We start from the raw sequence: 114,645 nt of genomic DNA, 5'->3' as shown, positions 1-114,645 counted from the left end.
GCTCATCATCGCGTGTCCCGATGGAAACGACCACGTGGCAAGGTGCAGCAGCCGTTCGGGTTCGTCCGGACGCGCCCGGACCACCAGATTCTTGATCGCCGTCATAACAGGCCATGCCGTGGCCACCGCTCCCCCGACCAGTAACGCGTCTGCCGGCCTCGAGGTCCGTAAGAGCAGCAGCACCGCAGTCGTGGCGATCACCAGGTTCGCGATCCCGCCGCCGGCGTGGGTGACCAGAGTGAGCGCCGTTGTGAGCTCCGGGCTGCGAATGCCGACAACCCAATCGAGTGTCGCCTCGTCGATGTTCACGTGCTGTCGATGCTCACGACTTACGGGACAACCCGGCGAGGGCCGCCGGCAGGCCGAGACGCGTGCAGTGGACGGTGCCGGAGACGTCGACCCACCACGGCACCGCGCGCTCGCCGGTGATCGCGCCGGTACAGCGCACCGTGAGCTGTTCGTGTATCACCAGTGGCGTCGTCGGTATCGGAAGGCCCGACGCCACCGCGGCGAGCACCGCATCCGGTTCACGCCGCCACGTCGTGGCCTCTCCCGGCCCCGTCGGTTCGCCGGACATCACGGCCGACGCTGCCGCGATGTCGAGAAACTCGGCGAGCGGGGCCGCGGCAGCGTGGTCGACGACGATCAGCCGATCGGCCGGAATCGCCGAAGCGAACCACGGCCGGTCGGCCACGAGAGCATCTGCGGCATCGACGACAGAGCCCGCGAGGCTACGAACTCCGGCCGGCAGGATCACGCCGTCGAGATCGACGGTGCCCGCGGCGTAGGACTGCGCGAGCGCGGTGTGCGCAGCCACGACAGCGGCGGGGTCCGGACGCCGCCCCGGATCGGCGAGCCGATCGAGGAGTATCTCGGCGAGGTGAGGATCGTCGACCCGGGTTCCGGCCAGGCAGGTACGGAAGGCTCCCGCATCGGGATGCGTACACGGATCGAGCAGACCGTCGAAGACCGCGTCGTCCACGTACCGTAGGTGGCCGAGCGGCTGATCGCCCAGGACGGCGTAGGTGCGCAGCCACCAAGCCGTGTAGCCGTCACGGTCGGTGAGTGTCGCCGCGGTGTCGGGCTCGGCAGCGAGCAGCGAGAGCGCCCGCTCCCAGCGGGTCTCGTCGACGAGGTCGAGATCGCGCACCGCTACCAGCGTGTCGGGATCGGTATCGATCGTCTGCCACCAGACGTCCTCGTCGGGCAGGTCGTGGTCGGGTCCGGTCGGCAGGTCGGCGCGCAACACGGTGAATCCCCATCCGACGCCGATCGCCCGCAGCGCAGCGGCGCCGTATTTCTCGACGTAATCGGCGTCGATCGTGCCGAACGGCGAATCCTCGACGAGAACTTCCGCGAGAGGTGCATCCGGAAGAAGCAGTTCGTCAGCGGGTGCGAGTTCACCATCCGCGCCGGGCAACAACAGCCTCCCGAGTTCGCGGGGCACGGCCCCTGCGGGGACCTTCGCGACGAGTGTCAACACGACGGCGGCGAGGTCCTCGGCCGCTCGGTCGTCGGGATCGTCGTACACCTCGTCGATGGCTGCGGCGAGCGCCGGATCACCGAGCAGATCTTCTGCTGTCGCGACACCCGCGCCGAGCCGGGTCAGCAGCGGGTGCGCCGCATCGGGGTGCACAAGCCTCACCCACGGAAATGCGACGGAGCCGAGGTCGTGCAGCACGACGGTCCGCGGCCCGGTCACGGTCCGCCCATCGGACAGCGGCACTGGAAGGGCCGCGAGCTCCTCGGCCGCGACGGCGTCGACGACCAGGGGCGCCAGCGCCTCGTACAACCTGTTCCACCAGGCCGGCTCCCGCGAGTGCCCGGCAAGTAGATCGGCGACTCGCGCGAGACCGATGCGGTGCACGTCGAGCGCAGCAAGCGCCGCCGCGTGTCGAGGTGAGCACAACGCCGGAGAGATCAGTCCCGGGACGACCTCGTCGAGTGCCTCGGCAAGAGCGTCGTCGAGTCCGGTCAGCGCTGTCGCGCGGTCGGGCGCGAGATCGTCGCCCCCGCCTGCGGCGGGCAACCACCGGGTGCGACGCAGCTCGTCGAACAGTGCCTCACGGATGCGTCCGTCGACCTCGCTGCGCGCGAAACCCGGTGTGGGCACCACTGCGAGTCGCTGATCACCGGGTAGTGCCGCGACGAAGTCTGCGTAGCCCGACGCAAGCTGTTCCACGGGCGCGCCCGGCAGAACCCGCCGCCGGTCGGGCTGCATCGCAATGTCGGCGACGACAAGGGCGGGCAACGACAGTTCCTCGTCCGACCGGGTGGGTGCGCGGAGCACGTCGTCGCCGACCGGCCGGACCACACCGTCGACGACGGGCACGAGCCATCGGGTCGAAGCGCCACGATGCTCCCACCAGCAGTGATCGCCGATGCGCAGTTCCCGCAGACCGGACTCGAGAACACGTTCGGTGCGGACGAACTCGGCGTCGTCGATGACGATCGTCTGCAGTGAGGGCAGTTCGAGCAACAGATCGACCGCCTCGCGGCGGAAGTCGCCGAGCAGCGTTTCGACATCGATTCCGGAACGGACGTCGAGCACCACTTCGGTGTCGCTCCCCTCAACCGGTGCCGTCGTGCTGGGCCACACCAGACGCAGAGTCGGCACAGTGCGGCCGGACACGGCCAATCCGTGTTCGGTCAGCAGGTCACGGGTCTGTGCAGCGGAGAACCTGATGGCCCCGGTGCGCGACCGCACCTCCACCTCGTCGGAAATCGCGAGAACGGCGGTGAATCCGACGCCGAACCGTCCGATACCAGCGGTCTTGCTCGACGCACGCAACGCGGTCAGTGCCTGGACACCGGCCTCGTCGAGGGGCGCTCCGGTGTTGGCGACATGCAGGCAGGTTCCGACGCGCCACACCCGCAGCGTGCCCGGGACACCGGCACGACTTGCAGCGTCGGCAGCGTTCTGGGCCAGCTCGGTCAGAACCCGGTCGCGGTATCCGGCGCGGACGAGATCCGCTTCGGTGGCGATGTCCTCCCGCAAGCGTGTCGGCGATGACTGCCACGCGGTGACGAGACCATCGCGCAGCGCCGCGGTGCCGAACGGATCCGCGGTGTCGGAGGCGTGCACGTCAGTCGGTCTGTTCCGACTGTGCGTTCTCGGTGACGGCTGGGTGGTCGGTGGGCTCTGCAGCGGCACCGGGAAGTTCGACGACCTCCACCGCTCCGTCGTCGTACGCGTCGAACTTCGGTGAACCCGCGCCGGTGGGCAGGGTGGTATCGGAGTGGGCGCCGCAACCGTATTCGGCGTGCACCACATGACCGTCGGCGGCGAGTTCGTTTCCGCACACACCGAACGCTGCCCGCAGCGACCCTGCGAGCGGCAGGTAGAACCCACACAGCATGCACGTCGACGGTGCGGCCTTCGCCATCTCCGAGCGGGGGCCGTATTCACCGTCGAACCAGCGCTCTGCTGCGGCGAGCCGGCCTTCGCGACTCATCACCTGTTTGCGGCCGAGCCCGATTTCACCGGCGGTCTCGTCGACGTCGGGATCACCTGAGGCGGTGTAGCCGGGAACGAGCCGCTCGTCGTCCGGCGCAGGGGCCAGCAGGTCGCCGGGCCCCAGGTCGCCGGGGCGGATGCGTTCGTTCCACGGCACCCATGCGGGCGCAACCAGCGATTCGGGGCCCGGAAGCAATACGAGTTCACTGACGGTGACGTGATCGGATTCGGGTGCCGCGGCCACCACAACGGCCCACTGCCAGCCGTGATACCCGACCAGATCGGCTGCGAAGCGGTGGGTCGCTGCGCATTCGTCCTCGGCGGTGACGCCCAGATAGGTGCCGACCGCGCCCTCTCCGACCTCGCTCAGGGCAGCCCGAGCGACCTCGACGGCCTCCGCGAGCACCGATCGGACGGCCGGATCCACCGAAGGAACCGTTCCGGGGGCAACGGCAGAAGATGCAACGCTCACGGGCACCATTGTGCCGGACTGTTGCCCCGGCATGGTGCCCGGCCACGAGAAGACATGAGACTGCTGAGAAGAAGCAGGAGGGAACACCGGGAAAATGAACCCCATGACACGTCGACCGGCTCCCTTCGTGCTCGCACTCGTCCTCCTGACCGCGGGATGCAGCGACACCGTCGTCGGCGAAACCGGGCCACCCGTGGATCGACTACGCGTCGAGGTCGTTGCGGAGCATCCACACGATCCGGCGGCATTCACCCAGGGCCTCGAAGTGGACGACGGTGAATTGTTCGAGGGCACCGGGCGTGAGGGGTCGTCATGGCTGTCGGCCCGCCCACTCGACTCCCCCACCGAACGCATCCGGGTGCCGCTTCCCGACGACATGTTCGGGGAAGGCATCACCGTCACCGACACGGCGGTGTGGCAGCTCACGTGGAAGGACGGTGTGGCGTTCGTCCGCGACCGCGACACTTTGACGGAGCAGCGACGGATCGACTACGACGGTGAGGGCTGGGGTCTGTGCGACCAACCCGTCCGGCTCGTGATGAGCGACGGCTCCGCAGACCTCACGTTCCGGGACCGCGACACGTTTGCCGAACTGGGACGGGTGACGGTACATCGCGACGGCCGTGCGGTGTCGAACCTGAACGAACTCGAATGCACCGACGACGGCGCCGTCTACGCGAACGTGTGGAAGACCGAGGAGATCGTGCGGATCGATCCCGAGTCCGGGCGGGTCGAGGCCGCGATCGACGCATCTGCCCTGCGCAACCGACTCGACGAAGCCGATCGAGACGAGGTGGATGTCTTGAACGGCATCGCCCACATCCCCGGTACGGACCGATTCCTGGTGACAGGCAAGTTGTGGCCGACGCTGTTCGAAGTCCGGTTCGTCCCGTGAGTGCGGCACGCGCGGCCTGCACGCCCGGGCATTGCGCGCGACGCGACAACCGGCCCGACTGCACAACACGTGCGCGGTGGTGAAGAATCGAAGAGTGACCGAACGGGAAGAGCGACCTGCCGACAAGGCGGACGATCGTGCCCCGGGCTCTCGGCATCCGGGGTACAGCAACTATCCGCCGCCGCGCCGCACCTCTGCGCGCCGCACACCGTTGCCGCCATTGCATCCGATAGACGAGTCGTATCGCTCGCGCCCCGAGGACACCGACAAGCGCGCGGTGGGGAGAGGCGCCGGACAGTCGAAGGATTCCGCGGACGCGAAGGACGACCGCGCGGGCGACACCAGTGGGCCCCGCGCTCCGAGAATGCCCCGCAAACTCACCGTGACGCGCGTTGCTGCGTTCCGAAGCCGCGAGCTCACCAACAAGGGAATCGCCACGTTCCGTCGGGCCGCAACCGCCGACGGCGCCGACAAGTCGGGCCTGACGGCACTGATGTACGCGACCATGGCGAACTTCGCGGCCGACGCCGCGATGGCGGTGGCGCTGGCGAACACGCTGTTCTTCTCGGCGGCGACCGGTGAGGACAAGACGAAGGTCGCGTTGTATCTGCTCATCACCATCGCGCCGTTCGCCGTCATCGCCCCGTTGATCGGTCCGCTCCTGGATCGGCTTCAGCACGGTCGTCGCGTGGCGCTGGCGACGTCGTTCGGGTTGCGGACCGTCCTCGCCGTCATCTTGATCTTCAACTTCGACAGTTGGGCACTGTATCCCGCCGCGCTGGCAATGATGGTGCTCAGCAAATCGTTCGCGGTGCTCAAATCCGCGGTCACCCCGCGCGTGTTGCCACCCGAGATAGACCTGGTGCGTGTCAATTCCCGACTCACCGTGTTCGGCTTGGTCGGAGGCACCCTCGGCGCCGGAGCGATTGCCGGTGCAGCAGCGTGGGCGTTCGATTCGGCGGGCGCACTGTGGCTGTGTGCCGCGATCACCGTTCTCGGCGCGTACCTGAGCATGCGGATACCGGCCTGGGTCGAGGTCACCGAGGGTGAGGTACCCGCGACATTGTCGTACCGCGGGTCCGATGCCCGCACCGAGGTGCTCGACACCAAGACCGAGGTGCTCTCCCCCGGCGGCAAGAACAGGCAGCCCCTCGGCCGCACGGTTGTCACCGGGTTGTGGGGCAACGGCACCATCCGTGTGCTCACCGGGTTCCTCACCCTGTTCATCGCCTTCGTGGCGAAGAGCGCCACCGAACAATCACCGCTCATGCAGGCTGCGATGCTCGGCCTCGTCGGCGCTGCCGCCGCGATCGGGAATTTCGCTGGGAATGCGACCGGCGCACGGATGGCGTTGGGGCGTCCCGCGCTGATCGTTGTGCGTTGCGCGGCCGCAGCAGTCGTCGTGGCGGCGATCGTGGCTGCAACGGACAACGTGCTCGCCGCCGCCCTGGCCGCGTTGGTCGCCGCCTGCGCCAGCGCCCTCGCGAAGGTCTCGCTCGACGCCTCGCTGCAACAGGATCTGCCCGAGGAGTCCATTGCCTCCGGATTCGGCCGGTCCGAGACCGTCCTGCAGCTGAGCTGGGTGCTGGGGGGCGCCATGGGGGTTCTGCTTCCGACCGAGCTGTGGATCGGGTTCTCGGTCGTGACGGTGGTGCTGGTTCTCGGTTTCGCGCAGACCCTGCTCACCTACCGTGGAAAGACGTTGCTGCCCGGCCTGGGCGGCAGGAGGCCCGAGCACGCCTCCACCGAACCTGCCGACGAGCGTCGCGTGCGCACGGATGAGCAGCCGACACGAAATGGGAGCCGATGAATCTGCAAGCCCGGACGAAGAAGGCGATCGCGCTGATCGCGGTAGTCCTGGTGGTGGTCGCCGTGGGTATCGGCGCGGTGGTGTGGAGACTCGTCGACTCGGCCGAGCCGCGACTGCCCGAGATCACAGCCTTCGGAGACGGAAACTCGGTCACGGTCCCTCCGACACAGCACTGCAACATCAATCTCGAGGACTGCGTCGAGAATCCGATCACGCAACTCCCCGTTCGCGCCGGATTCCCGCTTCAGTTGTCGCTGCCGTCGGAGATCTCGGGTGCACCGTGGCGTCTGATCGCCGTGTACGGCGATCTCCAGACGGGTGAGACGTTCCTCGACGGCATCATGGTCGAGCCGGGACAGCAGCGCGCGATCACCGTGCCGAGCGATCCGAATCTGCAGTTGCTCGGCGTGGAAGTCCAGTTGCCCTCCGCTGTGGTCGACGAAGCCGGCGAGCCGATCGCTCACGCCGTGTGGGCTGTCCAGACGTTCTGACGCGGCCCGGTCGAGGTCACTCCTCGGTCCGATGATGACCGAATGCCGTATCCGATTCGATCGGATACGGCATTCGACGTTTCTGACCTCGCGGTCCGCTCAGTGATCGAGTTCGCGCGCGATGGCGCGCATGACCTCGGAGATCCGCTGTCCCGCCTTGCGGTCCGGGTAGCGTCCACGCTGGAGGTCGGGCTGGACCGCGACTTCGAGAAGCTTGATCATGTCCTCGACCATGCCGTGCAGTTCGTCGGGCGAGCGTCGCTCACGCGCCGGTGCCTCGCGCCGTCCGGCCTGTTGCCGCAGCGACGGCTTCTCGAGCAATTCGACCTTGAGCGCCTGCGGTCCGCGACGACCGACCGCCATTCCGAATTCGACGCGCTGGCCCGCTTTGAGGCTCTCGACACCCTCGGGGAGCGCCGACGCGCGAACATAGACGTCCTCGCCTTCATCCTGAGACAGGAAGCCGAAGCCCTTCTCGACGTCGTACCATTTCACCTTGCCGGTCGGCACCGCGCTCACCTGCTCCTGGACGGCCGTGCCCGTGGGCACGATATGGACATGCAAAACAACGCGCCCCAAACTCATCGAGCGGGACGCGCAGACGCATTCAGTGTACCCCGGCGCACATTCCGCCCCCGACTGCCGGCGACTACCGTGGACACGTGGGTAACTCTTCTTCCGATTCAGCTCGTGCACCCCGTCGGGGCCTGCTCAACGCCGCCATCGCGTGCTTCCTGGTGGGCATCGTGGCAGTGGTCGCAATCTTCCTGACACCGATCGTCACCGACGGCAAGCCGGGTCTCGTCCTGTTCCTACTCACTCTCGCGTGGCCGCTGGGCTTCGCGTTGGCAATCGCGTTCGCGCTGCAGTCAGGTCGGCGCTCGAAGGGCGGTAACGGTTCATGAGGGTCGTTCTCAACATCATCTGGCTGATCTTCGGCGGCCTGTGGCTGGCGCTCGGGTACTTCCTCGCGGGGATCATCTGCTGCATCCTCATCATCACCATCCCGTTCGGTATCGCCGCCTTCCGCATCGGCGTGTACGCACTGTGGCCGTTCGGTAAGACGACAGTCGACAAGCCGACCGCGGGGGCAGGTTCCCTGATCGGGAATGTGATCTGGATCGTGGTGGCAGGCATCTGGCTGGCGCTCGGGCACATCGCGACGGCGATCGCGATGGCCATCACGATCATCGGCATTCCGCTCGCGATTGCGAACCTCAAGATGATCCCGATCTCCCTGATGCCGCTCGGAAAAGACATCGTTTCCGTCGACTCACGCCCGACATACCTGTGACCTTAATCACATAACGAGCTGATAACAAGGCGGGCTCGAAACGGCAGAGACGGTCTACTCGCGCGACTACCAGCGAGTTCTCTCGAGCATCGCCCCAGCACAGCCTCGACTGCGCGACCGGTCGCGCGTTATCAATTGGTGACACTCGCCCACCCGAACCGTTACCGTCGTCTTCGGTCGAACCGCCTGGTCCGACCAACCCGGGCCCGCCGCGCCAAATTCCTGTCCCGCGGAAGTCCGGTTATCCCGACGAACGATCCACAAAGGGACAGGAAACGGGGGACCCAACCGGTCTCCCTCGGAAGCACCCGGCCCCCGCCGGACGCTTCCCCGGAGGCCCGGCCCGCCGCTCACGCGACAGGCCTTGGGGTGAAGCCGGAACGCTCGACGAGCGCAACGGCCGGACTACCTCTTCAGTCCGAACCCGACAGCTGACCTCGTAGGCGCGTACGGAGAGGAAACGGAACCGACATGAGCGGACGCCATCGCAAGCCCACCAACACCGGCCGGACCGTCGCGAAGTTCGCGCTGACCGGCGCCGTCCTCGGCGTCACGGGTGTCGCCTTCAGCGGCACCGCCGCGGCAGCACCCGATTCCGATTGGGACCGCCTCGCACAGTGCGAGTCCGGCGGCAACTGGGCCATCGCCACCGGCAACGGCTACCACGGCGGCCTTCAGTTCTCGCCGAGCACCTGGAACGCCTACGGCGGCCAGGAATACGCGCCCACCGCAAACCAGGCCAGCCGCGACCAGCAGATCGTCGTCGCCGAGCGTGTCCTCGCGGGCCAGGGCTGGGGCGCATGGCCGTCCTGCTCCTCGAGCCTCGGACTGTCCAGCGCTCCGACTCAGCGTGAGGCCCCCAGCGCCCCCGCTCAGTCCACCCCCGCGCCGGTCACCGAGAACCGTGCGGTTCCGCAGCTCGCCGAGGTTCCGGAGCTGCCCGCCGAGGCCCAGGGCATCATCGACGGCTTCGAGCAGGGTGTCGACGCCCTGCAGGCCGCCGGTATCGCGCTCGACCCGGCCGTCCTCGACGCAGTCCGCGCAGTTCTGCCCCAGTAGGCAGCACACAGCGACACAAACTGAAGAACCCCGCACCGGATCGGTGCGGGGTTCTTGTTGTCGGGAGTCCGGCAGTCGAGGAAGTCTCGATATCGAGGAACTCAGCGGTTGATGACGGTACGCGGGTGCGTGTACGGAAGCTCGTCCGCCGGGACCGGGAACACGGCGTCCTCGCCGTACGGGGAGAGCGGACCCGAACGCGTCGACGACAGTTCGGTGACCGCGTGGTCACCGTCTGCCAACTCCGGCCATCCGCGATCGACGTAGAGGTTCTTCGATTTGTCAGCCATGACGCTCATTTTGGCAGGTGAGTTCGTCTCAGGCCATCCCAGGTGCCTAATCTGGAGCGGATGACACCCACCACGCCCGCCCCCGACACCGGATCGGACTCTCTTGCCCGGTGGCTGTCCGATCGCCGCGACACGGAACTCGTCGAGCTTCTGCGCTCGCGACCGGACCTGGTGGTGCCCCCACCCGCGTCCATGGGCGTGCTTGCGAACCGCGCACGTCAGCGCGCGTCGGTGTTCCGCGCAGCGAACGACTTCACGACCGCCGAGTTCGGAATCATCGAGGCACTTGCCCGTCTCGGGGCCGTAGATGAGGCGGTGGCCCGGAAAACTCTCGTCGATGATCTGCGGGGACGGATCACCGCCAAGGCCGTCGATCGGATTCTCGACCGGCTGCGTTCCGTCCTGCTGGTGTGGGACACACCCGAGGGTCTGCGTCTGGTTGCGGCTGCCGTGGAAGCGGTGCCGTGGCGGGTCGGGCGCACCCCCGAGACGGACGCGTTCACCCGCGAGGAACTCGACGTCGTCCTCGCCGAACTCGACCCCGCGCAGCGCGGAATCCTCGACACCCTGGCACGCACGTCACCCATCGGGCGTACCCGCGACGCCGCTCCTGGCTCCGACGAGACGCGGCCCGTCCAGAGGCTGCTGGCATCCGGGTTGCTCACCCGCATCGACGACGAGACGGTCGAACTTCCTCACAAGGTCGGGCAAGCGCTACGGGGCGAAGCACCGTTCGATCCGGCATCGCTGCTCGCTCCGAGCGTCGAGGCAGGCACCAAGGCTGCCACCGACACGAACAGCACCGCAGCAGGGGCCGCCCTCGAGCTGCTGCGTCACTGCGAGGACCTGGTCACCGCACTGGGCCGACAACCCGCTCCCGCTCTGCGTTCCGGTGGCCTCGGGGTTCGCGAACTCCACCGACTGGCGAAGGCACTGGACCTCACCGACGACCACACCGCATTGCTCGTCGAGGTACTCGCGGCTGCGGGACTCATCGCACGCGGAAATCCCGACCCCGCCCCATCGGGCGACATCGACGACTACTGGGCTCCCACCACCTCGGCGGACGGATGGCTCACCGCGAACACCGCGCATCGTTGGGCGGTGCTCGCCGGCGCGTGGCTCGACGCACCACGACGGCCCTGGTTGATCGGGCGCCGGGATCAGAACGACAAGCCGATCGCAGCCCTGTCCGCGGAGGTGAACTCCCCGACCGCGGCCTACGACCGCAGACTGCTCCTCGAAGTCCTTGCCGACCACGTCGCGCCGACCACCGCCGAGGTGCAGGCCATTGCCGCATGGCGGCGGCCGCGGTCGGCAGGTCACTTCGGCCACGAGACGGTGTCCGAGACGATTCGCGAGGCCACCGCACTCGCACTGGTCGCTCACGGCAGCCTCGGCTCACCGGGCAAGGCGCTGCTCCACGGCGGCGACGCCGAGGCGGAGATGGCGAACGCACTCCCCGATCCTGTCGACTACGTCCTCGTCCAGGCCGACCTCACCGTCGTCGCTCCGGGTCCGCTCGTCGCAGAACTGGCCGGGCGGGTCGCACTCGTCGCCGACGTCGAATCGGCCGGTGCCGCCACCGTCTACCGGATCAGTGAGGGCAGTGTGCGCCGCGCGCTCGACGCGGGCCTGGGTGCCGGTGATCTGCACGCCCTGTTCTCGGCCCATTCGCGCACACCCGTCCCCCAGTCCCTGACCTACCTGATCGACGACGTGGCACGGCGCCACGGTCGTCTGCGTGCCGGCATCGCGTCGTCGTTCGTGCACGCCGACGATCCGGCACTTCTCGCAGAAGTGCTCGCGGCACCGGTCGCGGCGACGTTGGCGTTGCGCGCGGTCGCCCCGACCGTTGCGATCTCGCAGGCACCCCTCGCCGAGGTACTCACCTCGCTGCGAGCGGCCGGCTTCGCACCGGCGGGCGAGGATGCGTCGGGTGCGGTGCTGGATCTGCGCCCGCGCGGCGCACGGCTGGTCGTGCCGCGGTCGCGTCCCCGATACGCCGGCCCCCTGCCGCCCAACGACGAACAGCTGGAGACACTGGTACGCACCCTGCGTGCGGGCGATCGTGCCGCCTCCGCGCCGGCAAGCAAACCGGTGCGCGGAGACGGAAGCCGCACCGGAGGTGCGGCCACGATGGCGTTGTTGCAGCTGGCTGTGCACGCGAAACGCAGTGTCACCCTCGGGTACGTCGATGCTCAGGGCACCGCGACCCGTCGCATCGTCGATCCGGTCAGCGTCGCAGGCGGGCAACTCGAAGCGTTCGACCCCGCGACCGGCTCGGTGCGCAGTTTCGTACTCCATCGCGTCTCGTCGGTAGCGCTGGTCGACTGAACCTCCCGTTTCCCCCAGCCGCCCGGCCACATCGGGCAACGGTCACACCGACCGCAAGAGAGATCGCCCCGATGTGGATATGCACGCGTGGAAATCGAATCGTTTTTCGCAAACTAGCTTTTTCCAGAATTTGACGTATGGTGTGGCTCGTTGAGTAATTGCCACTCGAAATGAGGAGCGACAATGGCCGACAAGGGAAAAGCACTCAAGAAACCCGCGCAGTCCATGAAGGAGCGTCGGGCAGAAAAGCGCGAGAAGGCAGCAGCTGACGGGGAATTCATCCGTAAGCGGAAGCGGAATTGAGAACCGCACGCCATGAACACCGAAACAGCAGTGCTGGAAGCACTGTACGAAAAGATCCGTGACCTGCCGTCACGATCCGCAGGAACCGAGGCGCACAGCAACGGTCATCGGGCCGCTTTGGCCCGTGCACGAGTGTTCGTACTCGACGAACGAGCCGGAGTGATCAGAACACCGGTATGAGATAAGAAGACGGTATCGAAATGAAACGGACGCTCCACGCCCTGGACAGAATTCAGGAGAGGCTCGAAGGAGAATTGGATTCCGTGATGATTTCCTCCGAAAAGGATGCCGGATATCGTTCCGGAATTTCGGAGGCGCTCGTGTGCGTGATGGAGGTGCGCCGATCGCTGACGAACTGATCATGTTCCTCTGGTGATGTCCGGACGCATGGGCGGCGCGCAGGTGGCGCGCCGCCCTCCGCATCTGGACAATGAAAGAGTTCTACATTCTCTCACCAGGAGGCTTCGTGGCCGACGGACCGCTCATCGTCCAGTCCGACAAGACCGTGCTGCTCGAGGTCGACCACGAGCAGGCGAACGCGGCCCGGCAGGCCCTCGCTCCCTTCGCTGAACTCGAGCGCGCACCCGAGCACGTCCACACCTACCGGGTCACCCCGCTGGCCCTGTGGAACGCACGTGCAGCCGGCCACGATGCCGAGCAGGTCGTCGACGCGCTGGTCACCTATTCCCGCTTCGCCGTGCCTCAGCCGCTGCTCGTCGACATCGTCGACACGATGGGCCGATACGGCCGCCTTCAGCTGGTGAAGAATCCCGCCCACGGACTGACACTCGTCAGTTTCGACAATGCGGTGCTCGCCGAGGTCATGCGCAACAAGAAGATCGCTCCCATGCTCGGCGCACGCATCGACGACGACACCGTGATCGTGCACCCGAGCGAACGTGGCCGCCTCAAGCAGATGTTGCTCAAGGTCGGCTGGCCTGCCGAAGATCTCGCTGGATACGTCGACGGTGAAGCGCACAGCATCGACCTCGACTTCGAGACACATCCGTGGCATCTGCGCGACTACCAGGAGATGGCCGCGACCTCGTTCTGGGACGGCGGTTCGGGAGTCGTGGTACTGCCCTGCGGGGCAGGCAAGACGATGGTGGGCGCGGCTGCGATGGCGAAGGCCGGTGCCACCACATTGATCCTGGTGACGAACACCGTCGCCGGACGGCAGTGGAAGCGCGAGCTGATCGCCCGCACCTCGCTCACCGAGGAAGAGATCGGCGAGTATTCGGGCGAGAAGAAGGAGATCCGCCCGGTCACCATCGCTACCTACCAGGTGATCACCCGTAAGACGAAGGGCGAGTACCGCAACCTCGAGTTGTTCGACTCCCGCGACTGGGGGCTCATGATCTACGACGAGGTGCACCTTCTTCCGGCACCGGTGTTCCGGATGACCGCCGACCTGCAGTCCCGACGTCGTCTCGGTCTCACGGCCACGCTGGTGCGAGAGGACGGACGCGAAGGCGACGTGTTCTCACTGATCGGGCCCAAACGGTACGACGCGCCGTGGAAGGACATCGAGGCACAAGGGTGGATCGCCCCGGCCGACTGCGTGGAGGTGCGCGTGACGCTCACCGACGCAGAGCGGATGGCGTACGCGGTGGCCGAGCCGGAGGAACGCTACAAGCTGTGCTCGACCGCGCGCACCAAGAACGCAGTGGTCAAGTCGATCCTCGCCCGTCACCCCAACTCCCCCGCGCTCGTCATCGGCGCCTACATCGACCAGCTCGACGAACTCGGCGAAGCCCTCGACGCCCCGGTGATCAAGGGTTCGACGCGCAGCAAGGAACGTGAGGCGCTGTTCGATCGCTTCCGCAACGGCGAACTCGACGTCCTCGTCGTGTCGAAGGTCGCGAACTTCTCGATCGACCTGCCGGAGGCGTCGGTCGCGGTGCAGGTGTCGGGCACGTTCGGGTCGCGGCAGGAAGAGGCCCAGCGGCTCGGACGGTTGCTGCGCCCGAAGCAGGACGGAGGGCAGGCGCACTTCTACTCGGTGGTTTCCCGAGACACTCTCGATGCCGAGTACGCCGCTCACCGACAGCGTTTTCTTGCCGAGCAGGGCTACGCATATCGGATCACCGACGCTGACGACCTGTTGGGGCCGCAGATCGGCTGAGTCAGCGGACTGCGCGGCGAATCTTTCAGGGCCTGCGCGATCGGGGCGGGTGCGGGCCTCGGGAACCGAGGATCCATCCGGTTGTGACATCAACCCGAGCAAGAGTGGGTTGAGTCACGCTCGAGTGTGATAGTCCCGTTGTGCGCATCGTGCTCGAGTTCGGGTCCACCCGCGTCCCATAAGCTGGGTGGGTGCGCCGATTCGAGTTCCCCGTAGACCTGCCCCATGCCAAGAGCGTGAACCAGACGCTCGCCGAGGTCCGCAGCCTGCGGCGTTCCGGCATCATCGTCGCGCTGTTGTGCGCCGCGGGAGCTGCGTGGCTCCTCTATCTCGGTGAGTCCTGGTCGTACGTGGTGGGCGCAGTATTGGTGGTCGCGGCGCTCACGTCGCTGTGGGTGGCGTTGTGGGCACCCCGCAAGATCGGCACCATCGAGCAGCTCTACCATGACAACCCGCTGGTCCCGGCCGTCGTGGCCGCGACACGTGCGCGTGGAATGACGTTGCTGGCCCTGATCGACATTGCCAAGCCGGAAGCAGGCACTCGCCACTACGCGCTGGTGACCCGCGACGTGCAGGCAATTCCCGGGCACCGTGTCCGTGTGGGCGAGCAGGTGCCCTCGGTCGCCGTGCTGTCCGACCGGTCGACGAACAACAAATCGCAGGTGTGGCAGATGGCCAGCCCGATGCCTATCGCATGGGGCACCCGCGACCCCAAGGTTCTCGCGGCAGCGGCGGGCGCGATCGACAACGCCGAATGGCGCTTGCTCGCGAACAAACTGAAACTCGCCGACGAGGTCAACGCCACAGACGAGCGGCGCATGGAGCTTCAGAGCAAGGACCTCCCGCCGGAGCTGCGCTGACAGTAATCCGGAGCCGATATGGAAACCCGAGTTCTCGCTGATGGCGGCGTGACGCTGTCGGCGCCTGGTCCGGCAGATATCGACGTCATCGCCGAGGCGTGCCAGGATTCTGCGATCGCCGCGTGGACGAACGTGCCGAGCCCGTACACGCGGGCCGATTCGGTGCGGTTCGTCGGTGACATCGTGCCCGCGAAATGGGCAGACGGCTTCCCCGACTGGGCGATTCGCACGAGCCTGCACGGTCGGTTGTGCGGCATGGTCGGGTTTCTGGAGCGTGGTTCGGGGGCTCCGGAAATCGGTTACTGGATCGCCCCCGGTATACGGCGACACGGTTTGGCCACCGCTGCAGTGCAGCTCGCGTGCGACTTCGCATTCGCCCCCGACGGAATGGGCGTCTCGCGGATCGAATGGCGTGCATTCGTCGGTAACCGGCCGTCGGCAGCGGTCGCGCGGCGGGTGGGGTTCCAATATGAAGGAGTCGCCCGGCACGGCACGGTGCAGCGCGGTGTTCCACGCGACGTATGGGTCGCCGGGCTGCTGCCCGACGACCCTCGCACGCCCACCGGCACCTGGCCGATCTGATCCGGATACCGCGAAAACGACATCACGCCAGGTGCGGAAGCACTTCCTTCTCGAGCAGTTCGAGGCCCGACGTGTCGTATGCGGCCTCGGGGACGTAGAAGATCGCGTACTCGAGACCCTTCTTCTTCAGCGCTGTGAGGTTCTCGACGATCTGCTCGGGAGTGCCCACCGCGGGCATCCCCCGGAATGCGTTGAGTGCGCCATCGGCCTTGTCCACACCGACGATCGGCTCGAGTCGGCTCCGAAGTTGTTCGAGCCGGTCCTGGACCTCGCTCTCGGTCCGTCCGATCGCGACGTTGTAATTCGCCGAACGCACGATTGCGTCGAAGTCGGTGCCCACGTCTGCGCAGTGCTCACGCAAGATGTCCGACTTGTGCGCGAATCCTTCGGGTGTGCCGTCGAAGTTGGTGTATTGCGCGTACTTCGCGGCGATCTTCAACGTGACCTTCTCGCCTCCCCCTGCGATCCACAGCGGGATGCCACCGTCCTGCAACGGAAGAGGGCGACATATCGCTCCATCGACCTGGTAGTACTTCCCGTCGAGCGTCGCAACGCCGTCGGTCCACGCCTGCTTGAAGATCTGTACCCCTTCGTCGAGGCGACCGAGTCGCTCCCCCGCGGACGGGAACCCGTAGCCGTAGGCGCGCCACTCGTGCTCGTACCACCCGCCGCCGATCCCCATCTCGATGCGACCGCCCGAGATGAGGTCGGCGGTGGCCGCGACTTTCGCCAGGTACGCCGGGTTGCGGTAGGCCATTGCCGTGCACATCTGTCCGATACGCACACGTTCGGTCACCGCCGCGAACGCCGACACCAGCGACCAGGCCTCATGGGTCGCCTCCTCCGACGGCGCAGGCACCGTGTGGAAATGGTCGTAGACCCAGATCGATTCCCATGGACCGTTGTCGGCTCGTTGCGCGAGGTCGCGCATGACCCTCCATTGGTCGGCGGGCGCGATACCCACGAGGTCCAGCCGCCAACCCTGGGGAACGAAGTATCCGAAGCGCATGAAAGTCCCCTCCGCCGATGATCGGTGCGGCGCAGCCCGGTCAGGCAGTCGCTGCGTGCCGACGATCAGCGTACCGACTTTCCGGGCGGTCGAGCCCGTAGTGCCCGCGCAGCGTCGTCTCGGTGTAGTCGGTGCGGAACAGGCCTCGCCCCTGCAAGATCGGCACGACCAGCGTCGTGAAGTCCTCGAGCCCGCCGGGCAGGTAGGGAGGCATCACGTTGAACCCGTCCGCCGCGTCGCTGACGAACCAGAGCTCGATCTCGTCGGCGATCTGCTCGGGTGTTCCCGCGAAGGTGCGGTGCCCGCGACCACCACCGAGCTTGGCGATCAGCTGTCGCACGGTGAGGTCTTCGTTCTCGGCAAGGCCCTTGACCAGCTGGTAGCGGCTCTTGTTGCCTTGAATTTCGTCGATGGGCGGAAGCGGCGGAAGCGGAGCATCCAGCGAGTGTTCGGTGAGATCGACGCCGACCATCCGTGAGAGCTGGCGCAGTGAGTACGCAGGCGAGATGAGGTCGGTGAACTCCTGCTCGAGTCTTCTCGCCTCGTCTTCCGTCGTTCCGATGAACGGGACGATTCCGGGAAGGATCTTCAAGGACTGCGGGTCGCGACCGGCCTTGATCACGCGGGTCTTCAGATCGCGGTAGAACTCCTGCCCTTCGGCGAGTGTGCGCTGCGCGGTGAACACCGCTTCCGCGTATTCGGCGGCGAAATTCTTGCCGCTCTCGGACGACCCTGCCTGTACCAGGACAGGACGGCCCTGCGCCGAGCGCGGTGAGTTCAGCGGACCTCGTACCCGGAACCGTTCACCCTCGTGTTCGATCGCATGAACCTTGTCCGCGTTTGCGAAACGACCTGTCCGGGAGTCCAGTTCGATCGCATCGTCCTCCCAGCTGTCCCACAGTGAGACCGCGACGTCGACGAACTCCGAGGCCCGGTCGTAGCGTCCGGCATGATCCGGAGTCTCGTCGTAGCCGAAATTGCGGGCCTCGTCCTCACCACCCGAGGTGACGATGTTCCAGCCGGCTCGACCACCGCTGATGTGGTCGAGCGACGCAAATTTCCGAGCCAGGTTGTAGGGCTCGTTGTAGCCGGTTGAGGCGGTGGCGATGAGCCCGACATGCTCGGTCACCACAGCCATTGCGCTGAGCAGTGTGAGTGGTTCGAAAATCGCCTGTGTGTTGTTCTCGATACGAGGGCCGACCGCGAGACCGTCGGCGAAGAACACCGAGTCGAGTTTGCCGCGCTCGGCGATCTGGGCGAGTTCCTGGAAGTGATTCACATCGAGGACTCGATGGGCTTCGGTGCGCGGGTGACGCCACGCTGCTTCATGATGGCCTACGCCCATCAGGAAGGCATTGAGGTTGAGGTGCTTCAGAGACCGGGTCATGACTACCTAACCGATTGCGAGGGAGGACGGGTGGAAGAAAACGGACCTACTGCGTGACACGCCAGCGCGAGAGCCGGCGTTCGATGGCGATCAGGATGCCGTTGAAAACGAGTCCGACGATCGAGATCGCAATGATGCCCGCGTACATGTTCGGAATCTGGAAATTGAGCTGAGAGGCGGTGATCAGGTATCCCAGACCGGCCTTGGCGCCGACCATTTCGGCAGCGATGAGGACCAGGATAGACGAGGCCGCCGCCATGCGGATACCGGTGAAAACAGTCGGTACCGCGGCGGGAAGGATCACTTTCTGGAACAATCGGTGCGGTGGAAAACCCAGCGAACGCGCACTTTTCACCAGGAGAGGATCCACGGTACGGACACCGGAGATCGTGTTCAGCAGGATCGGGAAGGTGCTCGCATAGATCACCAGGGCGACCTTGGAGGTCTCACCGATGCCCAGGATCAGGATGAACACGGGCAGCAGTGCGAGCGCCGCAGTGTTACGGAAGATCTCCAGAATGGGATTGAGGGTCTCGGCGACGGGTTTGTACCAGCCGATCGCGACGCCGAGTGGAATCGCGAACACGAGCGCGATCGCGAATCCGGTGAGCGCCCGAGACAAACTCGCCCCCAGATGCTCTGCGAGTTGGCCGCTGGCGACCAGCTCCCCGAAGGCTTCCAGCACCGTGGTGAGCGGAGGGAGGAACACCTCGTCGACCAGACCCGCGCGCGGCGCGATCTCCCACAGCGCGAAGAACGCAACGATAGCGACGGCCGGCTTGAAGATTCTCCAGGCCACTGCACGGACGTGATCTACCACGCTCGGCGAGGAGATAGCCTTCGGCGTGTCCGACTCCCGTTCGACGACGGGCACAGCCGATTCGACCGGCCTGGTCAGTGTGGCACTAGTGCTGGACATGCTTCACCTTCTCCGTTGTGATGGTCGGCACGACTGCCGCGGTCTCGATGCCCAGACCGCGCTCCACCTCGGAGTGCAGTTCACTCCAGATGTCATGGCGGTGGCGGCGGAACGCGTCGCCGGACCTGACATCGTCTACGCCACGGTCGATTTCGATGTCGACAACCGTTTTTATCCGCCCCGGTCGCGATGTCAGAACCGCGACGCGTTGCCCGAGGTAGACGGCCTCGTCGATGCCGTGAGTGATGAACAGGATGGTCTTACCGGTTTCCCGCCAGATCCTCAGGAGTTCGTCCTGCAGAGACTCCCGGGTCTGTGCGTCGAGCGCTGCGAACGGTTCGTCCATGAGCAGCACTTCGGGGTCGAATGCGAGACTGCGAGCTATGGCGACTCGCTGCTTCATACCGCCCGAGAGTTCGTGCGGGTACAGGTCGCCGAATCCGTGCAGGCCGACGAGTTCGAGATAGCGATCGGCGAGGTTTCGTCGCTCCTTCTTCTGCAGCCCCTTCGCTTCGAGTCCGAATTCGATGTTCGAACGGGCGGTTCGCCATGGAAGCAGCGCGTATTGCTGGAAGACGATGCCGCGGTCGAGTCCGGGGCCGGAGATCTCGCGGCCGTCCAGAAGAATGCGACCGGAGGTCGGTTCGCTGAGCCCACCGAGAAGATCGAGCAACGTCGACTTGCCGCAACCGCTGGGTCCGACGAGGACGAGGAACTCACCCTCTGCGAGATCGATACTGATGTCGTCGATCGCAGTGAACCGGTCGCTGCTACCGCGAACGGCGAACTGCTTGGTCACGTGCTCCAGTCGGAGCTTCGGATCGGTCTGCCGAATCGTCACTGCACTGCCTCCTCGACGGGTTCACCGTTCGGGCCGCTGTTCGGGTCGTAGGTGCCGTTGGCGTAGGGGTTGAATTCGTTGGTATAGACATCGGACGCCGCGAGCGCGCCTTCGTCGAGCTCGCCGTTGCGGGTGAGCCAATCCAGCCAGATCTGTATTTCGCGATCGGTGATCACACCGCCCGGCCCCGCGATTCCGGTGCTCTTCCAATACCCCACGAGATCGGTATTCTCGTTGCGGCCGCGAGTGTCGATGATCTCCTCGAACTTTGCGACCACATCCTCGCGTGGAGTGATCTGCGCCCAGCGGATCGCACGAGCGGTCCCCTGCACGAAGTCCTCGACGGCGTCGCGATTGTTCGCGATGAAGTCGTCACGGAATGCGAGCGTTCCGTATGTGAATGCACCGAACAGGGTTTCGTCGGTGAACAGGGGCCGAAGCCCACCGCGCTCCACAGCGGTCTCGCGGAACACACTCCCGAGCGTCCCGACGTCGATCTGGCCTTCACGCAATGCCTGCTCGGTGTTGACCGGAGGCACCACGATGAGCCCGACCTGCGCGATCTCGTCGTTCGTCAATCCTTGCTGCGCCAGCCATTCCCGCACGAGGAACTCGTGGTGGGCCCCGAGCGTGTTCATGCCGACCTTCTTGCCGATCAGGTCGCGTGCATCCCGGATCGAGCTGTCGTCGAGCACGTAGTAACCCTGGAAGCTCTGCGTGTCGGCCCCGTAATAGCCGAGGACGGAAGTGAGCGGTGAACCGCCTGCCTGTGCCTTGATGACGGCACCGTTGAAAGCGCCACCGAACTCGACCTGGTTCGTCGCGGTATTCTGCAGCGACTGCGGCCCGTTGCCGTTGTCGCCGATCCATTCGAGCTCGACGTCGTCGAAGTAGCCGAGCGCTTCGGCGAGCTCAGGATAGATGACCTGAGCGGGCGAGCCTTCGTACCGCAGGACCGTCCTGCCGTCGGCGGTCACCGTGGCGTCGGAGCTGGCGGAGCATGCGGCTGTGAGCGAAGTCAGAGTGAGGAGTGCTGCGGCTGCGGCGACGGCAGTGGTAAGTCGTCGGCGCAGCGTGGAATGAGACATCGTGTCGAAGTGTCCTTGTGTCGGCCCGCATGTGCGGACGCCGGTTTCGAGAATGCGGTTGCGATTTCGGCGACAACGTTTCAGCGACAACACGGACAACTACGCACGACGAATTCCCTTCCTGTTCGATGGCAACCAGGCAAGCATCGCGATCGCGCACCGCACCGGCAATGGTTCGACTCACGGTGATTCCAACGCGGCGCAGCAGAACTCCCGCTGCCGTGATTTATTCGAGGCGATAGCGGCGTCCGAGTTCGTCGAGGTGCGCACGAAGCGCATCGAGAACCGGGCGCTGGCCTTTGTGGAGTTTGATCTCGGCCTCGGGCAGCGGCCACCACCGCGCATCGTCGACCTCTGGAAACTGCTGCATCTTTCCCGACCGGGGCGGCCACTCGAGGTCGAACATATTGCTGGACACGAACTCCAGTTCGGTCGCGGTCTCCCCGGTGTAGACGCTCACTATTTTCCCGGAGGGCTGCTTGTACCGTCCAAGCAGAGTCAACGGAACGTCGGGGGCGGCGAATCCGCACTCTTCCTCGAATTCACGCAGAGCGACCTCGCGTGGATCCTCCTCGTCTCCGTATTCGCCTTTCGGAACCGACCACGCTGCCTCGTCCTTACCGGTCCAGTACGGCCCGCCGGGGTGCACAAGCCACACCTCGAGGAGACCGGTCTCGTCGATGCGATACAGCAGCAAGCCCGTGCTGGTGACAGTCATGCGACGGTGACCGGTTGCCTGAGAATGGTTTTCAGACTCCCAGGCGCGGTACGGCGGGGATCACTCAGGTAGATCTCGTGATGTCTGCCGTTGTAGGTGAGCCCCCTCTCAGGAAGCACGCGATGATGCAGGCTCTCGAGGGTCGGCCCTTCGTCGTCGTACGCGCCGATGTGCAGGATCTGCACACATCGTCCCTCGGTCCACGTCATCGAATGCAGCAGCGGCAACGAGGCCAGCGCCTTCTTCTTCGCTACAACGGCCTTCGCCGAGTCGACCATCTCGTCAGTGACCCACGGCGGCTGGTTGATCAGCATCGTCCATTTCCATGCCCGCTTGTCACGGCTGACGAATGTCGACATGTCGTCGGCCCACCACAGCCCCTCCAACGGCCCCACAACGGCATCGCGCCCGAGCTCCTTCTTCGAGGCGAACTTGATCGTGTACGACACGCTGTACAAGGCCTCGACCGCCTCCGCGTATGCCCGGCTGCTGTTCGGGTCGCCACTCCCCTCGACCGCAAGATACCGGAACTCGGGCACGTCCACTTCCGTAAAGTCCCCGGCCGACGACGAATACAGATTCTTGTGTGCACGTTTCACGTCGTACTTGTCCATACGTTCCCTCGTCAGGTCCGTCGCTCGTCCCGCATCGTTCTCCCGTCGTAGCATCGAGAATATGCGCGCAGTTGCGATGGCGGAATCGTTCGAGGAACACCGCAGTCACCTGTTGTCGGTCGCATACCGGCTCACCGGCAGCGTGGCGGACGCCGAGGACGCCGTACAGGATGCGTGGTTTCGGCTCGACAACACAGATCCCGACAGCATCGGCGATCTACGAGCGTGGTTGACGACCGTCGTGGGTCGTCTCTGCCTCGACAGGCTGAAATCGGCGGCGGTGCGCCGCGAGAAGTATGTGGGGCAGTGGCTCCCCGAGCCGATCGTCACGCCCCTCGCGGGCACGACGCCACCCGACCCGCTCGAGCAGGTGGTGCGCAATGAGGACAACCGCCTGGCAGCACTGCTCGTGCTCGATACGCTCACACCCACGCAACGGGTCGCGTTCGTATTGCACGACGGCTTCGGTGTCCCTTTCGACGAGGTCGCGCGCATCCTCGAGGTCGGTGTTCCGGCGGCACGTCAACTTGCGTCACGAGGGCGACGCGCCCTTGCCGATGCCCCGCCGCCCTCGTCCGCGACCGACCACGACCATGCCGTACAGCAACTCTTGACCGCACTTGCCACCGGCGACATCGACACGGTGGTCGCGGCACTGCACCCGGATGCCCGCATGATCGGCGATGCCGGCGGGACCACGCGCACCGCGATCAACGTCATCACGGGACCCGAGAGGTTCGCACGATTCTTCCTCGGACTCGTGCACCTCTACGGTGCGGAAGCACTCACCACGCTCGAGCCGGCCCTCGTCAACGGCGAACTCGGCTTTCTCAACCACGGGTCCGCCGGCGACGACACCCATCAGGGCTTTCCCGGACGTGTCCTGGGCATCACCGTGCGCGACGGACGCGTCTGGGCCGCATACGACATGGCGAACCCGGCAAAACTCGGCGGTGTCAGACTTCCGTCCGACCCGCCGGAGTGAGCACCGAGCCGGTCAGCGAGTCGTCTCCTCGGCCCATGGCACGCGGCACGCATCGGTGCTGAAGCCCTGGTCGTGGATGCCCAGTGCCGAGTTCATGCGGGCGCGCATGTTCTCCAGCCCGATCTGGTAGGTCAATTCCACAACGCCCGCACGACCGAACCGCCTCTCGAGGTCGGCGACCTGTTCGTCGGTCACGTCGTTCGCCACATCGCCGGTCATCGCGTCCGCATACGCGATCGCAGCCTTCTCGTCGTCGCTGTACAGGTCCGAGGTGGCGTACTCGGCGATATGCTCGAGCCGATCGATGTCGAGACCGTCGAGCCGCTGCAGCATCGTGCCGAAATCGACGCACCACGAGCAGCCCACAGTCCATGCCGTGCGGTAGACCGCTATTTCCCGCACGTTCTTCGGCAACACCTTCGATGCCCGATCGGCGAGCATTTCGTGCAGACCGCTCGCACGGAGCAGGCCGGGGTGGTGGGCCACCACGGTGAACGGCTCGGGAACCTCGTCGAACATGCGGCCTGCGACCTTGTACATCGCCTTCGTCGTCAATCCCGCCTGGTCGGGGTTGAGCGGTGGTATCCGTGTCATGATCTGCCTCCTCGGTCGTTTTCATCCTCCTCTTGTTGGACGAGACAGCGCACCGGGATGTGACATGGTAGGCAAACACGGCATACATGCACCGGCTACCCTGCAGAAATGCCAGAATCGTCGAACTCGGGACGGGCCCGCACCGTCGCCCGGCTACGACCGTTCGCCTCCACGATCTTCGCCGAGATGACCTCACTCGCCGTCGAGCACGGTGCGATCAACCTCGGGCAGGGATTCCCCGACACCGACGGGCCGCCGGAGATGCTCGAGGTTGCCCGACGAGCAATCGCGGAAGGCGTCAATCAGTACCCGCCCGGTTCCGGGATCCCGGAACTGAGGGCGGCGATCGCTGCCGACCGGTTGGCGCGGTACGGGCTGGAACACGACCCGGACACCGAGGTGCTGGTCACCGTCGGCGCCACCGAGGCCATCAGTGCCGCGCTGCTCGGACTCGTCGAACCCGGCGACGAAGTGCTGCTCACCGAGCCCTACTACGACTCTTATGCAGCCGCAGTGGCCTTGGCAGGCGCAACCCGGCGGACCGTGCCGTTGACCCGCTGGGACAACGAATTCGTCCTCGACGTCGAGGCTCTCAGGGCTGCGGTCACCGACCGCACCCGCATGCTGGTCGTCAACACCCCGCACAACCCGACCGGCACCGTCTACGACGACGGCGCCCTGGCAGCGATTGCCGAGTTCGCCTGCGAACGTGATCTGCTGGTGTTGTCCGACGAGGTCTACGAGCACCTCGTCTTCGACGGTCGTCGCCACACTCCCCTCGCTTCACTACCCGGAATGGCCGAGCGCACGATCACCGTGTCGAGCGCCGCGAAGACCTTCAACGTCACCGGATGGAAGATCGGCTGGGCAATCGGCCCCCGCGCACTGATCGACGGAGTCCGCGCCGCCAAACAATTCATGACCTTCGTCGGCGGTGCACCGTTCCAGCCCGCGGTCACGCACGCGCTGACGCACGAACAATCGTGGGTCGGATCGATGCGCGACGCTCTGCAACGTAAGCGAACGTTTCTCTCGCATTCGCTCAGCGAAGCCGGATTCGATGTTCTCGACTCTGCGGGAACGTACTTCGTCTGTGCAGACATCACGCCGCTCGGCTTCCGCGACGGCGTGCAGCTCTGTCGTGCACTGCCAGGAGAGATCGGCGTCGCCGCCGTGCCGGTGAGCGTATTCGCCGACGACTCTGCATCATGGAATCATCTGGTGCGCTTCGCCTTCTGCAAACGCGACGACGTTCTCGCCGAGGCGGCCCAGCGACTGCACGGCGTCCGGCACATTCACCGCGAAGGGAAGGCTCTGTAAGAGTGTCAGCCCCAACGATTCCCTCCGACTTCGTTGGTCGAGCGGTGAGTGTCGCGGCAGCCGACGGCATCGACCTCACTCCGGCGCTCGCCGCAGCCAGGATAAGTCGAGCAGTGCTCGCGCAGCCGCACGCGCGACTCACTCCCGAGCAGGTCAGCCTGTTCACGCGCTCGGTCTGGCAGATCACCGACGACGAGTTGTTCGGACTCGGCTCAGGATCGGTGCCGCGCGGATCGTTCCGGATCATGACACTGACACTGATCCATTGTCCTGATCTCGTGCACGCACTCACACGAATGATCGAGGTCAACCGGGTCCTGCAGGGACTCCCTCGATTGAGTCTGACCATCGGTGAGACGAGCACCTACCTTGATGTTGCCCTTCCCGATCATGTGACGGAAAAGACCCGTGTGGCAGTCGATTTCCTACTGATGCTCTTGCACCGCTTCGCGGCCTGGCTCGTCGGGGGCCGGATACCGCTGGTGTCGGTGTCGCTGCCCTACGCCGAGCCCGATCCGATCCTTGCGCGTAGCTACGACGCGATCTTCGGCATCCCCGTCACCTTCGATGCGGGACGCGCGGCGCTCGAAATGGACAACTCGGCCATGCGGTCGCCGATTGTCAGGACCGAAGAGGCGCTCGAAGCATATCTCCGGGATTCTCCGAACCTGATGTTGTCCGAACGCGACTACGAATCGAGCGTCTCGAGCCAGGTGCGCAGGATCTTCGAGTCCGGTATCCAGGGCCGCACCGCAACCACCGACGAGATCGCCGACATGCTTGCAGTGAGTCCGCCACATCTGCGGCGGCTGCTGCGGCACGAGGGTACGTCCCTCGGCCGTCTCCGGGAGGAAGTACTGTGCGACCTGGCAATCGCCGGACTACGGCGGGGCGAACCGGTGGACGACCTGTCGGCGCGTCTCGGATTCTCCGAGCCGAGCGCCTTCCGCCGCGCGTTCAAACGATGGACGGGGAACACGCCGCGCGCCTATCGCGCGCACGCCTGAGAAGAAGCCATCAGCACAGGCAGAACTCGTTGCCTTCCGGGTCCGCCATCGTGATCCACACGTAAGGACCCTGACTGCCGCGATGCAGCAGCGTGGCACCGGCCGCGACCAGGCGCTCGGCCATCTCCTCGCGGTTGTCTCCCGCTCGGATGTCCAGATGCGCTCGGTTCTTGACGGTCTTTCCCTCCGGGACCCTCTGGAACAACATTCTGGGGCGGTGCGGGTTGTCGGGGTCGGTGATCGCAGATCCGGCCCGCCACACGAGTGCGCCGTCGAAGATCTCGGTGTCCTCTTCTTGCGCGTGCCCGGCCGCAACGAGGCCACGAATGAAATCCTCGTCGCTGGGTTCGACACGCCATTCGAGCGCTTCGGCCCACCATCGCGCCTGAGTATGCGGATTGCTGCAGTCGATCGTGACCTGAAATTCGTATCCCATGTCGCGACCCTACTGCGCATGTCCGACAGGGTCCGACGTTCGAGTCCCGAGGCGACGAGCAGGGCGTTTTCCGGCGCAGGCCCGGTTTGTCGGGTTGCATATCCGACCCGGTTCTGAGACGGTCGGGTAGAACCATCGTCTATCCTCGAGAGGGTGATTCGGAGAATATGCGCACGGTCGTGAAGGATGCCTATCCGACTCGCAACCGCACTATTTCGGAATCAATCGCGCGAACGGATCCTGTCGTCTGGGGTTCTCATCCCGGCCCGCTGGATTCCACCACGGTCAAGGCGTACGAAGCACGCGGATTCCACACTGCGGAAGCACTTCTCGCAGCAAATGATGTCGGAAACCTTTTGGAAGAAACCTCCCGCCTCGGACGCGAACTCGGCAACGACGAACGCGTGGTCCGTGAGCACGCCGGCGGCGATGTACGTTCGATCTTCGATGTACACCGCCTGAGCGGCCTGGTCGATTCGATCATCCGCCGTCCTGAAATTGCCGGTATCGCAAGACAATTACTCGGTTCCGACGTCTACATCCACCAGTCCCGGCTCAATGTCAAGCCGGGGTTCCGTGGTGGGCCGTTCTATTGGCACTCGGACTTCGAGACCTGGCACGCGGAGGACGGCATGCCGACCCCTCGCGCGTTGAGCATCTCGATCGCGTTGACCGAAAATTATGGGTACAACGGCGGGTTGATGATCATGCCGGGCTCACACAAGACGTTCGTCTCGTGTGCCGGCGAGACTCCCGACGACTATTATCGAGAGTCGCTCGTGACCCACGTCCCGCCGACGGGATCACCCGATGAAGACACCCTGACCCGGATGAGCGCCGAGTTCGGGATCACCACGTTCCGCGGATCTGCGGGTTCTGCAACAGTTTTCGACTCGAACTGCATGCATGGATCCAACGGGAACATCACCCCACTCCCCCGCTCCAACCTGTTCGTGGTGTTCAACAGCGTCGAGAACACACCGGTCGAACCGTTCGCTGCGAGCAAGCCGCGTCCGTCGTATCTCGGCAGCCGGGATTTCACGCCTCTGCGCTGAAGTCCTTCGGCCTGAGTCCCACGGCACCGAAGTGCGCCACCACCGCCTCGGGATCGTCCACCTGCAATGACAAGCGCGATACCGAGGCGGTGGTGCGCTTGTGTTCGAAGAAGGCCGGAAGCGTGACTTCGGCGGCTTGCCTCAGCACCAGATCGAGGCAGGTGCCGTCCGGCCCCGGGAGGTAGAGCGCGTCATCGTCGACGATCGGCGATGTGTGCTCCCACCGCCTCCGCTCGAACACGCGTTCGACGGCACCTCGGTCCAGTTGCGCGATCACCTGGTGTCCCGCCCGGATCGTCAGCCGCGCATCGGTCAGCAGATGCGGGTGTGTGATCCGGCCTGCGAGGATTCCGAAAATTTGGATCAGTCCCCAAATCGAGAGCACGAGCAGGACGTTGCGGATCAGCGGCCACGGCACCAGTACGTGGACGACCACGGTTTCGATGACAGCGGCGATGAGAAAAGCCATCGGGATGCCGAGCGTGCCCTTCGTGTATCCGACGGGCACCACGTCCGGGCCGGCGCTGTCGTAGCGTCGACGAAGGAAGAGCCATATCGCGCGGTAGCCGCGCGCCTCGAACCGGATGAGGTCGGCTGCGACCTTCCCGGTGACCTCGTCGAGGATCGCGTTCCATCCGAGTTTCTCGCGGCGCAGGGATCGGATGCGCAGCGCCGTGAGGACACCGACCGCGAGACCGAGCGGAATCTCGACCGTCAGCCACAACACGAACGCAGCGCCTGGGCTCAGAATCCCGAGTGCAACGAGGGCCACGTCGATGCCCGCCACCATCACCGTGACCACCAACGCTGCCCGGTGAAGCCTGCTCAACCACTGTCCGGTCATGACTGCACTGCGCCCTCTGCGACGCGGGCGATGACCCGGATCGCCACCGCCCGCTGCGCGGGGTCGGGGAGTACTTCGGCCATCATCGACTCGCCGTCCCTCACGTAGGTCGCCGCGGCCGCCACCCATTCCACGAAGAGGCCACCCTCGCCATCCTGGCCGAACGCCGTGAGGAACTCTGCCATCGCCTCGGCAACCGCGTCGATTTCGGCTGCGACACCGGAAGGCGGATGCCCGGCGAGCGCGCCGAACCTGCGGTACAGCGCTACCACCGACTCACGTTGAGCGGGGTCGGACAAGGCCATCGATACAGCTTCGAGGAACTCCGGTGGGGCTTGCCCGGATAGCGCGACGAGCTCGAAGCTGTCCCGCTCATGTTCGAAGACCTCGCGGGTCCGGGGGTCGGTTTCACCGTCGATGAGCTCGGCGAAGGTTTTCACGAGTGGCTCGGGAAGCGGCGACAGGGTTTCGCCGCGTCGATGCCCATCGAGCATCGCGGACAACGCACGTCTCTTGCCGTCGAGTGCGTGCACTTGCGCGTCGAGGTCTGCGATCAGCGCTTCGAGGTCCGCAGTGAGATCGTCGCTGGCCTCGCTGTCGCGGGCTGTGCCGATCACCGTCGGGACCGTGCCGAGCGGAACTCCGGCACCGGCGAGCCAGCGAATCCGCATCAGACGCACGAGGTCCTCCATCGAGTACACGCGGTACCCGTTGGAGGACCTCGGTGGTTCCGGCAGCAACCCGAGCCGGTGGTAGTGCCGGATCGTGCGTACGGTCGTGTCTGCAGCCGAGGCCAGTTCGCCGATTCTCATGACCCCAGCATCAACCCTGACGTTACGTCGGGGTCAAGTTCGATGCGAGCTGCTAGGACCGACGAGCGCGCACGGCCTCGGCGAGGCGATCGAGCTGATCGACGGTGGTCCCCCAGTCGATGCACGCGTCGGTGATCGACTTGCCGTATTCGAGTTCGTCCGCCTGACCGAGCGTCAGGTCCTGTCGGCCCGCTTCGATGAAGCTCTCCAGCATCAGGCCGACGATTCCCTTCTCGCCTGCAACGATGCGGTCGGCGATGTCGTTGACGACGTCGACCTGCTTCTCGTGGTTCTTGCTGCTGTTGCCGTGGCTCGCATCGATGACGACCCGCTCGGGCAGCCCCGACTTGCGCAACCGGGCCATCGTGTCGGCGACGGTCTCGGCATCGTAATTCGGTCCTGCACTGCCGCCACGCAGGATCACGTGGCAGTCGGGGTTACCGACGGTTTCGATCAGCGCGGCCTGGCCATCGAGGTCAGTGCCCGGGAACACGTGGCTTGCGGCGGCGGCACGCGTGCCATCGACCGCGACCTGTACATCACCTTCGGTGGAATTCTTGATTCCGACCGGCATCGACAGTGCGCTGCACAGCTGGCGGTGCACCTGGCTGGCGGCGGTGCGGGCACCGATCGCACCGTAGGTGACCAGGTCCGCGTAGTACTGCGGGAGGATCGGGTCGAGGAACTCGCAGCCGACGGGCAGACCGAGGCTCGAAACATCGAGAAGCAGCTTGCGGCCGATGCGCAGGCCCGTGTTGATGTCGTATGTGCCGTCGAGGTGCGGGTCGTTGAGCAGGCCCTTCCAGCCGAGCGTGGTGCGGGGCTTCTCGAAGTACACGCGCATCACGATGTGCAGGTCATCGCGCAGTTCGTCGGCCTTCGCAGCGAGCTTGCGGGCGTAGTCCATCGCGGCGGCGGGGTCGTGCACCGAGCACGGGCCCACGATGACGACGAGACGGTCATCCGTGCCGCTGAGGATGTCGACGGTGGCAGCGCGGCCCGAACGCACGGTCGCGGCAGCAACCTCGTCGGGTGCATGCTCGGCACGCACGACGGACGGTGCTGCGAGCGGGCTGATCCGCACGGTGCGCTGATCATCGAGATTCGCGGTGGAGATGCTGTTGGTCTTGGTGCTCATCGGGTTCTCGGTTCCTGTTCTCAGGCCGACCCTCGAGGAAGCTGCAATCTCCAGCGAGCCGGTCTGTAATCCGGCTCGTAGGTGGAAGAAGTCAGCGCGCGGTAACGCCGACCGGCCCACCCAGGGCCGGCCTGCTAAACCAGAAATATGCGCGCTGCATGCCGACGAGCGTAACAGACGGTTCTGACGTGGGGGTGTGACGGTCGCCTCACCCTCACCAGGGTCCGACCGTTCCGTTCGTGTGGTCTGGAGATTCGAGTGTGCAGTTGTGGTCGCGACACGCCGGGCGGTTTCACGAAAACTGCACACTCAACCCCGCCGACGGTCGCTACGTCCAGTAGGCCTGGATCTTGAACTCTCCCCAGGGTGTCGAAAGGACGTCGGCGATGCCCCCCGCTACTTCCACGGAGCTCTCTCCCCGTCGCGAAGGATTCGACGAGCAGTCGACATCCGATGCACCTCGTCGGGTCCGTCGTAGATCCGCGCGTAGCGGGCCTGCCGGTACATCCTTTCGAGCGGCGTGTCGGCGGTCAGCCCGAGGGCGCCGTGAACCTGGATGGCTCGATCGACGACGTTGTGGAGCATTCGGGCTCCCCAGAACTTGACGAGCCCGATCTGCACTCGGGCATCCTCGCCGGAATCCATGACCCGGGCAGCATCGAGCGTCATCAACCTCGACGCCTGGATCTCTGCGGCCGATTCGGCCACATACCTTTGGATCTCGCCCTTTTCGGACAGCAGTGAACCGTGGGCGAAGCGTTCGTCGGCGCGCGCACACATCATCTCGAACGCGCGTTGCGCCTGCCCGAGCCAACGCATGGCATGGAAGATGCGGCCCGGACCGAGCCTGTCCTGCGCGACGACGAACCCGTTGCCGCGCGCTCCCAGCAGGTTCGTGGCAGGCACCCGCACGTCGGTGTAGCGAACCTCGTAGTGGTCGCTGGGGTCGTGTCCCATTGTGGGAATGGACCGGACTATCTCGAAGCCGGGGGTATCGGTGGGGACGATGATCGCGCTGATGCTGCGGTGCAAGGCTGTCGCCTCGGGTTCGGTGCGGGCGAACACCGTGCAATACCCGGCCTCCCGCGCACCGGTGGTGAACCACTTGTGTCCGTTGATGATCCAGTGGTTCCCGTCGAGAATGGCGGTGGTCCGGACCAGAATGGGATCGGATCCGGCAACCTCCGGTTCGGTCATTCCTACGGACGGCAGGATCTCTCCCGAGACCAGGCCGGGTATCCAGCGATGGCGTTGCTCGTCGGTGCCGTGCCGGTGCAGCATCAACGCGTCCTGCATGGACACCGACCCGACAGCGAGTTGACCGAATTCGGAGCGGCCGATGATCTCGTTGAGATAGACGAAGTCGAGGAATGGCACCCCTGCACCACCGATCTCCTCGGGATGCCCGAGCGCCCACAACTCGAGACCTTTCGCGCTGGATTTCAGTCGGGTGAGTGCGGCTACCGCCTCGTCGTCATGCCGCGAGAGGACAGGCTCGAGGGGAACGACCTCGTCGTCGATGAAGGAGCGCATGCGGGTGCACAGCTCCGCCACCCGCCCCTCCGGCCGGTTCGCTGTCATGGTCGACAATCTATCGGCACACACGTGCGCTCACATGCATTTCGATCCGCTACGACCCGGCGCCCCCGCCCGAGAGTGTCGAAAACCGAACCCTTGCACATAAGGTTTGCCTAACCTATATTCATCGGTGGGCCAGTTGAGGACCGAGCGGAGAGCTGAGGGCTGCAGCGAATCCCGGTCCCCGCCTACGGCGGGTCCCGTCGCTTTCGAGCGCGGGGCCCGCCGGTTCGCATTCACCCACCTTGACACAGAGCATCGACTCCACGCGCTACTTCGCGTCGACACCCGCGCTCACCGGCATCGTCCGAGCCCGAGGCTTCCCGAACAGCGCGCGCAGTGAGAACCGGCCGAGCTCCGGATCGTAGGGTCGGTAGGCGGCATAGACGAGGACGTGGAACTTCTCGTGCAGTGCCAGCGCTCGACGGATCTCGGAGGTCATCCGTCCGTGCAGTTCGAAGGTCTTCACACCCGACTCGATGTAGGAGCCGAACTCCCGCGGTGGGGTCAACGCCCGCCTGGGAGAGATATCGACGCGCATGCCGCTGAGCTGGACGATCGGAATCTCCGCTGCACCGAGACACAGTGCCAGGTCGAGGTCCTCGTGGATATCCGGAGCCACACTCACGCCCTCACAGACCTGCTCCCACGCCGACCGACGGATTGCCATGTTGGCGCCGTGCAAATTGCGGTAAGGACGCTCGCCACCGAAAATTCCGCGCTGGACCTGCTTCTCGACGTACCAACCTTTGAGTCGCCGATACGGTGAATCGTACGAGTTGTTCAGCCCGCTGACAGCTCCGACCTCGTCGGTGTCACCCCTGTCGAAATAATCGCACACCACCCGAGCCCAGTCCGAACGGACACGCGTATCGGCATCGACCCGCCCGAGGATGTCGCCGCGCGCAGCTTCGAATCCGGCATTCCTCGCGTATGCAACACCAGGCCTCGTCTCACTCACCAGCTTGATCTTCGGGCATCTCGCCTGCGCACGCCACACCACATCGACGGTGGAATCCGTGCAGTTGTTGTCCACCACGATGATTTCGACAAAGTCGTCCTGCTGCTCGATCAAAGCGTCGAGACATGGCCCGATATACACCTCTTCATTGTGAACGGGAATGATGACCGACAATCCGGATCGGGTGACCATGACGCTCGATCCTACCGTCCACAGAGCATTCGGCCCGCCTCAGGTGTTGTCACCCGAGGCGGGCCGAAGCGGTTCTTTACCAACTGTTTCCGGTCACCTGACGACCAATTCGCCGTCCTCGACCGCGACGGACACCGCGCCACCCTCGTCGAGTTCGTCATCGAGCAGCAGGTCGGCGATGCGATCGTCGACCTCACGCTGGATCGCACGGCGCAAAGGTCGCGCGCCGAACTCGGGTTGACGCCCACGGTCGGCGAGCCAGTCTAGGGCCACACCATCGATGTCGAGTGCGATTCCCTTGTCGGCCAGCTTCTTCCGAGTGTCCTCGAGCAAGAGGTCGGTGATGCGCCGCAGTTGCTCGTCGTCGAGCTTGCGGAACAACACGATCTCGTCGATCCGGTTGAGGAATTCCGGTCGCATGGCTTCGCGCAATCGAGCCATCACCCTGTCGCGCAACGGCTTCTCGGCAGCCTCGGCGTCACCGGTGGTGAAGCCGAGCGCGCCACCACGGCTCGAGATGATGTCCGACCTGAGGTTGCTGGTCATGATCACCACGGTGTTGCTGAAGTCGACCGTGCGACCTTCACCGTCGGTCAGGCGACCGTCGTCGAGGACCTGGAGGAGCGTATTGAACACATCCGGGTGCGCCTTCTCGATCTCGTCGAGCAGCACGACCGAATACGGGTTGCGGCGCACCTTTTCGGTCAGCTGACCGGCCTCGCCGTACCCGACGTATCCGGGTGGTGCACCGACCAGGCGACTGACCGTGTGTCGCTCACCGAACTCGCTCATGTCGATGCGCAGCATCGACCGCTCGTCTCCGAACAGTACCTCCGCCAAGGCTTTCGCCAGCTCGGTCTTACCGACGCCGGTCGGCCCGAGGAAGAGGAAGCTACCCACCGGCCGGCCCGGGTCACTCATCCCCGAACGGCTTCGACGCACCGCGCGCGCCACCGCACGGACCGCTTCGTCCTGGCCGACGACGCGCTCGTGCAGCTCGTTCTCGAGATTCCGCAGCCGGTCCTTCTCCCCACTCGTCATCCGAGTGACGGGAATACCTGTTGCACGGGAGACGATTTCGGCAATCAGCTCCGCATCCACCTCGGGAACCCCGGCGTCATCGCTCGCGCCAGACCCCGACTCGATCCGGGCCTGCGCCTTCACGATCTCGTCGCGGATCCGCGATGCCTCCTCGTAGCGTTCGGCTGCAACGGCGGCATCCTTCTCCGCTTCGAGAGAACTCACCTGCTCGCGGAGCGCCTCGGTGTCGACCCTCGGCGTACGCAGCGTCAGCCGCGCGCCCGCTTGGTCGATCAGGTCGATGGCCTTGTCCGGAAGATGCCGGTCGGGCAGATACCGCACCGACAACTCCACCGCCGCCTCGATCGCCTCGTCCGAGTACCTGACGCGGTGGAATTCTGCGTACCGGTCGCGGAGTCCGTGCAGGATGGTGACGGCATCGTCGTGCGACGGCTCGCCCACGGTGACGGGCTGGAATCGCCGTTCGAGCGCCGGATCCTTCTCGATGTGCTTGCGGTATTCGTCGAGCGTGGTCGCACCGACCACATGCAGTTCACCGCGTGCGAGCTTGGGCTTGAGGATGTTGCTCGCATCCATGGAGCCCTCACTGCCGCCACCGCCGGCTCCGACGACGGTGTGCAGCTCGTCGATGAAGACGATCAGCGCGCCGTCCTGCGCGGTGATCTCGTCGAGGACCGAAGTGAGTCGCTCTTCGAAGTCGCCACGATAGCGGGTCCCGGCCACCATCGAAGTCAGATCGAGCTGAACGATGCGCTTGTCGCGCAGAGTGTCCGGAACGTCACCGTCCACGATGCGCTGGGCCAGCCCCTCGACGATCGCGGTCTTGCCGACACCGGCCTCACCCACGAGCACCGGGTTGTTCTTGGTGCGACGCGACAGGATCTCGATGGTCTGCTCGATCTCGTCGGCACGGCCGATGACGGGGTCCACACCGCCGTTCCGGGCACGGTCGGTGAGGTCGACGCCGTATTTGTCGAGGGTGGGCGTCGACGACTCCGCCTCGGCAGGCGCAGCAGGCACCGGCTGGAGCGCGGTCTGCAGCGCCTGCGGGGTGACACCGAGCGACGCAAGCAGACGCCCCGCCGCGCGAGTCTGGTCTGCAGCGAGCGTGAAGAACAGGTGTTCCGGATCGATGTACGTGGATCCGAGTGCGCGGGAGAGCTGGTGCGCCTCGAGCAGGGCGGTCTTCACCGCGCCACTGAGTGCGGGCGAAATCGCGCCGCTTGCGGGATCGCCTTGCGGGAGTCGCTGCTCCACGGCCTTGACCACGTCGGCGGGATCAGCACCGGAGCGGGTCATGACCGTCCGGGCCGGGTCCTGCTCAGCCATGGCACGCAGAACGTGCAGTACATCGAGATCCACGTCGCCGCGTTCCGCTGCGAAACGCGCCGCGGCAGCCATGAGCTCCTGTGTTCCGCGGCTCATGAAGCGCGAAATATCGATGCGGCCGGGGCCACCAGGCCCGAAGAATGACGGCATTCCGAAGCCTTTCTCTTGAACTTGAGTCATACGTACTCAACTAACGTGCATACCTCGCGATCAATTCCCACGGTGGAGTGATCCGCGCCACACCTTCGCGTTGCCCGAAGCGTCCGCGTAGCGTGCACACGTGCATAGGCAGTACGGGCCGCAGCTCACGCTGTTCGCGGCCGAGCTCGACTTCGTCCTCGACGAATTTCAGACCCGCGCTTGCGAGGCTCTCGAGAACCACCGCGACGTGCTGGTCTGTGCGCCCACCGGCTCCGGAAAGACCGTCGTCGGGGAATTCGCAGCTCACCTCGCCCTCGTCTCGAACGGAACGTGCTTCTACACCACACCGATCAAGGCTCTGAGCAATCAGAAGTTCCACGACTTCACCCATAGATTCGGTGACCATCGAGTCGGTCTGCTCACCGGCGACATCACGCACAATCCCGATGCGCCGGTGGTGGTCATGACCACCGAAGTCTTGCGGAGCATGCTGCACGGGCACTCCCCTCTGCTGACCGGGCTGACCCACGTCGTCATGGACGAAGTGCACTATCTCGCCGACAGCGAGCGCGGCGCAGTATGGGAGGAATCGATACTTCACCTCCCCGCGACGGTACGTCTCGCAAGCCTGTCCGCGACGGTGAGCAACGCCGAGGAGTTCGGCGACTGGATTGCCCGCGTCCGCGGCGACACAACCGTGGTCGTCGAGGAGACCAGACCGGTGCCGCTGACCCAGCACATGCTCGCGGGAGGTCGCCTGTTCGACCTGCTGTCGCCGGTCGACGGCGGTGTCGATGACAATCTCGAGCGGTACATCGCGCATCGACGGCTCGTCGAGGCCGCGCCGCCACCGGCCCCCGGAGGGAGACGCCGCCGCAGGCGGGGTCACCGGGCCGAACCCGCAGGTGCCGACCGACCCGAGATCGTCGCACGCCTGGAAGCCGAACAGCTCCTGCCTGCCATCTGGTTCCGGTTCAGCCGCGCCGGGTGCGACGCCGCGGTCACCGAATGCCTCGACGCGTCGGTGCGGCTCACCGACGGATCCGACCTGTCCGAGATCCGGGCCATCGCGGAGAAGCACACTGCCTCGCTGCCCCCGGGCGATCTCGATGCACTGGGTTACGCCGATTGGATCGACGGGCTCGAGCGTGGTTTCGCCGCACACCACGCCGGCCTCGTTCCCACGTTCCGGCACACCATCGAAGAACTGTTCGCTCGCAACCTCGTGAAGGTGGTCTTCGCGACAGAGACACTCGCGGTGGGCGTCAACATGCCTGCCCGGACAGTCGTACTCGAACGTCTCGTCAAACCGACGGCCGATGGACCGGTGCGGTTGACGGCCGGTGAGTACACCCAATTGACCGGACGCGCCGGTCGCCGTGGCATCGACGACAAGGGGCACGCCGTAGTGCTGTGGAGTCCCGATATCGCCCCCGCAACGGTTGCCGGACTCGCCTCCACTCGCACCTACCCGCTGCACAGTTCGCTGCGAATCGGATACAACACAGCGGTCAATCTCATCGACGATCTCGGTGTGGACGGCGCTCGCGCATTACTGGGTCGCTCGTTCGCCCAGTTCCAGGCGCAGAACTCGGTCGCCGCGCTCGCCGAGGCCGCCCGTGTCAACTCTGCGACTCTCGCCGCACTCGACGCAGAGCTCGCCGAGGCGGAGGGGTTCGACGAGTACCGCAGCCTGTGCGACCGGCTCGCCATTGCCCGCACGACCGCTCCGGCCGACACCGTCACAGTCCTGGCGCGTGCGGTCCGATCTCACCCCGGTCATCGTCGTGGCGACCGTGACCGCCTCTTGACGCTGGCCGCCCATCGCAGCGCCCTGAACACGGACACCGAACTGCTACTCGCGCAGGTTCATGCGGTCTCGGGCCGACTGATCGACACATTCGACCGCACGCTGGCACTGCTCGACGAACGCGGCCACGTCATATACGACCCGATCAGCGGGCATGCCCATGTCACCGACGACGGGGTGCGGCTCAGTCGGATCTATTGCGGAAGCGATCTTCTCGTATCCGAATGCCTACGCACCGGGGCATGGGCCGGGCTCGAGCCGGCCGAGCTGGCCGCGGTTGCGTCGAGTGTGCTCGGCGAGAACCGCCGACGCTCGGCGACATCCGCGGGACGTACGACACCGGCGATCGACGAAGCACTGCGCGCGACGGTCCGGTTGTGGGGCGAACTCGCCGAAGCCGAGGAACGACACGGCCTTGCGGTGAGCCCTGAGCCCGATCCGGCCCCGGTGGCGGCGATCCACCGGTGGGCGCGAGGCGACGGGCTCGCTGCAGCACTGCAGGTGGCCTCCGATTCGGCGCGCTCGGGAGGAGATCTGGTCCGCCACTATCTGCGGACGCTCGATCTCGTCGACCAGACCCGGCTGTGTCCGCGGGGCGCGCTACCACCCGTTCCTGCGACGCTGCTGTGAACGGCCTGCCACCTTCAGTCCGACAGCAACTCCACCTCGCACAGTTCCTCCGAGAGCGACCACAGCCTCGACGCAACGGATTCGTCCTTGGAACGCGCGCTCGACTGCACCCGCTTCGGATACCCGCGCATCTCGAAGAACGAGCCGGGACCGTAGAACCCGCCCGGTTCGACGTCGGGGACTGGCGCCGCATACAGCGACGGCAACGCGCCCATCGCAGGTGACTGACCGATGAGCGGCGTCGCAAGCTCCATGAGCTTGCCGTGGAGGGTCTCGCTGCGGAACTGCAGATTCGTCGACGAGTAGCCGGGATGGACAACCAACGAGCGCACCGGTGACTCGCGATCGGTCAGGCGCCGCTGCAGTTCGTAAGCGAACAACAGATTGGCCAGCTTCGACTGCCCGTACGCGAGCCAGCGGTCGTATCGCTTGCGCTCCCAGTTGAGGTCATCGAGATCGATTCGCCCGATCCTGTGCATCGCGCTACTGACCGTCACCACCCGGTCGGTGACGCGCCCGAGGAGCAACGCAGTGAGCGCGAAATGCCCGAGATGGTTGGTACCGATCTGCATTTCGAAGCCATTTGCAGTGCGTCGCAGCGGAACTGCCATCACACCCGCGTTGTTGATCAGGACGTCGATCACCTCGTGCGACTCCACGAGAGCGTCGACGAACCCGCGCACCGAACCCAGATCCGCGAGGTCCAACCGGCGTACCTGAACGCGGTCACCGAGTTCGCCCGCGACCTTCTCACCCTTTTCCACATCGCGGCACGCGAGCACCACACGCGCACCTGCGGCAGCCAAGGCCCGTGTCGTTTCGGCGCCGAGCCCGCTGTTCGCGCCCGTCACGACGAACGTGCGACCGGTCTGATCGGGGATGTCCTGCGCAGTCCATGCCACCATGACGGTCAGACTACGGGTGACGGAGCGTGCGGAAGAAGATATCGGGGCTGCCGGAGCCGCGGTCAGGACCCGAGACCCGCGAGGAACACCCCGGCCAGCGCGATCGACGCGACCCACACGGTCGAGATCGCGGCAAGGACGAAGGGTCGCGCACCCACCTTCTTGATGGTCGCCACATGCACACCGGCACCGAGGGCGAACATCGCCGCGGTGAGCAGCGCGGTCTGTACGAAGGACGCCACGTCCAGTGCAACGTCCGGAACCAGCCCGGTTGCTCGCACCGCAACGCACACGAGAAACGCTGCAACGAACAGCGGCACGAGCGGAGGACGGTGCGCGTCGGCTCCGGAGTCGGTGAGTCGACGACGCACACCGAGAATCGCAATCACCGGCGCAAGCATCAGTACCCGAGCCAGCTTCGTCACCGCGGCCACCCCGAGCGCCGCACCACCGATGACCCCGCCTGCCGCAACAACCTGAGCAACCTCGTGGATCGATCCGCCCGCCCACACACCGGCAGCCTCGTCGGACAGGCCGAGAGCCTGCGCCAGGAGCGGTACCGCGGGGATCATCAACGTTCCGAAGATCACCACGAGGGCAACAGCGGTGAGCACCTCTTCCTCTTTCGCGTCGACGACACCGTCCACAGCGGCGACGGCTGCCGCACCGCAGATCGAGAAGCCACACGCGATGAGGATGCGCTGGGTCCACGTGAGCCCGAGCAGTCCGCCGACGAACATCGTTCCCGAGATTCCGAGGGCGACCACGGCGATCACCACGACGATGACCTTCCAGCCGAGCCCGAGCACGTCCGCGAGGAGTAGTTGCAGACCGAGCAGTGCGATGCCCACACGCAGCAGGCGCTTGGCCGAGAACGTCAAACCCGGGCGCACGCGCTGGGGAAGGTCGACCACGTTCGCAACGACCGCGCCGAGAACGATCGCGATCAGCAGCGGGCTGACGGTCGGGAGAAACACGTTGATACCCATCGCTGCCGCCGTTGCTGCCGCGCACAGCGCAAGCCCGGGCACGAGGTCGGTCACCGCCGACAGCCGGCTCGGGCCTCGGGTCGGAGCCTCTGATCGGGGCGCGCTGACGGTGGATGTGTGCATAGGTCGACTCTGCGCTGTATCGGCACATTCCGATAGACGCCACTCGAGCATGGGCACATATCGGATCGATATGTCTAGCTCCTCGGGCATGCACCTGCAACATGACCATCCGTCACCTCTACGACCTCGTCGACCGCAACGAGATGGGCACGATCGTGGGTGACCAGGACGGTCGCTGCACCTTGCCGATGGGTGAGCCCGATGATGAGGTCGACGATCTCGGCGCCACGGTCGTGATCGAGCGCGCTCGTCGGCTCGTCGACGAGAAGCACCGACGGTTCGTTCATCAACGCGCGCGCAATGTTGACGCGTTGACGCTGTCCTCCGGAGAGTTGATGCGGGCGACGTTCCGCCTGATCCGCGAGTCCCACGGCGTCGAGTAGAGCCAGGGCTCTGCTGCGGGCCGCGGATACGGAGCGCCCGTCGATCGCAGCGGTGACCTGGAGTTGCTCGACCGCGGTCAGCGACGGCAGAAGATTGGGCTGCTGGAACACGATGCCGATCTTCTTTCGACGAAGATCTGCCAGCGCACCACGGGACATACCGGCCGTGGGCGTCCCAGCGACGGTGACCGTACCGGAGTCCGGCGCGATCAAGGTCGCGGCGACGGCGAGCAGGCTCGACTTCCCGGAACCCGACGGGCCGACGACGGCGGTGACGTTGCCGGCCTCGACGTCGAGGGTCACGTGATCGAGAGCGACAAGACGCTCGTCGCCGTCGGGGTAGGTGAGAGTGACATCGGTCAGGTTCAGGCTCATCGGGCACTTCCCAGGGCGATCAGAGGGTCGACGGAGGTGACGCGGCGGACCGCGAGCGCTGCACCGGCAGCGCCGAGTGCGATCATCACCGCTGCGGGAATCAGGACTGTCGAGAGCGTCAGCTCGAACGGGACGGAATCGGAGATGACCGCGCCGAGCGCAGCGGCAAGACCGGTGCCGACGAGAGTGCAGACGGTCAGCATGACCACCGCCTGCCCGAGGGCGTCGCGCAGCAGCACGGAGGTCGGCGCTCCGAGCGCTTTCAGCACGGCGATGTCGCCGCTGCGCTGGACCGTCCACACGGTGAAGAACGCGCCGACGACGAGAGCGGAGATGACGAACAGGAACACCTGCATCAACTGCAGTGACCCGTTCTCCGAGGTGTACGACCCGATCGCGGACAGCGAGTCGCTCTTGGAGACGGTCTCCGTTCCGATACTGAGATCGGCTGCAGTGCTGTCGAATCCGTCGACGATATTCAGTGCGATCACCGTGCCCGCCGGTTCCGAAAGGGCCGTCCACACCACGGGGAGATGACCGAAGGAGTCGTCGCCGCGTACCGCCGTCACGGTCAGCTCGCGACCGTTCACCGCGACGCGGTCACCGACGTCGGCGGACAGGTCGTCGGCAGCAGTTTCCGACAGCACCGCCGCCTCGGCAGTGATCTGCTCACCACCCGGAAGCAGGCTCGACCCGGCATCGACGGCGAACAGGGATACCGACGCGGTCACGGGACTGTTCGGCGTTCCTGCCGTCGCCCTCGCGGTGGAGATGTCGAGCAGCTCGGCACTCGCCACCCCGGGGGCGTCGTCCCACTGCCGCCACTGCTCGCGGGTGAGGACGGAGTTGGTGAACGACAGGTCTTCGTCGCCAGGATCGGAGAACACGAGGCGATCGACGGGCAGATCCGTGATGGCGGAGATGTTCTGGCGGGCGAGTCCGGCCGTCAGACCGGACAGCAACCCGACCAGGAGGGTGATCAGGACGATGACGGCCGCCATGAGGGCGAATCTGCCCTTGGCGAATCTCAGGTCTCTCCAGGCGACGAACACGGTGCGGCACACTCCTATGGGCTGAATCGGATGGGCCGAATACGAACGGAGTCGGTATCGGACGTCATCCACTGTCGTCGCCGCAGCCCCTGTCATCATCTGGCGACCGTGGTGACTTTCCGGATCGAACTGAGGCGTTCGGCCTCCACCTTTCGACAGATGTCGATGCCGGGCGAAGTCCGTAAGCTGGCTCGACAGTGAATACTTCGACGACCGCCACCAAGGTCCTGGCATGGTGCCTGCACCTGCTCGTGATCGGCCTACTTGTACTGACGGTCGTGCGCGTGGTGGTGGGCGACGCTCCCGATGCGGGCGCGGTGGCCACCGTGTCCGCCGTCCTTGCCCTGACCTACGCAGCGGGGCCGCTGCTGCCGGTCGTCGCACGGTCCACGCGCGCGGCTGCGCTCTGGCTCGTCGCAGTCGGCGTCGTCTGGCTGGTTCTGATGTCACTGTCCGTAGAAGGCGTGTGGCTGGCATTCCCGCTGTACTTCGTGCAGCTCCACCTGCTGCCGCGGCGCTACGGGCTGGTCGCGGTGGCCGTTACCGCGATCGGGGCCGTGGCGGGATTCGCCCTCCACCAGGACACCGTGACACCTGCCGCGGTGATCGGTCCGACTCTGGGCGCCGCGGTCGCCGTCGCCGTCGTGTGGGGATACCAGACCCTGTACCGGGAGAGTGAACAGCGCCGGATGCTGATCGACGAGCTGACCGCGACGCGGGCCGACCTCGCTGCCGCACAGCACCGCGCCGGTGTCCTCCAGGAACGCGAACGACTGGCCCGCGAAATCCACGACACCCTCGCGCAGGGGCTCTCCAGCATCCAGTTGCTCCTACGCGCGGCCGAGCGTGCGCTGCCATCGAATATCGCTTCCGCGACCAGATACGTCGAACAGGCCCGGATCGCCGCTGTCGACAACCTCGCCGAGGCGCGACAGTTCGTCGCGGCACTGTCACCTCCCGCGCTCACGGACTCCAGCCTCGCCGACGCACTCGACAGGCTCTGCACGACCACGGCGGCCCAGCACCACTTCGTCGCCCGGTTCCACCTGACCGGAACCCCGGTGGCGTTGCCCACTGCCCACGAGGTCGCGCTGCTCCGGGTCGCGCAGTCGGCACTCGCCAACACCGCCAACCATGCCGACGCCGCGAATGTGGCCGTCACCCTCAGTTTCCTCGACGACGAAGTAGCGGTGGACATCGTCGATGACGGTCGCGGATTCGTTCCGGACGGCGTGCCACGTCCTGGGAAAGGCGGCGACGGTTTCGGGCTGGCAGCGATGCGCTCACGGATACTCGACCTCGACGGCACGTTCACCGTCGAGTCGGCCCCCGGGCGCGGTACCGCTCTCGCTGCCCGACTTCCTCTTCCCGCTACCGCGGAACCAGCCCCAACCGAGGTGACCGAGTGAACGAAGCACCGATCCGATTGCTGCTGGCCGACGACCATCCGGTCGTGCGAGCCGGTTTACGCGCCGTCCTCGACACCGAACCGGGCATGGAGGTGGTCGCGGAGGCGGCGACGGCAGAGGAAGCTGTTTCTCGCGCAGCGGAGGGTGACATCGACGTCGTCGTCATGGATCTTCAGTTCGGCGGTGGAATGACCGGCGCAGAGGCCACCGCTGCGATCACCTCCCGTCCCGACGCGCCGCGGATACTGGTCGTGACGACCTACGGCACCGATGCCGATACCCTCCCCGCGATCGAGGCCGGCGCAACCGGTTATCTCCTCAAGGACGCTCCCCCGGAGGATCTTGCCGCGGGGATCCGCACCGCCGCGGCCGGACGCACCACCTTGGCGCCCGCCGTGGCCGACCGGCTCGTCACCCGGCTGCGCAATCCGGGGACAGCATTGACCCGGCGCGAGGTCGAGGTCCTCACGCTCGTCTCCGAGGGACTGTCCAACCAGCGGATCGGACGGCGATTGCATCTGACCGAAGGCACCGTCAAATCGCACCTCGCGCACATCTACACCAAACTCGGTGTCGACTCACGCACCTCGGCGGTCGCGGCCGCCACCGAACTCGGCTACATCCGTCGCTGACCGACCGTCGCAGAGGTCCGGGCGACCGGCACACGGGTTCCCTCGTAGACTGCGCCGGACGACACGACCGATTCCGACACGGAAGGTTCGACGATTTGAGCCGGCATTCGGGAGGATCAGACCGTTCGCTCGTCGCGGCGCTGCGAGCGAAGGCCGGCGACTCGGCCGCCGACGTCTACGACCTTCATGCCGCGATGCTGTACGGGTACGTGCGCGGGTTCCTCGATCCGTCCAGCGCGTCCGACGTGGTCCACGATGCCGTGTGGATCGCAATCGAACGGATCCGGACGCTACGTGATCCCGACATGTTCAGGGCCTGGCTGTACGCAATTGCGCGGTCGGAGTGCGTGCGCGACTCCGGCGGTACTGCGCCGGGCTACGTCCCCGCAGGACCCGAAGCCGACGCCGACGCCGAGACCACCGTTCTCCCGCCGGTACACGCGCTGGATCCGGCAGATCTCGAGGCGGTCGACCTCACCGTGCGGCACGGGTTCACCGAAGCTCAGGTCGCCGCGATCCTCGGCGGGGGTTTCGATGCCGGGACTGCGCTCGAGCACGCGAAGGCTGCCGTCACCGACCCGGCCGGACAACTCGTTCGACTTTCGACGACACCGCCGCCGCCGTACCTTCGCGACCGAGTCCTCACCGCGCCGCCCTCCGCAGCGGAACGCGCGGCGATGGGTCGCCGGATCGATCCTGTCGATCGTGCAGGTTTCCCTGCTCCCGGGAAACCACGACGCGCGATCGTGGCCTGGGGCGCATCTGCAGCCGGGGTCGCAGCGTTGGTTGCGGTCGCGGTGTTCGCGTTCACCGGTCGCGCGCCCGCAGAACAGAGTGTCCCGAGTCCGAGCGAAGCGACCCTACGAGTGGACCTCGGGGACTACCCGCGCGACCCGATCACCACTACACCGGCCACGACGTCGGAGCCGAGCACGACGACCGCTGCCCCGCCCCCGGTCACGACGACCGTGACGCCCGAAACCGTGACGGAAACATCCTCCCCGGAGACCACCACCGAACCGTCCCCCACGACCTCGCTCTCCCCTACGACGACCGAGACCGGATGGTCCTCTCGCCGCGACCGTTCCCGCAACGACGACTTCGACAACGAATCCGACGCTGAACCGGAGCAATCGGAAACCGGCGGGGGCGGTGGCGGTGGGAACGGCGGCGGTTCGACGAATACGGCACCGCCGCTGTTCACGTTCGAACCAGGGTCGCCCTTCGGTCGGTAGAGATAACGTCACTGCGGGGAGAACGTCACTGCGGTGTACTTCTCCGACAGTTCCCACAGCCTGCGGGCGACATCGCGGTCGCGTGCCCGCTGCGCAATCCGGGCCTGGTGAGGTGAGCCGTACAGCAGCATGTGCGGTCCGATCAGACCACCGGCCATCGTCGGCTCCGTCGCGGCGTACACCACTGATTCAGCGCCCTGCGCGGAAGTGCGTTGCAGGATCTTCTTGCCGAAACCGAAGAGGCCGTCGAACCATGTGCCGGTGTTGCTCCCGACTTCTGTGGCGGCGTACCCGGGGTGAACAGCGATCGCACGCAACCGCGAACGAGCCGCCGCCAGGCGCCGCTCCAGTTCGAGGCTGAACACCAGATTCGCGAGCTTGGACTGCGCGTAGGCGCCCGCCCTGCTGTAGCGGCGATATTCCCAGTTGAGGTCGTCGAGGTCCAGCCGGCCGAGAAGGTAGGCAGCGCTGGACACGGTGACGACGCGCGTGGTGATGCGGTCGAGCAGCAGGCCGGTCAGGGCGAAATGACCGAGGTGATTGGTACCGAACTGCATCTCGAACCCGTCCCGTGTCCGGGTCAGTGGCAGCGCCATGACCCCGGCGTTGTTGACGAGCACGTCGATCGTGCGGTCACCGAGGGTGCGGGAGAACTCATGGACCGAATCGAGGTCGGCCAGGTCGAGACGGTGCATCGACGCGTTGGGGCCGATCTCCGATGCGATTCGTTCACCCGCGGCCGTGTTGCGGCCTGCGAGCAGGACCGTAGCTCCCGCGGCACCGAGTGATCGAGCAGTTGCCTCCCCCACACCACTGGTAGCGCCGGTCACCAAGTAGGTGACCGGCGCTACCGGTGATGCGGTGGAGTCAGGCGCCAATCGACGCCTTCATCATCGGGAGCATCTCCCACAGCTCGTCCTGCCAGTAGCCCCACGTGTGGGTGCCGGTGGCAGGGAAGGAGAAGTGCGCGGAGTCGATACCGAGTGTGGCCAGGCGGACCTGGAATGCGCGGTTCTGCGCGAGTGCGAGCGCTTCGAGGCCCATCGCGTTGGCAGTGTTGAACACGCCGATCGCGGAGTTCGGGCGGTCGTGCTCACCGGGCAGGCCACTCGAGGCCGCGATCCACATCGGCAGCCCGCGCATCTTGGGTGCCGCGACGAACGGGTCGTGGCGCAGCCACGCGGAATCCCAGGGCGGGCCCCACATGGCATCGGAGTTGAATCCGCCTGCATCGAGCATGGCGATGCGGATCGCTTCGCGCATACCGGGCGCCGACAGGTTCAAGTACCCGGACAGCGAGCCTGCGAAGCCGAACTGGTCGCGGTGATAAGCGGCGAGGATCAGCGCGGCGTTACCACCCATGGACAACCCGACGACCGCGTTGTTGCTGCGGGAGATGCCGTACGCGGCAGCGAGATGATCGGGGAGATTCTGGGTGAGGAACGATTCCCACTTGTAGGTGTACTTCTGGCCGTTGAAGTTGCTCGGCGCGTACCAGTCGGCGTAGAAGCTCGACTGACCGCCCACCGGCATCACGACGTTGATGCCGTTGTCGGCCAGCCATGCCGCATTGGTCTCGTGCTCCCAACCGCTGACATCATCGGTGGCGCGCAGGCCGTCGAGCAGATAGACAGCCTTGTTGCTGCCGTTGTTCGCGTGCCAGATGCGCACCTTGATCTGGCCGACACCGCCGGGTGCGGCGACCCAGTCCTCGGAGAATCGGGTGTACGGGTCTGCTGACGCGGTACCTGCCCCGATTCCTGCGAATACGAGCGCGAGCGGGACCACGATCGCCGCTACGAGCAGCCGCACGAGGGCGCGCACTCCCCGCCGCGTTCCGTTATCGGACGAATTCGTCACACCAAGCTCTCCTTGAACGTTTACCCCAGAAATCACTCTCGTCACACGATATAAGTGCGCGCGAGACTTAAGCAGGCTTGCACACAATCGTTATCCTGCAAAGCCGAAACCGAAATCGGCGACTCGGCGGCTACCGTGTCTCGACGTGCCCGACGCTCCCCTTCCCGTCCGAGACGGACTGAATCCGACCCGCCTGCGAATTCCGGAAAACTGCATGTCGGAGACGGTGGTGGAGTACCTGCGCACCCGTTTTCCCGACGATGCAGCACGGATCGAAGAGAAGATCGATTCGGGTGAGGTCTTCTCCGGTGACGGAACTGTGATCTCACGTACCAGTCCCTGCGTTCCGCGCACGTTCGTGTTTCTCTATCGCGATCCGCCTGCTGAGGCACGTGTTCCGTTCGAAATCGACATTCTTCATCATGACGACAATCTGCTCGTTGCCGACAAACCCCATTTCCTTCCCACTACCCCCCGAGGTTCGTGGGTTGCGGAAACCGCACTCGTGCGACTGCGCCGCGAGCTCGACCTTCCCGAACTCACACCCGCGCACCGACTCGACCGCCTCACCGCCGGGGTACTGGTGTTCACGGTTCGCCGTGAGGTTCGCCGCGCCTATCAGATGCTCTTCGAGAACCGAATGGTCGAGAAAGAGTACGAAGCGGTGGCACCCGCTGCGCCGCACCTCGGATTCCCTCTCGAGACGCGAAGCCGCATCGTGAAGGAACGCGGCGTTCTCCAGGCGCGCGAAGTCCCGGGTGAGGTCAACGCCGTTACCTGCCTCGACGTGCACGATGTCCGCGGCGATCGTGCGCTGTACCGACTGTTACCGAGGACGGGGAAAACGCACCAATTGCGCGTACACATGAACTCCCTTGGTCTGCCGATCATGGGCGATCCCCTCTACCCACACGTGTACGACGTTGCCCGCGACGACTATTCGTCACCGCTCCAGCTACTCGCGCGCGCGGTCGAATTCGACGATCCGATCACGGGTCGGCGGACTCGCTTCACAAGCCGCAGAAACCTGGCAGCATGGAACCACAGCACCCCCTGACCCCGTTGGCAGCACGGGCTTCTCGTCGTGGAGGATCCATGAGTCTCGGCAGCATTTCTCGTACTTACGACGGCCGGGTGGCCCTGCGCTTCGAACGTGGCTTCCCTCACTCTCCCGAGAGGGTGTGGAGTGTCCTCACCGAGTCCGAGTACCTCGACGCCTGGTTTCCCGCCTCCGTCGACTGGGACCTCACCCCGGGTGCACAACTACAGTTCCGCACCACCGGTGAACAGGTACGCCGCTTCGATCTTCCCGCTGGGCATACCGCGAGCGGTTCGGTCCTGGTAGTGCACCCCGGACGAATTCTCGAGCTGATGTGGGACTCCGACATACTTCACTGGGAGTTGGCACCCGACGGATCCGGCGGATGCTGGCTCACCCTCACCCACACCACGGACACCGAGGACGACGCGTATGCGCACGGTGCGGGCTGGCACGCCGGGTTGGAGGTCGTCGAAGCCCAGCTCGACGGCAGGCCGATCGATTGGTCGATGTGGGAACGTGCCGAGGAGCTTTCCGAGCACTACCGCCTCCCGGGCAGCTGAAGCGCGCCTCGGCCCGGTTATCGGATCTGTTCGGTGGGGACTCGCGCCCCGGTGCGTCCCGACACCCCCGCGACGATCTCCGACGCCCACGAACCGATCTCGTCCCAGTCACGGAAGTCGCCGAGCCGAGCCCCGGTCATCCGGACCACCACTCGCTCACCGGCACTGAGTACGGCCGGATCGATCTTTCCTGCGAACGTACGGTGTTCGAGAGCACCTGTGCGGGCCATGGCGGGCGCGACGTCGTAATTGTTGTTCACGGGACGCCCCTGCTCCTTTATCGGTCCGGACGAGAAGAGGAAGACATCCCGGCGTCGCAGGGCCACGGCGTGCTCGTCGAGGAAATCTCGAACCGCGCGCAGCCACCGGTTGCGGTAGACAGCGCTACCCACGATCACGACGTCGTAATCGGCAACACTCGAGACCGCCTCGGGCGCGCGAACATCGACGTCGGCGCCGTGATGACGCAGGCCCGCAGCCAAAGCCGTTGCGAGTTCCGCGGTGGAGCCATGCTTGCTCCCCACCGCCACCAAAATCCTCATTCTCACCCTCCGGAGGCGCGCGTTTCCCCATGATCACCCGGAAATCGGCAGAAGACCAGAGTCCAAGTGCCCTTTCTCCCGGGCTTTGTTGTGTTTCACATCCTGCACTCGGGACATATCGGGAACTCGATGGCACAGTTGCATTCCAGGGAGCACTCGGTGCACACCACCGACAGGAGGATCATGACGCCGGCGAGATCGACCACATCGGTATCCGAAGAGACCGAACGCAAGTACACGGCGACATCCGACCAGGACGTGCCCGATCTCTCCGGGATCGCGGGAGTCACGTCGATCGACACCGACACGGTCGATCTGTCCGCCCAATACTTCGATACCCCTGATCTGCAGTTGCTGCGATCGAAGATCACCCTTCGCAGGCGTGAGGGTGGCGATGACGCAGGCTGGCATTCGAAGCTTCCTGTCGGCGACGACACCCGGACCGAACTGCATCATCCGTTCGCGGCGAGCGGTCCCACCGACCTTGTGCCCGATGCGCTGCTCGGATTGCTCCGCGGGGTTCGGCGGAATCGCCCTGTGGCGCTCGCCGCGCTACTGAACACTCGACGCCGTCGGTATCGGCTCCGAGGGGCCGACGGTGCGCTGCTCGCCGAAGTGGTCATCGACGATGTGACCGCGATCCGCAGCATCGACGACGCCGAACCGCAGTGGCGGGAGATCGAGGTCGAACTCGGGCGGGGGGCCGACCCCTCCATCCTGGATTCTGTCGAAGAACTCCTCGGTGCGGAAGGCATCACACGCTCCCCGAGTCCGTCGAAGGTGCACCGGGTCCTCGGCGACCTCATCCCGGCCACCGAACCCCTGCGCGGTACCGCAGGCTACCTGCGCGACTATCTCGCACACGAGCGACAGACGCTGTTGATGTCCGACATCGCCGTGCGCCGCGACGCACCCGACGCGGTGCACAGCATGCGCAAAGCAGCCCGCCGCCTCCGCAGTGCCCTGCAGACCTACGCAGACGATTTCGCGATCGACACCGCACTCGTCGAGGAACTGCGCTGGCTCGGAAGATGTCTGAGCCCGTCCCGCGATCTCGAGGTCCAGCACGAACGACTCGCCGATCGAGTCGCGGAGATCAGCGTCGAACGGTATCGCGAGGCCACCCGCGCGCGCATCGACGAGTACTTCACCGCCAAATCGATTGCGGCACGCGCAGAAGCGATCACGACGCTCGACTCCGATCGGTATCTGGCACTGATCGACAGTCTCGACACGCTGATCGGCGAACTGTCGGCCACCCCGAAGAATCGCGACAAGCAGCACCGTCCCAAACCCGCAAAGCTCGCCCGGTCGATCGAGGATCTCGCAAAGAAAGTGACGAAACGTGTGGACCGGGTGGCCGAAGCCCCCGACGACACAGAGCGCGACGAACGGATGCACCGCGCACGCAAGGGGTCGAAGCGCCTGCGCTACGCGATCGAGGTGATCGCGCCGCTGCATCCGAAACGCGCCGAGCACGCACTCGACAGGTTCGACGAGTTCCAGGACCTGCTGGGCGAGTTCCAGGATTCGGTGGTCGCACGCGACCACCTGCTCGATCTGGCGTCCGAGCAGGGGCACTCTGCCGAGTCCAGTTTCGGGCTCGGTGTTCTTCACCAGCTCGAAGCCGAGATCGGCGCTCAGCAGGCCGTGCATCTCGAGGCGGCATGGAAGAAGGCATACAAATCCGCACGCACGTTGTGGCGCTGAGTCAGGACCTCGAGACCCGCCACGGCGCGACGCGGTTCCGGGGCATGCGCCGGAACCGTGTGGCGTAACGTGACATCCGTAGCCGATCGGTCGCCCCGTCCCGCAGGTCGCCGTACAAATGAAGGAGACATCGATGAGCACACCGAGCACCAGCAAGGCCGTCGTTGCAGGTGTCGACGGTTCCGAAACCTCTGCGGCAGCCGCCCGCTGGGCAGGCGCACTCGCCGCGCGTCTGGAGGTGCCACTCGAGCTCGTTCATTCGTTACCCAGCGAGGGGATCTTCTACAGCGAAGCTGCAGTCCTGATCCAGTCCCAGATGGTCGAACAACTCGAGAAGGACGGTAAGCAGGTCCTCGCCGACGTCGCCGACCTCGTGCGTGCCGACAATCCCGGCCTGGAGGTGCAGAGCTTCATCGGCCCCGGGCCCGCAGCAACCTCCATTCTCGAGGCCGCCGAAAAGGCTCGCGTCGTCGTCCTCGGCGCCACGGGCGCAGGCAAGGTCGAAAACTTCCTGCTCGGCTCGACGGTCGTACGCGTCTCCAACCACGCACCGTGCCCGGTGGTGGTGTGGCGAGGCGACACCTCCAATCCCCTCCCCAGCTCGAAGCCCATCGTCGTGGGCGTGGACGGTAGCGAACTCTCTTCTGCCGCAGTGGAGTACGCGTTCGAATATGCGCAGACCCTCGGAGCACCGCTCTCGGCCGTGCATTCGTGGATCGGCGACGCCGCACTCGGCGTCGGTGCCACGGCCGCGCTGGTCGACTGGGAGGCCGTGGAAGAGTCGGAGTCGGCGGTACTCGCGGAGTCCCTCGCGGGTCTGCATGACAAGTATCCGGACGTCGAGGTCCGTCGCGTCATCGATCGCGGTCCCGCCGCGAAGGTACTACTGAACCACCTGCAGGATGCGCAGCTCGCTGTGGTCGGCAGCCATGGGCGCGGCCAGTTCGCCGCCGCTCTACTCGGCTCCACCAGTCAGAACCTTCTGCACAACGCGCCCTGCCCTGTCCTTGTCGCGCGCAAGCCCTGAGGAAAGCGCCGGACCGCACAGCGCTCAGGCCCACGCCCCCTCCGGGCGTGGGCCTGAGCGCGGGTCGATCAGATTGCGACCCCGAATGCAGCGCCGAGTCCATAGGTCACCGCCATGGCAAGCGCACCTCCGAGCACGACGCGCGCCACCGCGCGCCCCGGTCGCGCGCCACCCAGCCAGGCACCGACGGATCCCGTTGCGGCGAGCGCACACAACACTGCCACGAAAGTCACTGGGATCCTCACAGTTTCGGACACGAATACGATCATGAGAAGCGGCGCCAACGCACCCGCTGTGAATGCGACCGCAGATGAGAGGGCCGCGACCCACGGGTTCGCAAGCTCGCTCGGATCGATCCCCAGCTCTATTTCCGCGTGCGCCCGCAAGGCGTTGCGGGCTGTCAGTTCCTCCGCTGCCGAACGTGCCGTGGCACGGGACAATCCCTTGTGCTCGAGCAGGCCGGTAAGTTCTTCGAGCTCCGCTTCGGGCATCGCTGCGAGCTCGCGGCGTTCGACCCGTAACGCCGCTCGTTCGGTGTCGCGCTGCGCACTCACCGACACGTACTCCCCCAACGCCATCGAGACCGCGCCGGCAGCCAGTCCTGCCACACCGGCCACGAGGATCGTCGATCTGTCGGTGGTTGCTGCGGCGATACCGACCACGAGGCCTGCGGTGGAGACGATGCCGTCGTTCGCGCCGAGCACCCCGGCCCGTAACCAGTTCAGTTTGGTGGCGAGACCGCTGGTGTGCGGCTCCGCGGCATGGTCGGACACCGTCTCCGGTAGGGACATGTCAGCCAGCGTAGACCTCGCACGTCGCTTCCGATAGCACGGGCAGCCTCACCTCACCAAGGCGCACGGCCGAGTTCCCTTTCGATCCAGTCGGAGTCGGGAGATCCTCCCTTCGTCGTATCGAGGACCACAGCGCCCGGCCACTCGTCCCGCCGGTGCAGTTGTTCGTCGAGCACCGCCGGTGTGGCATCGGAGGCATCGTCTCCACGCGCGGTGCGAGATGCGATGCGCTGCATCAGCACCTCCCGGTCGGCTCTGCATTCGATCTCGATCAGATCTGCAGTAGCCGAAACCGCGACCTCCCGAGCAGCGCGACGACGCTCCAGCGAAAGCCACGTTGCGTCGAGCACCACCGATTCGCCCCGTGCAAGCAGGTCACCGGCACGACGGCACAGTTCCCGGTAGGTGGCCTCGGTACTCTCCGCTGAGTACAGACCTGAGCCGACACCGTCCCCGGTACGTTCGGTCGGAGCCATCCCGGCAAGTTCCTTACGGATCACATCGGTTCGCAGGACAGTCGCTCTCAGCTGACCTCCGATCGCCTTGGACAGCGTCGATTTCCCGGTTGCGGCAACACCACCGATGAGGATCAGCCGCACCCGTCCACGGTCGAGATTGCGCTCTACCTGATCGAGGTAGTCGAAGGTTTTCTCGCGTGAGGAAGCATCACCCTGCTCGTGTCGTAGCGCGGTCACCTTGGCGCGCACCAGGGCGCGGTAGGCGATGTAGTGATGCACGAGCGATGCGGGGGGATGATCGTGCGCATGGGAGGCGTATGCATCGAGCAACGTGCGCGCCGCGTCGGGAGCGCCCAGGCGTTCGAGATCCATTGCAAGGAAGGCTAGGTCGAGGGCCGTGTCTCCATAGCGCAACTCGTCGTCGAACTCGAGGCAGTCGATGATGCGCGGGCCGTCGTCCATACAGAAGATGTCGTCGCAGAGCATGTCTCCGTGTCCGTCGACCGCTCTGCCTGCCGCAACACGGCCATCGAACAATGCTGTGCGCCCCTGTAGATAGCGTTGGGACGCAGTGCGGATCCGAGCCAGGGCAGACCCGGCCTCCCGCCCGATCTGCAGGCGATCGAGGTGATCGAGGCTCAGTCGCCACAGTTCGGCAACGAAATCCGCAGTCGCGCACCGATCGATTCCGGAGTTGTGCGGCGAAGCGGCGTGCAGGGCCGCAACCTGCCGTGCCACATCGTCGATTGCCGCGCCGACATCCTCGCCCCGTTCGATCAATGCCGCCATCCGCCGATCGTCGGGAAGCCTCTTCATGACGACGAAGTGCTCGCACACCTCCCCTCCCGGATCGTGCATGTCGGCCACGCCGAGATACACGTCCGGTGCGAGGCGCCGGTTGAGCTCCACTTCCCTGTGACAGATCTGCTCTCGCGCAGCGCGCGTGCGATTGTCGAGAAAACCCAGATCGAGTGGCTTCTTCATCTTGTGCACTCGATCGCCGACGAAGAACACCAACGAGCTGTGGGTTTCCCGCATCGACGCGTATGAGATCTCTGCTTGCCCCGCCACTGTGTACTCCTCGTATCGGTCCGCGGCCTCCTTGCCCCACTGTGCCCGCATCTCGCGCGGTTCGTGCACTCGGGCACACAGTGACTTGCGCCGTTGCGCCTGAGCGCCCCGTCCGAAAGCGGTAGTTTGCTGTCGAGCGGATATCGAACAGGGGAACGATGCATATCGACGGGAAGCCCAGCGTCGGCGAGAAGAACAGCGCCGCCGGGAACAGACGGGTCGTCATCCTCTCCGCGGCGAGGACGAAGATCGAACGTGACCTCCTGGACCACTGGTGCAACTCGGAGTACGTGCCCGACGATTACGGTGCGGCGGCTCGCCCTGACGTCGTGGACCTCGACTCCCGAGTCCTCACTTCCGAACTCTCCTCCCGAACCGACGACCCGCTTCTCGTCCCGGTCCGGGTGGTGTGGCTCCCTTCCGAACGCGACGGTGCCCGCCGCGCGCGGTTCTCGGATGTCCTTGCGCTGACCAACCCCCGCAACCCGAATGTCCTGATCCAGAAGTGGCTGGTCGGCAGGTCCTCCGACCGGTACCGGATCGTGGTGGCAGCACCCGCGCACCTCGACGATCTTCGTGAGCAGCTTTCCTCCGAGGAACACGGCCGAGTCCCGGACGCGGGGTCCCTCGCGCGTTATGTGACGCGACGAGCTGTGGTTGCCCTCGAGCGCGCCGAACGCGCCGTCATCGGTGATCGGTACAAGGTGCCCCGGCTCGTTGCCGCGCAGATCATGGATCAACCGTCGTTCCGTCGGCGTCTCGACTCGATCGCAGCCGAGGAACACCTTCCTCGAGACGAGGTCGATGCACGAGCCCGCGCCGCGCTCGATGAGCTCGTTGCGGTGCAGTCACGCCTGGTCACGGACCTCTTCACACAGGCCATGCGTCCACTGCACAGCTCGGCATGGACGGTGCACGCCGACGATTCCGGACTGGAGGCGCTACGCGAGCTCAATCGCACACATCCGCTGGTGTTCCTGCCGTCCCACCGGTCGTACGCCGACGCGTTCGTCCTGGGCAGCATCCTCGCCGATCACGACTTCCCCGGTAACCACTTGATGGGCGGTGCCAACCTCACGTTCTGGCCGATAGGCCCCATCGCGCGTCGCACTGGCACAGTGTTCATCAGGCGGAGTTTCGGGAACGACACGGTGTACAAGGCGGCGCTCGAGGAGTACTTCGGTTTCCTGCTGGGCAAGCGGTTCAATCTGGAGTGGTACTTCGAGGGGGGTCGCACCCGCACCGGCAAGCTCCGAAAGCCGCGCTACGGACTCCTCAATTATGTTGCGAACGCGATCCGTGGTGGCCGTGTCGACGACGCGATGCTGGTACCGGTATCGATCACCTACGAAGGGCTCGCCGAGGTTGCCGCCGTGGCGGCCGAGCAGACCGGTGCCCCGAAGAAACCCGAAGGCCTGAGGTGGCTGGCGAGTTACGCCCGCAATCAGCAGCGCAGCGCAGGCAATGTCTACGTGCAGTTCGGCACACCGTTGTCGATGCGAGCACAGCTCGCGGCGGGCGGGGACCCCGACCTGTCCGAGCCGGAGCCCGAGGAAAGCACAGCCCACGACCCCGCAACCAGGGACGGTCTCCAGCGTAAGGCGATGCAGAAGGTGGCATTCGAGGTGGCGGTCGGTATCAACCGCACCACACCGGTCACTGTGAACAGCCTTGTCACCCTCGCTCTCCTCGGGGTCCGCGACCGAGCGCTCACGCTCGACGAGGTGCGGGCTGTCGTCGCGCCGGTCCGCAGTTACCTCGACGCCCGCGGAGCCCCGCAAGGCGAAGTGGAACTCCTCGACCTCGAAGGTGGGCTCGCCAGGGTTCTCGCTGCGTTGACCGATGCCGGTGTGGTGACCACATACGCCGGAGGCGACGAGGCGGTGTACTCGATCCAGCCGGGTCAACATCTCGTCGCCGCGTTCTACCGCAACAGCGGTATCCACTGGTTCGTCAACCGCTCGATCCTCGAACTCGCCGTGCTCTTCGTACACGAGCACCCCAGTGACAACCCGGTGCGCACCGCGTGGCACGAAGCGAAGAATCTGCGCGACCTGCTCAAGTTCGAGTTCTTCTTCCCCGACCGCGACACGTTCGAATCGGAGCTGCGAGCTGAAGTGGAGCTCCTCGTCCCCGAATGGGAATGGGGAACGCCGCTTCCCAGCGAGGGCCGGGCGCTCAACGCGCTGATCGAGACCGGGTTGTTCATGTCGCACCGTACGCTGCGCTCGTTCTTCGACGCACAGCTCGTCGTCGCCGAGCGGCTGGCGCGCAGGGACCCTACGCTCGAAGTGGAGCGTGACGCATTCCTCGACGAGTGCGTCGCGGTGGGACGGCAGATGCTGCTGCAAGGCCGGTTGCACGGTTCCGAGTCCGTATCCTCGGAACTGTTCGCAACAGCTTTGGAGCTGGCACGCAACCGCGGGCTTCTCGACCCGAACGACGACTCGGTCGCGCAGAAGCGTCGTGCGTTCGCGTCACAGTTGCTGGCCGTCGGTGAGCGGGTCGCATTGGCCGAGTCACTGGACGTGTCGAACAGGAAGGCGGATCGGTGAACATCGAGCAGGCACTGCACAGGGTGCGGACGGGGCCGCAGGGCCCCGAGGTGGCTGCGTTCTTCGACTTCGACGGCACCATCGTGCATGGTTTCTCCGGCCTGCATTTCTTCCGTGACCGGCTCCTCGCAGGCAAAGTGACCGCGGCCGAACTCGCGTCGACCATGGTCAACGGTCTGCGCGGAACCGACAGCGAAGCCGATTTCGAACGCTTCGTAGCCGTTGCGTTCAAGGCATGGCGTGGCCACAGCGAGGAAGAACTGTACGAGATCGGGCAACGGTTGTTCATGTCCACGATCGCCGGGCACCTCTATCCCGAGGCGTGGCAGCTCATCGGAGCGCACCAGAACGCGGGCCACACCGTCGTGATCGCGTCGTCGGCATCTCGGTATCAGATCCAAGCCGCGGCCGACGCACTCGGCGTCGAGCACGTGCTGTTCACTCCGCTCGAGGTGGTCGACGGCGTCCTCACCGGGAAGGTCGATGGAAAGTCGTTGTGGCGCAGCGGGAAATCCGATGCGACGCGCGCATTCATCGACGAGCACGGCATCGACGGTCCGCGCAGCTACACCTACTCCAACGGCGGCGAGGACGCCGAGTTCCTCGCCACTACCGGAAATCCGACCGCGACCAACCCCGACCGCACACTCGACCGGATCGCACGCGAACACAAGTGGCCCATCCTGCGGTTCCGGCCGCGTGGCACCCCCGGGGTGAAGGAGGCGGTGCGCACCGCCGCCGCGTACGGCGGGATCGTCGGTTCCGTCTGGACGGGGCTGGGACTCGGCCTGATCAATCGCAGCCGCAAGACTGCACTCGACTCGATCGTGAACATCGGGTCCGATGTGTCGCTCGCACTCGCGGGTATCGACGTGCGGGTGCACGGGGAAGGGAACGCGTGGGAGCATCGCCCGGCGGTGTTCATCTTCAACCACCAGAGTCAACTCGATCCGGTGGTGCTTGCGAAGGTCCTGCGTCACGACTTCACCGGCGTGACGAAGAAAGAGCTGGCGAACGACCCGCTCTTCGGTGCGTTGCTGCGATTCGTCGGTGCCACGTTCATCGACCGCGGCAACACCGAACGCGCCGTGGAGGCACTGGCACCGGTGGTGGACACCCTGCGACAGGGCACCTCGGTCATCATCGCCCCGGAAGGCACGCGCTCGCTGACGCCGCAGATCGGGCGGTTCAAGAAGGGCGCATTCCGCATCGCGATGGAGGCCCGGGTCCCGATCGTCCCCGTAGTGATCCGCAATGCCGGGGAGATGCTGTGGAAGCACTCGACCCTGCTGCGGTCGGGCACCATCGACGTCGCAGTACTCGCCCCCATCGATGTGAGCGAGTGGAGCGTCACCGATCTCGACACGCACATCGCCGCAGTCGAAGACTTGTACCGAAAGACCCTCACGGACTGGCCGATCGAGTAGATGACCGACGACAAGACCCCCGACGAACAAGCGACGAACACCAGCGACACGACGGACACACCCGGCCCGACGGACGCCGCAGTTGCGGGGAATTCCGGGGACTCCGGGGACTCCGGGGACTCCGGGGACTCCGGGGACTCCGGGAAGAGTCACGGCAACGGCTCTGCTCTGACTCCGAAGCGGCGTCGCTACCTGAAGTGGATCGTCGGCGGCCTGCTCGTGGTGGTGCTCACCGTCGAAGTGATCCTCGTGTGGCCCGAGCTGACCGACGGCGTCAGCGGCCTCGGCCACCTGTACTGGTGGTGGGTGATCGCCGCGATCCTCGCGTCGGTCGCGGAGATGACGAGTTTCGCCAGCGTGCAACGCACGCTGTTGTCCGCCGCGGACGTGAAGGTGACGCTTCGCCAGTCACTGGCCGTGGCGCTCGCTTCGAACTCGATGAGCGTGACCCTGCCAGGCGGTCCCGTCGTAGGAACCACCTTCACCTACCGGCAGATGCGCAAGTGGGGTGCGGCCCCCGTCATCGCCACGTGGCAGCTCGTGACGGCCGGCCTGCTCCAGGCCGCGGGACTCGCACTGCTGGGGCTCGTGGGTGCTCTGCTCATCGGCGCCACCACGAACCCGTTCTCGCTGATCTTCTCCATCGGTGGTCTCGCCGCGTTCCTGGTGCTCGTCCAATACGCAGCCAGCAATCCGGGGTCTCTCGAATCCATCGGCCTGATCGCATTGCGCGGGTTCAATCGGCTCAGGAAGAAGCCTGCGGAGGCCGGTTCCCGGGCGTGGCGCAAGATCGTCGATCAGATCGGGGCCGTGCAACTCGACCGTCCACACTCCGCACGCGCCTTCGGGTGGTCGCTGTTCAACTGGGTCTGCGACGGCGCGTGCCTCGCCTTCGCTGCGTATGCGGTCGGTGGCACGCCCAGTCTCGCGGGTATCGCTGTGGCCTACGCTGCCGGGACCGCGACGAGCCGTGCGATCCCGTTGCTGCCTGCAGGCCTCGGCGTGATGGACGCGGTGCTCGTTCCTGCGCTCACGGCAAGCGGAATGTCCGGCGCGGAGGCACTCTCCGCTGTGCTCGTGTACCGCCTGATCAGCTTCGTGCTCATCGCCGCGATCGGTTGGGTCGTGTTTGCTCTGCGTTACCGCGGCGCCCCGGAGGAAGAGGATGACGACCCGGGGCCGGGGCTCGACAAACTATGGCAGGACTGACCTGATCGGCTGCGTGCCGATGGTCCGACGTGATCATGAATCCCGGATTTGTTCCGATTCCGGCGCTGTGGGGACTAGCGTCTACGCAATCGAACGAGTGGAGGGACAAGGTTCGTGGCACAGCACGAAGCTGCACACAAGCGCGAGGTCTGGTCGGGACGGTCGGTGTTCATCATGGCCGCCATCGGCTCGGCCGTCGGTCTGGGCAATATCTGGCGATTCCCGTACATCGCATACGAGAACGGCGGTGGGGCATTTCTCATCCCCTACCTGGTGGCCCTGCTCACCGCGGGTATTCCGTTGTTGTTCGTCGACTACGCAATGGGACACAAATTCCGAGGATCTCCGCCGCTGGCGTTCCGCCGACTGAGCCGCGGCAGCGAATTCCTCGGGTGGTGGCAGGTCCTGATCTGCTTCGTCATCGGCGTCTATTACGCGGTGATCGTCGCGTGGGCAGGCTGCTACACGTTCTTCTCCATCACCGAGGCGTGGGGCGACAACCCCGAGGGCTTCTTCCTCGAGGACTTCCTGCACATGGACGCCGAGGCGACGTTCGGTCTGAGTTTCGTTCCGGGTGTCGCATGGCCGCTGGTCCTGGTATGGGTCCTGGTCGTGGCCGTTCTTGCACTCGGTGTGCAGCGCGGTATCGGCAACGCGAACCGCATCTTCGTTCCGCTGCTCGTGATTCTGTTCGGCGCCCTGGTGGTCCAGGCATTGCTGCTCGACGGCTCGGCTCTGGGCCTCGATGCGTTCTTCACTCCCAACTGGGAGGCTTTGACCGATACCGGCGTGTGGATCGCGGCATACGCGCAGATCTTCTTCTCGCTGTCGGTCGCCTTCGGCATCATGCTCACCTACTCGTCGTACCTGAAGAAGAAGACGAACCTGACCGGGTCCGGTCTGGTGGTGGGCTTCTCCAATTCGAGTTTCGAGGTGCTCGCCGGTATCGGCGTGTTCTCGGCACTCGGCTTCATGGCCCAGGCGCAGGGCGTCGCGGTCGACGAGGTCGTGGCGAGCGGCATCGGTCTTGCATTCATCGCGTTCCCGACGATCGTGTCGCAGATGCCGGGCGGCCCCATCTTCGGCGTGCTGTTCTTCGGGTCGCTGGTGTTTGCCGGGTTCACGTCGATGATCAGCATCATCCAGGTGACTGTCTCCGCCTTCCAGGACAAGACTGGGCTCGGCAAGGTACCCGCGGTCCTGACGATCGGCGGCGCTGCGGCGATCGTGTCGATCCTGCTGTTCCCCACCACGACCGGCCTGAACACCCTCGACGTGGTGGACCGGTTCGCGAATCAGTTCGGCATCGTGGGTGTCGCGTTCGTCGCCGTCATCGTGATCGCGTGGATCCTGCGGCGCCTGCCCGAACTGCGTGACCATCTCAACTCGGTGTCGTCGTTCAAGGTCGGCGTGGTGTGGCAGGTCTTCGTCGGTGTTGTCACTCCGGTGGTGCTCGGTTACATGCTGTTCAGCGAGATACGCGACCGCATCAACGAAGGCTACGGGGGGCTCCCGGACAGCCTGGTGACGACGTTCGGGTGGGGTGTCCAGATCGCGGTGATCATTCTGGCGATCGCCATGTCGTTCATTCCTTGGCGTCGCGGGATCGACGCCGAGTTCCAACTCGACGAGAACAGGTCGGCTTCCGCGACGTCGCTCACCAAAACACAGCAGGGAGAGAACTCGTGAACACTTCCGCAATCGTGATGATGGTCCTCGCTTTGGCCACCTTGTGGGGCGGGCTGATCCTGAGCGTGCTCCATCTACGGAAGCACCCCGACGAGATCGAGTGATCTGCTCGACCACAGTGTCGGTTGAGTAACACACGGGGCGGCGCTCTGGCCGGAGCGTCGCCCTTGTGCTTTCCTGGATCTAGCTAGCCTCAACCTTTACTTGAGACTGAGAGTTCGAACAGTGTTGACACGATCCGTCGAGACCGATGTGTCGAGACCTGATCCACAGGAGCCCACATGACCCGCAGGACCACGCGCCTCCGGATGCGCCCCTTCGCCGCCGCGGCCGCGCTGGCCGTCGCGGCCGGCCTCGCACTGCCCGCCGTCGCCGCGGCGCAACCGGCGGAACCACCGATCGTCGACGCACCCGCGCCCGCCGATGTCCCCGCACCCGCCGCCGACAGCGCAATCGCCACCACGCTCGGCGTATTGCGCTCCACACCCGGCGTCGACCAGGCTGCACTAGCAGCGGCCGAGGCCATCGCCGGCGCACGCGGCAGTGCCGTCGACGCAGCCGAGGGAACGCCCCTCGCCGCGTACGACGAGGGGATGGAATTTCTGCGCCGACTCGGCGTCGAGCCGTTCCTCTACCCCACCGGCGCACCGTTCTGCACGCCCGACGGCAACCTGCCCCTCGGAATCGCCCCCGCGGTTGCCGGAGCGGTACCCGGACCATGGCCGGGTCAGAGCATCGGAGAGTTCTCTCTGGACGTCGTCGACCCTGCCCAAACACTGTTCGCCTTCGTACCGATGGGCCTGGAGGACGACGCGAACGCCGACGGCATCCAGCTCGCATGGCTCAACGTCAACACGCTCCAAGGCGGACTGGTGCCGATGGGCACACTCGACGAAGCCTCACGCGCGGCGATCCCCGAGACGATCCCGGCCCCCATGCGACCGATGGTCGAGGCGGCCATCTCCCAGTTCCTTGCCGACACCGTTCCGTTCGGCGGTGTGCGCGTCGCACCGGTCGACACCGGCGCGGGCACCGTCCTGGCCGCCGTGTTCGGCACGGTACAGAACGGCGAGTCGTCGTGCTTCTTCCTGCCGACCGTCGGAATCGTCGAGGTGCCGGCCTGACACCTTCCGCAACAGGATGCAGCGGGTGGGCTCAGCTCACCCGCTGCATCCGTTCGAGTCGGTCGAAGACCAACCGCACCGCGGTATCCATGTGCTCGAGAACACCTTCACCACTCTGTCGCCCATTGGCCCAGGCGACCAGGGTCGACATCCACACGTCCGCAACGATGCGCACCGCGTTGAGCACCTCTTCGGTGACGACCTCGATACCGGCCGACTTTGTGAACAACTCGGTGAGCACATGACCGAGCCGGTCCAGCTCAGGCGCCGACGACGCGTCGGCGAACATCACGGCACGCACCAGAGCGTCGTATTGGCGAGGATCCTGCTCGAGCCTCGAGACGGACGCTTGCAACACTCCCATGATCCGCTCGTGCGGCGTATCGCCCGGGAGTTCGGCACCCGAAAAGTACTTGCCCACCTCTTCGAACTGGGTCACCATCGCCACCACGAGCAGCTGGTTCTTGGACGGGAAGTACCGGTAGACCGTGCCGAGCGCGACACCCGACCGATCAGCGACAGCACGCATCTGCACGGCGTCGTAACCACCCTCGGACGCGAGCGCCTTCGCAGAGTCGACGATCCTCAGATACCGTGCGCGCTGCGCCGGCTTCAGCCCGGCCCCCGGCGACTGAGCAACCGGACGTTTCCGCGCCTCGACCCCCACGGCCGACTCTTCCGTCATCGACGTCACCTTCCACTAGTGCACGTCCAGGATAGTGGAACGTCTTCATCAAGCCGGAAATACTAGACACCTGTCCGGAAACCCTTCCATCCGACGGTAGAACGCGTTACATTTTTTGCGTCATCCGATGAGAGGGGTCGCTGTGCGCCACGGAATCACCCTGTTCACGAGCGATCGGGGAATCCGACCCGACACCGCCGCGAAAGCCGCAGAAGAAGCGGGCTTCGACAGCTTCTACGTGCCCGAACACACACACATCCCGGTCCGGCGCGAATCCGCACACCCCGGAACCGGCAACGAGACCCTCCCCGACGACCGCTACATGCGCACCCTCGACCCATGGGTCGCGCTCGGTCTCGCCGCGGCCGTCACCTCGACCATCAAGCTGGGCACCTCGGTCGCACTCCCCCTAGAGCACGACCCCATCACCCTCGCGAAAACCATCGCCACGCTCGACCACCTCTCCGGCGGCCGCGTCGTTCTCGGAACCGGATTCGGCTGGAATGCAGAAGAACTCGCTGACCACGGAGTCCCACCGAAGAAGAAACGGACAGCCCTGCGCGAGTACCTCGAAGCCATGCAGGCGCTGTGGACCCAGGAAGAAGCGACCTACGACGGCACGTTCGTATCGTTCGGGCCGAGCTGGGCATGGCCCAAACCGATCCAGCAACCTCGCCCGCCGGTACTGCTCGGTGCCGGCGCCACCGACCGGAACTTCGAGTGGATCGTCCGCTCCGGCGACGGCTGGATCACCACCCCCACTGAACGCGACATCGTCGACAACGTGCAACGCCTGCACAAGATGTGGGCCGACGCCGGGCGCACCGGAACCCCCGAGGTGCTGGCGCTTGCAGGTCGTCCCGACACCGGACAACTCGAACAGTGGCGCGACGCCGGCGTCACCGAAGTGATCTTCGGATTGCCCGACCGCTCCGCCGACGAGGTTGTCGCCCATATCGACCGTCTCGCCGGAAAACTCGGCCTCGCGTCCTGACCGACCCACCCGCACCAGAAACGGATCACCACATGAGTACCGACGTCCACCCCTTGCTCGCCGAGCAGGTCACCAGCTGGGACCACGAGGCCGACGTTGTCGTAGCCGGATTCGGCATCGCCGGCGTATCCGCATCCATCGAAGCCGCCCGCAGCGGAGCCGAAGTCCTCGTCCTCGAACGCACCGGCGGGTGGGGCGGAGCAGCGTCACTGTCCGGTGGCATCGTCTACCTCGGCGGAGGCACCGGACTGCAGAAGGCACTCGGGTTCGACGACTCCGCCGAAAACATGAAAGCCTTCATGCTCGCCGCCCTCGGCCCGGGAGCCGACGAAGCGAAGATCTCCGAATACTGCAACGGCAGCGTCGAACACTACAACTGGCTCGTGGACAACGGTGTCGTGTTCAAAGAGAGCTTCTGGGGCGAACCGGGGTGGGAGATCCCCGGCGACGACGGCCTCATGTTCTCCGGCGGAGAGAACTCCGCGCCGTTCAACGAAATCGCCACGCCCGCACCGCGTGGGCACGTCCCGCAGATGACCGACAAGCGCACCGGGGAAAAGGGCGGCGGCTTCAAACTCATGGAGCCGCTGTCGAAGGTGGCAGAAGAACTCGGTGTCCGAGCCGAATACGACGTACGCGTGCAGCGACTCATCATCGACGGGGACGGACGCGTCGTGGGCCTCGCGGCCAAGCAATACGGCAAGGACGTCCACGTCCGGGCGCGGCGAGGCGTCGTCCTGGCCACCGGCAGCTTCGCGTACAACAAAGACATGGTCGCCACCTATGCGCCACAGCTGAACGGCCGTCCCGCCGCGGCCATCGAGGAACACGACGGTCGCGCCATCCGCATGGCACAGGCGCTCGGCGCCGACCTCGCGCACATGGACGCGACAGAGGTCGCCTTCTTCGGCGACCCACAGCTGATGGCGCGCGGAATACTGGTCAACGCCCGCGGCCAGCGCTACGTCCCCGAAGACACCTACCCCGGCCGTATCGGACAGCAGACACTGCTCAAGAACGACAATCAGGCATACCTGATCATCGACGAGAGCGCATACGAAGAAGGATGCGCCACAGTCAGTTCCACTCCGTACTTCCGGTTCCAGCCCAAGTGGGTGGCCGAGACGGTGGAGGAACTCGAATCCGACATGGGACTGCCGGCCGGCACGCTGCAGTCCACCGTGGACGTCTACAACCGGCACGCAGCCGACGGCTCCGACCCGGTGCTCGGCAAGAAGACCGAATGGGTCAAGCCCATCGGCACGCCCGTCGCCGCACTGGATCTGCGCAACTGCACCGCCGGATTCACCCTCGGTGGTCTGCGCACCACTGTCGACTCCGAAGTCCTGCACGTCTCGGGTGAGCCGATCCCCGGGCTCTACGCGGCGGGCCGCTGCACATCGGGCGTGTGCGCCTGGGGTTATGCGAGCGGCACCTCGCTCGGCGACGGCAGCTTCTTCGGCCGACGCGCAGGAATCTCTGCCGCCAAGGGCTGACGCCCCCTCTCCCGCGCTTTCGACCGAATGTCACCTTTGGCCACTCACATCGACCAAAGGTGACATTCGGTTATTCTGCAACGGTCAGAACACGCTGCCGAGATCGCGGGCGACGATGTCGTCCGCGCCGTACTCGGCCAGCGCCGCGATCGTCATCGACGGATTGCATGCGCCCGTCGACCCCGGGATCTTCGCACCATCCACGACGTACAGTCCCCGCTGGCCGAGAACACGGCCTGCGTCGTCGCACACCGTGTCTAGCGGTGCCCCACCCAAGGGATGAAACGTGTTGATGTCCACAGCATTGACGTCGATCATGATCGCCGTCGGACCCACGATGCGACGGATTCGTGATTCGATCGCACGCGTGAGCGCGCGGTCGTAGGCCTCGTCCCAATTCAGTACCGCGTCGTCACGGCCGGCGTCGTAGTTCCACCTGCCGAGTCCCTTCACCACTCCGAGCCCGATCACCGAGGTCGTCCCGATATCGGCCGGGAACGGCACCGGTCCCGTGACGATCATCAGCGCACCCGCAGGGTCGGAATGGTCGCGCATGCCGACACACGCCGGCCCGCCTTGGAATGCCCCGGGACTTGCCAGGGGGGATGTCACCGAGAAGACTCTGTCACCGTTGTTTCCCCAGCCTGTTCCCACCGCATCGGGGAGATCCGTGATCAGACCCTTGCCGTGCGCCTTCATCAGCAGGCGGGTCGTCCCCGCCGACCCGGCTCCGAGGAACAGCGCGTCGGACACGATCCGCTTGCGCTCCAGCACGGTTCCGTCGGTGTGAATCCGGTCGACGTGCGTGATCCACGTTCCATCCGGTCCACGCTCGATATCGTTGACCCGGTGGAGGATCACGACATCGACGTGACCCGTCGCCTCCGCTTCCGCGAGATAGGTGACGTCGACGGAGAACTTACCGCCGTTGTTGACCCCGTAGATGACATCGCCGGTCGTGTACGACGGATTCAGTTCGCCGGTGAGTTCGCGGCGCGCGAAGTCCCAATCGATCGACATCGGCACCCGGAACGTCTCGTACCCTTCCGCTTCCGCGCGGTCGAGGAATACTCGCGACGATCGGTACCGTTCGTGGCCGAGCACATCGTCCGGAATGGTCGCCATCCGCAGCATCCGCTCGACACGGCGATAATACTCGGAATCGAGGCGGTCGTAGTCGATCGACGACGACACCGATTGCGCAAAACGTTCACCATCGGGCTGCAACGTCATTCCGTGGTAGGCGAGAGAACTACCACCCACCCCTGCTCCGCACAGGATGTCCATCCCGTCGCCGGGAACGCGTTCGATGAGTCCGGTGAACGACTCCGTCGGGACGGGCGGTGTTCCCGGCATGACCGGAATCGGCGACAACCAGGACATTCGACGATCAGGGTGGAGCATACGCGGGAACGTCTCGGCATTCGGCCCTGTCGGCCACCGGATGCCACGTTCCATGACGACGGTCTGTACCCCCGCACGCCCGAGGTGCATCGCAGTGATCGCACCACCGAACCCGCTTCCGATGACGACAGCGCGGTGGCGTTCCTCGGTGACCTCGGCGCGAGCGCGCGGAACCGCGGTCAAGGTCAAACCCACCGCCGCGACTGCGGCACCGCCCAGAAAAGCCCTGCGAGACAGCGTAGTACTCAAGGTCCCCCCTTCGGTCCGAACTCGAATGTCAGAGCACCGTGAGTGGCAGCGGGATCCCCCGGTCTGCGAAGACGAACTCCGCGCCCGAGCTGAATCTGGTGATCTGCACGTCCTTGGACTCACGCGCGGGTGTGTCCTCTCGGATCACGTCGACAACCAACGCGTCCGGTGACTCCGCTACCAACCGCGTCGAGAAATGCGGGTCGACCCCGCGGACCAGCGCATCGAGGGGTCCGAGGTGGTCGGCGTCCACGAAGGTCGTCCATCCACCATCGGCGTCCACTCCGCTGTCCCGCCCGATGCGCATCCGGACATGGTCGTCGTGCACCTCGATCGTGCGTCCTACGTACTGATGCGGCGAGAGGACGGGATGGATACCGAGAACGGTCGCCAGGTCGTCGAACGTGCCGGACAGGCCGAGTGCGTTGCGGATCCGTTCCGAGGTCAGCCCGGCGATGCCGGTGAGTTGCTTTCTCAGCAACGTGGACGCCGAGTCCTCGTCGGTGCGTTTGCGGACCCCGATCAGGAATCCGAGGGTGAGCATGTGCTGCTGGAGGCACACCTCCTCCGCGATCCGAACGAGCGCCGAATGGGAGAAGTCGCCGAACCGCACGTCCGAGAGCAGCGGCCCCGAGTACTCGTCACGCCCGGCACCACCGGGGACGATCGGGCTCAGCTCCACCGTCCTCGCGACGGTTCGCCCCAGCGCCTCGGTGTGCGGCTCGACGACCGGAGGAACATGCGCCGGGTCGATCGTCACCGTCCACGCGCAGTGCGGATGCCGGTCCTCGGGGCGGCGCGGCGGACGATGGATAGGTCGCACCTGCGCGTGCGGATTCGTCGCGAGCGCGGTGGCGTCGAAGGTCGGGTCTTCGATGTCGTGGCACATCGCGGTCACATACTCGTCTCCGAGCGGTTCGACGTCCATGAGTGCGCCACAGTGATCGAGCCAGAACTCACCGTGGTCGCGGTCGTCGACGCGGAATCGGAAGTCCATGAACTGCGGAGGCGCACCGATGTCGAGTTGCAGGCCCTTGAAGATCGTCACGACGTCGTCGCCCTCGTACTTCAGCGCCTGCTGCATGCGCCGGGTGTACCAGGGTGAGGATGCCTGCCATTCTTCGATCGCGATGGCCGCCATGCCCTCCCGGCCGAATGCGGAGATCAGATGAGCCATGCCGGAGCGGTCGATCAGTTGACCGCACAGCAACAGTTCCGGGACGAGAACCGCGAGATCCTCCCGCGACAGCGCATCGAACGATGCACCGGTCCGCACCGTGGTCACCACAGGGATACCGGAGCCTGGCCCGCGGGGTACCAGCCGGGTAGACGCTTTCCGGACGTGGAACGCTCGATACGCTTGTTCATGCCGTCGGACAGCGCCCCGTCGGTGATCATCTCGAGGAACAGGTGCGACACGTTTCCGAAATCGAAGAAATCGCGCTGCCACGACCACTGGAAGTTCCCGCCGTAACGGAACCAGCTGCCACCGATGCCGTGCACCGAGTAGCGCTCGCCGTTGTCGCGCTTCGCGTCGGCGATCTGCTTCCACATGCCGATCACGTCGCCGCTGCGGTCGTCGACGATCAGCTGCTGGTAGGGGTACTCCCACCCTTCCAGACCACGCATCTCCTGGCCCAACGCGAACTCGCGGATCTCGTCCCGGCCGACGGCCATGAAGTCGTCCTTGGGACCGTAGTTCCACCCGTAGGTGGCATCTTCGGTGTACATCTCGGCCAGGGGCTTCCAATCACCCGCCTCCTCGGCCCGCTTGTTGGCGTCGATCCATCGGGAAATCATCTCGTCGAGCTCTGCACGGTCGAACGTGGACATGGTGTCTCCTGGAGTCAGTGTTGAATCGGTCGCAATGCTCGGGTGGGGCAATAGCGGACGGCGGCTTCGACGTCGTCGCGCAGTTCTTCGGGGATCTCGTCGACGAGGACCTCGACGGTGCCGTGTTTGGGGACTCGGAACACGTCGGGTGCTTCCATCTCGCACATGGCGTGTCCCTGGCACAGGTCCAGATCTACTTCGATCTTCACGACTACTCCGTTTCCCGGGTGCGGCGCCGATACCGCACTGTGCACGGCTGCGCGAGTTGCACCACCATCTTCGAATGATCGTTCCGGTAAGTGTCGGCGGGCTGACCGAGCTCGAACTCGAAGTCGCGCAGCAGGATCGAGAAGATGGCCTTCAGCTGCATCAACGCGAATGCCGCACCGACGCATCGGTGCCGGCCGGCACCGAACGGAATCCACGTCCACCGGTTGACGATGTCTTCCTGATTCGGGTCGATGTAGCGGCCCGGGTCGAACACATCGGGATTCGGGAAGTCCTCGGCAATGCGGTTGGAGATCGCGGGGGTGGCGCCGACGAGATCGCCTTCGGCGATGCGGTAGCCGGCCACCTCGAAATCGCCGCGTGCAACCCGCAGCAGCAGAATCAGCGGCGGATGCATCCGCAGCGTCTCCTTGAGTACTGCTTCCAGATTCGGGATCTGCCGCAGCGCATGAAAACTCACGTCCGCGCCGTCCGAGTAGATTGCGTCGAGTTCGTCGGTCACCTGCTGCATGCTCTGCGGATTGCGCAGCAATTCGATCAATGCCCACGCCGCGGTCCCGGAGGTGGTGTGGTGCCCGGCGAACATCATCGAGATGAAGATGCCGGTGATCTCGTCCGCGCTGAACCGCTCGGTGCCGTCCTCGTTCTTGATGGAGACGAGCACGTCGAGCAGGTCGCGGTCCTCCTTGCCCTGCGGCGGATGCGCGATCCGACCGTTCATGATGGCCTGCACCAGGTCGACGAGCCCGCGGCGGGCCTCGTCGCGACGGCGGAAACTCTCGATGGGTGCGTAGGGGTCGACGAAAGCGAGTGCGTCGGTGCCCTTCTCAAGGTCGTGGTACAGGTGCGAGAAGCGGTCGTCGAGCTCGTCGCGGAACTTCTTGCCGATCAGGCATGCCGACGACGTGTAGATCGTCAGCTCTGCGAAGAATTCCAGGAGGTCGATCTCGCCTTCCTCTCCCCATCCGGCGACCATGTCCTGGACCTCACGGTCGATGGTTGCCGCATGCCCCCGCATCTGTTCGCCCCGCAATGCCGTGTTGTGCAGCATCTCCTTGCGCCGCTCAGGACTCGCATCGAAGACGACACCCTCCCCGAACACGGGCGTCATGAACGGGTAGGCGGCCTGCTGGTCCAGTTCTTCGTCGGACGACCGGAAGAAGAACTCGTTGGCCTCGGCCCCCGAGAGCAGCACGACCGTCTTGTCGGCGAGTTGGAAGACGCCGACATCGCCGCACTCATCGCGGACGCGGTTCATCAGGGCGATGGGGTCGGAGCGCAGTTCTTCGAGGTGTCCGTGCTCATGTTCGCCGCCGGAGACTCGCGGGGGTGCGACGGTCGGGTGTGGTGCCCCGCTGTTCGATGTCCCGCTGTTCGCTGTTCCAGTGGTCACTTGTCTTCCTTCCGCAAAGGCGCTTCGGGCTGCACTTCGACGAGCACGATGTGGGCTCCGCGCGGGACCGAGACCACGCTCGCTGCCGCGGCCGCGATATCCGACGCACGGAGGAAATACGGGTGCCGGGCGAAGCCCCAGCGCTCCCAGTCCTCGAGGAGCGGGCCGACGACCTCGGCCGCCGCTGTCATTCCCGCGCCGGTCTGGGTGGGACCGGGCCGGACAGTGGACGCACGCACCCCGGTGCCTTCGAGTTCCATCCGCAGTTGGACGACGAGGGCTTCGAGACCGGTCTTCGCCGCCACATAGGCGCCCATCCGCGGACGAGGAACGTCGGCGCAGTCCGATCCGATCACGACGAAGTCGCCGCGCTTGCGTTCGATCATTCCCGGAAGCACGCGCCGCGCGAGGCGTTGCGTGCCGTTCAGATGCACGTTCACCTGGAACTCGAACCGGTCCGTGTCCATCTCGTGGACCAGTGAGAAGTCCATGTCGCCTGCGCCGGAGACGACGATCTCGGTGGCTCCGAGTGCATCCTCTGCTGCCGCGACGAACGTATCGACGGAGTCGGTCGACGACACGTCGAGATAGTGGGCGAAGGCTTCACCGCCTTCGGCACGGATCTTCTCGGCGATCGCTTCGCACTCCTCGACGCGGCGGGCGCCGAGCGCGACCGGGTGACCGAGTTCGGCGAGCGCGTAGGCGGTGGCCGTCCCGATTCCCGACGACGCGCCGCTGACGAGTGCAGGGCGACGCTCGGGGTGTGGCTCGAATCTAGGCATGTCGCTCCGTCACTTTCATGGGGAGGGCGGCGAAGCCGCGCACATTGGTGGAGTGGACCCGCTCGGAGCGGTCGAAGTCGATCTCGTAGTCGGCGACCCGACGCGCGAACTGTTCGAGGGCGATGTTGGCTTCGAGGCGCGCGAGGTGGGCTCCGAGACAGAAATGCACTCCCGCACCGAAACTCGCGAGTTTCCCGGACGCGTTGCGGCCGAGCCGGAACTCGTCGGCGTCGTCGAACACCTCGGAGTCGCGGTTGGCGGATCCGATGAGAAGCAGCACTTTGTCGCCGGAGCGGATGGTGGCGCCGTGCAGGTCGATGTCCGCGACGGCGGTACGCGCAACGAGCTGACTCGAGGTGTCGTATCGGAGGGTTTCCTCGACCCATTCGGGCGCGCGCTGCGGATCCGAAAGCACCTGCGACACTTCGCTCTTGTTCTTCGCGCCCCAGTAGAGCGCGTTGCCGAGAAGTTTGGTGGTGGTTTCGTTTCCGGCCACCACCATCAGGAACATGAATCCGATGATCTCGTCGTCGTCGAGCCGGTCGCCGTCGATCTCGGCGTCGAGCAGCGCGGAGGTGAGGTCGGCGGTCGGCGACTTCCGACGCTCCGCGATCATGTCGGCGTAGTAGCCCACGAGGTGCAGCGATGCTTCCATCGCCGAGACGGGGACGTCGAGCACACCCTCGTCCCGGTGCACGACGAGATCCGCGAGTCGTCGGATCTCGGCGCGATCGGCCTCGGGAACTCCCATGAGCTCGGAGATCACGTCCATCGGCAACTTGGCCGCGAAGTCGGTGATCCAATCGAATTCTCCTCCGGCAAGGGCGGGTTCGAGATGCCCGAGGGTGAGTTCGAGAGTCCGCTCCTGTAGTTCCGCAACCCGCCGCGGGGTGAAACCCTTCGATACGAGTTGCCGCATGCGCATATGCCTCGGGTCGTCCATCGCGAGGAACGACATCACCTTGTGGGCGTTGCGCCCGTATGCGGCGGGATCGAGTGAGACGCCGTTCGCGCTGGACAACCGTGCGTTGTCACGGAAACCGGCGACGACGTCGGCGTGCCGGGACAACGCCCAGAAGTTCAGGTCGGGGTTGTAGTAGAGCGGTGCCTCCTCACGCAGTCGACGATAGGTCGGGTAGGGGTTCTCGTGGAAGGCGTAGTCGTAGGGATCGAACGTGGGTGGGTCGATCGATACGGACTCCGAGGGAGCCTGGATCATGGATCACTCCAATAACAGTCGGGCCGAGATTTCCAGCCTGTCGGCAAGCTTTTCGTATGTTCCGTAACCCATTCCCGCGCGCACGAGCGCACCGGCGTAGAGCAGTTCGAGCGCCTCGAGCTCGTCGGGGTCGGGCGCGTCTCCGAGCGCGGTGGACAGCCTTTCGCGGATGTCGAGACCGATTCGTGCACGCAGATGCTCGACGTCGGGGTCGCGGCCGAGCAGCGCACTCGTGACCGCAGCGGCAAGCTCCGGTTCGTCGGCCATGAGCAACGCAACGCTCCGCAGCACCGCCACGACGCGATCGACCCGATCCGACTGGTCGGACTCTTCGACCGGCGCAGCGGCGAGTCGGCGCCAGAAGACCTCCGCAACAAGGTGTTCCTTGGAGGAGAAGTACGTGTACGCAGTCGCGGGAGCGACGCCGGCGCGTGCCGCGACGATGCGCACGGTCAGACCTGCGAATCCCTCTTCACCCAACACCTCGACAGCGGCCTGCGTAAGCCGTTGCACGGTGTCGGCCTGACGTTCGGTGAGCCGACGTCGGGTGGATTCTAGATTCACATTTCTGGACACGTGTCTGGACATTACTACGGTAACCATCGTCCGGCAATGGTCGTCGACCTGCGCACGAATGAATTCACCCCTGGCGCGGATAGATCCGCACCGGCATGGCCTTGATTCCGTTGATGAAGTTCGACCGCAGACGCCGCGCAGGTCCGGCCGGTTCGATCCGGTCGAGCCGCGTCGCGAGAGTCTCGAACATGATCTTCAACTCGAGACGCGCAAGGTGCGCACCGAGACAGAAATGCACGCCGGTACCGCCGAATGCCACGTGCGGGTTGTCACTGCGTGCGATATCGAAGACGTGGGGGTCGTCGAACACGTCCGCGTCACGGTTGGCGCTCGGGTAGTAGACCACCACCTTGTCCCCCCGAGCGACCTCCTGGTCCCCGATCGCGGCCGGGCAGGTGGGTGTGCGGCGGAACCCGATGACGGGACTGACCCAGCGCAGGACCTCCTCGACCGCGCTCGGCAGGAGTTCGAGCTCGCCCTGGAGCCGTCGCCATTGACCGGGGTGGTCCATGAAGGCCTGCATCCCGCCGGAGATCGCGTTGCGGGTCGTCTCGTTCCCCGCGATCACGAGAAGGACGAAGAACATATCGAACTCCATCTCGGAGAGCGTGTCACCGTGCTCGTCGGGAGTGACGAGCCTGGTGACGATGTCGTCGCGAGGCTCGACACGTCGCTGCGCGGCGATCTCGTTGGCATAGAGGAAGACCTCGGCCGCAGCGAGTTCACCGTCCTCGCGGGTGCTGCCGTACTCGGGGTCGTCCCAGCCGATCATCCTGTTGGACCAGTCGTAGAGTTTCCCGACGTCTTCGGTGGGCGCGCCGAGCAGAGCGGCGATCACTTCGAGCGGAAGCGGCGCGGCCGCGAGCGGGACGAAATCGACCACCCGACCGTCACTGCCCGCCTCGATGAGGTCGTCGACCACGCGCGTACAGATGTCGCGAATATGACCTTCGAGCTGCTTGATCACGCGCGGGGTGAACCCTCGGCTGACGAGCTGACGCAGTCGGGTGTGGTCGGGTGGGTCGAGATTGAGAAGCATGGAGGCCTGTTTGAGTCGGGTCTCCTCGTCGAACTCGTCGATCTGGGTGGATCCCATCGCGGCCGAGAAGGTCGTCTCGCGGGAGACGGCGATGACGTCGGCGTGCCGGGTCACCGCCCAGTATCCGGGCCCGTCGTCTTCGGGCTGCCAGTACACCGGGCAGTGCCTGCGGAGGTCGTCGAAGAAAGCGTGCGGAACCCCCTCGGTGTAGAGATCGGGATTCTTCAGATCAGTACGGGAAGTCGTCATGGTTGCGCCTCACGCTGGAACGGCTCGGATTCGAAGGTGACGAACAGTCATCACTTATAAACTACATATCTTCGTTTGTAGCGTAAGCCCCTTAGACTGAATTCATGGCACGTGACAATTCCCGACCGGTCAGGCGACGAACCCTCACCCGCGACAAGGTGATCGATGCCGCGATCGATGCGGTCGACGAGGCCGGATGGGAACAACTCTCGATGAGCACCCTGTCGAGCCGCCTCGGCATCGTCGCCGCCTCGCTCTACAACCACGTACGGGGCCTCGACGACGTCCGCGCCGCAGTACAGGCGCGCGCGATGACGGACCTCGGACGCCACCTGCGCGACGTCGCGATGGGGCGCAGCGGGCGCGACGGCCTGCGGGCGTTGATCGATGCGCATCGCGCCTGGGCGACAGCACATCCCCGCCGCTATCAGGCATTGACTTCTGCGCCGGTCGACCGGGAGTCGCTCATCACCGCCGGACTGGACGCGAATGGCGCACTGGGATCGATGCTGACCTCGTGCGGAGTCCCGGAAGAGCACGCACTCGAGGTCACGATCGGGATGTTCTCGGCCCTGCACGGGTTCGCAGTCCTCGAAAGCAGCGGCTTCCTGGGCGACGAGATCGCGTTGGATCGCATCTACGAATCCGTGGTCGAGGGCGCATTGTCCCACCTACCCGCCCCCACTCCGGCGACACCGACGTAAACTGATCACAGTCGTCATCAGATGGAGGAAGCGTGCGCACAATCGAGTCGGTCGGTGATCTCGTTTCCCCACTCGGCGGGACGATCAACGCAGCCAACGTGATCATGCAGCTGGCAGATCCCGCCGTCGGCCAGGGCGTCGTCGACAGCTCCGTCGACTCCGGTCGCGCCGACCTGCATCCCGTCAAACGCGCCCGCACGACAGGGACATATCTGGCAGTGGCGGTGTTCGGCACCGAATCCGACCGCGACTACCTGCGCGAGACCGTGCGGAAGATCCACGCCCACGTCGTGTCCGAACCGAACGCCGACGTCGCGTACAGCGCGAACTCACCGAAGCTGCAGCTCTGGGTAGCGGTGTGCCTGTTGAAGTACTTCATCGACCAGCACGAATTCCTGCACGGCCCACTGACCGAAGCCGAATACCGCAACGTCCTGCGCGACGGCATCACCCTGGGCACCACCCTGAATGTGCGTCCCGAGTCCTGGCCGCGCACCCGGGACGAGTACGACGCGCTCTGGATCGAGGGCGTGGACCGGATCTCCATGAACGACGAGGTCCGCGGGTATCTCACTCGTCTGTGCAATCTGAGTTTCCTCGAAGTGCGACTCGGCCGCGCAGGACGGGCCGCACACAAGATCCTCGGACGAGATTTCGAGTTGATCACCCGGGGAGCGTTGCCACCGGAGTTCCGGAAGGCCATGCACTACGACTGGACTGCCGACGATCAACGACGATTCGACAGATATCTGCGGACGATGCGCGCCGTCCACCGGGCGACCCCGCACGTCTGGCGCCTGTTGTGGCACTGCTATCTCGTCGACATGCGCACACGACGCCGCCTCGGCATGCGAGTGTTCTGACGAGCCCGAACGCCTGCACACTCCCCCCGGTGTATCCGGCTCCCCCGTAACAACATCCACTCGAACCATTGCGTTCTCACAGCGTGCCGAACTATAGTCCAGACACCTGTCCAGAACGTGAGGGAATCGTCTGATGACATTGCGCCCGACCGACAGTTCCACGCTCCTGATCGACGGAAAACTCGTCCCAGGTAGCGGCGGCACATTCGAGGTGTTCGACCCCACCACCGAGGAGGTGCTCGGCCACGCGGCCGACGGCACCCCTGCCGATCTCGACGCTGCGATCGACGCGGCCCGCCGCGCGTTCGACCACACCGACTGGTCCCGCGACCACACCTTCCGCGCACACTGCCTGCGCCAACTCCGCGACGCCATCCGCGGCCACATCGAGGAACTGCGAGAGATCACGATCGCGGAAGTGGGTGCGCCCCGGTTCCTGACTGCCGCCGCTCATCTCGAAGGACCTGTCGACGACCTGCTGTGGTTCGCCGACCTCGCCGAGAACTATTCGTGGAAGCAAGATCTCGGCAACGCCTCCCCCATGGGCATTCCCACCCACCGGTACCTGCTCAAGGAAGCCACCGGCGTGGTCGGCGCGATCACCCCGTGGAACTTCCCGCACCAGATCAACTTCGCGAAGATCGGGCCTGCGCTCGCCGCAGGTAACACCGTCGTGCTCAAACCTGCACCCGATACCCCCTGGTGCGCAGCCCTGATCGGCAGGATCGCCGCCGAGGAGACCGACATCCCCGCCGGTGTCCTCAATATCGTGACCTCGAGCGACCACCGCATCGGCGCCCTGCTCTCCGAGGACCCACGGGTGGACCTGATCTCGTTCACAGGCTCCACCGCCACGGGCAAATCGGTGATGCGGGCTGCATCCGAGTCGCTCAAGAAGGTCTTTCTCGAACTCGGCGGCAAGTCCGCATTCGTCGTACTCGACGACGCCGATCTCCGCGCGGCATGCTCCATGGCGGCGTTCACGGTATGCACCCATGCCGGCCAAGGTTGCGCCATCACCACGCGTCTTCTGGTGCCACGCGCCCGCTACGACGAAGCCGTCGAAGCCACCGCGAAGACACTGCAGGGGCTGCGCCCCGGTGACCCCCGCGACTCCGGCACCATCTGCGGGCCTTTGATATCGGCCCGACAGCGCGACCGCGTCGAGGGCTACATCCGTCTTGCCGTCGAGGAGGGCGGCACGGTCGTGGTCGGCGGCGGACGGCCCACCGAGCACGACCGCGGCTTCTTCGTCGAACCCACCCTGATCTCGGGTCTCGACAACTCCGCCCGTACCGCGCAGGAAGAAATCTTCGGTCCGGTGCTGGTGATCCTGCCCCACGACGGCGACGACGACGCGGTCCGCATCGCGAACGACTCCCCCTACGGACTTTCCGGTGCGGTCTACGGCACCGACCCCGATCGCATCGCACGCGTCGTCGCGGGTGTCCGCACCGGCACCCTCGGCGTCAACGGCGGCATCTGGTACGCCGCCGACGCGCCGTTCGGCGGATACAAGCAGTCCGGCATCGGCCGCGAGATGGGCCTCGCCGGGTTCGAGGAGTACCTGGAGACCAAGCTCGTCGCAGAGCCTGCACTCTGACGTTCGCAGTGCCCCACATAATCGAAAGGAACTGCCATATGTCCAGATTCACCGATCGTACTGCGATCGTCACGGGAGCAGCCCAAGGAATCGGTGAGGCGTACGCACGCGCACTCGCCGCCGAGGGTGCGCGCGTGGTGGTCGCCGATATCGATGCCGAACTCGGCGAGCAGGTGGCCAAGCAGATCGTCGTCGACGGCGGCACCGCCACATTCCTACCCGTGGATGTCTCCGATCCGGATTCGGCGAAGGAACTCGCCGACAAGACCGTCGAGACGTACGGGGGAATCGATCACGTCGTCAACAACGCCGCGATCTACGGTGGAATGAAACTGGATCTCCTGCTCACCGTGCCGTGGGACTACTACAAGAAGTTCATGAGCGTCAATCTCGATGGGGCCCTGAACATCACCCGCGCCGTGTGGCCCCACATGACGAGAAGCGGAGGCTCGATCGTCAACCAGTCGTCCACCGCCGCCTGGTTGTACTCGGGCTTCTACGGTCTCGCAAAGGTCGGGATCAACGGCCTCACACAGCAACTCGCGGTCGAACTGGGCGGGTCGAACATCCGGATCAACGCGATCGCGCCCGGACCCATCGACACCGAGGCCACACGCTCCACCACACCGTCGAACATGGTCGCCGACATGGTGAAGCAACTTCCACTCAAGCGCATCGGCACACCCGACGACCTCGTCGGCATGTGCCTGTTCCTGCTGTCCGACGACGCCGGCTGGGTGACCGGTCAGATCTTCAACGTCGACGGCGGGCAGGTGATCCGGTCGTGACGATCCGCATCGGCTATATCGGCCTCGGCAACATGGGTGCACCGATGGCGCACCGACTACTCGACCACACCGGAAGTCTGTCCGTCCTCGACACCAACCCCGACGCCGTGACCCCGTTCGTCGAAGCGGGTGCCCACTCCGTCTCGAACGCAGCAGAACTCGCCTCCGTCAGCGACATCGTGTGTGTCACCGTCCTCGACGACACTCAGGTCCGCGACGTCGTAGCAGGCCCCGACGGGCTCCTGTCGAGCGCGGAACCCGGCACTGTGATCGCCGTGCACTCGACGATCTCCGACACCACAGCCGTCGACCTCGGGGCGCTGTGCGCAACGCACGGTGTGGAGTTCGTGGATGCACCGGTCAGCGGTGGCGCTGCCGGCGCGAAGAAAGCGGCGCTTGCCGTGATGGTCGGCGCGTCGGATGAAGCGTTCGAGAAGATTCGAGATCCCTTCAGCGCATTCGCCGCGGTGGTCGTCCACGCCGGACCGATCGGTGCCGGCACCCGCATGAAACTCGCACGGAACCTTCTCCACTTCGTCTCGTTCACCGCCGCGACCGAAGCGCAACGCCTCGCCGAAGCCGCCGGAATCGACATCACCGAACTCGGCAAGGTCGTCCGCCACACCGACTCGATCACAGGAGGTGCAGGCTCGATCATGTGGCGCGACAGCACTTCCCCACTCGAGCAGGACGATTCGTGGTTCCCGATATTCTCACACGTGCGCGCGCTGGGCGAAAAAGATCTGGCGCTCGCCATGGCCCTCGGCGACCGGCTCGACGTCGATCTTCCTCTCGCAACGCGCGCCCTCGCGGGCCTGGGCCCCGGTCTCGGAGTTGGGATCGGCGACATTGCACGCACCCACAGCATGGAGGAACAGCCGTGACCGACGACAGGCGCCAGCGCGGACTCGAGATGATGGGGAAAGTCTACGGATTCGAGTTCCAGGACGGGCCCGGTGCCCATTTCGCAGCCACCGCCGATCATCTGTTCGCCGACATCTGGTCGCGACCGGGCTTGACCATTCGCGACCGCCGGTTGCTGCTACTCGGCGCCCTCGCCGCGCAAGGGCTCAGCGACGTCGCCGAAATCCAGATCGGTGCTGCCCTGCAGAACGAAGAACTCGACGAGGAACAGCTGCGGGAGATCGCGTTGTTCCTGTCGCACTATGTGGGTTGGCCACTCGGAACGAAGATGGACAACGCAGTCGGGAGTGTGCTCGGCAAACGCCGTGCCGCGACGCGGTCGTGACCACGCCCGACATGCCAGAGTTCCCCGAACTCGGCTTCTATGCGCTTGCCGGGCACGCCCCCGACCCGCGCGCAGCGCTCCATGAGATCCGCCACGGCGAACAGCTCGGGATGGGCGCGGTCTTCCTGTCCGAACGATTCGATACCAAGGACGCGGGCGTGCTCGCCGGAGCAGCCACGGCCATCAGCGAATCGATCGGGATAGGTACCGCCGCGACGAATCCCCAGACCCGCCATCCGATGGTGACCGCGACCATGGCCACCACCGCCCACCGACTCAGTGGAGGCCGCTACGCCCTCGGGCTCGGTCGCGGCTTCGACGCCCTCTTCGATCTCATGGGACTGCCCAGAGTGTCGTCGGCGCGGCTCGAAGACACCGTCGAGGTGCTCCGCACACTGTTCCGCGGCGACGCCGCAATCGGCCACGACGGCCCCGCCGGCGCGTTCCCATACCTGCGCCGCACCGCCGACGGAACAGACCGCATCCCGATTCTCATGGTCGCACTCGGCGACCGATCGCTCGAACTCGCAGGCCGCATCGCCGACGGCGTCGTCCTGCACACCTTCTTCTCCGACGCGACGGTGGCGCGGGCCGTCAAGATCGTGCGCGACGCCGCTGCAGCAGCCGAACGCGACCCGGCCTCCGTCCGCATCTGGTCGGTGCTGGCGACCGTCGAAGAATCCATCCCCCACACCGAGCGACGGCGCAAACTCGTGGGCCGGCTCGCCACCTATCTCCAGGGTTACGGCGACGTGCTGATCAAGGCCAACGGTTGGTCCGCTGCCGACCTCGAGCGGTTCCGCACAGACCCGATCGTGCAGCAACACCAGGGCGCATTCGATGCGACCGGCACCGACGACGTACTCCGGCACCTGGAGGCGCAGTTGCCCGAGCACTGGCTCGCGGCGTCGGCCACCGGCACATCCCAGCGATGCGCCGAGCGGATCGCCGACCAATTCGACGCCGGTGCCGACAGCGTGATCTTGCACGGAGCCACCCCCGCAGAGCTTGCTCCGGTACTCGACGCGTGGCGGCACATCCGCGCTCCCCACCGTTTCGCACATCTACCCGCAAATCCCGGATGGAGTACTCGGTGAGCAACACCGTCGTTTCCGATATTGCAGAGCTGTCCCCCGAGTGGCTCAGTGCCGCCCTCGACGCTCCCGTACACACCGTTCGCGCAGAGACCATCGGTACCGGGCAGATCGGCACATGCCATCGGCTCGAACTCACCGGCGACGGGGTACCGGAACGACTCGTCGCCAAGCTTCCCGCAGTCGACACCGGCGTACGCGCCATGCTCGCCGGAGCGTACCGCGGGGAAGTCCGGTTCTACACCGATCTCGCAGCAACCGTCTCGGTCCGTGCGCCGCGATGTCACTACGCGGCCCTGGGCGAGGAGGGGAACTTCACGCTCCTTCTCGAGGACCTTGCCCCCGCCCGCCAAGGTGATCAGATCCGCGGATGCACACCGGGACAGGCACTCGACGCCGTTCGCAATCTCGCCGACCTGCACGCGCCGCGGTGGAACGACCCGGCTCTGCTCGACCTGGAATGGCTTGGACACTCCGACGAAGCGCAGGCCCGCATGCTCTCCGAGCTGTACGGGCCCGCGGTGGATATCTTCATGACCGATCTGGGGCACCTGCTCGACGACAGAGACAACGACACGCTGCGCGGGTGCGTCGATGCCACAGAACAGTGGATACTTGCTCGCAGTGAGCGTTTCACCGTGCTGCACGGTGACTATCGCCTCGACAATCTGATGTTCCCCGACGACGGTGTGCCCGGGGTGACGGCCGTAGACTGGCAGACGATCACCGTGGGGCTCCCCGCGCGCGACCTGGCCTATTTTCTCGGCACATCGTTGCCGCCTGCCTTGCGTCGCGAACACGAACACCATCTGGTCACCGCGTACCACCGCAGGCTCGTGGAGCGCGGCGTGGACCGCTACGCGTTCTCCGAGTGCTGGGACGACTACCGATTCGGCTCTCTGCAAGGTCCGCTCATCGCTGTATTCGGGTGCGCCTTCGGCACCCGGACCGAACGGGGTGACCGGATGTTCGCCACCATGGTGGCACGCTCGTGTGCAGCGATACGCGAACTCGACAGCCTCGCCGTCATCCGATGACGGCAGTATCGCGTGCCGTCATCGGATGACGGCAGTATCGCGTGCCGAGTGCTCTCGGTAATGTGGCACACGAATACTCAACTCGTCCGACGAACGGAGACCGACCGCGATGACTCGTACCTCCCTCACCCGTGAGGCGCTCGAACTCGCGGAAGCTACACCGGGTTTCATGCCTGAAGACGAAGGCACGGCATTGCACGATGCAGCCGTTCGCTATCTCGGCGACGGGGTGGGCGTCGAGATCGGCACTTACTGCGGCCGCTCCACGGTGTATCTGGGCGAGGCGGCGAAGGCGACAGGCGGCACCATCGTCACCGTCGATCACCACCACGGTTCCGAAGAACACCAACCGGGCTGGGAGTACCACGATTCGTCGCTGGTCGACCCGCACACCGGCAAGCTGGATACGGTCGGGAAAATGCGGCACACCCTCTCCGACGGCGACCTCGAGTCGCATGTCGTCGCGATCGTAGGTAGGTCACCTCAGGTCGCCGCATTCTGGCAGACACCGCTTGCCTTCGTGTTCATCGACGGCGGGCACAGCAGCGAAGCGGCGCAGGCCGATTACTCGGGCTGGGCACGATGGGTAGAGCCCGGAGGCGCCCTGATCATCCACGATGTGTTCCCCGACCCCGCCGACGGCGGGCGCCCCCCGTACGAGATCTACTGCCGCGCACTCGAAAGTGGGGAATTCACCGAAGTCTCCGTCACCGGATCATTGCGAGTGCTCGAACGCACCGGAGGGGTCGCCGGCTCGTAGAGGTGTGGCTCGGATACTCCCTCGAACGAACACCTCGCAATGCTCGGCGCAGTGTCAGACGAACACCTCGCAATGCTCGGTGCAGTGTCAGACGAACACCTCGCAATGCTCGGTGCAGCGATCACGACCCACCTGCCCCCGGGGCATTGCAGCATCACGAAACACCGCATTGCCGCCGGTCGTCCGCGACAACGCATCCGCCGCAAGGATCACGGCCGCGCTCGTCCACGAACTGACCTCGACGGGCCACCGCTTACCGTCGTCGTAGACGAGGCCCGTCCAGTACGAACCGTCCGGGTCGCGCAGGTGTTGCATCGACGCGAACAGCTCGTGCGCTCGTGCGCTGTCACCGAGAGCATCGAGCGCGAGGACGAGCTCACACGTCTCCGCGCCGGTCACCCACGGTTTGTGGTCGACACAGCGGATACCGAGCCCGTCCACGACGAAGTCGGCCCATCGCTCGCGGATGCGACGATGGGCTTCGGGGCCTCGCAACGCGCCACCGAGTATCGGGTAGTACCAGTCCATCGAGTATTCGGGCTTCGGCGTGAACACCTCGGGGTGCCTGCGCAACGCATGCCCCAGTCGATACAGCGCCACTTCCCATTCCGGCTGCGGGTCGTCGATGAGTTCTGCGAGCTGAATCCCGCACCGCAAGCTCTGGTGGATACTGGCGCATCCGGTGAGCAACGCCTCGTCGACGAGTCCGCCCGACCCACGCGCCCACGCGATATGCCCGCCGGGAAACTGCATGTCGACGACATGGTCGAGCGCGGCTCGCACGGTCGGCCACATCTCGGACATGAACATCCGGTCGCCGGTCACGAGATGGTGGTGCCACACCCCCACCGCGATGTAGGCGGTGAAGTTACTGTCGGTATCGGTGTTCTCGATGACCCCGTTCCGGAACTTCACGGGCCATGAACCGTCGGGACGTTGTGTACGGCGAAGGAACCCGAAGGCGGCCGACGCTTCCTCGCGCAGTCCGGTGACCGTCAACGACATTGCGGACTCGACGTGATCCCACGGATCCGTGTGACCACCCGGGAACCAGGGAATCGCCCCGGACGGCTCCTGCATGCGCGCAATCGCCTGCCCTGTCGCATAGCACTCGTCGCGCGACAGCACACCCGGAACCTCCGGGATCACCCGGCGATGGAACTCACTGCGGCGCACCGGATGCACCCGGCTTCTCGAGGTAGAACACGACACTCTTACCGATGACGGGATCGAGGAGCTTCTCCGCAGTCCGGGTCAGCCACGGACCTTCCATCAGGTCCCACACGAGCATCTTGTGGTAGGCCTTGGTCAGCGGATTCTGCTCGTTGTCGACGCCGACCGCACATTTGAGCCACCAGTACGGCGAGTGCAGAGCGTGTGCGTGGTCGGTGCCGCGCACCGTCAAACCGGCCGCGACGAGCTTGGTGGCCAGTTCGTCCGCCTTGTAGATGCGGACGTGCCCGCCCTCGACCTCGTGGTACGCGTCCGACAACGCCCAACAGATCTTCTCGGGTAGCCATCGCGGGACAGTCACAGCTGCGACACCCCCGGGTTTGAGGACCCGCACGAACTCCGCGATCGCGCGATCGTCCTCGGGAACGTGTTCGAGGACTTCGGAAATCATGACGACGTCGAACGTCTCGTCGGCATAAGGCAACGCCAGCGCGTCACCTACCTCGGCACGGGCAAGGGCCCCTTCGGGTACCTGCCCCTCGAGTTCCATCGCCACGAACATGTCGGCGACCGCTTTCATGTCGTCGGCGCTGCGGTCGAAGGCCACGACATCCGCGCCGCGCCGGTACAGCTCGAAAGAGTGCCTGCCTGCACCGGCGCCGATGTCTATCGCGCGGCAACCCGGCCGCACCCCCAGCCGATCGAAGTCGACGGTCAACATCAGTTGCTCCTTCCTTCGTGCACCGCGATCGCGTTCTCGTAGACGCCCGCGGTTTGCGCGGCGACCGCAGCCCAGCTGTATTTCTCTTCGACACGGGCACGGGCAGCGGTGCCCAATTGCGTCCGCCGCGCCGGATCGTCGAGCAGTGCCGCGATCGCGTCGGCCAACCGCTGGGCATCACCCGGTGGCACGAGCTCGCCGGCGTCGCCTACGACTTCGGGGATCGCGCCTGCGCGACTGGCCACGAGGGGTGTCCCGCACGCCATGGCTTCGACGGCAGGCAACGAGAAACCCTCGTACAACGACGGGACCGCAGCGATCTCCGCCGATGCCAGTAGCTCCGCGAGCGCGGCGTCGTCGATCCCCGACACGGTGCGCACGACATCGCCGATCGCGAGTTCTTCGATCCGACGCTCGGTGGCACCACCGGGGGCGAGCTTGGAGACGAGCACGAGCTCGATCTCGCGCTCGGTGTGCAGTTTGGCCACCGCTTCGAGCAGCGTCGGCACACCTTTGAGAGGAGCGTCGGCGCTGGCCACACACACGATGCGGCCCGGGACCCGAGGCGTGGTCGCGGGAGCGAACAGATCGGTGTCGACGCCGAGGGGAATCGTGTGGATCCGGTCCTGCTCGATGCCGAATGCGGTGCGAATATCGTCGGCGGAGTTCTCCGAGACGGTGAGCAGCGTCGGTATCTTCCGGGCGACCCGCCCCTGCATTCGCAGGAATCCGTACCACCGCCGCAGGGTGATCTTGCGACGCACGGTGGTTGCCGAGGCGAGATCCAGTTCGCGGTCCCGGGTGATCGGGTGGTGGATGGTCGCGACCAGCGGTAGGTCCTCTGCGATACGGAGGAGGCCGGACCCGAGTGACTGATTGTCGTGGACGACGTCGAAATCAGCGATTCGATCACGAAGGAGCCGGGCCGCGCGCAGGCCGAAGGTGCGCGGTTCCGGGAACCCGGCCGTCCACATGGTGGCAACCTCGAGGACGTCGATCAGGTCGCGGTACTCGCCGGGTCGCGGTGTGCGGAACGGGTCGTCGTCGCGATAGAGGTCGAGACTGGGAACTTTCGTCAGGGTCACCGACGGATCGAGTTCCGGGTACGGCTGGCCCGAGAAGACCTCGACGTCGTGACCCTGGGCTGCGAGCTCCCGACTGAGGTGGCGGATATATACGCCCTGACCTCCGCAGTGCGGTTTGCTCCGGTACGACAGCAGAGCTATGCGCACATCAACCCCCGGATTGTTCGGACACGTGTCCACGCAGTTACGTAGGACACACTAGAACATGTTCACTCGGTGGCGGTAGCCGAGCACACCGAATGCCGGTCGGCGACAGTGCCGTAACGACGACGAAGGCCCGGCATCTCATCGATACCGGGCCTTCGCGCAGAGCGACCCTGACGGGACTCGAACCCGCGACCTCCGCCGTGACAGGGCGGCGCGCTAACCAACTGCGCCACAGGGCCATAGGAACCCATCGGGCTCTCATAGCTGGGCCCACCGCACGCGGTGGGCCACTTGTATTCATTTGTCGATGGCCGAAAACGCAACCATCGTTGTGGCCAGGGCCGGGATCGAACCGGCGACCTTCCGCTTTTCAGGCGGACGCTCGTACCAACTGAGCTACCTGGCCGGATGGCACCCGAACCGAATGCCGATCGCATACTTCTNCACCCGAACCGAATGCCGATCGCATACTTCTGCGACCCTGACGGGACTCGAACCCGCGACCTCCGCCGTGACAGGGCGGCGCGCTAACCAACTGCGCCACAGGGCCTTGCTATTCAGTTCTCTGCCAGCGTACTGCACACATTCGGCCGAAACCGAAGTGTACCCCCTACGGGATTCGAACCCGCGCTACCGCCTTGAAAGGGCGGCGTCCTAGGCCGCTAGACGAAGGGGGCCCGACCGGATTCCTCCGACCCGTACCCTCAACGGGATTTTCCGTTCCGCTGGGAGCTTGCACAGCTTATGCCACGGCATTCCTGATTCACAAATCAGCTGGTCATGCCGTCATTCCACTGTTCGCGGCCAACCCCGCTCTCGCCAGCGAGCCAGCCACTGCTCCGAGGCCATCGCTTCGAGCGGGACCTCGAGACAGGCCTCGAACTTCGACTTGACGTCGATGTCCGGCGAAGCGAGGTCCGCGAGGTAGCGCTGGCCGGCCAACGACGATCCGACCGCCTCGACGAACCTGCGAATATCCACGTCCGGACGGAACAATCCCTGCTCCCGCGCTTCGACCGCGAGCTGGTAGCCCGCTCTCCCCCAGATGTAACTGCCACGCAATCGCGCTTCGTTCACGAACTCGGGTTCGGTGACGAGCCTGAACTCCGCCGCAATCACATCATCACTGTGGAGAGCTTCTCCGAGCTCGGCGATCATTCCATGCAGGCGCTCGAACGGGTCGAGGTCTGTTGCCCCGACCCAGCGAGTAGCGATCGCCCGGTAGTGCTCGAGGCCTTCTTCGAGCACCGCGCGCGCAAGTTCGTCCTTGGACTCGAAGTGGAAGTACATGGCGCCCTTGGTGGCGTTCGAATGTTCGAGAATCGAGTTGATCGACGCTGCGCCGTAGCCGCGCTTGGCGAACTCGACTGCAGCAGCCCTGATGATGGCGGAACGCGTACGACGCGCACGTTCCTGTTGTCGTGACATCAGCGAATCGAGCCTTCCGAGTATCCGATCCCCGACACGAAACAGTAGTCGCGCAGCATTCGTCGTGACCGCGTGACCCGACCTTCGGAGCGCCATGAACCACAGAACACACCGAGTGGTATGCTTTGCGCGGCTCGGGTGCGGAAGCAGGGGGTGTGCACCCGAGCCCATTGAAGTCTTCGGCTGCGCGTCGGATACGATCAGGCAGCGCAGTGTGGTTACACTGTGCGCCCATGCCCCTATAGCTCAGTTGGTAGAGCTACGGACTTTTAATCCGCAGGTCGTAGGTTCGAGCCCTACTGGGGGCACCAGGAATGGCCTGGCGATTCTCTTCGGAGGACGCCAGGCCATTTTCATATCAACCATCAGGCAAGAGTCAGCGATCGACGGAACCGCGCGAGAAACCCTCCGGCGGCACACCGTCCGCTGGGCCGCCGGGGGAATCGGTGTCGCGCTTCTCTGCTTCCGCGGCCTTCCGCTCGAGGTCGGCGCGTGCAGTGCGCAGGTCCTTCCCGCGTTTCCGGTACCGCGCCACCGCGATGACGAGAAACACGAACACGAGCACGCCGATAACAGCCCCGACCAGCGAGGCTCCTCGGAATCCGGGCGCATCGACGTCCATGATCCGTTCACCGGCGTGTGCCGCGTTCCCACCGCCGAGCACCACACTGAGCGTCATCAGGTTCGGTATCGCGACAACGAGCGCGAGGACCGTGAGGGCGATCTGGACGCCGCGACCGTACTTCCACCCGCGCACCTGCCACACCCACACGAGTAGGACGAGTGGGATCGCAGTGCACAGGATCCCGAACAGCAGCCCCCACAGAATCCCGCGGGAGAATCCCCCTTCGGCGAGGCCGGCGATACGTTGCGCCCACCACCGAGGCAGGAACGCAGCGAGCACGAAGTAGGTGATGACGAGCACGAGCAGGGTCACGACCACCGCGATGGTCTTCTTGAGCCACGGCTTCATTCCCGCTCGGTCGATCTCGGACGATGTCCTGGCGTCAGACATGAGCCAAGCCTACGGTCCACCCGGACATAGTGGATTCAATTCCATGTCCTCGCGTTTCGCCCCGCGTTCCCCGGCCCGCTATGGATAGTGTGAGCACGCGCGAATCGAATTCGGTGGGAGGCACATGCGCAGCTTCGTGGATCTGGGACTGTTCCTGGCTGCCGTAGCGCTGGGCATCGGCACCGTTTTGCCCATGGTCGGCGGGGTTCGTTCCACCGAAGCCCCTCTTTCCGGGCTCCGCGACGGATTTCCGAACGGCGATCCCACGAGCCTCGCCGTTGCGGGCCTACCGCTGTACGAGTCACTCGCGGTTCCGCTCGCGGCAGCAGCAGTACTACTGCTGATCGCCGCCCTGTTCGACTCCGTGGTCACCGGCTGGGCCGGCTCCGTCCTCGCCCTTACGGTCTGTGCGACTGCAGCGGTGCGTATCTTCCAGTCTCACGGCGATTATCTGGTGGAGAACCACAGCACTGCCCTGACCAATCAGAACGGGTTCGTGCTACTGGTCAGTGGCACGCTCGTCAGCCTGGTGTGCTGCCTCGTTTCGCTACGACGACCCTCCCGACGGCCGGCACGCGACCGACCGTGACGCGGTCGATACTCTCACCACACCGGCGCCCCTCGGTGGGGTGCCCTGACCAGGCGAGGGTCCACATGGCAAGCCTTGAAGAACTGATCTCCCAGGTACCGATCGATCAGGTGGCGCGCGAACTCGGCGTCGACACCGCAACCGCGGAGACCGCGGTCCGCGCGGCCCTCCCGACGCTCGTCGGCGGCCTGGACGCGAACGCTCAGGACACAGCGGGCGCGGCGTCGTTGATGTCGGCCGTGAACAAGCACTCGGGTTCGACGATCCTCGACGGCGGAGTCGACGTCGCAAAGGTCGACACCGCGGACGGCAACAAGATCGTCGCCAACGTGTTCGGAGACAACAAGAACGAGGTCATCAGCACCCTCGGTTCGGTCAACGGTTCCGGGGGCAAAGACCTCATCGCGCAACTGCTGCCGATCCTGGCGCCGATCGTGCTGTCGTATATCGCGAAACAGCTGACCGGGAATCCCGCGTCCACCGCGACGACCGCGAGCACGGGCGACCAGGGTGTCCTCGGCGACCTGCTCGGCGGACTGCTGAAGAAGACTGCGGGCGGCTCGGGTAACACCGGCGGCGGACTCGGCGACATACTCGGAGGCGTCCTCGGCGGTAATTCCGGCGGCGGACTCGGCGGACTGCTCGGCGGGCTGCTCGGCGGAGGAAAGCGCTGATCAGCGCAATCTGATCTGTCGTACGGACACGGCCTCGGACCCACCGGGGCCGTTTCCGATTCAGGGACTTCCGGCGGTAAACGGCGATGACCCGGTACCGTAGCCACGGACATTTTGTGACAGGCAACATTGTGATTCCGATCGGCTGCCAGGTTCCGGTGCGCGGCGACAAACTTCGACGGACACAAACCTACGGTCCCGTAGGCTGCAGCAAGACACGACATCACACGGACAGGGGTACGAATTCATGACGCGAGTCCTGACTCAACTGGAGCTACTGCGTGAGCTGGAGCCGGTGGCCGAGGCGAACGTCAACCGGCACCTTTCCATGACGAAGGATTGGCACCCCCACGATTACGTGCCGTGGGACGAAGGCCGCAACTTCGCCGCGATGGGCGGCAGCGATTGGGATCCCGAGCAGTCACGCCTCGGCGAGGTGGCCAAGGCCGCGATGATCACCAACCTGCTCACCGAAGACAACCTGCCGTCCTACCACCGCGAGATCGCCGTCAACTTCTCGCGCGACGGCGCGTGGGGCACATGGGTCGGACGGTGGACGGCGGAGGAGAACCGGCACGGCATCGTGATGCGCGACTACCTCGTCGTCACGCGTGGTGTCGATCCGGTGGCGCTCGAGAACGCCCGAATGGAGCACATGACGAACGGGTTCGCGTCGCCGAACGAAGATACGGGCTTGTTGCGTTCGGTCGCCTACGTCACCTTCCAGGAACTCGCGACCCGTGTTTCCCATCGCAACACCGGCCACGCGTGCGACGACCCGATCGCCGACAAGATGCTCCAACGCATCGCCGCCGACGAGAACCTGCACATGATCTTCTACCGCAACATCTGCGAGGCAGCCCTCGACGTGGCGCCGGTCCAAGCCCTCGAAGCGATCACCGAGGTCTTGAAGAACTTCGAGATGCCCGGCGCAGGCATGCCCAATTTCCGTCGCAACGGCGTCCTGATGGCAAAGCACGGCATCTACGACCTGCGCCAGCACCTGGACGACGTCGTGATGCCCGTTCTGCGCAAGTGGAAGCTGTTCGACCGCGACTTCGGTAGCGCCGGCGCCCAGACGCTCGACGAACTCGGCAACTTCCTCGAAGACCTCGAGAAGCAGACCGTGAAGTTCGAGGAGATGCGCGACCGTTCCCTCGCCCGCGAGGCAGCCAAGCGCGAGCGCGCCGCGGCCGTCTCCTGACGCTGCGAGTGGAGCCCGAATCGACCGATTCGGGCGCTACCACCGCCGGCAGTTATCCTGTGCCCGGTGCCGGTTTCGGCACCGGGCACAGGTGTTCCATCCTGCCTCCGCAGGAACCTGGTCGTATTCCTCTGCACCACAACGCTTTCTCGAGGTTCTCATGTCTGCCCTGAAGATCGGCTCGCTCGAATTGGACAGCCCTGTCGTGCTGGCTCCGATGGCCGGGGTGACGAATGTCGCATTTCGCACTCTGTGTCGCGACCTCGAACTCGAGCGGATCGGCAGCACGTCCGGCCTGTACGTGTGCGAAATGGTGACCGCGCGCGCCCTCGTCGAACGTCATCCGGTCACGATGCACATGACCACGTTCGGCCCCACCGAGACACCTCGTTCGCTACAGCTCTACACGGTCGATCCCGACACGACATACGCCGCAGCGAAGATGATCGTCGACGAGGACCTCGCAGACCATATCGACATGAACTTCGGGTGCCCCGTCCCCAAGGTCACCCGTAAGGGCGGCGGCTCGGCTCTGCCGTACAAGCGTCGCCTGTTCGGACAGATCGTCGCGGCGGCGGTACGCGCCACCGAGGGCACGAACATCCCGGTCACGGTCAAGTTCCGCATCGGCATCGACGACGAGCACCACACTCACCTCGATGCGGGGCACATCGCTGCCGCCGAGGGTGCTGCTGCTGTGGCACTGCATGCCCGCACCGCTGCCCAGCGATATTCGGGCACCGCGGACTGGAACGAGATCGCCCGCCTCAAGGACCATGTCACGGACGTACCGGTCCTGGGCAACGGCGACATCTTCGATGCCGAGGACGCCGAGAAGATGATGGCGCAGACCGGCTGCGACGGTGTCGTCGTCGGACGCGGATGTCTGGGGCGTCCCTGGTTGTTCGCCGAATTGAGCGCGGCACTGAACGGCCGGGAGATCCCCACCCCTCCGACGCTGGGCGAGGTCACGGTGATCATGCGCCGCCACGCCACGTTGCTCGCGGATCACCACGGTGAGGACAAGGGCATGCGCGAAATCCGTAAGCACATCGCCTGGTACCTGCGTGGATTCCCGGCGGGTTCGGAAGTGCGGAGCAGCCTGGCGCGGGTGTCGTCGCTGAGCGAACTCGACGATCTCCTCGGCCTGCTCGACCCGACCGTCCCGTTCCCGGCCGATGCCGAAGGCCCGCGTGGCCGCCAAGGCTCCCCCAGCTCTGTGGCACTTCCGGACGGATGGCTCGACGACCCCGACGACACGCTGGTTCCAGCGGGCGCGGACATCATGCACTCTGGCGGCTGAGCTGCGCTGATTCACAATCCGAGCGAGACAAAACTCGCACATCTCCGTGTGTCACCCGGCAATCAGTATCATGGCGAGGTCGCTCGGACCGAGGGCGAACACTACGAGTGCGGAGACGCGACGCGGAGAGGCCGGGGCATCTGTGGATGAGGAGCACGATTCGGGTTCGCCCGACAGTCGTGCCCCCTGGGAGCGGCCGATCGCCGACCCCTCCAACCGCGACGCACACTCCGGCCGAATCCGCCGGGACCGGCCCGACCACATAGGAACCGATCGCGCTCGGTCGGACACCGGTAGTAGTGCCGGTTCTCGCTCCGACAGCCGCCGCTCCGACAGCCGCCGCAGCGAGAGCGCACGCAGCAGACGCAACGACTCTGCGGACAAGTCGAAACAGCTCACCGTCGCGGAGCTGATGAACAAGGTGGATCGCGAGAAGAATTCGCCCCCCTCCACCCCGTCATCGACGTCCACCCCGTCAGCGCCGTCAGCACCGTCACTGCCGCCGCCTCCCGCCGCATCTCCACCTTCCCCGGCGCCACGACCGCCCACTTCACCTCGGGCCGCCGGCACTCCGCCCGCGCCCCGGACCCCGCAGGCTCCACCTGCACCCCGAACCCCGCAGGCTCCGCCTGCACCCGGAACACAGCAGGCTCCGCCTCCGGTGGCGTCGCGGCCTTCACGCGTACCCGGGCCACCGCATCAGCAACCTCGCACGCCCGTGGAAGCGACACCTCCACAGCGGGCGGATCCACCTCCCCTGACCGCGGCGGCGGCGCTTCCCCCCGCTCGCCCACCTCATGGCCCTGTCCCGGCCCGCACAACCCCGGCCGACCATGACCGCACCAGGCAGGTCGCGCCGGCCACCGCCGTGGTCCCCCCACGACCGGACGCCGAGCCCGACGATGTCGGCGACGAGTCGACGGCAACGCCTCAGGCGGTCGCCGGCGACGGACTGAGTCGGCTGGCGTTGAGCAAGAAGCGCAAGAAACGGAAACTCCGATTGTTCGCGCGAGTCTCGGTCGCGCTCGTATCCGTCCTCGCCCTGGTGGGCACGGGGTCGGTCTGGAGTTACCTCCGAGCGACGGAGGCCGGGTTCTCTCAGATCGCAGCGCTCGACACCGAGTCCGCAGACATCGTCGATCCGATCGGGCAGACCGGTGACGAGACGTACCTGATCGTCGGTACCGATACACGTGCGGGCGCCAGCGGCCAGGTGGGTGCAGGCAGCGTCGAAGACGCAGAGGGCTCACGCGCCGACGTTGCGATCCTCGTCAACATTCCCGCCGATCGCAGTCGCGTCGTTGCGGTGTCGTTTCCCCGGGATCTCGATGTCGAACGGCCGGTCTGTCTCGCGTGGGACAGCTCGACCGGCGAGTACAGTTCGGAGATCCACCCCGCGGCCGACGGCGACAAACTCAACGCGGTATACGCCCTTGGCGGGCCGAAATGCCTGGTCAAGACGATCCAGAAGATATCGGGCCTGAAGATCGGCCACTTCATCGGTATCGACTTCGCGGGCTTCGAATCGATGGTCGACGAGGTCGGCGGCGTCGAGGTCTGCACCCCGACTCCGTTGGTGGACGGTGAGCTCGGCACGATCATCGACACCGCGGGCACCCACCTTCTCGATGGTCGGCAAGCCCTCGATTACGTTCGTGCGCGCAAGGTCGAGTCCGAGATCAACAGCGACTATTCGCGTATCAACCGTCAGCAGAAGTTCTTGTCGTCGCTGCTGCGGTCCGCGCTGTCGAACAAGGTCCTACTCGACCCGGGAAAGCTGAACGGTCTCATCGGTGCCTTCACCCGCGCGACCTTCGTCGAGAACGTCAACGCCGATTCGCTGGTGAAGCTCGGCCGGTCCCTTCAGAACGTCGACGCCGGAGCCGTGACTTTCCTGACCACGCCCACTGCAGGCACGACCGAGTGGGGCAACGAGATTCCCCGGCTCGACGACATCGAAGCCATCTTCACCGCGATCATCGACGACCAGCCCCTTCCAGGCGAAAAGCGCGACCCGGTCGCCGAGGCCGATCCTGACGCGCCACCGGAGATGGCCCCCTCCCTCTCGGCGGTCGATCCGTCCTGGGTGTCGGTGCAGGTATCCAACGCATCGGATGTGTCCGGGCTCGCCGCAAGCACTGCCGACGAACTTGCCATGTACGGGTTCCCTATCTACAGCACCGGCAACTACACGGGCACCAGCACACACACGGTCGTCCGGTTCGCTCCCGGGATGGAGGCCGAAGCGATGACGGTCGCCTCGGCGTTCCCCGGCGCGGTGCTGCAGCGTGCATCGGATTCGTCGATCGGAAATGTGGTCGAGGTCGTTCTCGGATACGGCTACGACGGTGTCGTCGTGTCACCCACGCCGCCCGGGAGCCCGCTCGTACCGGTCGCGATCGAAGAAGCCGACGCCGAGGGCGCAGTCCAGCTACCCGCCGACCTCACCGTTACCAACGCCGCCGCCGATCCCTGCAGCTGAGAGCGCTGAACCCACCCGCGTCGTTCACCTCCGGTTCACTCTCTGATCGTGATAAGGACCCTCGGACGCCGTATGGTGTGACGTTATGCGCGTCGCTTACAACGAACAGATGGATGAACTCACCGGGCTACTCGGCGAAATGGCCGGGCTCGCCGGAACGGCGATGGAACGGGCCACCCAAGCCCTGCTCCAGGCCGACCTCCCGCTCGCGGAGATGGTGATCGAAGAGCACGACAAGATCACCGAACTCGGTGCTGTGTGTGAAGAGAAGGCATTCGCACTTCTCGCGCTGCAGGGTCCGGTCGCCGGCGACCTGCGCGCAGTGGTGAGCGGAATCCAGATCGTCGCCGATATCGATCGGATGGGTGCGCTTGCCCTGCACATCGCGAAGGCCACGCGTCGACGTCACCCCAATCACGTGCTTCCCGATGAGGTCAGCGGATACTTCGCCGAGATGGGCCGGATCGCCGTGTCTCTCGGCGCCGCAACCCGCGAGATCCTCGAAACCCGAGACCCCGAGCGCGCGGCACGCCTCCACGAGGAGGACGAAGCGATGGATGATCTCCACCGCCACCTGTTCACGGTGCTCATGGACCGCGAATGGAAGCACGGTGTGGCGGCGGCCGTCGACGTCACCTTGCTGGGACGCTTCTACGAGCGCTTCGCCGATCACGCCGTCGAGGTGGGCCGTCGTGTGATCTTCCTGGTGACGGGCAAGCTGCCCACCCTCGAGGACTTCCACACCGTGCAGCAGCGCGTCGACAAGCTCAGTGTGTACCCCGAATCCTGAGTTCTCCTGCCCCACACGCGCAGAGCCCCGACCGGATGAATCCGGTCGGGGCTCTCCTATTCGTACTGTCGCCGGGAAGATCTCAGCCGAAGCGACCCGAGATGTAGTCCTCGGTGGCCTTCTGCGTCGGGTTCGAGAAGATCTTCTCGGTGTCGTCGATCTCGATCAGCTTGCCTGGCCTACCGGTGGCCTCGAGATTGAAGAACGCCGTCTGGTCGCTCACGCGGGCCGCCTGCTGCATGTTGTGCGTGACGATCACGATCGTGAACTCCTGCTTCAGTTCCGTGATCAGATCCTCGATCGCAAGCGTCGAGATCGGGTCGAGAGCGGAGCACGGCTCATCCATGAGCAGCACGTCGGGCTGCACCGCGATCGCGCGGGCGATACAGAGGCGCTGCTGCTGCCCACCGGACAGACCACCGCCGGGCTTGTCGAGGCGATCCTTGACTTCCTTCCACAGGTTCGCACCACGCAGCGACTTCTCGGCGACTTCGTCGAGCTTCTTCTTGTCTCGCATGCCCTGCAGCTTCAGGCCCGCAACGACGTTGTCGCGGATCGACATCGTCGGGAAGGGATTCGGCCGCTGGAACACCATGCCGATGGTCTTGCGCACACCCACCGGATCGACGGACGCGTCGTAGATGTCCTCGCCGTCGAGGAGCACCGACCCTTCGACGTGGGCACCGGGGGTCACCTCGTGCATACGGTTGAGCGAGCGGAGCACGGTGGACTTACCGCAGCCGGAAGGGCCGATGAACGCGGTGACGTTGCGGGGAGGTACCGAGAGCGTCACGTCGGACACCGCGTGGAACTTCCCGTAGAAGATGTTGACGTCCTTGAGGTCCAGACGCTTGGCCATTACCGGCTCCCTAATGGTGTATCGAGTTCGAAGTATGTGGTCATCGCCGGCGCGTCTACTTGGAGCCGACCTGCGACAAGCGACCGATCAGCTTGGCGGCGATATTGAGGATCGCAATGATGAGAATCAGCGTCAGAGCGGCACCCCAGATACGCATCGAGCCCGCTTCGGTGGGGTTGTTCATCTCGGCGACCATCAGACCCGGCAAGGTGGCCATCTCGCCACCGAACAGGTTGAAGTTGATGAACGGTGCGTATCCCACGAGAATCAGCAGCGGCGCAGTCTCACCCATCACGCGGGCAAGGGCGAGCATGATTCCGGTGATGATGCCTGCGAGCGAGGTCGGGAGCACGATCCGGGCGATCGTCTTCCACTTCGGGACCCCGAGCGCGTACGACGCCTCGCGGAGATCCTGAGGGACGATTCGCAGCATCTCCTCGGTGCTGCGCACCACGACCGGCACCATCAGCAGCACCAGCGAGAGGGACACCGCGAATGCGGACTTGGGCATTCCGAAGGTCGCCACCCACAGCGCGTAGATGAACAACGCGGCAACGATGGACGGCACACCGCTGAGGATGTCGACCATGAAGGTCGTGATGCGACCGAGCTTCGATTTGCCCGCGTACTCGACGAGATAGATCGCGACGAACACGCCGAGCGGGATCGAGATGATCGCGCACACCAATCCCTGCAGGAGGGTGCCGACGATCGCGTGGTAGACACCGCCGCCCATGGACGAAGCGGTCAGTCCGCTCAGCGAATTGGTGAACCAGGTCGAGGAGAGCAGGGCGGGCATGCCCTTGGCAATCACGGTGATGAGCACCCAGGCCAAAGGCGCGAGCGCAATGAGCACCGAGAGGGTGACGAGCACGGTGGCCGCGACGTCCTTGGTCCTGCGTGCACCGCTGACCCGCTGGAACGTCGGTGCCTTGACGGGCGATGTGAGGGTGGTCGTCGTCATGGCGTCAGTCCTTCTTTCCAGCGACGATCATGCGGGCTGCGGCGTTGACGACGAAGGTCAGGACGAAGAGCACGAGACCCGCGGCGATGTAGGCACCGGCCTGGATGTTGTTGTTGAATTCGGCGTAACCGAGAGCGATCTTCGACGCGATGGTGGCGCCTCCGTCGAACAGCGACCAGGAGAACGCCTCGGAGGTGGTCCGCAGGATGAGGTAGAGGGCCATGGTCTCGCCGAGTGCACGTCCGAGACCGAGCATCGAACCGCTGACGTAACCGGACTTGCCGAACGGGATGACCGTGGTCTTCACGACTTCCCAGCGGGTCGCACCGAGTGCGAGTGCGGCCTCGATGTGCGCGGTGGGTGTCTGGACGAACACCTCGCGGCTGACCGCGGCAATGGTGGGCAGGATCATCACGGCGAGCACGATGCCCGCGGTGAAGATCGTTCCGCCGCCGATGATCGATCCGCTGCCCGTCGCAAACAACGGGAACCAGCCGAGGTTGGTGTTGAGGAACTCTGCGACCGGTCGCAGGAAGGGCGCCAGGATGAGCATGCCCCACAGGCCGTAGACGATCGACGGCACCGCGGCGAGCAGGTCGATCACGTACGCGAGCGCCTTCTTGATCCGTTCGGGGCAATACGAGGTGAGGAAGATCGCGATACCGAGGGCCACCGGCATCGCCAGTACCAGCGCGAACATCGACACGAGGACCGTGACCTGGAAAAGGTCGAGAACACCGAAGGCCATCGCCTCGATGTCCTGCGTGATCCAATCTCGGCTGGTGAGGAAGTTGACGGTGTTGCGTTGCAGCGCAGGCACCGCGCGCCACACCAGGAACACCGCGATCGCGGCGATGATCACCGAGACCAGGACGGCGGACCCGGAAGCCAACGAACTGAAGATCCGGTCGCCTGGCCGAACGACGGTCTTCTTCTTGGTCTGTGGGGAAGTAATCTTGGCCTCCGGTGTACTGCCGTGCGGACCGCCCGGTCCTGACCCGGCCGGGTCAGGACCGGCGGCGCGAGTAGCCGAGGTGCTCGGCGCGTCACTCATGTGAACTCGCAATCTATCTCGTCGTGAATTTCCGGAACGGGCGGTCCGCCTGTGCAGACGATCAGGCGATGGCGTCGATCGATTCGGTCAGCTTCGACTTGAAGGACTCGGGAAGCGGGACGTAGCCGATTTCCTCGAGGCCCTCCTGGCCTTCGTTGGCCGCGCTGACCAGGAACGACTTGACCGCTGCCGAGGTTTCGGCGTCGTAGCCGCCCGAGCAGACGATCTCGTAGGTCGCGAGCACCAGCGGGTATGCGCCTTCGGCGTCGGTGCCGAAGATCGACGAGAGGTCCAGGGTCAGATCGCCGCCGCCTGCGCTGGCGAACTCCGCGCCGTCGATGGCCGCAGCGGCGGTTTCGGAGTTCAGCTCGACCGGGCCGTTGCCGGTGTCGATGGAAGCGATGCTGAGTCCGTTCTGCTCGGCGAACGACAGTTCGACGTAGGTGATCGATCCGGGAGCGCCCGAAACAGCCTGGGCGACACCGGCCGAGCCCTTCGCACCTTCACCGATACCCCCGGTGAAATCGGAGCCTGCACCGGTGGTCCATGCGCCGTTGGATGCTGCTTCGAGGTACTGCTGGAAGTTGTCGGTGGTACCCGACGAATCGGAACGGACAATCGCGGTGATCGGGCTGTCGGGCAGTTCGACGCCCTCGTTCAGCGCAGCAATCGCCGGATCGTTCCACGTGGTGATCCGGCCGTTGAATATCTTTGCGGCAACCTCACCGTTGACGACCAGATTGTCGACGCCCTCGAGGTTGTAGGCAAGTGCGACCGGACCGAACACGAGAGGCAGGTTCCATGCCGGGTTCCCGGCGCAACGCTCGGCTGCCAGCGCGGCCTGCTCCTCCTTGATGGCCGAATCGGAGCCGGCGAAATCGATCTGGTTGGCGATGAACTGCGTGCGGCCGTCACCGGAACCCGACGGGTTGTACGCCACGTTGACCGAAGCGCCCTTCTCGTTGCAGACGGCGATGTAGGTGGAAACGAAGTTGTCCATCGCGTTCTTCTGCGCAGACGACCCCGCACCGGAAAGGTTCGCCTTGCCCTCGCAGGTCGCGCCCGAGGCGTCGGCGTCGACCTCGACCGAGCCTGCATTGTTGTCGGTACCGCAAGCCGCGAGCGTGAGTGCGCCGGCCGCAAACAGGCCGAGCAGGGCACCATTGCGCTTCAGGTTCACCTGTACTCCTTCAGGAATATCGCTTCCGCCACACAAGGCTGGGTGGCGACTTCGAGACGCGGGAGGATCCCCTGCGCCGAGTCGTCAGCATCCGACCCGTATGCAGAAGGTAGGCGGATCCGGTGGACGGATACTCTCTCGCCGGTTAACGGGAGATGAACACGCCGGATACAGGCACTACTGGTGTTGCGACAATCACCCGAACTTCACCGGACAACAACGTGTCGTCAGGAGATGTTCACTTCGCGTATGCGACATCCACATGGAAGCGCTCGAACCCGAGCTTGCCGTAGGTGTTGAGCGCGGCGGTGTTGTCACCCTCGACATAGAGCAGAACAGTGGATAGTCCCCGCGCGCGCAGATGGTGCAGTCCGGCGAGAGTGAGGAGCCGCCCGAGACCCCGGCCCTGTGCCTCCGGAGCGATGCCGACCACGTACACCTCACCGAGCGACGGTTCCGTCGGCCCCGGCGGGTGCACCTTCGTCCAGTGGAATCCCAACAGGCGATCGGGGTCGGCGACGTCGAATGCGAGAAACAGCCCAGCCGGATCGAACCACGATTCGGCCCGGCGGTCGGCCACGTCGCTCGCGGTCATCCGCCCCTGCTCAGGGTGCCATTCGAAGGCGGAAGCATTGACCCGCACCAGCTCCGGATCGTCCGAAGGTCCTCGATACGTGCGCAGCTCGACCGAATCGGGTATCTCGAGTTCGGGGAGCGCGAGATCGAGCGGTCTCCTCAGCTGAAGGAGTTCGCGAACGCCCCTGAGGCCCAGCTTCGCAGCGACAGCGCGGGCTGCGGGAAGATCTCCGTGCGCCCACACTCGTGCTTCGGATCCGCCTTCGGTCAGCGCCGCTCCGACGAGCTCGCTACCGAGGCCACGACCTCGATGAGCCGGATCCACGACGACCTCGGACATCGATGGGTGCTCGCCGTGCGCGGGCGTGAGGTTTGCATACCCGGCGACCGCACCGTCTACGACGGCGATCAGATGCCGCGCATCGGTGTCGCGGGTCAGCGAGTGAACAGCCTGCTCCGACACCGGAGCCGTCCCGTCGTGCGCGGTGGCACGCTCGAGCAGTGCCTGCACCTCGGCGGCCTGCGCCGCGGTAGGACGTTCGACGAACGGCTGCTGCAGCGAGAACTCTTCGTGCTCATCGGGCCCGGACTTCATGCACCCGAGGGTAGCGATTACTCGGCGAACTCGTCCTCGGGGTGGCCGACCGTGTGACCGCCCTTGGTACGGCTGCTCGGCCGGACGGCTTTGTATCCGACGTTGCGGACGGTCCCGATGAGGGCTTCGTGTTCGGGGCCGAGCTTCGCGCGGAGTCGTCGCACGTGCACGTCGACCGTCCGGGTGCCACCGAAGAAGTCGTAGCCCCACACCTCCTGCAGCAGCTGTGCGCGGGTGAAGACCCGGCCGGCGTGCTGGGCGAGGTACTTGAGAAGCTCGAATTCCTTGTACGTCAGGTCGAGCGGTTTCCCGCGCAGCCTCGCTGTGTATGTGTCCTCGTCGATGGTGAGTTCGCCCAGCGTGATCCGTCCGGAGGTCTCGGCAGAGACCCCGCCACCGGACCGAGCAAGGAGCAACCGCAACCGAGCGTCGAGTTCGGCGGGCCCGGTGCCTGTGAGCAGGATGTCGTCGAGTGCCCACTCGGGGTTGACCGCGACAAGCCCGCCCTCGGTGAGAACAGCGACCACAGGTATCGCCGAACCGGCGCTACCGAGCAGGCGGCACAATCCACGCGCCGCGGCGAGATCGGTTCGGGCATCGACGAGCGCGATGTCGGCGGTAGCCGCTTCGAGCAGCGATGACACTTCGGTCGGGACCGGCCGTACCGAATGCGCCAGCAGCGACAGCGACGGCAACACGGCATCGGGATCCGGATCGGAGGTCAGCAGGAGAAGCTCCACCGGGCCTCCGTTTCTTCGCACTGCCTGGGCAGACCGTTCCGGATGAACGGCGTGGTCCAGATTAACCCCCCATTTGTTACCGCCGTGTTAGCTGGCGAGAACGTCGCCCGGTACGTTCCGTCACAATGGTCGGCGTGCGCAAACTCATTTACGGCCTCGTTGTCCTCGTCGGACTCGCTCTACTGGTCGATTTCGGGGCGGCAGCCTGGTCGGAGTATCGACTGTCTCGCGCGCTGCGTGAGGGAGGCGCCCTCGAGTCCGATCCCGCGGTGACGATCCACGGTTTCCCTTTTCTTCTGCAAGCGCGCAACGGTCACTACGAGAACGTCGAGATCACCGCGGATCGGGTCCCCACCGACATGCTCGGCGACATCACAGTCGAAGCGAACCTGGTGGGTGCCCACGCAGAGGCGTCCGCGCTCCTCGACGGATCGATCCGGTCGGTGCCGGTCGATCTGCTGTACGGCCGTGTCATGATCGACGCCACCGAACTCGGACAGGTCCTCGACATTCCCGATCTACAGATTTCTGCACCGCCGGCCAGCAAATCGGACGGCACAGGCGGATCAGGCGGATCAGGCCCGACCACCGCAGGTGGTGTCGTGCTCACCGGTACCGTGCCGGTCGGCCCGCTCTCCGCGCGGGTCAGTGTTCAGGCAGATCTCGTCCTCGACGGCGACCGGGTACAGATCGTCGCGTCCGACCTGTACTTCGGCCCCGAGGGACATGCCGACTTCACCGTTCCCGATCCGCTGAAACCCCTGGTACTCGGGTTGTTCACCACCACGATCGAACCACAGGATCTGCCGTTCGGCGTCTATCCCACGTCGGTGGAAGCGCGGGGCTCGCGGATCGTGATCGAAGGTGAAGCACACAACGTGACCATCGACCTCACCGAAGTGCAGCAGCCCTCATGACCCCGCTTGTCGTCCTTGCGGTCGTGATCGTCGCGGCGGGTGTAGTGGGTGCGGTGATCCGGTTTCGGTCGGGCCGGCTGAAGGAACTATCCGTCACCGAGACTTCGGCCGCGGACCCTGAGCTCGGCAAGGTCGGTGTCGGTGAAGGCGAACCGGTGATCCTGCACTTCTCCGCGCCTTGGTGCGGGCCATGTGCCGCAGTCCGCCGGGTCGTTGCCGGGGTGATCGAGGGCAACGGCGACACCGCGCCGCCCGTGCGCGACATCGAGCTCGACTTCGACGAGAACGTCTCCCTCGCCACGCAACTCGGCGTACTCTCACTACCCACGACCTTCCTGTTCGACGGCGACGGACACCAGCGGTACCGGGTCTCCGGGGTTCCGACGACGGACGATCTGAGGCGAGCACTGGCCGCGCTGTGACACCGGCGGGCACCCGGGCTGTGAAACAAGCAGGCACCCGGCCCTTCCCTGCGCCGTTTTCTCGGATACACTGCGACGCGTGTTGACCTGCCAAGAGCTAATGCTCACCCGACGCCGCACGGTTGATCTGTGCCGCCTCGGTGGCACTTGTTGTACCTGCTGATCCACCCGCGGTCGACCTACCGCGATTCGACTCGCCCCAGCGATATCGATCCAGCAGGAGTACACACATGTCTTTCACCACATCCCCCGCTCTCCAGGTAGACGTGCGCGGACCCCGGTTCGCCGCATGGATCACCACAGCGGTCCTCGTCTCGGTCCTCGTCATCACCTCGTTCGCGCCTCAGGCAGCAGGCATCGTGCTGGCCGTACAGACCATCGTGTTTCTCCTCGGCGCCGCTGTCGGCCCACGCCGAAGCCCGTACGGCAGGCTCTTCGCCGTCGCGGTTGCACCCCGCCTGACGCCCCCGACGGAGACCGAGCCCGCCGAGCCGTTGCGGTTCGCGCAGGGGGTCGGCTTCGTCTTCGCCCTGATCGGCACCGTCGCACTACTGGCCGATGCAGTCACGCTCGGCATCGTCGCCGCAGGATTCGCACTGTTCGCAGCCCTGTTGAATGCCGCATTCGGGGTGTGCCTCGGATGCCGCGTGTATCCGCTCATCGCCCGGGTTCGGTCACAGACCACCTGAGTTCGCTGTTCCGTCTGCACTTCTGTCCGTCAGCACTTCTGCCGTTCCACCCACGACTACTTCAGTGTCACCACGAAAGGAACAACCATGGCTCGCTCCGACGTTCTGGTCTCCGCCGACTGGGCTGAGCAGAACCTGCAAGCGCCGAAGACCGTCTTCATCGAGGTCGACGAAGACACCTCCGCCTACGAAGGCGGCCACATCGAGGGCGCGATCCGACTCGACTGGCGCAAGGATCTGCAGGACGCGGTCCGCCGCGATTTCCTGAACCAGCAGCAGTTCTCCGCACTGCTGTCGGCCAAGGGCGTCGCGAACGACGACACCGTCGTGCTGTACGGCGGCAACAACAACTGGTTTGCCGCGTACGCCTACTGGTACTTCACGCTCTACGGCCACAAGGATGTCAAGCTCATCGACGGAGGCCGTAAGAAGTGGGAGCTCGACGGCCGCCCCCTGTCGAAGGACGAGGTCACCCGCCCGGCCACCGAGTACAAGGCCGCCGCACCCGACACGTCGATCCGCGCGTTCCGTGACGAGGTCATCGACGCCATCGGCAACAAGAACCTCGTCGACGTGCGTTCGCCCGACGAGTTCTCCGGCAAGATCCTCGCCCCCGCGCACCTTCCGCAGGAGCAGGCACAGCAGCGTGGACACGTGCCCGGCGCGATCAACATCCCGTGGAGCACCACCGCCAACGAGGACGGCACGTTCAAGTCCGACGACGAGCTCACCGCGCTCTACGCAGCGAAGGGCTTCGACGACTCCAAGGAGACCATCGCCTACTGCCGGATCGGCGAGCGCTCGAGCCACACCTGGTTCGTGCTGCAGGAAATCCTCGGCAAGCAGAATGTCAAGAACTACGACGGCAGCTGGGTCGAGTACGGCTCGCTCGTCGGCGCACCGATCGAATTGGGAGCATAAGAACATGTGTGGAGCACCCGTCCAGTCCCAGACTCTTCCGTCGAACGTCGATACCGAGAAGGAAACGGTCATCACCGGCCGCGTTCTCGCAGCCGACGGACAGCCCGTCGGTGGCGCCTTCGTGCGCCTGCTCGACGGCACCGATGAGTTCACCGCCGAAGTGGTCGCGTCGGCTACCGGCGACTTCCGCTTCTTCGCGGCACCCGGCGAGTGGAAGATCCGTGCGCTTTCCAGCACGGGCAACGGCACCGCGACAGTGAGCCCGACCTCCGCAGGCGTCCACAACGTCGACGTCACCGTCGCGAAGTAGACCGACCGACAGGATCACATTCAGGGCATCAGGGCCTCGCTCCGATCAGGAGCGGGGCCCTTCGCGTTCGCACCCGGCCGAGTCGTACCGACGAACACCGAGGGGCTAATATGTGCCCGTGGTCATTTTCTTCGAAGTTCTCCTGGTCCTCGCAGCGCTGCTCATCATCTGGTTCACGCTGTACACCATCTACCGCCTGGTCACCCAAGACCAGTGACGGACGACGGACCCCGCCGCAGCGGTAACGACGCCATCGTCGATGCCGAGAAACGCGCCGAGGCCACTGCCGAGCGCAACATCCCGGCCCTGCCCGGTCTTCCCGGCCCTGAGGACACCGCGAACCTGAGGCTCGGCCCCGACCTCGACCCGGCGATGCTGGCATTGCTGCCGCTCGTCGGTGTGTGGCGCGGCGAAGGCGAAGGACACGATCCCGAGACGGGCGACTACCGATTCGGTCAACAGATCGTCGTCTCGCACAGTGGATCCGACTACCTCGTGTGGGAAGCACGCTCGTGGCGCCTCGACGAGGCCGGCGAGTTCAGCGCACCCGATCGCCGCGAAAGCGGCTTCTGGCGCGTGTCGGGCACCGACGCCGCAGGCAGCGAGGATCCCGAGACCGTCGAACTGCTGCTCACCCACAGCTCCGGTGTCGTCGAGTTGTACTACGGAGCGGCCCTGACCCAGTCCTCCTGGGAACTTGCGACCGACGTGGTGATCCGCACGAAATCCGGTGAGACCGTGGGCGGAGCCAAGCGGCTCTACGGCATCATCGAAGGGGGCGACCTCGCCTACGTCGAAGAACGCGTCATCGGCGACGGCGAGATGATCCCGCGCATGTCAGCGCGGTTGTCGCGCTACGTCGGCTGATGCTCCCGGCTCGGCCGGACTCGTCACTTCGAGTCGGCCGGCCGCTCTTCGGCGCGGGCCGACTCCTGACCATCCGCCTCCTGGCCGTCCGCCTCCGGACCTTCCTGTTCTTCGCCCTCCGGGATTGCGTGCGTGACCACAACCACCTCGGGTGCAGGTAGGCCCTCGGCCGCCGCAAGCGCCTCGGCCGAGTGCACTTCGGGCCACTGCCTGGTCACCGGTTCCGGGCGTTCACCGAGATCCTCGCGGATGCCGCGCACAAGGCTGTACATCATCACCCAGCCCATCACGAAGAATGGCAATCCGACCACTGTGATCACCTGTTGCAGCGCGTCGAGCCCGTCCTTACCGGTCGCGACGAGCATCGTCGCCGCAACGACTCCCATCAGCACCGCCCAGAACAGGCGCTGATGGATCGGAGCCTTCTCCTCGTGGCCGGACGCCATCATGTCCAGCACCATCGCTGTGGAGTCGACCGAGGTCACGAAGAAGATCACGACGAGCACGACCGCGATGAACGAGACGACCCCGGTGAACGGGAAATGCCCGAGGAATTCGAAGAGCGCACCGGGGATGTCACCGTCGTCCACCACACGCTCGACCAGCCCACCTTCACCGTTGAGTTCGATGTCGAAGGCCCCCATGCCGAAGATGCTGAACCAGATCACGGAGAAGAGCACGGGCAGGCCGAGCACACCGCCGACGAACTCGCGGACTGTGCGGCCGCGGGAAATCCGGGCGATGAAGATACCGACGAACGGCGACCAGGTGATCGTCCATGCCCAGTAGAAGACGGTCCACGTGTTCTGCCATCCGGAGTTCGCGAAAGTGTCGTTCCAGAAGGCGAGTCGAGGTAGAGATTCCCCATAGATGCCTACCGATTCGATCATGCCTTTCAGCAGGAACAGGCTCGGGCCGGTGACCAGCACGAAGATCAGAAGACCCACGGCCATGCCGATGTTGAGGTTCGACAATCGCTTGATGCCCTTGTCGAGGCCGAGAGCAACCGAGACGCCGGCCATCACCGTCACGATCGCGATCAACCCGATCTGGATGACTCCGGACTCCTCGAGGTCGAACAGCTGCGCAAGACCGGCATTGATCTGCAGCGTCCCCAGACCCACCGAGGTCGCGACGCCGAACACGGTGCCGAGAATCGCCACGACGTCGATGGTGTGCCCGATCGGCCCGTAGATCCGTCCGCCGAGGAGCGGCGCGAAGATCGAACTGACCCGCGGCGGCAGATGCCGCTTGTAGATGAAGTACCCGAAGCACAGGCCGGGGAGCGCAAAGATAGTCCAGGTGTGCAGACCGAAGTGATAGAGGGCGAAGCCCATTGCCTCTTCAGCGGCCTCGACCGAACCCGGTTCGACGTCCTGCCTCGGCGGGTTCGCAAAGTGTGAGATCGGTTCTGCAACTCCCCAGAACATCAGAATCGTGCCGATACCCGCTGCGAAGAGCATCGAAAACCAGGCGATGTTCGAATGTTCCGGTCGTTCGTCGTCGCCGCCGAGCCGGACCCTGCCATAGCGGGTGAGCGCGATCCCCACCAGGAAGAGTAGGAAGGTAGTGACCCCGAGTATGTAGAACCAGCCGAGGTTGGTCATGATCCAGTTCGATGCGGTACTGAATATTTTGTCCACGGCATCGGTGAACGCGATCGTCAGCACGACGAACAGGATCGCGACACCCGCCGACGCAAAGAAGATGCCCGGCGAAGTGCGTAGCCGGAGAGCATCGTGGGCCTGCTGCAGAATCGGCATCATCCATGTGTACCCCGGCGCCTCCACACCCACACTGAGTTTTCGGAACCGTGCGAATGATCACTTCGGAATCCACCCGGGAACGCGAACAACCCCCGAGCCTCCCGACACATCACAGAACGATGTCCGTGAATGTCGGGTCCGGTCCGGACAGACCGGTGCTCGGGGGTCGGGTGACCACCTGGGATTCGCCTGCCATGCGCGGCGGGTGAATTCCGTCGTCACACTGCTAGCGGATGGTCACCTCACGCGTCCGAATATCAATCACTTCCAGACCACCTCCTTTCTCGTGTACCTGAGAAAGTACGCGCGGATCACAACGTCGGCAACGCATTTTTCTCGACGCGTACCACCAGGTCGGCGGCGGTGCCCTGGGGCAGGTTGTGTGTGACGACGACGATCGTCCGAGCGGCATCGACGAGTCCCGAACCGGCATCGAGGAGCCGGCGCTGCAGGTGCGCGGCGTCCTCCGAATCGAGGTGTTCGGCCGGTTCGTCGAGCAGCAGTATGTCCGCAGGCGACAGAATCGCGCGTGCCAGGAGCAAGCGGCGGCGCTGTCCGCCCGAGATGTCGCGGGCACCTGAGGTCAGCACCGTGTGGACGCCGTCGGGTAGTGCGTCGACCCACTCCCCCAGACCTACCGACGCGAGTGCGGCCCGCGCCTCGAACTCGTCGACAGTACCCCGGGCGACACGCAGATTCTCGAGGATCGACGTGTCGAAGATGTGGGCGTCCTCGGCGAAGAATGCGATCCGCCGGCGGACCGCAGCCTGATCGATCTCTGCGAGATCCACACCGTCGAGGGTGACCGAGCCACCCGTCGGCACGAGGAGTCCGGCCAGTGTCATCAGCGCGGTGGTCTTGCCACTACCGCTGCTCCCGACGATCGCGACCCGCGAACCGGGGCCCGCCACCAGATCGACGGGTTCGGTGCCCGCACCGCCCGGCCATCCGCAGCGCAGTCCGTCGGCGCGGAGTATGCCGGGTCCGTCCGCGGAGGCAGTTCCGTGGGGCACCGGTCGATCTGCGCGGTCGAGAATGTCGACGATGCGCCTGGCCGCAAGTCGAGCTCGGGTCAGTGTCTGCGCCGCAGCAGGAAGGACCGCAGTGGCTTCGAACGCGGACAGCGGCAGCAGCACGAGGACTCCGAGGGTCGTGGGGCTCATCGTCGAAGCATCCGATCCGAATGCGGTGATGCCGATCAATAGAGCGCCGAGCACACTCGCTCCGACCGCGAGTGGTGTTGCCGCGTCCGCGAATGCGGCGGGAGCCGCCGAACGATCGGTGGCACGCACCGATTCGAGATTCGCGGCCCGCGCGCGGTCGGTCACGGCGGTCAAGCGCCCCGCGACACGTAGTTCCGCGGCGTGGTCGAGTGCGGTCACGGCGTCCTCACCGAAGCGAGACCGAGCGGCGTCGCCGTCGGCTTCCGCACGGGCCGCGGCGGACGCCGAGAGCCACGGTGCGACGACTCCGGCGATCAGCAGAGCGACGGAGAGGACCGCGCCCGCAGCCGGTACGAGGATCCCGACCGTGATCACCGCGGCGACGCACAACACGACCGCCACGGCGATAGGCACGAGAGCGCGCACCACGACGTCGCCGAGAGCGTCGACGTCGGAACCGGTGCGGGCGAGCAGATCCCCGCGTCGCAGCCCGGCGGAGGCAGCCGGGTCACCTTCGGCGAGGCGCTCGTACAGCCGCGACCGTGCCGATGTCATGCCGCGAAGAGCGGTGTCGTGGGTGGCCAGGCGCTCGAAGTACCGGAAGAGTCCGCGCGAGATACCCAGCGCACGCACCGCGACGACCGCCACAGTCAGGTCGAGGACCGGAGGCATCTCCCACGCCCGCACGATGAGCCACGCCGAGACTCCGGCGAGCAGCAGCGCGCTGCCGAGGGTCGCAACCCCGGCGCCCACGGCGAGCATCACGCGTCGAGGTTCGAGTTCGAGCAGCGCCATCGCGCGCCGCAGCAGGTACTTTCTGTCGCTGCGGCCCTTCGGCTCGGTCATGCGGCACGACCTTCCACGGCGACCACCCGGTCCGCGATCGCGAGCAGGGACGGCCGGTGCGCGACGATCACGACGGTACGTCCGGCTTCCGCGCGGTCACGAAGCGTGTTCAACACGGTGACTTCGGTGAGGTCGTCGAGGTGTGCGGTGGGTTCGTCGAGCAGCAGGACATCTCGCGGTGACGCCAGGGTGCGGGTGAGTGCCAGCCGTTGCCGCTGGCCCAGCGACAAACCGGTGCCGTCGACACCGACGACGGTGTTCCATCGATCCGGAAGGTCGGCCAGAACAACGTCGAACCCCGTTGCGACGCAGATCTCGTCGAGTTCGGGCGTCGCGGGGTCGGCCCCGGTGAGTTGCAGGTTGTCGGCGAGGGTGCCTGGAACCAGCACCGGTCGTTGCGGCAGCCACGCGACCCGATTCCACCACTGATCGGTGCCTTCTGCCGAGATGCCGTCGACGGTGACCAGTCCTTCTGCCGCTTCGGCGAGGCCGAGGAGCGCGAGCAATGCGGTGGTCTTACCGCTGCCGTTGGGTCCGGTGAGGACGGTGATCTCACCGGGTCGGCAGACCGCACTGAGCCGGTGCGGGGCGTATCCGTCACGGCCCGCAACACTGAGCCCGTCGAACACCAGTTCCGGTGCGTTGTCCCGGCTCGGATTCCGATGCTTCGTCGGGCCTGCCGGTGGTCGAGGCGCACCGGTTCCCGCGCCGTCGAGGATCGCGAATGCTCTCTCCGCAGCGGCCATCCCGTCCTCGGCGGCGTGAAACTTGCTACCGACGGTGCGTAGTGGCTGGTACGCCTCCGGCGCGAGGATCAGTGCGATGATGCCGGCTTCGAGGGCCATATCGCCGGTGACGAGGCGCAGGCCGATTGCCACCGCGACGAGCGCGACCGAGAGGGTCGCGAGGAATTCGAGCACTGTGCCCGAGAGGAACGCAACCCGGAGCGCAGACATCGTGGTGCGACGGTGATCCTCGCCGAGTTGGCGCACACGAGCTTCCGGTCCGCGTTCACGACCCAGTGCGCGCAGGGTCGACAGTCCCGCGACCAGGTCGAGCAGTTGTGAGGACAATGTGGTCATCGCCGAGAGGGTGCGGTCGGCTTTCCCTTTCGTGAGGACTCCGATGAGGATCATGAAGATCGGGATCAGGGGAAGGGTGATCACCACGATGAGCGCGGACGTGAGGTCTTGCGTGGCGATGACGACGATCGTGAGCGGGGTGAGCGTGACGGCCAGGAGCAGCGCCGGGATGTAACCGGTGAGGTATTCGCCGAGGCCGTCGAGGCCGCGGGTGAGCACGGTCGCGATCTCGTTGCGCCGCGGGTCCAGTTCGCGGGGCGGCAGAGTGGACGCGGCGTCCAGGACCTCGTGTTCGAGTTCTGCGATCACCCGGGTCGCCGACCGGTGGGCGTAGCGTGAATGCAGCCAGCTCACCGCGACCCGGACGACGACAACCGCAGCGAGGAGCCCGAGTTCGGTGCTCCAGTCTCCGAGCGACCGCGCGTCTGTGGTGATGACTCCGGCGAGGACCGTACCGATCATCAGCGCGGACGCGATCACCATCGCCACATCGACGAGCGACGTGACGACCGTCAGGACGAGGTACCCGCGCGCTGCGGCAGAGTAGCGCCACAGCCGCGGGTCGATCGGTCCCCGCCTGCGTGCAGACACGTCGGCGGAAACCGCAGCGGACTCGACGGTCATTTCGATCCGATTGTCAGCCCGATGGACTTGGGAATCTGGGCGGTCGAGATACGTTGGCGGAAAACCCAGTACGTCCAGCCCTGATAGATCAGAACGACCGGGGTCATGATCGCGGCAGCCCAGGTCATGACCTTCAGGGTGTACGGGCTCGAGGACGCATTCTCGATCGTCAACGACCATGCGGGGTCCAGGGTGGACGGCATGACATTCGGGAACAGCGAGGCGAACAGCAAGACGACGGTCGCGATGATCGCGATGGTCGTGAACGCGAATGCCCAGCCCTCACGTTCGGCGACAGTGAGTGCCACGACCACCAGCATCGACAGCGCCGCGACGGCAACCAGGATCCACGTCCAGTCCTTGCCGTAGGCGAGCTGTGTCCACATCACGAACCCGCCCGCGACCGGAACAGCCGGGAGTGCAAGCCGCCGTGCGAGTTTCACCGCATCCTCGTGCACGTCGCCGGCAGTCTTGAGTGCGATGAACACTGCCCCGTGCAGAGCGAACACGAGTGCGGTGGTGACGCCACCGAGCAGCGCGTAGGGGTTGAGCAGGTCGAAGAACCCGCCGACGTACTGCTTGTTCTCGTCGATTGCGACGCCGCGGATGATATTCGCGAATGCCACACCCCACAGCACCGCCGGTACCCATGAGCCGAAGATGATGCCCCGGTCGCAGCGGCGACGCCACGTCGGATCATCGATCTTGCCGCGCCATTCGATGGCGCACACGCGCAGGATGAGCGCGAGCAGTATCAACAGCAGCGGTAGGTAGAAACCGGAGAACAAGGTGGCGTACCACTCGGGGAATGCAGCGAACAGCGCACCGCCTGCGGTGATCAGCCACACCTCGTTGCCGTCCCATACGGGTCCGATGGTGTTGAGCAACACGCGCCGACGGGTGTCGGCGGTCTCGTCCCTGCCCCGTCCGAGTACCGGAATGTGCATGCCCACACCGAAATCGAACCCCTCGAGGACGAAGTACCCGGTGAACAGCACGGCGATCAGGATGAACCAGACTTCTTGGAGCCCCATGGCCGTCTCCTAGTACGCGAAGGACAGCTGTTTGGGCTGTCCGTTGTCGTCGGACTCGTCGTCGTGCTCGCCGGGTGGCTGCGCGTCGTGTTCCATCGGGCCTTCCATCGCATACTTGCGGATGAGCCAGAACCACACGACACCGAGGCCCGCGTAGACCAGAGTGAACGCGACGAGCGAGGTGATCACGGTCGCGGGCGCGTGGTCCGAGACTCCCTGTTCGACCGTGAGCCGGATCATGTCGACACCGGTCGGGTTCGGGTGGACCACCCAGGGTTGACGGCCCATTTCGGTGAAGATCCAGCCGGCGCTGTTCGCAAGGAACGGTGTGGGAATCGCCGCGATGCTGAGCCATCCGAACCACTTCTGATCCGGTACCCGTCCGCGTCGGGTGACCCACAGACCGGCGAGCGCCAGAGCGGCAGACCCCGCCGCGAGACCGATCATCGCGCGGAACGACCAGTAGGTGACGAACAGGTTGGGCTTGTAGTTGCCCGGACCGAACTGCTCCTCGTATTGGGCCTGCAGGTCTTCGACGCCCTGCAGTGTCACACCGGAGAACTCGCCCTCGGCGAGGTACGGCAGCACGAAAGGCATTTCGAGAACGTGGATCACGCCATCGCAGTCGTTGTGGGTGCCGATGGTGAGAATCGAGAAGTTCGGGTCGGTTTCGGTATGGCACAGGGATTCCGCCGAGGCCATCTTCATGGGCTGCTGCTCGAACATGAGCTTCGCCTGGACGTCGCCCGTCACGAACAGGCCGACGCCCGAGATGATCATGATGAGCAGACCCAGCCGTGTCGCGGGGCGAAACATCGTCCGCGCATCCGATTCGAGCCGCTCGGCTTCTTCGAGGACATCCGTCTCCGGCGCTTCGGATTCACGAAGCTTCGCGGCACGGCGCATGTTCCGCACCATCCACCAGCCTCCGATACCGGCGACAAACGTCGACGCCGTGAGGAAGCCCCCGGCCACCGCATGCGGGAACGCCGCGAGCGCGGTGTTGTTGGTGAGCAGTACCCAGATGCTCGTCAGCTCGGCGCGCCCGGTCTCCGCGTTGTACACGGCGCCGACCGGGTGCTGCATGAACGAGTTGGCTGCGATGATGAAGAACGCGGAGGCGTTGACGCCGATGGCGACGAGCCAGATGGTCGCGAGGTGTACCAGTTTCGGGAGGCGACTCCACCCGAAGATCCACAGTCCGAGGAAAGTGGATTCCATGAAGAAGGCCACGAGGCCTTCGAGCGCGAGTGGCGCGCCGAACACGTCGCCGACGAAGCGCGAGTACTCGCTCCAGTTCATGCCGAACTGGAATTCCTGCACGATGCCCGTGGCCACACCGAGCGCGAAGTTGATCAGGAACATCTTCCCGAAGAACTTGGTGAGCCGATACCAGTGGTCCTTCTTCGTGACCACCCACATCGTCTGCATGATCGCGATCATCGGAGCGAGCCCGATGGTCAACGGAACAAGAATGAAGTGATACACCGTCGTGATCCCGAATTGCCATCGGGACAGGTCGAGCACGTCCATTGCCACTCCGAGTCGAGCCGGTACAGGTGGAGCCCAGTACGTGGATAAGTCCGAGCGCGAGGCCCACGTCGGATTCTGCACACAAAACCGCCGACGCACATGCACAACGGCTTGTTACTACGAACGGTAGTAGAAAATTTCGGTGCCGCCCACCATCCGTGTCCACAACCACACCTCGGCCACACCAGCGGCCGAGCTCACGCGACTGTCAGCGCGTGGTCTCGATCGCCTTGTCGACCAGCTTCTCGATCTCGCCTTCGAGCGCCTCGGTGGCGAGAGAGTGACCGTCCAGCGTGTGCACACGCACCGCGAGCGCCACACTCGACAACAGCCAGACGCCGTCGGCGACGATGAGATCGGCCGGCCGCAGCGCCTCGTAGCGCACCGTCAGATCATTCCCGCGAGCTGCCTCGAACAGAGCCTGCTGGGTGGTGCCCGGCAGGATGCCCTGTTCCGGCGGTGGCGTGAGCAGAGTCCGGCCGCGCGCGATCACCACCGTCGATCGCGGACCTTCCAGAACGTGGCCCTCACTGCTCGTGTAGATCACGTCGTCGGCCCCCACTGATTCCGCGTGACGCAGCGCAGCCATGTTGGTCGCATACGACAACGTCTTCGCGCCGAGAAGCTGCCACGGTGCCTTCTGCGCGAGGTCCACGGAGTACCCGCGCTCGAGCGACACCACCGAGACACCGTCTCGCCGCGCAGCCTCCACACGCTCGGCCACCGGGGTCACCAGCAGGAACGCCGTGGGCCCGTCGCCGAACTCCCGGCCTCGGGTGTAGACGAGACGAAGTACACCTTCTCGTGCATCCCCCCACTCCTCGACGGCGATGTCGATGGCCATGCGCCAGTCATCGAGCTCGGGGGCAGGAAGATCGGCTACGGATGCGGACGACGCGAGCCGTGCAAGATGCAGTTCGACCGCGCGGGCTCGCCCGCCTCGCACCAGTAGCGTCTCGAAGACACCGTCCCCTCGCAGCACCCCGAAATCGTCGGCGTGCAGCAGGGGCGCATCAGCATCCCTCACCTCGCCATCCAGTGTCACCAGCACCCGA

108 protein-coding genes, 5 tRNA genes and 1 riboswitch (2 of these 114 only partly in view) are annotated in these 114,645 nt (G+C 65.4%); of the genes, 53 read left to right on the top strand and 60 right to left on the bottom strand.

The window, feature by feature from the left end; genetic code table 11:
- The 3 genes in view from HCA61_RS11965 to HCA61_RS11955 are tightly spaced (at most 13 nt apart) and all read right to left on the bottom strand, a layout consistent with a single transcriptional unit that may run on beyond the window.
- Positions 1 to 309 carry the 5' portion of a phosphatase PAP2 family protein gene (locus HCA61_RS11965; RefSeq protein WP_169688388.1) on the bottom strand. It extends 240 nt beyond the left edge of the window, so the window shows 309 of its 549 coding nt (coding positions 1-309); its start codon is at positions 307 to 309; its stop codon lies beyond the left edge, outside the window.
- Positions 310 to 322: 13 nt separating this feature from the next.
- A complete protein-coding gene (locus HCA61_RS11960) occupies positions 323 to 3,085 on the bottom strand; it encodes an ATP-binding protein (RefSeq protein WP_169688387.1) in 2,763 nt (920 codons plus the stop codon).
- A gap of 1 nt (position 3,086) precedes the next feature.
- Positions 3,087 to 3,938 (bottom strand): DUF3027 domain-containing protein, encoded by an 852-nt coding sequence (locus HCA61_RS11955; protein ID WP_169688386.1) that lies wholly within the window; start codon positions 3,936 to 3,938, stop codon positions 3,087 to 3,089.
- A 94-nt stretch (positions 3,939 to 4,032) separates the two neighbouring features.
- On the opposite strand from HCA61_RS11955, the gene HCA61_RS11950 reads away from it, so the two are divergent.
- From HCA61_RS11950 to HCA61_RS11940, 3 genes are all read left to right on the top strand, one after another.
- Positions 4,033 to 4,824, top strand: coding sequence for a glutaminyl-peptide cyclotransferase (locus HCA61_RS11950; RefSeq protein ID WP_169688385.1), 792 nt, complete (start codon positions 4,033 to 4,035; stop codon positions 4,822 to 4,824).
- A 94-nt stretch (positions 4,825 to 4,918) separates the two neighbouring features.
- On the top strand, positions 4,919 to 6,634 hold the full coding sequence (locus HCA61_RS11945) for an MFS transporter (protein WP_169688384.1): 1,716 nt from the start codon (positions 4,919 to 4,921) through the stop codon (positions 6,632 to 6,634).
- Positions 6,631 to 7,125 carry a DUF2771 domain-containing protein gene (locus HCA61_RS11940; RefSeq protein WP_240959138.1) on the top strand — a complete coding sequence of 165 codons (495 nt, stop codon included), beginning with the start codon at positions 6,631 to 6,633 and terminating at the stop codon, positions 7,123 to 7,125. The genes HCA61_RS11945 and HCA61_RS11940 overlap by 4 nt, the downstream gene beginning before the upstream one ends.
- Positions 7,126 to 7,224: 99 nt before the next feature.
- On the opposite strand, the gene HCA61_RS11935 is transcribed toward HCA61_RS11940, so the two are convergent.
- Positions 7,225 to 7,635 carry a cold-shock protein gene (locus HCA61_RS11935; RefSeq protein WP_308198756.1) on the bottom strand — a complete coding sequence of 137 codons (411 nt, stop codon included), beginning with the start codon at positions 7,633 to 7,635 and terminating at the stop codon, positions 7,225 to 7,227.
- 152 nt (positions 7,636 to 7,787) lie between these two features.
- Between HCA61_RS11935 and HCA61_RS11930 the strand changes: the two genes are divergently transcribed.
- From HCA61_RS11930 to HCA61_RS11920, 3 genes are all read left to right on the top strand, one after another.
- Positions 7,788 to 8,030, top strand: a complete 243-nt coding sequence (locus HCA61_RS11930) for a hypothetical protein (protein WP_169688383.1) — start codon at positions 7,788 to 7,790, stop codon at positions 8,028 to 8,030.
- The gene (locus HCA61_RS11925) at positions 8,027 to 8,419 is read left to right on the top strand and encodes a YccF domain-containing protein (RefSeq protein ID WP_169688382.1); all 393 of its coding nucleotides are present in this window, start codon (positions 8,027 to 8,029) and stop codon (positions 8,417 to 8,419) included. Before HCA61_RS11930 ends, HCA61_RS11925 begins: the two co-directional genes overlap by 4 nt.
- A gap of 218 nt (positions 8,420 to 8,637) precedes the next feature.
- Positions 8,638 to 8,881, top strand: a riboswitch (cyclic di-AMP (ydaO/yuaA leader).
- Between the two features lie 9 nt (positions 8,882 to 8,890).
- Positions 8,891 to 9,478, top strand: coding sequence for a transglycosylase family protein (locus HCA61_RS11920; RefSeq protein WP_169688381.1), 588 nt, complete (start codon positions 8,891 to 8,893; stop codon positions 9,476 to 9,478).
- Positions 9,479 to 9,579: 101 nt separating this feature from the next.
- Here the strand turns inward: HCA61_RS11920 and HCA61_RS11915 are convergent, their stop codons facing one another.
- On the bottom strand, positions 9,580 to 9,768 hold the full coding sequence (locus tag HCA61_RS11915; RefSeq protein WP_132472358.1) for a hypothetical protein: 189 nt from the start codon (positions 9,766 to 9,768) through the stop codon (positions 9,580 to 9,582).
- A gap of 60 nt (positions 9,769 to 9,828) precedes the next feature.
- On the opposite strand from HCA61_RS11915, the gene HCA61_RS11910 reads away from it, so the two are divergent.
- The 5 genes from HCA61_RS11910 (at position 9,829) to HCA61_RS11890 (ending at position 15,975) form a co-directional block, all read left to right on the top strand.
- Positions 9,829 to 12,105: a helicase-associated domain-containing protein gene (locus tag HCA61_RS11910; RefSeq protein WP_169688380.1), complete on the top strand. Its 2,277-nt coding sequence runs from the start codon at positions 9,829 to 9,831 to the stop codon at positions 12,103 to 12,105.
- 315 nt (positions 12,106 to 12,420) lie between these two features.
- Positions 12,421 to 12,588, top strand: a complete 168-nt coding sequence (locus HCA61_RS11905; protein WP_169688379.1) for a hypothetical protein — start codon at positions 12,421 to 12,423, stop codon at positions 12,586 to 12,588.
- A 286-nt stretch (positions 12,589 to 12,874) separates the two neighbouring features.
- A complete protein-coding gene (locus tag HCA61_RS11900; protein ID WP_169688378.1) occupies positions 12,875 to 14,533 on the top strand; it encodes a DNA repair helicase XPB in 1,659 nt (552 codons plus the stop codon).
- Positions 14,534 to 14,724: 191 nt separating this feature from the next.
- On the top strand, positions 14,725 to 15,393 hold the full coding sequence (locus tag HCA61_RS11895; protein WP_169688377.1) for a DUF3239 domain-containing protein: 669 nt from the start codon (positions 14,725 to 14,727) through the stop codon (positions 15,391 to 15,393).
- Positions 15,394 to 15,411: 18 nt separating this feature from the next.
- The gene (locus HCA61_RS11890; RefSeq protein WP_169688376.1) at positions 15,412 to 15,975 is read left to right on the top strand and encodes a GNAT family N-acetyltransferase; all 564 of its coding nucleotides are present in this window, start codon (positions 15,412 to 15,414) and stop codon (positions 15,973 to 15,975) included.
- 22 nt (positions 15,976 to 15,997) lie between these two features.
- Here HCA61_RS11890 and HCA61_RS11885 read toward each other — a convergent pair whose 3' ends face one another.
- From HCA61_RS11885 to HCA61_RS11855, 7 genes are all read right to left on the bottom strand, one after another.
- Positions 15,998 to 16,984 carry an LLM class F420-dependent oxidoreductase gene (locus HCA61_RS11885; RefSeq protein ID WP_169688375.1) on the bottom strand — a complete coding sequence of 329 codons (987 nt, stop codon included), beginning with the start codon at positions 16,982 to 16,984 and terminating at the stop codon, positions 15,998 to 16,000.
- 40 nt (positions 16,985 to 17,024) lie between these two features.
- The gene (locus HCA61_RS11880) at positions 17,025 to 18,371 is read right to left on the bottom strand and encodes an LLM class flavin-dependent oxidoreductase (protein WP_169688374.1); all 1,347 of its coding nucleotides are present in this window, start codon (positions 18,369 to 18,371) and stop codon (positions 17,025 to 17,027) included.
- Between the two features lie 46 nt (positions 18,372 to 18,417).
- Positions 18,418 to 19,290 carry an ABC transporter permease gene (locus HCA61_RS11875; protein ID WP_169688373.1) on the bottom strand — a complete coding sequence of 291 codons (873 nt, stop codon included), beginning with the start codon at positions 19,288 to 19,290 and terminating at the stop codon, positions 18,418 to 18,420.
- Complete coding sequence (locus HCA61_RS11870; protein ID WP_247272765.1) at positions 19,277 to 20,131, bottom strand: ABC transporter ATP-binding protein; 855 nt, start codon at positions 20,129 to 20,131, stop codon at positions 19,277 to 19,279. The genes HCA61_RS11875 and HCA61_RS11870 overlap by 14 nt, the downstream gene beginning before the upstream one ends.
- Positions 20,128 to 21,219: an ABC transporter substrate-binding protein gene (locus HCA61_RS11865; protein ID WP_169688372.1), complete on the bottom strand. Its 1,092-nt coding sequence runs from the start codon at positions 21,217 to 21,219 to the stop codon at positions 20,128 to 20,130. Before HCA61_RS11865 ends, HCA61_RS11870 begins: the two co-directional genes overlap by 4 nt.
- Positions 21,220 to 21,445: 226 nt before the next feature.
- Positions 21,446 to 21,937, bottom strand: coding sequence for an NUDIX domain-containing protein (locus HCA61_RS11860; protein ID WP_169688371.1), 492 nt, complete (start codon positions 21,935 to 21,937; stop codon positions 21,446 to 21,448).
- A complete protein-coding gene (locus HCA61_RS11855; RefSeq protein ID WP_169688370.1) occupies positions 21,934 to 22,551 on the bottom strand; it encodes a GyrI-like domain-containing protein in 618 nt (205 codons plus the stop codon). The genes HCA61_RS11860 and HCA61_RS11855 overlap by 4 nt, the downstream gene beginning before the upstream one ends.
- A 61-nt stretch (positions 22,552 to 22,612) precedes the next feature.
- Here HCA61_RS11855 and HCA61_RS11850 point away from each other — a divergent pair, with 61 nt between their 5' ends.
- On the top strand, positions 22,613 to 23,536 hold the full coding sequence (locus HCA61_RS11850) for a sigma-70 family RNA polymerase sigma factor (protein ID WP_169688369.1): 924 nt from the start codon (positions 22,613 to 22,615) through the stop codon (positions 23,534 to 23,536).
- 12 nt (positions 23,537 to 23,548) lie between these two features.
- On the opposite strand, the gene HCA61_RS11845 is transcribed toward HCA61_RS11850, so the two are convergent.
- The gene (locus tag HCA61_RS11845; RefSeq protein ID WP_169688368.1) at positions 23,549 to 24,130 is read right to left on the bottom strand and encodes a carboxymuconolactone decarboxylase family protein; all 582 of its coding nucleotides are present in this window, start codon (positions 24,128 to 24,130) and stop codon (positions 23,549 to 23,551) included.
- A gap of 108 nt (positions 24,131 to 24,238) precedes the next feature.
- Here HCA61_RS11845 and HCA61_RS11840 point away from each other — a divergent pair, with 108 nt between their 5' ends.
- Positions 24,239 to 25,450, top strand: coding sequence for a pyridoxal phosphate-dependent aminotransferase (locus HCA61_RS11840; protein ID WP_169688367.1), 1,212 nt, complete (start codon positions 24,239 to 24,241; stop codon positions 25,448 to 25,450).
- A 2-nt stretch (positions 25,451 to 25,452) separates the two neighbouring features.
- The gene (locus tag HCA61_RS11835; protein WP_169688366.1) at positions 25,453 to 26,457 is read left to right on the top strand and encodes an AraC family transcriptional regulator; all 1,005 of its coding nucleotides are present in this window, start codon (positions 25,453 to 25,455) and stop codon (positions 26,455 to 26,457) included.
- A 10-nt stretch (positions 26,458 to 26,467) separates the two neighbouring features.
- Here the strand turns inward: HCA61_RS11835 and HCA61_RS11830 are convergent, their stop codons facing one another.
- Positions 26,468 to 26,893 carry a VOC family protein gene (locus tag HCA61_RS11830; protein ID WP_169688365.1) on the bottom strand — a complete coding sequence of 142 codons (426 nt, stop codon included), beginning with the start codon at positions 26,891 to 26,893 and terminating at the stop codon, positions 26,468 to 26,470.
- Positions 26,894 to 27,060: 167 nt separating this feature from the next.
- Here HCA61_RS11830 and thpD point away from each other — a divergent pair, with 167 nt between their 5' ends.
- The gene (gene thpD, locus HCA61_RS11825) at positions 27,061 to 27,948 is read left to right on the top strand and encodes an ectoine hydroxylase (protein ID WP_169688364.1); all 888 of its coding nucleotides are present in this window, start codon (positions 27,061 to 27,063) and stop codon (positions 27,946 to 27,948) included.
- Here thpD and HCA61_RS11820 read toward each other — a convergent pair.
- The 6 genes from HCA61_RS11820 to HCA61_RS11795 form a co-directional block, all read right to left on the bottom strand.
- Positions 27,932 to 28,792, bottom strand: coding sequence for a hypothetical protein (locus HCA61_RS11820; RefSeq protein ID WP_169688363.1), 861 nt, complete (start codon positions 28,790 to 28,792; stop codon positions 27,932 to 27,934). The genes thpD and HCA61_RS11820 overlap by 17 nt on opposite strands.
- Positions 28,789 to 29,604 (bottom strand): MerR family transcriptional regulator, encoded by an 816-nt coding sequence (locus HCA61_RS11815; protein WP_169688362.1) that lies wholly within the window; start codon positions 29,602 to 29,604, stop codon positions 28,789 to 28,791. Before HCA61_RS11815 ends, HCA61_RS11820 begins: the two co-directional genes overlap by 4 nt.
- Before the next feature lie 52 nt (positions 29,605 to 29,656).
- Positions 29,657 to 30,742: a 3-deoxy-7-phosphoheptulonate synthase gene (locus HCA61_RS11810; protein WP_169688361.1), complete on the bottom strand. Its 1,086-nt coding sequence runs from the start codon at positions 30,740 to 30,742 to the stop codon at positions 29,657 to 29,659.
- Positions 30,743 to 31,138: 396 nt separating this feature from the next.
- A complete protein-coding gene (locus HCA61_RS11805; protein ID WP_206039914.1) occupies positions 31,139 to 32,323 on the bottom strand; it encodes an acyl-CoA dehydrogenase family protein in 1,185 nt (394 codons plus the stop codon).
- Between the two features lie 268 nt (positions 32,324 to 32,591).
- Complete coding sequence (locus HCA61_RS11800; protein WP_169688360.1) at positions 32,592 to 33,473, bottom strand: glycosyltransferase family A protein; 882 nt, start codon at positions 33,471 to 33,473, stop codon at positions 32,592 to 32,594.
- A gap of 93 nt (positions 33,474 to 33,566) precedes the next feature.
- Complete coding sequence (locus tag HCA61_RS11795) at positions 33,567 to 35,993, bottom strand: ATP-dependent Clp protease ATP-binding subunit (protein ID WP_169688468.1); 2,427 nt, start codon at positions 35,991 to 35,993, stop codon at positions 33,567 to 33,569.
- A 130-nt stretch (positions 35,994 to 36,123) separates the two neighbouring features.
- On the opposite strand from HCA61_RS11795, the gene HCA61_RS11790 reads away from it, so the two are divergent.
- On the top strand, positions 36,124 to 38,424 hold the full coding sequence (locus HCA61_RS11790) for a DEAD/DEAH box helicase (protein WP_169688359.1): 2,301 nt from the start codon (positions 36,124 to 36,126) through the stop codon (positions 38,422 to 38,424).
- Positions 38,425 to 38,438: 14 nt separating this feature from the next.
- Here HCA61_RS11790 and HCA61_RS11785 read toward each other — a convergent pair whose 3' ends face one another.
- The 4 genes from HCA61_RS11785 to HCA61_RS11770 all read right to left on the bottom strand — a co-directional run bounded on the left by HCA61_RS11785 (position 38,439) and on the right by HCA61_RS11770 (position 42,251).
- Positions 38,439 to 39,329, bottom strand: coding sequence for an oxidoreductase (locus tag HCA61_RS11785; RefSeq protein ID WP_169688358.1), 891 nt, complete (start codon positions 39,327 to 39,329; stop codon positions 38,439 to 38,441).
- A gap of 62 nt (positions 39,330 to 39,391) precedes the next feature.
- Positions 39,392 to 40,441 carry a putative sulfate exporter family transporter gene (locus HCA61_RS11780; protein ID WP_169688357.1) on the bottom strand — a complete coding sequence of 350 codons (1,050 nt, stop codon included), beginning with the start codon at positions 40,439 to 40,441 and terminating at the stop codon, positions 39,392 to 39,394.
- A gap of 74 nt (positions 40,442 to 40,515) precedes the next feature.
- Positions 40,516 to 41,199 carry an ABC transporter ATP-binding protein gene (locus tag HCA61_RS11775; protein WP_169688356.1) on the bottom strand — a complete coding sequence of 228 codons (684 nt, stop codon included), beginning with the start codon at positions 41,197 to 41,199 and terminating at the stop codon, positions 40,516 to 40,518.
- Positions 41,196 to 42,251: an ABC transporter permease gene (locus HCA61_RS11770; protein ID WP_169688467.1), complete on the bottom strand. Its 1,056-nt coding sequence runs from the start codon at positions 42,249 to 42,251 to the stop codon at positions 41,196 to 41,198. The genes HCA61_RS11775 and HCA61_RS11770 overlap by 4 nt, the downstream gene beginning before the upstream one ends.
- Before the next feature lie 197 nt (positions 42,252 to 42,448).
- On the opposite strand from HCA61_RS11770, the gene HCA61_RS11765 reads away from it, so the two are divergent.
- The 3 genes from HCA61_RS11765 to HCA61_RS11755 all read left to right on the top strand — a co-directional run bounded on the left by HCA61_RS11765 (position 42,449) and on the right by HCA61_RS11755 (position 45,527).
- Positions 42,449 to 43,660 carry a sensor histidine kinase gene (locus HCA61_RS11765; RefSeq protein WP_169688355.1) on the top strand — a complete coding sequence of 404 codons (1,212 nt, stop codon included), beginning with the start codon at positions 42,449 to 42,451 and terminating at the stop codon, positions 43,658 to 43,660.
- Positions 43,657 to 44,292, top strand: a complete 636-nt coding sequence (locus tag HCA61_RS11760; protein ID WP_169688354.1) for a response regulator transcription factor — start codon at positions 43,657 to 43,659, stop codon at positions 44,290 to 44,292. The genes HCA61_RS11765 and HCA61_RS11760 overlap by 4 nt, the downstream gene beginning before the upstream one ends.
- 95 nt (positions 44,293 to 44,387) lie before the next feature.
- Positions 44,388 to 45,527, top strand: a complete 1,140-nt coding sequence (locus tag HCA61_RS11755) for a sigma-70 family RNA polymerase sigma factor (RefSeq protein ID WP_169688353.1) — start codon at positions 44,388 to 44,390, stop codon at positions 45,525 to 45,527.
- Positions 45,528 to 45,535: 8 nt separating this feature from the next.
- Here the strand turns inward: HCA61_RS11755 and HCA61_RS11750 are convergent, their stop codons facing one another.
- Both HCA61_RS11750 and HCA61_RS11745 read right to left on the bottom strand, forming a co-directional pair.
- A complete protein-coding gene (locus HCA61_RS11750; RefSeq protein WP_169688352.1) occupies positions 45,536 to 46,405 on the bottom strand; it encodes an oxidoreductase in 870 nt (289 codons plus the stop codon).
- Positions 46,395 to 47,387 (bottom strand): alpha/beta hydrolase family protein, encoded by a 993-nt coding sequence (locus tag HCA61_RS11745; protein ID WP_247272754.1) that lies wholly within the window; start codon positions 47,385 to 47,387, stop codon positions 46,395 to 46,397. The genes HCA61_RS11750 and HCA61_RS11745 overlap by 11 nt, the downstream gene beginning before the upstream one ends.
- 145 nt (positions 47,388 to 47,532) lie before the next feature.
- On the opposite strand from HCA61_RS11745, the gene HCA61_RS11740 reads away from it, so the two are divergent.
- Complete coding sequence (locus tag HCA61_RS11740; RefSeq protein WP_169688351.1) at positions 47,533 to 48,444, top strand: pseudouridine synthase; 912 nt, start codon at positions 47,533 to 47,535, stop codon at positions 48,442 to 48,444.
- A 38-nt stretch (positions 48,445 to 48,482) separates the two neighbouring features.
- Positions 48,483 to 48,989 carry an SRPBCC family protein gene (locus tag HCA61_RS11735; RefSeq protein WP_169688350.1) on the top strand — a complete coding sequence of 169 codons (507 nt, stop codon included), beginning with the start codon at positions 48,483 to 48,485 and terminating at the stop codon, positions 48,987 to 48,989.
- 17 nt (positions 48,990 to 49,006) lie between these two features.
- Here HCA61_RS11735 and HCA61_RS11730 read toward each other — a convergent pair whose 3' ends face one another.
- Positions 49,007 to 49,531 carry a flavodoxin domain-containing protein gene (locus HCA61_RS11730; RefSeq protein ID WP_169688349.1) on the bottom strand — a complete coding sequence of 175 codons (525 nt, stop codon included), beginning with the start codon at positions 49,529 to 49,531 and terminating at the stop codon, positions 49,007 to 49,009.
- A 183-nt stretch (positions 49,532 to 49,714) separates the two neighbouring features.
- Here HCA61_RS11730 and HCA61_RS11725 point away from each other — a divergent pair, with 183 nt between their 5' ends.
- Together HCA61_RS11725 and HCA61_RS11720 are read left to right on the top strand one after the other, a co-directional pair.
- Positions 49,715 to 51,241: a CYTH and CHAD domain-containing protein gene (locus HCA61_RS11725; RefSeq protein ID WP_169688348.1), complete on the top strand. Its 1,527-nt coding sequence runs from the start codon at positions 49,715 to 49,717 to the stop codon at positions 51,239 to 51,241.
- Positions 51,242 to 51,374: 133 nt separating this feature from the next.
- Positions 51,375 to 52,268, top strand: coding sequence for a universal stress protein (locus HCA61_RS11720; protein ID WP_169688347.1), 894 nt, complete (start codon positions 51,375 to 51,377; stop codon positions 52,266 to 52,268).
- Positions 52,269 to 52,336: 68 nt separating this feature from the next.
- Here HCA61_RS11720 and HCA61_RS11715 read toward each other — a convergent pair whose 3' ends face one another.
- Both HCA61_RS11715 and HCA61_RS11710 read right to left on the bottom strand, forming a co-directional pair.
- Entirely contained in the window at positions 52,337 to 53,059 is a 723-nt protein-coding gene (locus HCA61_RS11715) for a VIT family protein (protein WP_169688346.1), read from the bottom strand.
- Positions 53,060 to 53,112: 53 nt separating this feature from the next.
- Complete coding sequence (locus HCA61_RS11710; protein WP_346777549.1) at positions 53,113 to 54,657, bottom strand: AAA family ATPase; 1,545 nt, start codon at positions 54,655 to 54,657, stop codon at positions 53,113 to 53,115.
- 89 nt (positions 54,658 to 54,746) lie between these two features.
- Here HCA61_RS11710 and HCA61_RS11705 point away from each other — a divergent pair, with 89 nt between their 5' ends.
- The 6 genes from HCA61_RS11705 (at position 54,747) to HCA61_RS11680 (ending at position 62,592) form a co-directional block, all read left to right on the top strand.
- Positions 54,747 to 57,143 carry a glycerol-3-phosphate 1-O-acyltransferase gene (locus HCA61_RS11705; protein ID WP_169688345.1) on the top strand — a complete coding sequence of 799 codons (2,397 nt, stop codon included), beginning with the start codon at positions 54,747 to 54,749 and terminating at the stop codon, positions 57,141 to 57,143.
- A complete protein-coding gene (locus tag HCA61_RS11700) occupies positions 57,140 to 58,570 on the top strand; it encodes an HAD-IB family hydrolase (protein WP_169688344.1) in 1,431 nt (476 codons plus the stop codon). Before HCA61_RS11705 ends, HCA61_RS11700 begins: the two co-directional genes overlap by 4 nt.
- Positions 58,571 to 59,779 (top strand): YbhN family protein, encoded by a 1,209-nt coding sequence (locus HCA61_RS11695; protein ID WP_169688343.1) that lies wholly within the window; start codon positions 58,571 to 58,573, stop codon positions 59,777 to 59,779. It abuts the gene before it with no gap.
- 114 nt (positions 59,780 to 59,893) lie between these two features.
- On the top strand, positions 59,894 to 61,468 hold the full coding sequence (locus tag HCA61_RS11690) for a sodium-dependent transporter (RefSeq protein WP_169688342.1): 1,575 nt from the start codon (positions 59,894 to 59,896) through the stop codon (positions 61,466 to 61,468).
- Positions 61,465 to 61,572, top strand: a complete 108-nt coding sequence (locus tag HCA61_RS26820) for a methionine/alanine import family NSS transporter small subunit (RefSeq protein ID WP_169688341.1) — start codon at positions 61,465 to 61,467, stop codon at positions 61,570 to 61,572. The genes HCA61_RS11690 and HCA61_RS26820 overlap by 4 nt, the downstream gene beginning before the upstream one ends.
- Positions 61,573 to 61,749: 177 nt before the next feature.
- Positions 61,750 to 62,592: a hypothetical protein gene (locus tag HCA61_RS11680; protein WP_169688340.1), complete on the top strand. Its 843-nt coding sequence runs from the start codon at positions 61,750 to 61,752 to the stop codon at positions 62,590 to 62,592.
- 31 nt (positions 62,593 to 62,623) lie between these two features.
- Here HCA61_RS11680 and HCA61_RS11675 read toward each other — a convergent pair whose 3' ends face one another.
- Positions 62,624 to 63,277, bottom strand: a complete 654-nt coding sequence (locus tag HCA61_RS11675) for a TetR family transcriptional regulator (protein ID WP_169688339.1) — start codon at positions 63,275 to 63,277, stop codon at positions 62,624 to 62,626.
- A 142-nt stretch (positions 63,278 to 63,419) separates the two neighbouring features.
- Here HCA61_RS11675 and HCA61_RS11670 point away from each other — a divergent pair, with 142 nt between their 5' ends.
- Together HCA61_RS11670 and HCA61_RS11665 are read left to right on the top strand one after the other, a co-directional pair.
- Positions 63,420 to 64,271, top strand: a complete 852-nt coding sequence (locus HCA61_RS11670) for an LLM class F420-dependent oxidoreductase (protein ID WP_169688464.1) — start codon at positions 63,420 to 63,422, stop codon at positions 64,269 to 64,271.
- A 32-nt stretch (positions 64,272 to 64,303) separates the two neighbouring features.
- Positions 64,304 to 65,767, top strand: a complete 1,464-nt coding sequence (locus HCA61_RS11665; protein WP_169688338.1) for an FAD-dependent oxidoreductase — start codon at positions 64,304 to 64,306, stop codon at positions 65,765 to 65,767.
- 84 nt (positions 65,768 to 65,851) lie between these two features.
- Here HCA61_RS11665 and HCA61_RS11660 read toward each other — a convergent pair whose 3' ends face one another.
- From HCA61_RS11660 to HCA61_RS11620, 9 genes are all read right to left on the bottom strand, one after another.
- Entirely contained in the window at positions 65,852 to 67,420 is a 1,569-nt protein-coding gene (locus tag HCA61_RS11660; protein ID WP_169688337.1) for a GMC oxidoreductase, read from the bottom strand.
- A gap of 28 nt (positions 67,421 to 67,448) precedes the next feature.
- Positions 67,449 to 68,696, bottom strand: coding sequence for a hypothetical protein (locus HCA61_RS11655; RefSeq protein WP_346777548.1), 1,248 nt, complete (start codon positions 68,694 to 68,696; stop codon positions 67,449 to 67,451).
- A gap of 5 nt (positions 68,697 to 68,701) precedes the next feature.
- A complete protein-coding gene (locus HCA61_RS11650; protein WP_169688335.1) occupies positions 68,702 to 69,253 on the bottom strand; it encodes a nuclear transport factor 2 family protein in 552 nt (183 codons plus the stop codon).
- A gap of 14 nt (positions 69,254 to 69,267) precedes the next feature.
- Positions 69,268 to 69,462, bottom strand: a complete 195-nt coding sequence (locus HCA61_RS11645) for a ferredoxin (RefSeq protein ID WP_169688334.1) — start codon at positions 69,460 to 69,462, stop codon at positions 69,268 to 69,270.
- Between the two features lie 2 nt (positions 69,463 to 69,464).
- Complete coding sequence (locus HCA61_RS11640; protein ID WP_169688333.1) at positions 69,465 to 70,874, bottom strand: cytochrome P450; 1,410 nt, start codon at positions 70,872 to 70,874, stop codon at positions 69,465 to 69,467.
- Entirely contained in the window at positions 70,871 to 71,656 is a 786-nt protein-coding gene (locus HCA61_RS11635; RefSeq protein WP_169688332.1) for an SDR family oxidoreductase, read from the bottom strand. Before HCA61_RS11635 ends, HCA61_RS11640 begins: the two co-directional genes overlap by 4 nt.
- On the bottom strand, positions 71,649 to 72,875 hold the full coding sequence (locus HCA61_RS11630; RefSeq protein WP_169688331.1) for a cytochrome P450: 1,227 nt from the start codon (positions 72,873 to 72,875) through the stop codon (positions 71,649 to 71,651). Before HCA61_RS11630 ends, HCA61_RS11635 begins: the two co-directional genes overlap by 8 nt.
- Positions 72,876 to 72,878: 3 nt before the next feature.
- On the bottom strand, positions 72,879 to 73,439 hold the full coding sequence (locus HCA61_RS11625) for a TetR/AcrR family transcriptional regulator (RefSeq protein ID WP_169688330.1): 561 nt from the start codon (positions 73,437 to 73,439) through the stop codon (positions 72,879 to 72,881).
- Between the two features lie 76 nt (positions 73,440 to 73,515).
- Positions 73,516 to 74,739, bottom strand: a complete 1,224-nt coding sequence (locus tag HCA61_RS11620) for a cytochrome P450 (protein ID WP_169688329.1) — start codon at positions 74,737 to 74,739, stop codon at positions 73,516 to 73,518.
- A 104-nt stretch (positions 74,740 to 74,843) separates the two neighbouring features.
- On the opposite strand from HCA61_RS11620, the gene HCA61_RS11615 reads away from it, so the two are divergent.
- The 9 genes from HCA61_RS11615 to HCA61_RS11575 all read left to right on the top strand — a co-directional run bounded on the left by HCA61_RS11615 (position 74,844) and on the right by HCA61_RS11575 (position 82,837).
- The gene (locus HCA61_RS11615) at positions 74,844 to 75,443 is read left to right on the top strand and encodes a TetR/AcrR family transcriptional regulator (protein WP_169688328.1); all 600 of its coding nucleotides are present in this window, start codon (positions 74,844 to 74,846) and stop codon (positions 75,441 to 75,443) included.
- Positions 75,444 to 75,475: 32 nt separating this feature from the next.
- Positions 75,476 to 76,306, top strand: coding sequence for an oxygenase MpaB family protein (locus tag HCA61_RS11610; protein ID WP_169688327.1), 831 nt, complete (start codon positions 75,476 to 75,478; stop codon positions 76,304 to 76,306).
- Positions 76,307 to 76,439: 133 nt separating this feature from the next.
- Positions 76,440 to 77,909, top strand: a complete 1,470-nt coding sequence (locus tag HCA61_RS11605; RefSeq protein WP_169688326.1) for an aldehyde dehydrogenase — start codon at positions 76,440 to 76,442, stop codon at positions 77,907 to 77,909.
- 38 nt (positions 77,910 to 77,947) lie between these two features.
- Positions 77,948 to 78,697, top strand: coding sequence for an SDR family oxidoreductase (locus HCA61_RS11600; RefSeq protein ID WP_169688325.1), 750 nt, complete (start codon positions 77,948 to 77,950; stop codon positions 78,695 to 78,697).
- On the top strand, positions 78,694 to 79,581 hold the full coding sequence (locus tag HCA61_RS11595) for an NAD(P)-dependent oxidoreductase (RefSeq protein WP_308198748.1): 888 nt from the start codon (positions 78,694 to 78,696) through the stop codon (positions 79,579 to 79,581). The genes HCA61_RS11600 and HCA61_RS11595 overlap by 4 nt, the downstream gene beginning before the upstream one ends.
- Positions 79,578 to 79,946, top strand: a complete 369-nt coding sequence (locus HCA61_RS11590; protein WP_169688324.1) for a carboxymuconolactone decarboxylase family protein — start codon at positions 79,578 to 79,580, stop codon at positions 79,944 to 79,946. The genes HCA61_RS11595 and HCA61_RS11590 overlap by 4 nt, the downstream gene beginning before the upstream one ends.
- 11 nt (positions 79,947 to 79,957) lie before the next feature.
- Positions 79,958 to 81,043: a TIGR03857 family LLM class F420-dependent oxidoreductase gene (locus HCA61_RS11585; protein WP_169688323.1), complete on the top strand. Its 1,086-nt coding sequence runs from the start codon at positions 79,958 to 79,960 to the stop codon at positions 81,041 to 81,043.
- Positions 81,040 to 82,077 (top strand): phosphotransferase, encoded by a 1,038-nt coding sequence (locus HCA61_RS11580; protein WP_346777547.1) that lies wholly within the window; start codon positions 81,040 to 81,042, stop codon positions 82,075 to 82,077. The genes HCA61_RS11585 and HCA61_RS11580 overlap by 4 nt, the downstream gene beginning before the upstream one ends.
- A 109-nt stretch (positions 82,078 to 82,186) precedes the next feature.
- The gene (locus HCA61_RS11575; protein WP_169688321.1) at positions 82,187 to 82,837 is read left to right on the top strand and encodes a class I SAM-dependent methyltransferase; all 651 of its coding nucleotides are present in this window, start codon (positions 82,187 to 82,189) and stop codon (positions 82,835 to 82,837) included.
- A gap of 87 nt (positions 82,838 to 82,924) precedes the next feature.
- Here the strand turns inward: HCA61_RS11575 and HCA61_RS11570 are convergent, their stop codons facing one another.
- The 8 genes from HCA61_RS11570 to HCA61_RS11535 all read right to left on the bottom strand — a co-directional run bounded on the left by HCA61_RS11570 (position 82,925) and on the right by HCA61_RS11535 (position 87,391).
- On the bottom strand, positions 82,925 to 84,013 hold the full coding sequence (locus HCA61_RS11570; protein ID WP_169688320.1) for a prenyltransferase: 1,089 nt from the start codon (positions 84,011 to 84,013) through the stop codon (positions 82,925 to 82,927).
- Positions 84,000 to 84,731 carry a class I SAM-dependent methyltransferase gene (locus HCA61_RS11565; protein WP_169688319.1) on the bottom strand — a complete coding sequence of 244 codons (732 nt, stop codon included), beginning with the start codon at positions 84,729 to 84,731 and terminating at the stop codon, positions 84,000 to 84,002. Before HCA61_RS11565 ends, HCA61_RS11570 begins: the two co-directional genes overlap by 14 nt.
- Positions 84,731 to 85,963, bottom strand: a complete 1,233-nt coding sequence (locus HCA61_RS11560; protein WP_169688318.1) for a glycosyltransferase family 4 protein — start codon at positions 85,961 to 85,963, stop codon at positions 84,731 to 84,733. The genes HCA61_RS11565 and HCA61_RS11560 overlap by 1 nt, the downstream gene beginning before the upstream one ends.
- A 165-nt stretch (positions 85,964 to 86,128) precedes the next feature.
- Positions 86,129 to 86,202, bottom strand: a tRNA-Asp gene (locus HCA61_RS11555).
- A 93-nt stretch (positions 86,203 to 86,295) separates the two neighbouring features.
- Positions 86,296 to 86,369: transfer RNA gene (locus tag HCA61_RS11550), tRNA-Phe, on the bottom strand.
- 70 nt (positions 86,370 to 86,439) lie between these two features.
- Positions 86,440 to 86,513, bottom strand: a tRNA-Asp gene (locus tag HCA61_RS11545).
- A 54-nt stretch (positions 86,514 to 86,567) separates the two neighbouring features.
- Positions 86,568 to 86,640 (bottom strand) — tRNA-Glu (locus HCA61_RS11540).
- Between the two features lie 109 nt (positions 86,641 to 86,749).
- Positions 86,750 to 87,391 (bottom strand): TetR/AcrR family transcriptional regulator, encoded by a 642-nt coding sequence (locus tag HCA61_RS11535; RefSeq protein WP_169688317.1) that lies wholly within the window; start codon positions 87,389 to 87,391, stop codon positions 86,750 to 86,752.
- A 235-nt stretch (positions 87,392 to 87,626) separates the two neighbouring features.
- Between HCA61_RS11535 and HCA61_RS11530 the strand changes: the two genes are divergently transcribed.
- Positions 87,627 to 87,702, top strand: a tRNA-Lys gene (locus HCA61_RS11530).
- Positions 87,703 to 87,767: 65 nt separating this feature from the next.
- On the opposite strand, the gene HCA61_RS11525 is transcribed toward HCA61_RS11530, so the two are convergent.
- Positions 87,768 to 88,406: a hypothetical protein gene (locus HCA61_RS11525; protein WP_240959137.1), complete on the bottom strand. Its 639-nt coding sequence runs from the start codon at positions 88,404 to 88,406 to the stop codon at positions 87,768 to 87,770.
- Between the two features lie 124 nt (positions 88,407 to 88,530).
- Here HCA61_RS11525 and HCA61_RS11520 point away from each other — a divergent pair, with 124 nt between their 5' ends.
- From HCA61_RS11520 to phoU, 6 genes are all read left to right on the top strand, one after another.
- On the top strand, positions 88,531 to 88,995 hold the full coding sequence (locus HCA61_RS11520; protein ID WP_169688316.1) for a hypothetical protein: 465 nt from the start codon (positions 88,531 to 88,533) through the stop codon (positions 88,993 to 88,995).
- A gap of 65 nt (positions 88,996 to 89,060) precedes the next feature.
- Positions 89,061 to 89,669 (top strand): DUF937 domain-containing protein, encoded by a 609-nt coding sequence (locus HCA61_RS11515; protein WP_169688315.1) that lies wholly within the window; start codon positions 89,061 to 89,063, stop codon positions 89,667 to 89,669.
- A 247-nt stretch (positions 89,670 to 89,916) separates the two neighbouring features.
- Positions 89,917 to 90,873, top strand: a complete 957-nt coding sequence (locus HCA61_RS11510) for an acyl-ACP desaturase (protein ID WP_169688314.1) — start codon at positions 89,917 to 89,919, stop codon at positions 90,871 to 90,873.
- A gap of 160 nt (positions 90,874 to 91,033) precedes the next feature.
- Positions 91,034 to 92,176 (top strand): tRNA dihydrouridine synthase DusB, encoded by a 1,143-nt coding sequence (dusB, locus tag HCA61_RS11505; RefSeq protein ID WP_169688313.1) that lies wholly within the window; start codon positions 91,034 to 91,036, stop codon positions 92,174 to 92,176.
- Between the two features lie 718 nt (positions 92,177 to 92,894).
- Entirely contained in the window at positions 92,895 to 94,658 is a 1,764-nt protein-coding gene (locus HCA61_RS11500) for an LCP family protein (RefSeq protein WP_247272741.1), read from the top strand.
- Positions 94,659 to 94,743: 85 nt separating this feature from the next.
- Complete coding sequence (gene phoU / locus HCA61_RS11495; protein ID WP_169688311.1) at positions 94,744 to 95,448, top strand: phosphate signaling complex protein PhoU; 705 nt, start codon at positions 94,744 to 94,746, stop codon at positions 95,446 to 95,448.
- A gap of 82 nt (positions 95,449 to 95,530) precedes the next feature.
- Here phoU and pstB read toward each other — a convergent pair whose 3' ends face one another.
- The 6 genes from pstB to HCA61_RS11465 form a co-directional block, all read right to left on the bottom strand.
- Entirely contained in the window at positions 95,531 to 96,307 is a 777-nt protein-coding gene (gene pstB, locus HCA61_RS11490; RefSeq protein WP_169688310.1) for a phosphate ABC transporter ATP-binding protein PstB, read from the bottom strand.
- 55 nt (positions 96,308 to 96,362) lie between these two features.
- Positions 96,363 to 97,271: a phosphate ABC transporter permease PstA gene (gene pstA / locus HCA61_RS11485; protein ID WP_169688309.1), complete on the bottom strand. Its 909-nt coding sequence runs from the start codon at positions 97,269 to 97,271 to the stop codon at positions 96,363 to 96,365.
- Positions 97,272 to 97,275: 4 nt separating this feature from the next.
- A complete protein-coding gene (gene pstC, locus HCA61_RS11480) occupies positions 97,276 to 98,325 on the bottom strand; it encodes a phosphate ABC transporter permease subunit PstC (RefSeq protein WP_169688308.1) in 1,050 nt (349 codons plus the stop codon).
- A 61-nt stretch (positions 98,326 to 98,386) separates the two neighbouring features.
- On the bottom strand, positions 98,387 to 99,505 hold the full coding sequence (pstS, locus tag HCA61_RS11475) for a phosphate ABC transporter substrate-binding protein PstS (RefSeq protein WP_169688307.1): 1,119 nt from the start codon (positions 99,503 to 99,505) through the stop codon (positions 98,387 to 98,389).
- A gap of 238 nt (positions 99,506 to 99,743) precedes the next feature.
- Positions 99,744 to 100,676 carry a mycothiol synthase gene (gene mshD / locus HCA61_RS11470; protein WP_169688306.1) on the bottom strand — a complete coding sequence of 311 codons (933 nt, stop codon included), beginning with the start codon at positions 100,674 to 100,676 and terminating at the stop codon, positions 99,744 to 99,746.
- Positions 100,677 to 100,693: 17 nt separating this feature from the next.
- Entirely contained in the window at positions 100,694 to 101,416 is a 723-nt protein-coding gene (locus HCA61_RS11465; RefSeq protein ID WP_169688305.1) for a response regulator transcription factor, read from the bottom strand.
- A 134-nt stretch (positions 101,417 to 101,550) separates the two neighbouring features.
- Between HCA61_RS11465 and HCA61_RS11460 the strand changes: the two genes are divergently transcribed.
- The 6 genes from HCA61_RS11460 to HCA61_RS11435 all read left to right on the top strand — a co-directional run bounded on the left by HCA61_RS11460 (position 101,551) and on the right by HCA61_RS11435 (position 105,542).
- Positions 101,551 to 102,333 (top strand): LmeA family phospholipid-binding protein, encoded by a 783-nt coding sequence (locus tag HCA61_RS11460; RefSeq protein ID WP_169688304.1) that lies wholly within the window; start codon positions 101,551 to 101,553, stop codon positions 102,331 to 102,333.
- Positions 102,330 to 102,755 (top strand): thioredoxin family protein, encoded by a 426-nt coding sequence (locus HCA61_RS11455; protein WP_169688303.1) that lies wholly within the window; start codon positions 102,330 to 102,332, stop codon positions 102,753 to 102,755. The genes HCA61_RS11460 and HCA61_RS11455 overlap by 4 nt, the downstream gene beginning before the upstream one ends.
- A 230-nt stretch (positions 102,756 to 102,985) precedes the next feature.
- On the top strand, positions 102,986 to 103,444 hold the full coding sequence (locus HCA61_RS11450; RefSeq protein WP_169688302.1) for a DUF4395 domain-containing protein: 459 nt from the start codon (positions 102,986 to 102,988) through the stop codon (positions 103,442 to 103,444).
- 87 nt (positions 103,445 to 103,531) lie between these two features.
- Positions 103,532 to 104,365: a sulfurtransferase gene (locus HCA61_RS11445; RefSeq protein ID WP_169688301.1), complete on the top strand. Its 834-nt coding sequence runs from the start codon at positions 103,532 to 103,534 to the stop codon at positions 104,363 to 104,365.
- A gap of 4 nt (positions 104,366 to 104,369) precedes the next feature.
- Entirely contained in the window at positions 104,370 to 104,675 is a 306-nt protein-coding gene (locus HCA61_RS11440) for a DUF1416 domain-containing protein (RefSeq protein WP_169688300.1), read from the top strand.
- Positions 104,676 to 104,888: 213 nt separating this feature from the next.
- Positions 104,889 to 105,542 (top strand): FABP family protein, encoded by a 654-nt coding sequence (locus HCA61_RS11435; protein WP_169688299.1) that lies wholly within the window; start codon positions 104,889 to 104,891, stop codon positions 105,540 to 105,542.
- A 23-nt stretch (positions 105,543 to 105,565) separates the two neighbouring features.
- On the opposite strand, the gene HCA61_RS11430 is transcribed toward HCA61_RS11435, so the two are convergent.
- The 6 genes from HCA61_RS11430 to HCA61_RS11405 form a co-directional block, all read right to left on the bottom strand.
- A complete protein-coding gene (locus HCA61_RS11430) occupies positions 105,566 to 107,305 on the bottom strand; it encodes a BCCT family transporter (RefSeq protein ID WP_206039909.1) in 1,740 nt (579 codons plus the stop codon).
- Positions 107,306 to 107,619: 314 nt separating this feature from the next.
- The gene (gene cydC, locus HCA61_RS11425; RefSeq protein WP_169688298.1) at positions 107,620 to 109,317 is read right to left on the bottom strand and encodes a thiol reductant ABC exporter subunit CydC; all 1,698 of its coding nucleotides are present in this window, start codon (positions 109,315 to 109,317) and stop codon (positions 107,620 to 107,622) included.
- On the bottom strand, positions 109,314 to 111,023 hold the full coding sequence (cydD, locus tag HCA61_RS11420) for a thiol reductant ABC exporter subunit CydD (protein WP_169688297.1): 1,710 nt from the start codon (positions 111,021 to 111,023) through the stop codon (positions 109,314 to 109,316). The genes cydC and cydD overlap by 4 nt, the downstream gene beginning before the upstream one ends.
- Positions 111,020 to 112,057 carry a cytochrome d ubiquinol oxidase subunit II gene (gene cydB, locus HCA61_RS11415; protein WP_169688296.1) on the bottom strand — a complete coding sequence of 346 codons (1,038 nt, stop codon included), beginning with the start codon at positions 112,055 to 112,057 and terminating at the stop codon, positions 111,020 to 111,022. The genes cydD and cydB overlap by 4 nt, the downstream gene beginning before the upstream one ends.
- A gap of 9 nt (positions 112,058 to 112,066) precedes the next feature.
- On the bottom strand, positions 112,067 to 113,590 hold the full coding sequence (locus HCA61_RS11410) for a cytochrome ubiquinol oxidase subunit I (RefSeq protein ID WP_169688295.1): 1,524 nt from the start codon (positions 113,588 to 113,590) through the stop codon (positions 112,067 to 112,069).
- A 208-nt stretch (positions 113,591 to 113,798) separates the two neighbouring features.
- Positions 113,799 to 114,645, bottom strand: the 3' portion of a protein-coding gene (locus HCA61_RS11405) for an aminodeoxychorismate lyase (RefSeq protein WP_169688294.1). 8 nt of this gene lie beyond the right edge of the window; the window shows 847 of its 855 coding nt (coding positions 9-855); the start codon falls outside the window, past its right edge; the stop codon is at positions 113,799 to 113,801.

Source organism: Rhodococcus sp. HNM0563 (assembly GCF_012726195.1).
Classification (GTDB): domain Bacteria; phylum Actinomycetota; class Actinomycetes; order Mycobacteriales; family Mycobacteriaceae; genus Rhodococcus.
This window is presented reverse-complemented; position numbering and strand designations above follow the sequence as displayed.

Excerpts from the sequence above, each read along its gene's own strand:
- HCA61_RS11955 (WP_169688386.1), bottom strand. The coding sequence starts at position 3,938 with ATGGTGCCCGTGAGCGTTGCATCTTCTGCCGTTGCCCCCGGAACGGTT.
- HCA61_RS11950 (WP_169688385.1), top strand. The coding sequence starts at position 4,033 with ATGACACGTCGACCGGCTCCCTTCGTGCTCGCACTCGTCCTCCTGACC.
- HCA61_RS11940 (WP_240959138.1), top strand. The coding sequence starts at position 6,631 with ATGAATCTGCAAGCCCGGACGAAGAAGGCGATCGCGCTGATCGCGGTA.
- HCA61_RS11925 (WP_169688382.1), top strand. The coding sequence starts at position 8,027 with ATGAGGGTCGTTCTCAACATCATCTGGCTGATCTTCGGCGGCCTGTGG.
- HCA61_RS11920 (WP_169688381.1), top strand. The coding sequence starts at position 8,891 with ATGAGCGGACGCCATCGCAAGCCCACCAACACCGGCCGGACCGTCGCG.
- HCA61_RS11915 (WP_132472358.1), bottom strand. The coding sequence starts at position 9,768 with ATGGCTGACAAATCGAAGAACCTCTACGTCGATCGCGGATGGCCGGAG.
- HCA61_RS11910 (WP_169688380.1), top strand. The coding sequence starts at position 9,829 with ATGACACCCACCACGCCCGCCCCCGACACCGGATCGGACTCTCTTGCC.
- HCA61_RS11905 (WP_169688379.1), top strand. The coding sequence starts at position 12,421 with ATGAACACCGAAACAGCAGTGCTGGAAGCACTGTACGAAAAGATCCGT.
- HCA61_RS11890 (WP_169688376.1), top strand. The coding sequence starts at position 15,412 with ATGGAAACCCGAGTTCTCGCTGATGGCGGCGTGACGCTGTCGGCGCCT.
- HCA61_RS11885 (WP_169688375.1), bottom strand. The coding sequence starts at position 16,984 with ATGCGCTTCGGATACTTCGTTCCCCAGGGTTGGCGGCTGGACCTCGTG.
- HCA61_RS11880 (WP_169688374.1), bottom strand. The coding sequence starts at position 18,371 with ATGACCCGGTCTCTGAAGCACCTCAACCTCAATGCCTTCCTGATGGGC.
- HCA61_RS11875 (WP_169688373.1), bottom strand. The coding sequence starts at position 19,290 with ATGTCCAGCACTAGTGCCACACTGACCAGGCCGGTCGAATCGGCTGTG.
- HCA61_RS11865 (WP_169688372.1), bottom strand. The coding sequence starts at position 21,219 with ATGTCTCATTCCACGCTGCGCCGACGACTTACCACTGCCGTCGCCGCA.
- HCA61_RS11860 (WP_169688371.1), bottom strand. The coding sequence starts at position 21,937 with ATGACTGTCACCAGCACGGGCTTGCTGCTGTATCGCATCGACGAGACC.
- HCA61_RS11855 (WP_169688370.1), bottom strand. The coding sequence starts at position 22,551 with ATGGACAAGTACGACGTGAAACGTGCACACAAGAATCTGTATTCGTCG.
- HCA61_RS11850 (WP_169688369.1), top strand. The coding sequence starts at position 22,613 with ATGCGCGCAGTTGCGATGGCGGAATCGTTCGAGGAACACCGCAGTCAC.
- HCA61_RS11845 (WP_169688368.1), bottom strand. The coding sequence starts at position 24,130 with ATGACACGGATACCACCGCTCAACCCCGACCAGGCGGGATTGACGACG.
- HCA61_RS11840 (WP_169688367.1), top strand. The coding sequence starts at position 24,239 with ATGCCAGAATCGTCGAACTCGGGACGGGCCCGCACCGTCGCCCGGCTA.
- HCA61_RS11830 (WP_169688365.1), bottom strand. The coding sequence starts at position 26,893 with ATGGGATACGAATTTCAGGTCACGATCGACTGCAGCAATCCGCATACT.
- thpD (WP_169688364.1), top strand. The coding sequence starts at position 27,061 with ATGCGCACGGTCGTGAAGGATGCCTATCCGACTCGCAACCGCACTATT.
- HCA61_RS11820 (WP_169688363.1), bottom strand. The coding sequence starts at position 28,792 with ATGACCGGACAGTGGTTGAGCAGGCTTCACCGGGCAGCGTTGGTGGTC.
- HCA61_RS11815 (WP_169688362.1), bottom strand. The coding sequence starts at position 29,604 with ATGAGAATCGGCGAACTGGCCTCGGCTGCAGACACGACCGTACGCACG.
- HCA61_RS11810 (WP_169688361.1), bottom strand. The coding sequence starts at position 30,742 with ATGAGCACCAAGACCAACAGCATCTCCACCGCGAATCTCGATGATCAG.
- HCA61_RS11805 (WP_206039914.1), bottom strand. The coding sequence starts at position 32,323 with ATGACAGCGAACCGGCCGGAGGGGCGGGTGGCGGAGCTGTGCACCCGC.
- HCA61_RS11800 (WP_169688360.1), bottom strand. The coding sequence starts at position 33,473 with ATGGTCACCCGATCCGGATTGTCGGTCATCATTCCCGTTCACAATGAA.
- HCA61_RS11795 (WP_169688468.1), bottom strand. The coding sequence starts at position 35,993 with ATGCCGTCATTCTTCGGGCCTGGTGGCCCCGGCCGCATCGATATTTCG.
- HCA61_RS11785 (WP_169688358.1), bottom strand. The coding sequence starts at position 39,329 with ATGGTGGCATGGACTGCGCAGGACATCCCCGATCAGACCGGTCGCACG.
- HCA61_RS11780 (WP_169688357.1), bottom strand. The coding sequence starts at position 40,441 with ATGCACACATCCACCGTCAGCGCGCCCCGATCAGAGGCTCCGACCCGA.
- HCA61_RS11775 (WP_169688356.1), bottom strand. The coding sequence starts at position 41,199 with ATGAGCCTGAACCTGACCGATGTCACTCTCACCTACCCCGACGGCGAC.
- HCA61_RS11735 (WP_169688350.1), top strand. The coding sequence starts at position 48,483 with ATGAGTCTCGGCAGCATTTCTCGTACTTACGACGGCCGGGTGGCCCTG.
- HCA61_RS11730 (WP_169688349.1), bottom strand. The coding sequence starts at position 49,531 with ATGAGGATTTTGGTGGCGGTGGGGAGCAAGCATGGCTCCACCGCGGAA.
- HCA61_RS11725 (WP_169688348.1), top strand. The coding sequence starts at position 49,715 with ATGACGCCGGCGAGATCGACCACATCGGTATCCGAAGAGACCGAACGC.
- HCA61_RS11720 (WP_169688347.1), top strand. The coding sequence starts at position 51,375 with ATGAGCACACCGAGCACCAGCAAGGCCGTCGTTGCAGGTGTCGACGGT.
- HCA61_RS11715 (WP_169688346.1), bottom strand. The coding sequence starts at position 53,059 with ATGTCCCTACCGGAGACGGTGTCCGACCATGCCGCGGAGCCGCACACC.
- HCA61_RS11705 (WP_169688345.1), top strand. The coding sequence starts at position 54,747 with ATGCATATCGACGGGAAGCCCAGCGTCGGCGAGAAGAACAGCGCCGCC.
- HCA61_RS11695 (WP_169688343.1), top strand. The coding sequence starts at position 58,571 with ATGACCGACGACAAGACCCCCGACGAACAAGCGACGAACACCAGCGAC.
- HCA61_RS11680 (WP_169688340.1), top strand. The coding sequence starts at position 61,750 with ATGACCCGCAGGACCACGCGCCTCCGGATGCGCCCCTTCGCCGCCGCG.
- HCA61_RS11675 (WP_169688339.1), bottom strand. The coding sequence starts at position 63,277 with ATGACGGAAGAGTCGGCCGTGGGGGTCGAGGCGCGGAAACGTCCGGTT.
- HCA61_RS11665 (WP_169688338.1), top strand. The coding sequence starts at position 64,304 with ATGAGTACCGACGTCCACCCCTTGCTCGCCGAGCAGGTCACCAGCTGG.
- HCA61_RS11650 (WP_169688335.1), bottom strand. The coding sequence starts at position 69,253 with ATGTCCACGTTCGACCGTGCAGAGCTCGACGAGATGATTTCCCGATGG.
- HCA61_RS11635 (WP_169688332.1), bottom strand. The coding sequence starts at position 71,656 with ATGCCTAGATTCGAGCCACACCCCGAGCGTCGCCCTGCACTCGTCAGC.
- HCA61_RS11630 (WP_169688331.1), bottom strand. The coding sequence starts at position 72,875 with ATGATCCAGGCTCCCTCGGAGTCCGTATCGATCGACCCACCCACGTTC.
- HCA61_RS11620 (WP_169688329.1), bottom strand. The coding sequence starts at position 74,739 with ATGACGACTTCCCGTACTGATCTGAAGAATCCCGATCTCTACACCGAG.
- HCA61_RS11615 (WP_169688328.1), top strand. The coding sequence starts at position 74,844 with ATGGCACGTGACAATTCCCGACCGGTCAGGCGACGAACCCTCACCCGC.
- HCA61_RS11605 (WP_169688326.1), top strand. The coding sequence starts at position 76,440 with ATGACATTGCGCCCGACCGACAGTTCCACGCTCCTGATCGACGGAAAA.
- HCA61_RS11600 (WP_169688325.1), top strand. The coding sequence starts at position 77,948 with ATGTCCAGATTCACCGATCGTACTGCGATCGTCACGGGAGCAGCCCAA.
- HCA61_RS11585 (WP_169688323.1), top strand. The coding sequence starts at position 79,958 with ATGCCAGAGTTCCCCGAACTCGGCTTCTATGCGCTTGCCGGGCACGCC.
- HCA61_RS11575 (WP_169688321.1), top strand. The coding sequence starts at position 82,187 with ATGACTCGTACCTCCCTCACCCGTGAGGCGCTCGAACTCGCGGAAGCT.
- HCA61_RS11565 (WP_169688319.1), bottom strand. The coding sequence starts at position 84,731 with ATGTTGACCGTCGACTTCGATCGGCTGGGGGTGCGGCCGGGTTGCCGC.
- HCA61_RS11535 (WP_169688317.1), bottom strand. The coding sequence starts at position 87,391 with ATGTCACGACAACAGGAACGTGCGCGTCGTACGCGTTCCGCCATCATC.
- HCA61_RS11525 (WP_240959137.1), bottom strand. The coding sequence starts at position 88,406 with ATGTCTGACGCCAGGACATCGTCCGAGATCGACCGAGCGGGAATGAAG.
- HCA61_RS11520 (WP_169688316.1), top strand. The coding sequence starts at position 88,531 with ATGCGCAGCTTCGTGGATCTGGGACTGTTCCTGGCTGCCGTAGCGCTG.
- HCA61_RS11515 (WP_169688315.1), top strand. The coding sequence starts at position 89,061 with ATGGCAAGCCTTGAAGAACTGATCTCCCAGGTACCGATCGATCAGGTG.
- HCA61_RS11510 (WP_169688314.1), top strand. The coding sequence starts at position 89,917 with ATGACGCGAGTCCTGACTCAACTGGAGCTACTGCGTGAGCTGGAGCCG.
- dusB (WP_169688313.1), top strand. The coding sequence starts at position 91,034 with ATGTCTGCCCTGAAGATCGGCTCGCTCGAATTGGACAGCCCTGTCGTG.
- phoU (WP_169688311.1), top strand. The coding sequence starts at position 94,744 with ATGCGCGTCGCTTACAACGAACAGATGGATGAACTCACCGGGCTACTC.
- pstB (WP_169688310.1), bottom strand. The coding sequence starts at position 96,307 with ATGGCCAAGCGTCTGGACCTCAAGGACGTCAACATCTTCTACGGGAAG.
- pstA (WP_169688309.1), bottom strand. The coding sequence starts at position 97,271 with ATGACGACGACCACCCTCACATCGCCCGTCAAGGCACCGACGTTCCAG.
- pstC (WP_169688308.1), bottom strand. The coding sequence starts at position 98,325 with ATGAGTGACGCGCCGAGCACCTCGGCTACTCGCGCCGCCGGTCCTGAC.
- mshD (WP_169688306.1), bottom strand. The coding sequence starts at position 100,676 with ATGAAGTCCGGGCCCGATGAGCACGAAGAGTTCTCGCTGCAGCAGCCG.
- HCA61_RS11455 (WP_169688303.1), top strand. The coding sequence starts at position 102,330 with ATGACCCCGCTTGTCGTCCTTGCGGTCGTGATCGTCGCGGCGGGTGTA.
- HCA61_RS11450 (WP_169688302.1), top strand. The coding sequence starts at position 102,986 with ATGTCTTTCACCACATCCCCCGCTCTCCAGGTAGACGTGCGCGGACCC.
- HCA61_RS11445 (WP_169688301.1), top strand. The coding sequence starts at position 103,532 with ATGGCTCGCTCCGACGTTCTGGTCTCCGCCGACTGGGCTGAGCAGAAC.
- HCA61_RS11440 (WP_169688300.1), top strand. The coding sequence starts at position 104,370 with ATGTGTGGAGCACCCGTCCAGTCCCAGACTCTTCCGTCGAACGTCGAT.
- HCA61_RS11430 (WP_206039909.1), bottom strand. The coding sequence starts at position 107,305 with ATGCCGATTCTGCAGCAGGCCCACGATGCTCTCCGGCTACGCACTTCG.
- cydC (WP_169688298.1), bottom strand. The coding sequence starts at position 109,317 with ATGACCGAGCCGAAGGGCCGCAGCGACAGAAAGTACCTGCTGCGGCGC.
- cydD (WP_169688297.1), bottom strand. The coding sequence starts at position 111,023 with ATGACCGTCGAGTCCGCTGCGGTTTCCGCCGACGTGTCTGCACGCAGG.
- cydB (WP_169688296.1), bottom strand. The coding sequence starts at position 112,057 with ATGGGGCTCCAAGAAGTCTGGTTCATCCTGATCGCCGTGCTGTTCACC.
- HCA61_RS11410 (WP_169688295.1), bottom strand. The coding sequence starts at position 113,590 with ATGGACGTGCTCGACCTGTCCCGATGGCAATTCGGGATCACGACGGTG.